83 protein-coding genes, 1 tRNA gene and 1 pseudogene (1 of these 85 cut by a window edge) are annotated in these 99,845 nt (G+C 59.5%); 39 read left to right on the forward strand and 46 right to left on the reverse strand.

Going from position 1 to position 99,845, the window contains the following annotated elements; all coding sequences use genetic code 11:
- Both BEN48_RS05265 and BEN48_RS05270 read left to right on the forward strand, forming a co-directional pair.
- Positions 1-527, forward strand: the 3' portion of a protein-coding gene (locus BEN48_RS05265; RefSeq protein ID WP_070733546.1) for a DEAD/DEAH box helicase. The gene continues 2,995 nt to the left of window position 1, outside the view; the window shows 527 of its 3,522 coding nt (coding positions 2,996-3,522); the start codon falls outside the window, past its left edge; it ends in the stop codon at positions 525-527.
- Between the two features lie 117 nt (positions 528-644).
- On the forward strand, positions 645-1,238 hold the full coding sequence (locus tag BEN48_RS05270) for a hypothetical protein (protein WP_070733547.1): 594 nt from the start codon (positions 645-647) through the stop codon (positions 1,236-1,238).
- Positions 1,239-1,529: 291 nt separating this feature from the next.
- Here the strand turns inward: BEN48_RS05270 and BEN48_RS05275 are convergent, their stop codons facing one another.
- From BEN48_RS05275 to BEN48_RS05290, 4 genes are all read right to left on the reverse strand, one after another.
- The gene (locus tag BEN48_RS05275; protein ID WP_158010108.1) at positions 1,530-2,411 is read right to left on the reverse strand and encodes an FKBP-type peptidyl-prolyl cis-trans isomerase; all 882 of its coding nucleotides are present in this window, start codon (positions 2,409-2,411) and stop codon (positions 1,530-1,532) included.
- A 152-nt stretch (positions 2,412-2,563) separates the two neighbouring features.
- A complete protein-coding gene (locus tag BEN48_RS05280; RefSeq protein WP_070733549.1) occupies positions 2,564-3,727 on the reverse strand; it encodes a serine hydrolase domain-containing protein in 1,164 nt (387 codons plus the stop codon).
- A 94-nt stretch (positions 3,728-3,821) separates the two neighbouring features.
- The gene (locus BEN48_RS05285) at positions 3,822-5,243 is read right to left on the reverse strand and encodes a Glu/Leu/Phe/Val family dehydrogenase (protein WP_070733550.1); all 1,422 of its coding nucleotides are present in this window, start codon (positions 5,241-5,243) and stop codon (positions 3,822-3,824) included.
- A gap of 151 nt (positions 5,244-5,394) precedes the next feature.
- On the reverse strand, positions 5,395-7,713 hold the full coding sequence (locus BEN48_RS05290; RefSeq protein ID WP_070733551.1) for an efflux RND transporter permease subunit: 2,319 nt from the start codon (positions 7,711-7,713) through the stop codon (positions 5,395-5,397).
- Between the two features lie 163 nt (positions 7,714-7,876).
- On the opposite strand from BEN48_RS05290, the gene BEN48_RS05295 reads away from it, so the two are divergent.
- From BEN48_RS05295 to BEN48_RS05310, 4 genes are all read left to right on the forward strand, one after another.
- Complete coding sequence (locus tag BEN48_RS05295; protein ID WP_070733552.1) at positions 7,877-8,113, forward strand: hypothetical protein; 237 nt, start codon at positions 7,877-7,879, stop codon at positions 8,111-8,113.
- Between the two features lie 98 nt (positions 8,114-8,211).
- Positions 8,212-8,712: an SRPBCC family protein gene (locus tag BEN48_RS05300; RefSeq protein ID WP_070733553.1), complete on the forward strand. Its 501-nt coding sequence runs from the start codon at positions 8,212-8,214 to the stop codon at positions 8,710-8,712.
- A gap of 84 nt (positions 8,713-8,796) precedes the next feature.
- Positions 8,797-9,591, forward strand: a complete 795-nt coding sequence (locus BEN48_RS05305; protein WP_070733554.1) for a thymidylate synthase — start codon at positions 8,797-8,799, stop codon at positions 9,589-9,591.
- A 53-nt stretch (positions 9,592-9,644) separates the two neighbouring features.
- Positions 9,645-10,235, forward strand: a complete 591-nt coding sequence (locus BEN48_RS05310; RefSeq protein WP_125932489.1) for an energy transducer TonB — start codon at positions 9,645-9,647, stop codon at positions 10,233-10,235.
- 45 nt (positions 10,236-10,280) lie between these two features.
- Here BEN48_RS05310 and BEN48_RS05315 read toward each other — a convergent pair whose 3' ends face one another.
- The 4 genes from BEN48_RS05315 to BEN48_RS05325 form a co-directional block, all read right to left on the reverse strand.
- Entirely contained in the window at positions 10,281-11,063 is a 783-nt protein-coding gene (locus BEN48_RS05315; RefSeq protein WP_206599823.1) for an aminotransferase class IV, read from the reverse strand.
- A gap of 89 nt (positions 11,064-11,152) precedes the next feature.
- Positions 11,153-11,515 carry a DprA-like winged helix domain-containing protein gene (locus BEN48_RS20040; protein ID WP_317043676.1) on the reverse strand — a complete coding sequence of 121 codons (363 nt, stop codon included), beginning with the start codon at positions 11,513-11,515 and terminating at the stop codon, positions 11,153-11,155.
- A 14-nt stretch (positions 11,516-11,529) separates the two neighbouring features.
- On the reverse strand, positions 11,530-12,279 hold the full coding sequence (locus BEN48_RS05320) for a DNA-processing protein DprA (protein WP_317043677.1): 750 nt from the start codon (positions 12,277-12,279) through the stop codon (positions 11,530-11,532).
- Between the two features lie 233 nt (positions 12,280-12,512).
- A complete protein-coding gene (locus BEN48_RS05325; protein WP_070733557.1) occupies positions 12,513-12,875 on the reverse strand; it encodes a MerR family transcriptional regulator in 363 nt (120 codons plus the stop codon).
- An 82-nt stretch (positions 12,876-12,957) separates the two neighbouring features.
- On the opposite strand from BEN48_RS05325, the gene alaS reads away from it, so the two are divergent.
- The 4 genes from alaS to BEN48_RS05345 all read left to right on the forward strand — a co-directional run bounded on the left by alaS (position 12,958) and on the right by BEN48_RS05345 (position 19,940).
- Complete coding sequence (alaS, locus tag BEN48_RS05330) at positions 12,958-15,639, forward strand: alanine--tRNA ligase (protein WP_070733639.1); 2,682 nt, start codon at positions 12,958-12,960, stop codon at positions 15,637-15,639.
- Between the two features lie 387 nt (positions 15,640-16,026).
- Positions 16,027-16,938 (forward strand): energy transducer TonB, encoded by a 912-nt coding sequence (locus tag BEN48_RS05335; protein ID WP_083320777.1) that lies wholly within the window; start codon positions 16,027-16,029, stop codon positions 16,936-16,938.
- A 275-nt stretch (positions 16,939-17,213) separates the two neighbouring features.
- The gene (gene gatB / locus BEN48_RS05340; RefSeq protein ID WP_070733559.1) at positions 17,214-18,671 is read left to right on the forward strand and encodes an Asp-tRNA(Asn)/Glu-tRNA(Gln) amidotransferase subunit GatB; all 1,458 of its coding nucleotides are present in this window, start codon (positions 17,214-17,216) and stop codon (positions 18,669-18,671) included.
- 147 nt (positions 18,672-18,818) lie between these two features.
- Entirely contained in the window at positions 18,819-19,940 is a 1,122-nt protein-coding gene (locus BEN48_RS05345; protein ID WP_070733560.1) for a TlpA disulfide reductase family protein, read from the forward strand.
- A 152-nt stretch (positions 19,941-20,092) separates the two neighbouring features.
- On the opposite strand, the gene BEN48_RS05350 is transcribed toward BEN48_RS05345, so the two are convergent.
- The 3 genes from BEN48_RS05350 to BEN48_RS05360 form a co-directional block, all read right to left on the reverse strand.
- Entirely contained in the window at positions 20,093-20,875 is a 783-nt protein-coding gene (locus BEN48_RS05350; RefSeq protein ID WP_070733561.1) for a hypothetical protein, read from the reverse strand.
- Positions 20,876-20,942: 67 nt separating this feature from the next.
- Positions 20,943-21,458 (reverse strand): acyl-CoA thioesterase, encoded by a 516-nt coding sequence (locus tag BEN48_RS05355; protein WP_070733562.1) that lies wholly within the window; start codon positions 21,456-21,458, stop codon positions 20,943-20,945.
- Between the two features lie 178 nt (positions 21,459-21,636).
- Positions 21,637-22,305 carry a protein-L-isoaspartate(D-aspartate) O-methyltransferase gene (locus BEN48_RS05360; protein ID WP_241502184.1) on the reverse strand — a complete coding sequence of 223 codons (669 nt, stop codon included), beginning with the start codon at positions 22,303-22,305 and terminating at the stop codon, positions 21,637-21,639.
- A gap of 150 nt (positions 22,306-22,455) precedes the next feature.
- On the opposite strand from BEN48_RS05360, the gene BEN48_RS05365 reads away from it, so the two are divergent.
- The 8 genes from BEN48_RS05365 (at position 22,456) to BEN48_RS05400 (ending at position 29,962) form a co-directional block, all read left to right on the forward strand.
- Positions 22,456-23,877, forward strand: coding sequence for a sugar transferase (locus tag BEN48_RS05365; protein ID WP_241502185.1), 1,422 nt, complete (start codon positions 22,456-22,458; stop codon positions 23,875-23,877).
- Between the two features lie 150 nt (positions 23,878-24,027).
- On the forward strand, positions 24,028-25,185 hold the full coding sequence (gene mnmA / locus BEN48_RS05370) for a tRNA 2-thiouridine(34) synthase MnmA (RefSeq protein ID WP_083320779.1): 1,158 nt from the start codon (positions 24,028-24,030) through the stop codon (positions 25,183-25,185).
- Positions 25,186-25,216: 31 nt separating this feature from the next.
- Complete coding sequence (locus BEN48_RS05375) at positions 25,217-26,023, forward strand: hypothetical protein (protein ID WP_125932490.1); 807 nt, start codon at positions 25,217-25,219, stop codon at positions 26,021-26,023.
- A gap of 43 nt (positions 26,024-26,066) precedes the next feature.
- The gene (locus BEN48_RS05380; RefSeq protein WP_070733565.1) at positions 26,067-27,758 is read left to right on the forward strand and encodes a S8 family serine peptidase; all 1,692 of its coding nucleotides are present in this window, start codon (positions 26,067-26,069) and stop codon (positions 27,756-27,758) included.
- 146 nt (positions 27,759-27,904) lie between these two features.
- Positions 27,905-28,225: a hypothetical protein gene (locus BEN48_RS05385; protein ID WP_158010109.1), complete on the forward strand. Its 321-nt coding sequence runs from the start codon at positions 27,905-27,907 to the stop codon at positions 28,223-28,225.
- 113 nt (positions 28,226-28,338) lie between these two features.
- Positions 28,339-28,929, forward strand: coding sequence for a riboflavin synthase (locus tag BEN48_RS05390; protein ID WP_070733567.1), 591 nt, complete (start codon positions 28,339-28,341; stop codon positions 28,927-28,929).
- A gap of 108 nt (positions 28,930-29,037) precedes the next feature.
- Positions 29,038-29,661: a hypothetical protein gene (locus tag BEN48_RS05395; protein ID WP_206599824.1), complete on the forward strand. Its 624-nt coding sequence runs from the start codon at positions 29,038-29,040 to the stop codon at positions 29,659-29,661.
- A gap of 100 nt (positions 29,662-29,761) precedes the next feature.
- On the forward strand, positions 29,762-29,962 hold the full coding sequence (locus BEN48_RS05400) for a hypothetical protein (protein WP_070733569.1): 201 nt from the start codon (positions 29,762-29,764) through the stop codon (positions 29,960-29,962).
- Between the two features lie 34 nt (positions 29,963-29,996).
- On the opposite strand, the gene BEN48_RS05405 is transcribed toward BEN48_RS05400, so the two are convergent.
- The 3 genes from BEN48_RS05405 to hemF are packed head-to-tail and all read right to left on the reverse strand — an operon-like array spanning position 29,997 to position 32,124.
- Entirely contained in the window at positions 29,997-30,611 is a 615-nt protein-coding gene (locus BEN48_RS05405) for an NAD(P)H-dependent oxidoreductase (protein ID WP_070733570.1), read from the reverse strand.
- Positions 30,612-30,620: 9 nt separating this feature from the next.
- Entirely contained in the window at positions 30,621-31,199 is a 579-nt protein-coding gene (locus tag BEN48_RS05410; RefSeq protein WP_070733571.1) for a phosphatase PAP2 family protein, read from the reverse strand.
- Positions 31,192-32,124 (reverse strand): oxygen-dependent coproporphyrinogen oxidase, encoded by a 933-nt coding sequence (gene hemF, locus BEN48_RS05415; RefSeq protein WP_070733572.1) that lies wholly within the window; start codon positions 32,122-32,124, stop codon positions 31,192-31,194. Before hemF ends, BEN48_RS05410 begins: the two co-directional genes overlap by 8 nt.
- Positions 32,125-32,259: 135 nt before the next feature.
- Here hemF and BEN48_RS05420 point away from each other — a divergent pair, with 135 nt between their 5' ends.
- The gene (locus tag BEN48_RS05420) at positions 32,260-34,446 is read left to right on the forward strand and encodes an alpha-ketoacid dehydrogenase subunit alpha/beta (protein WP_083320780.1); all 2,187 of its coding nucleotides are present in this window, start codon (positions 32,260-32,262) and stop codon (positions 34,444-34,446) included.
- A 158-nt stretch (positions 34,447-34,604) separates the two neighbouring features.
- Here BEN48_RS05420 and tamL read toward each other — a convergent pair whose 3' ends face one another.
- Entirely contained in the window at positions 34,605-37,286 is a 2,682-nt protein-coding gene (gene tamL / locus BEN48_RS05425; RefSeq protein WP_070733573.1) for a translocation and assembly module lipoprotein TamL, read from the reverse strand.
- Here tamL and BEN48_RS05430 point away from each other — a divergent pair.
- The gene (locus BEN48_RS05430; protein ID WP_070733574.1) at positions 37,277-38,035 is read left to right on the forward strand and encodes an RNA methyltransferase; all 759 of its coding nucleotides are present in this window, start codon (positions 37,277-37,279) and stop codon (positions 38,033-38,035) included. The two genes, tamL and BEN48_RS05430, sit on opposite strands and share 10 nt — an antisense overlap.
- 139 nt (positions 38,036-38,174) lie before the next feature.
- Here BEN48_RS05430 and BEN48_RS05435 read toward each other — a convergent pair whose 3' ends face one another.
- From BEN48_RS05435 to BEN48_RS05445, 3 genes are read right to left on the reverse strand one after another with little or no spacing between them, the layout of a single operon-like run.
- Positions 38,175-39,323: an outer membrane beta-barrel protein gene (locus tag BEN48_RS05435; protein WP_070733575.1), complete on the reverse strand. Its 1,149-nt coding sequence runs from the start codon at positions 39,321-39,323 to the stop codon at positions 38,175-38,177.
- Positions 39,324-39,342: 19 nt separating this feature from the next.
- A complete protein-coding gene (locus tag BEN48_RS05440; protein ID WP_070733576.1) occupies positions 39,343-40,413 on the reverse strand; it encodes a hypothetical protein in 1,071 nt (356 codons plus the stop codon).
- 4 nt (positions 40,414-40,417) lie between these two features.
- Positions 40,418-40,978, reverse strand: coding sequence for an RNA polymerase sigma factor (locus BEN48_RS05445; RefSeq protein ID WP_083320781.1), 561 nt, complete (start codon positions 40,976-40,978; stop codon positions 40,418-40,420).
- A 206-nt stretch (positions 40,979-41,184) separates the two neighbouring features.
- Here BEN48_RS05445 and BEN48_RS05450 point away from each other — a divergent pair, with 206 nt between their 5' ends.
- Both BEN48_RS05450 and BEN48_RS05455 read left to right on the forward strand, forming a co-directional pair.
- The gene (locus BEN48_RS05450) at positions 41,185-42,165 is read left to right on the forward strand and encodes an ABC transporter ATP-binding protein (RefSeq protein WP_070733578.1); all 981 of its coding nucleotides are present in this window, start codon (positions 41,185-41,187) and stop codon (positions 42,163-42,165) included.
- Between the two features lie 354 nt (positions 42,166-42,519).
- Entirely contained in the window at positions 42,520-43,026 is a 507-nt protein-coding gene (locus tag BEN48_RS05455; RefSeq protein ID WP_125932491.1) for a hypothetical protein, read from the forward strand.
- 22 nt (positions 43,027-43,048) lie between these two features.
- On the opposite strand, the gene BEN48_RS05460 is transcribed toward BEN48_RS05455, so the two are convergent.
- Together BEN48_RS05460 and BEN48_RS05465 are read right to left on the reverse strand one after the other, a co-directional pair.
- Positions 43,049-43,408 carry a CoA-binding protein gene (locus BEN48_RS05460; RefSeq protein WP_070733580.1) on the reverse strand — a complete coding sequence of 120 codons (360 nt, stop codon included), beginning with the start codon at positions 43,406-43,408 and terminating at the stop codon, positions 43,049-43,051.
- Positions 43,409-43,632: 224 nt separating this feature from the next.
- Complete coding sequence (locus BEN48_RS05465) at positions 43,633-45,201, reverse strand: NAD(P)/FAD-dependent oxidoreductase (RefSeq protein ID WP_070733581.1); 1,569 nt, start codon at positions 45,199-45,201, stop codon at positions 43,633-43,635.
- Positions 45,202-45,356: 155 nt separating this feature from the next.
- Between BEN48_RS05465 and BEN48_RS05470 the strand changes: the two genes are divergently transcribed.
- Positions 45,357-46,679, forward strand: a complete 1,323-nt coding sequence (locus tag BEN48_RS05470; RefSeq protein WP_094122926.1) for an MFS transporter — start codon at positions 45,357-45,359, stop codon at positions 46,677-46,679.
- Positions 46,680-46,780: 101 nt separating this feature from the next.
- Here BEN48_RS05470 and BEN48_RS05475 read toward each other — a convergent pair whose 3' ends face one another.
- Entirely contained in the window at positions 46,781-47,050 is a 270-nt protein-coding gene (locus BEN48_RS05475; RefSeq protein WP_070733583.1) for a hypothetical protein, read from the reverse strand.
- A gap of 136 nt (positions 47,051-47,186) precedes the next feature.
- Positions 47,187-48,209: a tryptophan 2,3-dioxygenase family protein gene (locus BEN48_RS05480; RefSeq protein WP_070733584.1), complete on the reverse strand. Its 1,023-nt coding sequence runs from the start codon at positions 48,207-48,209 to the stop codon at positions 47,187-47,189.
- Between the two features lie 274 nt (positions 48,210-48,483).
- On the opposite strand from BEN48_RS05480, the gene sdaAB reads away from it, so the two are divergent.
- The 5 genes from sdaAB to BEN48_RS05505 all read left to right on the forward strand — a co-directional run bounded on the left by sdaAB (position 48,484) and on the right by BEN48_RS05505 (position 53,849).
- Entirely contained in the window at positions 48,484-49,164 is a 681-nt protein-coding gene (sdaAB, locus tag BEN48_RS05485) for an L-serine ammonia-lyase, iron-sulfur-dependent subunit beta (protein WP_070733585.1), read from the forward strand.
- A gap of 70 nt (positions 49,165-49,234) precedes the next feature.
- The gene (locus BEN48_RS05490) at positions 49,235-50,788 is read left to right on the forward strand and encodes a TolC family protein (RefSeq protein ID WP_083320782.1); all 1,554 of its coding nucleotides are present in this window, start codon (positions 49,235-49,237) and stop codon (positions 50,786-50,788) included.
- A 100-nt stretch (positions 50,789-50,888) separates the two neighbouring features.
- Positions 50,889-52,280, forward strand: a complete 1,392-nt coding sequence (locus BEN48_RS05495; protein ID WP_070733587.1) for an efflux RND transporter periplasmic adaptor subunit — start codon at positions 50,889-50,891, stop codon at positions 52,278-52,280.
- A gap of 111 nt (positions 52,281-52,391) precedes the next feature.
- Positions 52,392-53,381 (forward strand): NAD(P)H-dependent glycerol-3-phosphate dehydrogenase, encoded by a 990-nt coding sequence (locus BEN48_RS05500; RefSeq protein WP_094122928.1) that lies wholly within the window; start codon positions 52,392-52,394, stop codon positions 53,379-53,381.
- Positions 53,382-53,420: 39 nt separating this feature from the next.
- Positions 53,421-53,849, forward strand: coding sequence for an EamA family transporter (locus tag BEN48_RS05505; protein ID WP_070733588.1), 429 nt, complete (start codon positions 53,421-53,423; stop codon positions 53,847-53,849).
- A 46-nt stretch (positions 53,850-53,895) separates the two neighbouring features.
- Here the strand turns inward: BEN48_RS05505 and BEN48_RS05510 are convergent, their stop codons facing one another.
- The 4 genes from BEN48_RS05510 to pdxH form a co-directional block, all read right to left on the reverse strand.
- Positions 53,896-55,638: a hypothetical protein gene (locus BEN48_RS05510; RefSeq protein WP_125932492.1), complete on the reverse strand. Its 1,743-nt coding sequence runs from the start codon at positions 55,636-55,638 to the stop codon at positions 53,896-53,898.
- Positions 55,639-55,707: 69 nt separating this feature from the next.
- Positions 55,708-56,289: a Maf family protein gene (locus BEN48_RS05515; RefSeq protein WP_070733590.1), complete on the reverse strand. Its 582-nt coding sequence runs from the start codon at positions 56,287-56,289 to the stop codon at positions 55,708-55,710.
- The gene (locus BEN48_RS05520) at positions 56,286-57,605 is read right to left on the reverse strand and encodes a DUF1015 domain-containing protein (RefSeq protein ID WP_070733591.1); all 1,320 of its coding nucleotides are present in this window, start codon (positions 57,603-57,605) and stop codon (positions 56,286-56,288) included. Before BEN48_RS05520 ends, BEN48_RS05515 begins: the two co-directional genes overlap by 4 nt.
- Positions 57,606-57,671: 66 nt before the next feature.
- The gene (pdxH, locus tag BEN48_RS05525; protein ID WP_070733592.1) at positions 57,672-58,322 is read right to left on the reverse strand and encodes a pyridoxamine 5'-phosphate oxidase; all 651 of its coding nucleotides are present in this window, start codon (positions 58,320-58,322) and stop codon (positions 57,672-57,674) included.
- A gap of 361 nt (positions 58,323-58,683) precedes the next feature.
- On the opposite strand from pdxH, the gene BEN48_RS05530 reads away from it, so the two are divergent.
- From BEN48_RS05530 to BEN48_RS05565, 8 genes are all read left to right on the forward strand, one after another.
- Complete coding sequence (locus tag BEN48_RS05530; protein WP_070733593.1) at positions 58,684-59,241, forward strand: YqgE/AlgH family protein; 558 nt, start codon at positions 58,684-58,686, stop codon at positions 59,239-59,241.
- Positions 59,242-59,341: 100 nt separating this feature from the next.
- Positions 59,342-61,768 carry a DUF349 domain-containing protein gene (locus tag BEN48_RS05535; protein ID WP_070733594.1) on the forward strand — a complete coding sequence of 809 codons (2,427 nt, stop codon included), beginning with the start codon at positions 59,342-59,344 and terminating at the stop codon, positions 61,766-61,768.
- 131 nt (positions 61,769-61,899) lie between these two features.
- A tRNA-Thr gene (locus BEN48_RS05540) sits at positions 61,900-61,972 on the forward strand.
- A 286-nt stretch (positions 61,973-62,258) separates the two neighbouring features.
- Complete coding sequence (locus BEN48_RS05545) at positions 62,259-63,128, forward strand: EamA family transporter (protein ID WP_070733595.1); 870 nt, start codon at positions 62,259-62,261, stop codon at positions 63,126-63,128.
- A gap of 146 nt (positions 63,129-63,274) precedes the next feature.
- On the forward strand, positions 63,275-63,922 hold the full coding sequence (locus tag BEN48_RS05550) for an HD domain-containing protein (protein WP_070733596.1): 648 nt from the start codon (positions 63,275-63,277) through the stop codon (positions 63,920-63,922).
- Between the two features lie 501 nt (positions 63,923-64,423).
- The gene (gene gyrA, locus BEN48_RS05555) at positions 64,424-67,024 is read left to right on the forward strand and encodes a DNA gyrase subunit A (RefSeq protein ID WP_083320785.1); all 2,601 of its coding nucleotides are present in this window, start codon (positions 64,424-64,426) and stop codon (positions 67,022-67,024) included.
- Positions 67,025-67,210: 186 nt separating this feature from the next.
- The gene (locus tag BEN48_RS05560) at positions 67,211-68,365 is read left to right on the forward strand and encodes a tetratricopeptide repeat protein (RefSeq protein WP_070733597.1); all 1,155 of its coding nucleotides are present in this window, start codon (positions 67,211-67,213) and stop codon (positions 68,363-68,365) included.
- A gap of 986 nt (positions 68,366-69,351) precedes the next feature.
- Positions 69,352-70,368, forward strand: a complete 1,017-nt coding sequence (locus BEN48_RS05565) for a hypothetical protein (protein ID WP_070733598.1) — start codon at positions 69,352-69,354, stop codon at positions 70,366-70,368.
- Positions 70,369-70,444: 76 nt separating this feature from the next.
- Here BEN48_RS05565 and hisIE read toward each other — a convergent pair whose 3' ends face one another.
- From hisIE to rpe, 9 genes are all read right to left on the reverse strand, one after another.
- Positions 70,445-71,113: a bifunctional phosphoribosyl-AMP cyclohydrolase/phosphoribosyl-ATP diphosphatase HisIE gene (hisIE, locus tag BEN48_RS05570; protein ID WP_070733599.1), complete on the reverse strand. Its 669-nt coding sequence runs from the start codon at positions 71,111-71,113 to the stop codon at positions 70,445-70,447.
- Positions 71,114-71,143: 30 nt separating this feature from the next.
- Positions 71,144-71,899, reverse strand: a complete 756-nt coding sequence (gene hisF / locus BEN48_RS05575; RefSeq protein ID WP_070733600.1) for an imidazole glycerol phosphate synthase subunit HisF — start codon at positions 71,897-71,899, stop codon at positions 71,144-71,146.
- Between the two features lie 44 nt (positions 71,900-71,943).
- On the reverse strand, positions 71,944-72,660 hold the full coding sequence (gene hisA / locus BEN48_RS05580) for a 1-(5-phosphoribosyl)-5-[(5-phosphoribosylamino)methylideneamino]imidazole-4-carboxamide isomerase (protein WP_070733601.1): 717 nt from the start codon (positions 72,658-72,660) through the stop codon (positions 71,944-71,946).
- 32 nt (positions 72,661-72,692) lie between these two features.
- A complete protein-coding gene (gene hisH, locus BEN48_RS05585) occupies positions 72,693-73,280 on the reverse strand; it encodes an imidazole glycerol phosphate synthase subunit HisH (RefSeq protein ID WP_070733602.1) in 588 nt (195 codons plus the stop codon).
- A 72-nt stretch (positions 73,281-73,352) separates the two neighbouring features.
- Positions 73,353-74,453: a bifunctional histidinol-phosphatase/imidazoleglycerol-phosphate dehydratase HisB gene (hisB, locus tag BEN48_RS05590; protein ID WP_070733603.1), complete on the reverse strand. Its 1,101-nt coding sequence runs from the start codon at positions 74,451-74,453 to the stop codon at positions 73,353-73,355.
- 46 nt (positions 74,454-74,499) lie between these two features.
- Positions 74,500-76,911: a histidinol dehydrogenase gene (gene hisD, locus BEN48_RS20045; protein ID WP_317043678.1), complete on the reverse strand. Its 2,412-nt coding sequence runs from the start codon at positions 76,909-76,911 to the stop codon at positions 74,500-74,502.
- A 10-nt stretch (positions 76,912-76,921) separates the two neighbouring features.
- Positions 76,922-77,773 carry an ATP phosphoribosyltransferase gene (hisG, locus tag BEN48_RS05600; RefSeq protein WP_070733604.1) on the reverse strand — a complete coding sequence of 284 codons (852 nt, stop codon included), beginning with the start codon at positions 77,771-77,773 and terminating at the stop codon, positions 76,922-76,924.
- A gap of 596 nt (positions 77,774-78,369) precedes the next feature.
- Positions 78,370-80,958, reverse strand: a complete 2,589-nt coding sequence (locus BEN48_RS05605) for a TonB-dependent receptor (protein ID WP_083320786.1) — start codon at positions 80,956-80,958, stop codon at positions 78,370-78,372.
- Positions 80,959-80,987: 29 nt separating this feature from the next.
- On the reverse strand, positions 80,988-81,707 hold the full coding sequence (rpe, locus tag BEN48_RS05610) for a ribulose-phosphate 3-epimerase (protein WP_070733605.1): 720 nt from the start codon (positions 81,705-81,707) through the stop codon (positions 80,988-80,990).
- A gap of 133 nt (positions 81,708-81,840) precedes the next feature.
- Here rpe and BEN48_RS05615 point away from each other — a divergent pair, with 133 nt between their 5' ends.
- Positions 81,841-82,437 carry a beta/alpha barrel domain-containing protein gene (locus tag BEN48_RS05615; protein WP_070733606.1) on the forward strand — a complete coding sequence of 199 codons (597 nt, stop codon included), beginning with the start codon at positions 81,841-81,843 and terminating at the stop codon, positions 82,435-82,437.
- A gap of 128 nt (positions 82,438-82,565) precedes the next feature.
- Here the strand turns inward: BEN48_RS05615 and trmB are convergent, their stop codons facing one another.
- The 9 genes from trmB to holA form a co-directional block, all read right to left on the reverse strand.
- Positions 82,566-83,231, reverse strand: coding sequence for a tRNA (guanosine(46)-N7)-methyltransferase TrmB (gene trmB, locus BEN48_RS05620; protein WP_070733607.1), 666 nt, complete (start codon positions 83,229-83,231; stop codon positions 82,566-82,568).
- Between the two features lie 42 nt (positions 83,232-83,273).
- Positions 83,274-84,587, reverse strand: a complete 1,314-nt coding sequence (locus BEN48_RS05625) for a bifunctional folylpolyglutamate synthase/dihydrofolate synthase (RefSeq protein ID WP_070733645.1) — start codon at positions 84,585-84,587, stop codon at positions 83,274-83,276.
- A 119-nt stretch (positions 84,588-84,706) separates the two neighbouring features.
- Complete coding sequence (locus BEN48_RS05630) at positions 84,707-85,588, reverse strand: hypothetical protein (protein WP_070733608.1); 882 nt, start codon at positions 85,586-85,588, stop codon at positions 84,707-84,709.
- A 31-nt stretch (positions 85,589-85,619) separates the two neighbouring features.
- Positions 85,620-86,036 carry an ExbD/TolR family protein gene (locus tag BEN48_RS05635; RefSeq protein WP_070733609.1) on the reverse strand — a complete coding sequence of 139 codons (417 nt, stop codon included), beginning with the start codon at positions 86,034-86,036 and terminating at the stop codon, positions 85,620-85,622.
- Positions 86,037-86,145: 109 nt separating this feature from the next.
- On the reverse strand, positions 86,146-86,841 hold the full coding sequence (locus tag BEN48_RS05640) for a MotA/TolQ/ExbB proton channel family protein (protein ID WP_070733610.1): 696 nt from the start codon (positions 86,839-86,841) through the stop codon (positions 86,146-86,148).
- Between the two features lie 8 nt (positions 86,842-86,849).
- The gene (locus tag BEN48_RS05645; RefSeq protein WP_094122929.1) at positions 86,850-88,022 is read right to left on the reverse strand and encodes an HU domain-containing protein; all 1,173 of its coding nucleotides are present in this window, start codon (positions 88,020-88,022) and stop codon (positions 86,850-86,852) included.
- A gap of 96 nt (positions 88,023-88,118) precedes the next feature.
- Positions 88,119-89,924: a TonB-dependent receptor gene (locus BEN48_RS05650; RefSeq protein WP_125932494.1), complete on the reverse strand. Its 1,806-nt coding sequence runs from the start codon at positions 89,922-89,924 to the stop codon at positions 88,119-88,121.
- Positions 89,925-89,958: 34 nt separating this feature from the next.
- Positions 89,959-93,177, reverse strand: coding sequence for a tetratricopeptide repeat protein (locus tag BEN48_RS05655; protein WP_070733613.1), 3,219 nt, complete (start codon positions 93,175-93,177; stop codon positions 89,959-89,961).
- Positions 93,178-93,359: 182 nt separating this feature from the next.
- Entirely contained in the window at positions 93,360-94,418 is a 1,059-nt protein-coding gene (holA, locus tag BEN48_RS05660) for a DNA polymerase III subunit delta (protein WP_070733614.1), read from the reverse strand.
- A 184-nt stretch (positions 94,419-94,602) separates the two neighbouring features.
- Between holA and tyrS the strand changes: the two genes are divergently transcribed.
- Positions 94,603-95,922 carry a tyrosine--tRNA ligase gene (tyrS, locus tag BEN48_RS05665; RefSeq protein WP_070733615.1) on the forward strand — a complete coding sequence of 440 codons (1,320 nt, stop codon included), beginning with the start codon at positions 94,603-94,605 and terminating at the stop codon, positions 95,920-95,922.
- A 246-nt stretch (positions 95,923-96,168) separates the two neighbouring features.
- On the opposite strand, the pseudogene BEN48_RS20050 reads toward tyrS, so the two are convergent.
- Positions 96,169-96,339 (reverse strand): annotated as a pseudogene (locus BEN48_RS20050) (histone H1); the annotation flags it as partial.
- 253 nt (positions 96,340-96,592) lie between these two features.
- Complete coding sequence (locus BEN48_RS05675) at positions 96,593-97,840, reverse strand: aminotransferase class I/II-fold pyridoxal phosphate-dependent enzyme (protein ID WP_070733616.1); 1,248 nt, start codon at positions 97,838-97,840, stop codon at positions 96,593-96,595.
- A 342-nt stretch (positions 97,841-98,182) separates the two neighbouring features.
- Here BEN48_RS05675 and accC point away from each other — a divergent pair, with 342 nt between their 5' ends.
- Positions 98,183-99,691: an acetyl-CoA carboxylase biotin carboxylase subunit gene (gene accC / locus BEN48_RS05680; RefSeq protein WP_070733617.1), complete on the forward strand. Its 1,509-nt coding sequence runs from the start codon at positions 98,183-98,185 to the stop codon at positions 99,689-99,691.
- Positions 99,692-99,845: the final 154 nt, after the last annotated feature.

Here is a 99,845-nt window from a genome sequence, read left to right on the forward strand (position 1 = left end):
CCTGGCCAGAACCAGCTGCTGGCAATGAACTGGCCGCCGCGCTACGCAGCCAGCGGGTGGTATTCGTGCCCACCCGCCGCCAGCCCGAAGATTTATCCATGAAAGAGTCCAGCCAGGAGGCCGAGCTGGCCGCCCAGGCCGCAGCCTATGTGGTGCAGGGCTACGGCCCGCTTTTCAACCCCGTAACCACGCTGGGTGTCATTGCCAGCTACCGCAACCAGTCGGCGCGCATCCGGGCCCGCTTGGCGCAGCTGGCCGTGGAGCTGGAGCTGCCCGCGCTGGCGCTGGTGAGCGTAGATACCGTAGAACGGTACCAAGGCAGCCAGCGCGAGGTGATTATCGTGAGCTTCTGCTGCCACCACGAGCACCAGCTGGAGCTGATGGTGTCGCCCGACGAAACCGGTAAAGTCGACCGCAAGCTGAACGTGGCCCTCACGCGGGCCCGCCAGCAGTTGGTGCTGCTCGGCAACGAGGAGGTGCTGAGCCGGGCGCCGCACCACGCCGCACTGCTGGCCCGGGTGCAGTAAGCAGGTATTTGCTTTCAGCAGCCGGAGCCCTAAATTGTGCGTGAATAGAAACGCGCTGCATTGTGCCTAAGTTGCGTTAGGAAGTGGCTTCCAGTAATCTGTCTTTTGCGTCTGCCCATGAAAAATTATATCCCCGTCCTGCTGCTCCCGGCCCTGCTGGGCTTGACCCAGTGCATCATGCAGCGCGAAGGCGCTTACCCGGTACAGCCCATGCCCGAAGCCACCCAGACCGGCGCGAACACCGCCGGCTGCCTCGTGGACGGCCTGCCCTGGGTTGCCCACCACAGCGGCACCGGCATTGGGGCCCTTCGCGCGTACGCCCTGACGGCCGAATGGGACAACTTCTCGGTCGGGCGGCCCCATCTCTCGCTTTCCTTCGCCAAGTACATTGACGACCAAGCGCAGGTGCACGACGCCACGCGCCTGCGCCTGGAGCTGCCTGGCATCACCCGGCCCGGCACCTTCGTGTTTGACCAGCCCGCTCGCCCGCGGGTCAACAGCGGTCCCATCGGCTACGCCTCCTTCACCTTCAACAAGCCCAACCCACTCCGGGAGTTGCTCACGGGCCCCGATACGCCCGGCCGCGTGGTCGTGACCCGGTTCGATACCCTGGCCCGCGTCGTGTCGGGCACGTTCGAGTTCACGGCCCGCCAGGCCTCGGGCGGAACCGCCGTGCGCGTGACCGAAGGCCGGTTCGACTGCAAATTCTAGGCGCCTTCCCAGCGCTTTCTCGGCCCCATTTCAAATTTGTCGCTCTAATTCCATTGTAGATACAAAGAATCTTTTTTCACCCCAATCCCCCTTTACTGCAAGAGGCATTTTCATATTTTTTTGCTGGCGCTGGCTAGTTCTTTCGCCAAGCGGCCTATGCCCAATTCCGAGGGATGGCGCAAGACATTCAGTTCGCAGGTCTGCACCACGTAAGAGGGGCGGCAGCACGAACTACTTAGTTCGTGCTGCCGCCCCTTATTTCTCTGTTAATGCGAATACGTGCTGCGCAGCCTATTTAACGTCCACCAACTCTACCTCAAACCGAATTACGGAGTTGGGCGCAATGACGTTTCCAGCGCCCGTGGGACCGTAGGCCAGGGCCGAAGGAATGATGATTTCAGCCTTTTCGCCTTTGCGCATCAGCAAAATACCTTCTTCGAAGCCCTTAATGACTTGGTTGGAGCCGATTTTGAATTGGAAGGGGACGTTGTTCTGCCGGGAAGAGGCATCGAAAATAGTGCCGGCGGCGTCGAAGAGGCGGCCGGTGTACAGCACCGAAACCGTGGAGCCAACCACTGGCCGCACCCCGTTGGGTTCGGTGGTGATGGGCAAGAAATACAAGCCGGAAGGCTGTTTCTGAGCCGTGGTAATGCTTTTGTCCGTCAGGTACTTCGTGATTAGGGCTTCGTCCACCACTTTGTAGTCAAGTACTTCTACCTCAAAGCGTATCACGGCGTTGGCGGGAATAGCACCGCTGCTCGACGGGCCGTAAGCTAGAGCCGAAGGAATATAAATCTCGGCCTTATCGCCGTAGCTCATGAGCGCAATACCCGACTCAAATCCCTGAATCAGCTGGTTAGAGCCCACAATGAAGGTAATGGGCACGTTGTTTCGTTTGGAAGATGCATCGAACACCGTACCCGCGGCGTCGAGCAGACGGCCGGTGTAAAGCACTGAAGCATAAGCGCCAGGCGTGACTTTGGCGCCGGTGGCACTCTTGGAGATGGAGCGGAAGTAAATGCCGTTGGGCTGCTTCACGGCATCGGTGATATTATTATCGGCCAGGTATTTTTTAATGATGTCATCGTCGATTCCACTAAAATCCTTAACCTCGGGAGTGTCTTTCTTGCAGGAGGTGGCGGCCAAGCCCGTAGCAGTCAACGATAGCAGCAAAAGGAAGCGAAGCGCAACCCGGTAAAACGGTGTTTTCATGTTTTAATTTTTGTTGTAAAAATACGCCCTGAAGCCCATAGGTGTGCGCACCGGGCCCACAGCCCTAATGCCAGCCGCCGGTTGTGGAGTTCCCCAATTGCTTGCTGTAGCAATTATTTTAGCGCTGTGAGCACCCGCTTAATCAATTCGTTGGGGCTGCCGTTGTGCCAGCGCCACACCACCACGATGTCGTGCTCGGGGTCTACCCACACGGTGTTTTGGCCCGCGCCCAGGGCGGCGTAACTGGTGGCCGGGGCGTCGGGCCAGGCTTTCTGCTCGGTGTTCAACCACCAGAGGTAGCCGTAGTCGGGGCCCACCGGGCCGCGGGTGGTGGCCTGCTTTACCCAGGAAGGAGACACGATTTGACGGCGGCCCCAGCGGCCCTGCCGGAGCATGAGGTACCCAAACCGGGCCTCATCGCGGGCGTTTATGACCAAGCCACCACCCCAGCGCGTGCCGCCACTCATGGAAGGCATTGCTTTGCCCTGCACGGTGGCCACGGCGTTGGGGTAGGGCACCCAATGCCAGGTGTCGGAGGCGCCAATGGGGTCCATTATCTCTTTTTTCAGCACCGCGGGCAGGGGCTTCTCCCAGAGGCGCAGCAGCGACAGCGCCAACCGGTTGATGCGAACGTCGTTGTACTCGTAGTACGTGCCGGGGGCCTGCTGGGCGCGAGGCTTGCGCTCGCCCTTGCCAAAGGCTTCCTTGCCCAGAAAATTAGCGTTTTTGCCCCAAAGCTCGCCTTCCCATTCGCTGGTTTGGCGGGCGTGGTGTTCCCAGGTAATCTGCCGGTTTTGATCAGAGTCGTAGCCACCGTCCTTGATATACCCGGCCACGGGTTCGTTAATATTTTTAATCAGCCCGCGCTCAATGGATATGCCCAGAATAGTGGACAATACACTCTTGGCCACGCTGTAGGTGGGGTCGGGGCGCTGGGTGTCGCCCCACTCGGCCACAATGTAGCCGTGGCGTAAGATGATGCCGTTGGTGGCCGCGCGACTGGTGGGCATAGGCCCCAGGAGCTTCCCGAAAATCTCCTCCTGCGTGGAGAAGTTGGGCGTCATCTGGGTAGTTTCCTGGGTTTGGGCAAAAGCCACGGCGGCCGCCAGGCGGTCAGGGTCGAAGCCGGCGGCCGCGGGTGCCTGCCGCTGCCAGGCGGCCCCGGCAGGAGGGAAATAGGCGGCGGGCCCGGCCGAGGCGTCGGTGGAGGGGGTGGCCGGACGGGTGCAGGCCGATGCCAGGGGCAGCGTCAGCAGCAGGAGGAGTTTTCTTACCATGGCCCCAAAGTAAGGCCACTGTGGGGTATGCCCATAAAAAGAGGGGGTTGCGCCTAAGCACAAACCCCTCTTTTTAGACAGCTTGAAACAGGCTTTATGGAAAGATGCCGAGCGACTGGTAACTCACACCCACTTTCTCGATGGCGCTGTAGAAGGCCGCCGTGCGCAGGTCCTTGATGCCCTTAATCTGGTTCATTACTTCCCGGATTTCGTGGTAGGCCACTATCATGGTGTCCTCCAGACCGGAGCGAACAAGGTCAATTTCGTCGGTGCCGTGCACGATGAGGGCACGCTCCTGCGGGCTGATGCTCTTGCCCGTGCTTTGCTCAATGGTGTTCACTAGCCGTTGCAGGGAGGCTTCCTCCGCACGCTTGCCCATGCGCCCAAAACGGACGTTGGATAGGTTTTTCAGCCATTCGAAGTACGAAACCGTCACGCCGCCCGCGTTCAGGTACAGGTCGGGCAGCACCACAATGCCGCGTTCGAGCAGAATCTTTTCGGCGCCCCGGGTTACGGGTCCGTTGGCCCCTTCGGCAATTACCTTGGCCTTGATGCCAGCCGCGTTGCCCTCGTGAATCTGGTTTTCAAGAGCAGCAGGTAGCAGCACATCGCATTCGTATTGCAGCAACTCGGCTGTATCAGGTACGTTTTTGGCCCCCGGAAAATCCAGAATGGAGCCGCTGTCGGTGCGGTGCTGCATCACGGCTTCCACGTCGAGGCCATCGGCGTGGAAGATGCCGCCTTCGCGCTCGGCAATGCCGGTAATCAGGGCGCCATCTTTTTGCAGGAAGTGCGCTGCGTGGTAGCCCACGTTGCCCAGGCCCTGCACAATGATGCGCTTGCCGCTAATGCCGCTGCTCAGGCCAATTTTCTTGAGCATGTCCCCGTCGTTGAACAGCTCACGCAGGCCGAAGAACACGCCCAGGCCGGTGGCTTCGGTCCGGCCCCGAATGCCGCCCTGGCCCACGGGCTTGCCCGTGACGCAGCCCAGCGCGCTGGTATCGCCGTATTTAAAGGTGAGGTAGGTGTCGGCAATCCAGGCCATTTCGCGGCTGCCGGTGCCGTAGTCGGGCGCGGGCACGTCGGTGCCGGGGCCGATGAGGTTTTTCTTAATGAGCTCGCTGGCGTAGCGCCGCGTCACGCGTTCCAGTGTTTCCACGGAGCTGGTGCGGGGGTTGATTTTCACGCCTCCTTTGGCTCCGCCGAAGGGCACATCAACCAGCGCGCACTTGAAAGTCATTAGGGTGGCCAGGGCCTTCACCTCGTCCTCGTCCACGTACACACTGTAGCGAATGCCGCCTTTGCTGGGCAGCTTGTGGTGGCTGTGCTGCACCCGGATGCCCTCAAACACCTGGATTTTCCCTTCTACTTCCACTGGGAAATTCACTTTGTAGATGCTATTGCAAGCCTTTATCTGGGCTATAATGCCAGGGTCGAGCTTGGAGAAGCTGGCGGCCTGGTCGTAAAACTGTAGCACGCTGTCGTAGAAATCCTTTCCCTCTATAGGCTGGCTCATACTTGGGTGGGTTAGTGGAAGTGTTCGCGTGCTAACGGCAAATCTTGCTGCACCGTTGTGCAGGCGGTGGCCAGCGCGGTGCCCGGCCGTGCCGTTTCACACTAACTGTGATTCCTGGGTGTTGGGTGAGGCGGCCTGCGCGCTCAGTGCTTTATCGGGCCTTGGAGTGGGGTTCGGCCGCCAGCTTATCGGGCAATATCAGCTTGTCCTTGGGCCGCTTGTAAAAATAGAGAATGAGCAGCGGCAGCAGCGTCAACTCGGCTACCACGCCGAAAAGCAGCGTCAGGCCAATGAGCAGGCCCACGTAGAACGTACCGTCGAATTTGGAGAAAAGCAGTGTGGAAAAACCGCCCACCAGAATCAGTGAAGTGGTAATAACCGCTTTGCCAGCCAGTAGATAGGTGCGCCGCACGGCCTTGAAAATATCGGGCTCCTTCACTAAAGTCAGCCGCAGTTTCGAGATAAAGTGAATGGTGTCATCGACGGCGATGCCAAAAGCAATGGTGAAGATGATGCTGGTGCTCACTTTCATGCTCACGCCCGCCAGGCCCATCACGCCGGCCACGATGACAATGGGCAGCAGGTTGGGAATGAGCACCACAATGGTCATGCGCAGCGATTTGAAGAGGGCCAGCACAATCAGCGTCACCATCAACACGTCAATGGCCATGCCCTGAATCATGTTCAGGGTGAGGTTTTCATTGTTCTTATCGATGAGGTTGGACGAGCCCGTGAGGCGCGTGGTGAGCACCGTCGTGTCAACGGTGGCGCGCAGGTGCTGGCGCAGGGCATCGTTCAGCTTGCCGGCCCGCACGCTGCCCACATCGGCCATGCGGCCCGTGAGGCGCCCGGCCGACCCATCGGGCAGGGCCAGGGCGCTGAATTCGGCTTTTTTGCGGAACAGCCGGAGCTTGCCGCGCAGGCGCTTTAGCTCAGTGGTATCGGCCGGGAGGCGGTATTCGGCCAGCCCGCCGCCGTTCAGGGCTTTGCGCACCGACTTGACCAGCGTGACGGGCGACGCGGCGAAGCGCAGGCCGTAGTTGGTTTCGAGGTAGCCCTCAATTCTCTCGGTTTCCCGCAGCACGTCCAGGTCGTAGATGTCGCGGCCGGCGGCTGGTTTCAACTCCATCTCGAAGGGCCGCACCCCGGCAAACTGCCGCTCAAAAAAGGCGAAATCCTGCCGCACCGGGTCATTTACCGACAAATCATCGAGCAGGGCGGAGTTGATGCGAACCCGCGTGGAGAATCCAATGGCCGTGGCCAGCACCAGCCCGCTCACCATGAAAACCAGCCGGCGGCGCAGCAGCACCTGCCGAAACAGGCGGCCCAGCACGCCGTCCCAGCTGTGGCCCTGGCGGCGGGGCTCCCGCAGCTGGGGCTTGCCCAGCAGCACCAGCATGGCCGGCAGCAGCGTGAAGCTGAGGATGAAAGCCAGGATAATGGCCACGCCCGTGAACAGCCCGAAGTTGTGAATGGGCCGGATGGTGGACGTCATCAGCGTAAAAAAGCCCAGGCTGGTGGTAAGCGCCGACAGGCCCGACCCGAATCCGGACTCCTTGATAGTAGTCCAGAGCGCCTCTTTTTTGCCGGCGCCGTAGCCCAGCTCGCTCACGTAGCGGCTGATGATGTGAATGGTGTCGCTCATGCCCACCACAAAGAGCATGAGCGGGAGCAGGGCCGTCATTAAATCAATGCTCACCCCGAAAGCCGACATCACGCCCAGACCCCACAAAATGGCGCCCAGTACCACTATCAGCGGCAGCACCACGCCCCACCACGTGCGGAACGTGAGCCAGAGCAGCCCCGTGACCAGCAGCACCGATAGCGACATAAACACCACCAGCTCCCACTTCAGCCTATCCACAAACACCGACTGCGCCACCAGCTTGCCGGCGAAATGCACCCGCTCATCAGGCAGGCCCAACCGGGTGAGGCCGCTGCGCAGGGCGGCAAACAGCGAATCGCCGGGCGGCTTTTCCAGGTCGGGCGTGATTTGCAGGACCAAGGTCACGGCCTGGGCATCGGGGCTGAATACGTTGCCCACGAGGCCGGGCGTCTGGTAAATCAGGGTGGAGTCGTCGGCGCGGCGGGCCGGCTCGTTCGGGTGCAGGTACGGGATGTTGAACACGCCCAGGCCCTCCACCACCGGGTTGGCCAGGGTGGTGGGGGAGGTCACGCTCAGCACGTGGCGCTGGCGCCTGGCTAGCTGCGTGAGGGAATCAACCTTGGCCAGGAACGCGGGGTCGAAAACGGTTTTGCCGGCGGGGGATTCCAGGCCCAGCAGCACGTAGTCGTTGTCGTTGCCGAAGCGCTGGGTGTAGCCCTGGTAGTAGTCGAGGTCGGGGTCGCCGGCGGGGTAAAAGTCGTTGAAATTGTAGTTGAACCGCAGCTGCGCGGTTGAATAGACGCTCAGGGCGGTGATGAGGCCCAGCAGAACGAGGGTAAGGTGGGCGAGGCGACGGATGGGCATCGGGCAAGCCGCGCAGCCGGGAAAACCCCCAACCCAGCAGCATCAAAATAGGTACGAACGAGGTAATGCCGGGGACCGAAAAAAAGCTGCCGCCGCAAGTGTATCTTAGAGGCCACAAACCTGTTTTTTTCGTCTTTTGTTTCTCCCTGCTTTCCCAATTATCATGAAAAAGACCCTGTTCGCCCTCGCCCTGCTGGCTTTCACCGGCACCACCGCTTTCGCCAACGAAGGCGACGATAAAGAAGGTAAGAAAGGCAAGAAAAAAGCCGCTACCACGGAGGCCAAAGCCAGTTGCAACATGGGTATGGCTGCGGCTACGCCCAGCTGCTGCATGAAAAAAGGCACCAAAACCGCTGCCGTGAAGCCCGCCGTGCAAGCCCCGGCCACGGTGAAGCTGTAGTTGCTGCCGACTTCCAGCTGTTGCTTAAGAAACGAAAAGCCGCTTCGGAGACGAGGCGGCTTTCTTTAGAATACGAGGCTCAAGTAAGAAACCACAATATGCCCGTTTTGGAAATTGTTACGCACATCAATGCTCCCAAAGAAATCTGTTTTCAACTGGCTTTGAGCGTTGATTTACACACCATATCCACGCAAAGGACGCAGGAAACGATAGTAGCAGGAGTAAAGTCGGGGTTATTGCAACTGGGCGAATCCGTAACGTTTCGGGCCAGGCATTTCGGCGTTTGGCAGACGCTGACCAGCAAAGTGACCGAAATGCATGCCCCAACCTATTTCTGCGATGAGATGCAAAAGGGGGCATTCAAACGCATGAGACATGAGCATCATTTCCGCAGCGAAGGTTCCGTTACCATCATGCGAGATGTTTTCGCTTTTAAGTCGCCCCTGGGTTGGTTGGGCAAAGTTGCTGATATCATATTGAAGCCGTATTTACGGCGTTTTTTGGTAGAGCGCTGTGCTATAATTAAACAGTTTTCTGAGACTGAAGAATGGCGCAAAGTGCTTTCTCTACATGCAGCATACGAGGCCCCACTGCATTAGAAAATTGCCGGTGGTGTTCGGTCTTCCAGTACTTTTGATTTTGTTTTTCTGATTAACGTCGGCGTAAACCGGCGGATTGCTACCATGCGCCAATACCAAGCCCTGCTCCGCCAAATCCTAGCCACCGGCACTGTGAAAACCGACCGCACCGGCACGGGCACCGTGTCCATTTTTGGCCCTCAGATGCGGTTCAATCTGGCCGAGGGGTTCCCGCTGGTTACTACCAAGAAGGTGCATTTAAAAAGCATTATCCACGAATTGCTGTGGTTCCTGCAGGGCGACACCAACATTGCTTACCTCAAGGAGCACGGCGTGAAAATCTGGGATGAATGGGCCGATGCCGCCGGCGAGCTGGGTCCCGTGTACGGCCACCAGTGGCGCAGCTGGCCCGACGGCCGCGGCGGCCACATCGACCAAATCAGCACCATCATCCAGCAGCTCAAGACCCAGCCCAACTCGCGCCGCATCCTCGTGTCGGCCTGGAACGTGGCCGAGCTGCCCGATATGAAGCTGCAGCCCTGCCACGCTTTGTTTCAATTCTACGTGGCCGACGGCAAGCTGTCCTGCCAGCTCTACCAGCGCTCGGCCGATGTGTTCCTGGGCGTGCCCTTCAACATTGCCAGCTACGCGCTGCTCACCCTCATGGTGGCCCAGGTAACGGGCCTGCAACCCGGCGAATTCATCTGGACCGGTGGCGACACCCACCTCTACAGCAACCACCTCGAACAAGCCAACCTGCAGCTGACCCGCGAGCCCCACGCGCTACCGCAAATGAAACTAAACCCAGACGTAAAAGATGTATTTGGGTTTCGCTACGAGGATTTTGAACTGGTGAACTACGCGCCGTGGCCGGCCATTAAGGCCCCGGTAGCTGTTTAAGCGGCAGTTACCCTTACCCAAAGTAGCTGTAGAATAACTGAATCGAATTCGTAATGCGCCACCACGTTATTTTCTGCGTTTTCCTGGGGCTGCTGGGAATGGCCGGCGGGGCCAGCGCGCAAAGGACCGCAAGGCCGTTGCCGGGTGGTAAAAAGGACATGGTGGGCACGCTGCCCTTGCTGCCGCGCTTCTGGCATCTGGCCGACTCGGCCGAGCGTGCGGATGCGGCAGAGGTGTTCAATCAGTACCTCCATCATTTTATCAAGTATCCCATGGAGGCGCTAAATGCAGGGGTGGGCGGCATCATTTACGCCTTGATTACCGTGCTACCTAACGGTAGCGCGAGCAGTATTACCATTATCCGGCGCGATTTAAGCACGGGCGCCCCACCCGGCAAAGCCGTACAAGCCCTCGATGCTGAATTGCAACGGGTAGCTTGGCAGCTGCGTTTTAAGCCTGCCCTTGCGCGCATTGACAGCAGTGCGAGCGCAAACGCCTCTGCTAAAGTAACCGAACTGGATGTTACTACAGATGCCAAGGAAGATACCGAAACCGACGGCAGCATCGACATTACAGAGCAACCCAAACCCAGCCCAATTTTGGCCGATACGGTTACGATTTACTATCGGTTTGCAACTCAGTAAGGGAGGGTAGAATTCACTGCATCGTAAAAAGGCTACGCCTGCACACTAGCTACTCAAATTTTGTATAAACGCCGGTAAAGCAGGCGTAAAGGATGTTTCGCCAACCTGTAGAACCATTCGCACCGCTGCCACATTGGCCGCGAAAACCGCGTCGGCCGCCAGCAGTTCCCCGCGCATGAACAACCCTTCCCGGCACTCTGCATCCGCTGCCCGTGCGGCCCGCAGCACCTGTGCCCGGCGCACGCCCGCCACGCAGCCGGTTTCGAGTGCGGGCGTAAACAGCACCTCATTCTTCACCCAGAAAATGGCCGCCGCACCCGCTTCCGCCACGTGCCTGTGGGCATCGCAGAGAATGATTTCATTGAGCTCGCGCTGCTGCCGCTCGTGGGCGGCTCGCACATAGAGCCACGCCTGCGGGCCCTTGCAAAAGCTCAGCGGGGAATAAATGGAATGGGTTTCGAGAGCGAAATCGGCGTTCGTAATGGCCGAATCATCGGGCACGAAGGTTTCGGCAGTGGCCAGCCACTCGGCGGCATCGGTGGCGGGGGGGTAGCGGCCGCCGCCGCCGCGCCAGAGCTGGAGGCGCAGGCGGGCGGCGGGCAACTGGTTGGCCGTGGCGAGGGTGGCGAGGGTGGCTTCCAGGGCTTCGGCAGTTGCCAACGCGGCAGGCAGCGTGAGGTAGAGCGCTGCCGCTGCTTGCTGCATGCGAGCGTGGTGGTCGGCGGCGAGGCGCAAGTGGCCGGCCGTGAAAACCAAGGTCTCAAAAAAGCCGTCGCCGAAGGCTAGGCCACGGTTGGGCAGGGGCAGGCCGAACCTCGATTCCGCCACTAATTCCCCATTAAACAGCAGCTGTTTTAGTCCCATTATACCGCCTGCAAAATCCGTGAAATCGAAAAAAAACTGCCTGAATCCGTGATTTATAGCAAGGTAAACTTCTTCCCCGGCAGCGCCCGCACCACGCCCCGAAACTCCAGGGCCAGCAGTAGCGAGGCCACGGCGTAGATGGGTAATTGCGCTTTCCAGGCCAACTCGTCCATCTGCATTTCGCGGCCGGGCGCGGCGGTTAGCAGGGTAATAAGGCTGAACTCTTCAGACGTAAAATCGTCGGCTGAATAGGAGGGCGCAGGCTTGAACTTGCCCGACTGGTGCAGGGCAGCATCCCAGTTTAGCAGCTGCTCCAAATCCAGCGGCTCCTGATACAACGCGGCTTTATTGGATTTAATAAGCGCGTTGCAGCCGGCCGATGCCTCCGAGCCCAGGTTGCCGGGCACGGCCAGCACGTCGCGGTCGTAGCTCAGGGCCAGCTCGGCGGTGATGAGGGCGCGCCTTTGATGGCGGCTTCCACCACCACGGTGCCATCGGAAAGGCCGGCAATGATGCGGTTACGGGCCGGGAAGTTGTAGCGGTCGGGCGGCGTGCCGAAGGGGAATTCGGTGAGCAGGCCGCCCTGCTCGCGCATTTTCTCGGCGGTTTTTTGGTGGGTATGGGGGTAGATACGGTCCAGGCCGGTGGCCATTACGCCCACCGTTTCGAGGCCTTCCTGCAGGGCGGCGCGGTGCGCCATGATGTCGATGCCGTAGGCCAGGCCGCTCACCACCAGCGGCCGGTGCGGCAGCAGTCCCTTGATGATGCGCTCGGTTTGCTCGCGGCCGTATTCCGTGGCTTTGCGCGTGCCCACCAGGGCCACTGTTTTGGGGGCGTTGAGGTCGGCCGTGCCCTGGTAGTAGAGGATGGCGGGCGCGTCCGGAATTTGCTTGAGGCGGTTGGGAAAGCGTTTGCTGGTGTAGAATATGATTTCCACGCCGTCCTTTTCGGCTTTCTTCAAATCGGCTTCGGCTTTGCGAAAGGCGGTTTCACGCTCCAAACCGGTGAGGTTTTTCACGGTGACTTCGCCCACACCCGGGATGCGGCGCAGCTTGCCAGGCGGCATCATGAGCACATTTTTGGCTGAGCCGCCGTAGCTCATCAGCTGGCGCGTGAGCTGCGGGCCCACGCCGGGGAGGAGGGTGAGGGCTAGCTCGTGAAAGAGGAGTTCGTCGTTCATTGGTTCACCTCACGATAATCACCATGGGTCGCCCTCAACGTCAACCTCACCCCCTGACCCCCTCTCCAAAAAAGAGGGGGCACCGGTTCGACTGAATATTCGCTCCTGGAAGAAATTAGCATCTAGATGATTTACAACAGAAGGTAAGACTTTGACATTCAGCTGGAGCGTTTCCGGTGCCCCCTCTTTTTTGGAGAGGGGGTCAGGGGGTGAGGTGAACGCGGAGGGCGCGCCTACTCCAACTCCGCCTTCCCCGCCGTGTCTACTTCCTTCTTCAAACTCACCAGAAATGCCCGGATTTTCTCCAGACTCTGCACCACGTCAATTTTCTCCTTCAGTTGCGGGCCCTTTTGCTTGAGCATGTCGCGGGCGCCGGGAATGGTATAGCCGCGCTCCTTCACCAAGTGGTAGATGGTGCGGAACACCTCGATGTCCTGCGGGGTATATAGGCGGTTGCCTTTCTTGCTGCGGCGGGGGTGCAACTCCTCAAATTCGGTCTCCCAGAAGCGCACCAGCGACTCGGCTACCTTGAACTGGGCGGCCACCTCGCCGATGGTAAAGTACTGTTTCTCGATGCTGCGCTCTTTATAGGGCATATGGCTACCTTTGCTTTTCAGCCGAAAAGTACCTAAAAAAACCGCATTCGCTGCCAATCCGGCCGCGTTGCCCTCCTTGTTTATGTCGCTCCCCACCGCCGCCGCTGTTCGCCAGCAATTCCTGGATTTCTTCGCCTCCAAGGGCCACCACATCGTGCCATCGGCCCCTATTGTGGTGAAAGACGACCCGACGCTGCTGTTTATCAACAGCGGCATGGCCCCGTTTAAGGACTATTTCCTGGGCAATAAGCCCGCGCCCTACAAGCGCATTGCCGATACCCAGAAGTGCCTGCGCGTGAGCGGTAAGCACAACGACCTGGAGGAAGTGGGCTACGACACCTACCACCACACCATGTTCGAGATGCTCGGCAACTGGTCGTTTGGTGATTATTTCAAGAAAGACGCCATTGCCTGGGCCTGGGAGCTGCTCACCGACGTGTACAAGCTCGACAAAGACCGCCTCTACGTGACCTATTTTGAAGGGGACGCGGGCGACAAGCTGGCGGCCGACAGCGAAACCCAGGAGCTGTGGCGCACCTTCACCACCGACGACCGCATCCTGCCCGGCAATAAAAAGGACAACTTCTGGGAGATGGGCGACACCGGCCCCTGCGGACCCTGCACCGAAATCCACATCGACCTGCGCTCAGAGGAGGAGCGGGCCGCCACCCCCGGCCGCGACCTCGTCAACGCCGACCACCCGCAAGTGGTGGAAGTGTGGAACAACGTATTCATGGAATTCCAGCGCCTGGCCGACAAAAGCCTGGTGAAGCTGCCCGCCCAGCACGTAGACACCGGCATGGGCTTCGAGCGCCTGATGATGGCCGTGTCGGGCGTGAAGTCGAACTACGACACCGACGTATTTCAGCCGCTCATTCAGTTCATTGCCAAAGAAGTAGGAGTGGAGTACCACGGCACCGCGCCTGCCAAGGTGACCGACCAGCCCACCACCGAAAACGAGAAGACGGACATCGCCATCCGCGTGATTGCCGACCACATCCGCACCATCGCCTTCACCATTGCCGATGGCCAGCTGCCCAGCAACGTAAAGGCCGGCTACGTAATTCGCCGCATTTTGCGCCGGGCCGTGCGCTACGCGTTTTCGTCGCTCAACCAAAAGCAGCCCTTCCTGTTTAAGCTGGTGCCCGTGCTGGCCGACCAGATGCGCAACATTTTCCCCGAGCTGAAAGCCCAGACAGCTTTTGTGCAGCGCGTGATTGAGGAGGAGGAAATTGCTTTCCTGAAAACGCTGGAAACCGGCCTGCGCCGGCTGGATGCGCTGGAGGAATCGGCCCGCGCTAATGGCAGCCACATCGACGGCAAAACGGCGTTTGAGCTGTCCGATACCTTCGGCTTTCCGCTGGACCTCACGGCCCTCATTGCCCGCGAAAAAGGCTTGACCGTGGACGAAGAAGGCTTCCAGAAGGAGCTGGCCCAGCAGAAAAACCGCAGCCGCAATGCCCAGGAAACCGAGCAGAGCGACTGGACCGTGGTAGCCGATACCGACGAGCAGCCCGCCTTCGTGGGCTACGACCACGACTCCGCGCCGGCCCGCATCCTGCGCTACCGCAAAACCACCGCCAAAGGCAAAACCGAGTACCAGCTGGTGCTCGACCAAACCGCGTTCTACGCCGAAAGCGGCGGCCAGGTAGGCGACACCGGCTTCCTGGAAGGGGACTTTGCGACGATGCGCGTGATTGACACCAAGCGCGAAAACGACCTCATCGTGCACACCGTGCTCGAGTTGCCCCAGGACCTGACCGGCGAATTCGTGAGCCGGCCCGATGCGGCCCGCCGCAACCAGATTCGCCAAAACCACTCGGCTACGCACCTGCTGCAGGCCGCCCTGCGCGATGTGCTGGGCTCGCACGTGCAGCAGAAAGGCTCGCTGGTGAACGAGAAGCTGCTGCGTTTCGACTTTTCGCACTTCACCAAGGTGACCGACGACCAGCTGCGCCAGATTGAGCGCATCGTGAACGAGAAGATTCGCCAGCAAATTCCGCTCGACGAGCGCCGTAACGTGCCCATTGCCGAAGCCAAAGAGCTGGGCGCCATGGCCCTGTTTGGGGAGAAATACGGCGAGTTCGTGCGCGTCATCACCTTCGATAAAGGCTTCTCGGTGGAGCTGTGCGGTGGCTTGCACGTGCCCAACACAGGCAGCATTGGTTACCTCAAAATCACGGCCGAAAGTGCCGTGGGTGCCGGCGTGCGCCGCATTGAGGCCGTGACTGGCTTAGGGGCCGAAGCCTACATAGACCAGCAGCTCGACCTGCTCAGCCAGGTGCGCGAAACGCTGGGCAACCCCCAGCACCTGCTCACCACCCTCGAAAAGCAAAATGAGGAAATGACCACCCTGCGCAAGCAGATTGAGCAGTTTGCCCAGCAGAGCATCAACCAGCAAAAGGACCAGCTAATAGGCCAGGTAAAGGAGTTAAACGGCGTGAATTTTCTCGCTGCCCAGGTGCAGGCCGGCTCGGCCGAATCCCTCAAAACCCTGGCCTTCAACCTGCGCCAGGCTGTGCCCAACCTAGTATTAGTACTCGGGGCCGAAATCGACGGCAAGCCCCAAATGGCCGTGATGCTGGACGATGACATTGCCAAAGCCGGCAAGCTCAACGCCACCACGCTGGTGCGCGAGCTGGCCAAGGAAATCCAGGGCGGCGGCGGCGGGCAGCCGTTCTTCGCCACGGCCGGCGGCAAGAACGTGAACGGGTTGGCCGCGGCCATTGCCAAGGCGGAAGAAGCCGTGAGTAAGGCTTTATAAGCGCCATCTTGGTTTCATTGGCCTGCCAGAGGCGGCGGTTCCACTTGCTGGGGCCGCCGTTCCTATTTATGCGCAATCCCGCTAATTGGCTGCACCGTTTTGTTCAGTGTCTATTATCATTACCCTTGGTTTTCTATTCTTTAATTTAACAGAATGGTACTTCGCTTTCGTGTTTCAATGTTAGTTGATTGCTGGGGCTGGCTTTTAGATGGCGTGCGGGAAGATTTGGCATGTCTGCAACCACACATGCCACGACAGGGACAATTAGGTTAAGCCTGAAACAACTCGTCTCCTTAACAAGTACTATATTTCAGAAAATAAACAAAGCTTACGGGCTTGTCACGTTGCTGCCAGTGCGGAGTAACTGAATCCTTACCTCCACCATTTATGCTGCCCCATACTCCGGTGAAAGCACTACTCCTCTGTTCGGCGTGGCTACTGGCTTGCCCATTTGCAGCGATGTCGCAAGCTGTTGCACCAGATTTGCCGGCGTTGCCGCTCCTCAATGCCAGCTTTTTTAAGGCTGATTTCAGTACTGCTTATGCTGATGATTCCACGGCTTACTGCGTCGAAACCACGTTACGCGACAGCCTGTCGGGAATGATGCGAGTGTACTACCCTTCGGGAAAGCTCAAGCAATTCGTCCCTTATGGCGATGTGCGGCAGCGCATAATTTATGGTACCCTTTCCAACTGGTACGAGAACGGCGCGATGCGCTCCAAAGAAGACTTTGTGATGGGCAAGCGCCACGGCGACCTGCTCACCTACTACCCGGATGGTACCCTGAAGCGCCGAGAGCAATATGTGCACGGACGGGGCAGCGTGGGCTCGTGCTACGCTCCCGATGGTTCTCCTATTCCTTATTTTGGCTACGAACAGTTGCCCCTTTACCCGGGCGGAGAATCAGTGCTGTTAAAAGAAATAACGGGAGGCGCGCGCCTGAATGCGAAAGAGACGGCTGAAATGCGCCAAGAAATTGCGCAGGTTGTGACCATGCGGCACCAAATCTGGAAACGTGAAGTGTTGGTTGAACTGCTAGTGGCCAAAGACGGCCACTTAGCCGATGCCAAAATTGTACAGTCCGGAAGCTCTTACCTGGGTACCGCCACCCTGAGGTCCGTGGCCCAGCTTAAGCGGCAGTTCATGCCGGCCCGCCTCGATGGCCAGGCGGTGGAAAGCCGCTTTATAGTACTGGTTTCTTACATGCTCGAGATGCCATACACGCCCGGGAGGTCACGGCGGCCCCATGAAACCGCTGCGGACAATTATCATCGCCCTCCCGGGCTTAGCGGCCAATAAAACATCTGGTGGTCTAAATCGGGACGGTACCACGAACGTTTGGTTCAAGTACCACTACTTCCACAACGAGCCATGATGGTGCCAGCGCTGCTGGCTGGGTACCCCGAACCCCTTAAGGGGAGTTCGGGGTACCCAGCCAAAGAAATGCCCGTGGCCTGCATACAGCTTGCCGACGAGGCATAGGGGCAACAAGAGCAGCTTGGTGCCATGCAAGCTTCCCCGAAGGCGTTACCTTTAGGCCCCAATAGCTACTTAGTACCCCGCGTTTTTTCGATATGGACGAAGCCCTGCTTGCCAAATACCAGCCCGTTATCGGCCTGGAAGTACACGCCCAGCTGCTGACCCACAGCAAAATGTACTCTGCCGACGAAAACGAGTACGGCGTGGCGCCCAACACCAACCTCTCGGTTATCACCCTCGGCCACCCCGGCACCTTGCCCAAGGTGAACCGCACGGCCGTGGAGTTTGCCATGAAAATGGGTCTGGCCACCAACTGCACCATCCGGCGCGACAACCTGTTTGCGCGCAAAAACTACTTTTACCCCGACCTGCCCAAGGGCTACCAGATTACGCAGGACAAAACCCCCATTTGCCACGACGGCCACGTGGACGTGCGCCTGGCCGACGGCTCGGTAAAGAAAATCGGCGTCACCCGCATTCACATGGAGGAAGACGCGGGCAAGAGCATGCACCTGGCTGGCGAGACCGAAACCCTGGTGGACCTGAACCGCGCCGGCGTGCCGCTCATCGAGATTGTGAGCGAGCCGGACATCCGCACCAGTGAGGAAGCATATAACTACCTGAGCGAAATCAAAAAGCTGGTGGAGTACTTAGGCATCTGCGATGGCAACATGGAAGAAGGCTCGCTGCGCTGCGACGCCAACGTGTCCGTTATGCTAGTAGGCGCCGAGCAGTTCGGCACCAAGGTGGAGGTGAAGAACATGAACTCCTTCCGCAACGTGCAGCGGGCCATTGCCTACGAAATCGAGCGGCAGATTGCCATTGTGGAAGCCGGCGGCGAAGTGGACAGCGAAACCCGCGGCTTCGACGCTGCCACTGGCACCACCAATGCCCAGCGCAGCAAGGAAACCCTCAACGACTACCGCTATTTCCCCGAGCCGGACCTGCCGCCCCTTATTATTTCGGATGAATGGCTGCACCGCGTGGCCGCCGAGCTGCCGGCCCTGCCGCAGCAGCTCTACGCGCGCTTCACCGGCGAGCTGGGCCTGAACGACTACGATGCCTCGGTGCTGGTCGACCAGAAAGAAGTGGCCCTGTTCTTCGACGACCTGTCGCGCCTCACGCCCAACGCCAAGGCCGCGGCCAACTGGGTGATGGGCCCCGTGAAGTCCTACCTCAACGAGCGCGCCCTCACCATGGCCGATTTTCCGCTGGACGCGGCCCAGCTGGCCGGCATCATTGAGCTGATTGATGCGGGCAAGCTCAATTATTCGGTGGCATCCAAGCAACTCTTTCCGCATTTGCTCGACCATCCTACGGCCAACGCAACCGGCGCGGCCGAAAGCCTGGGCCTGCTCACCCAAGCCGATAATGGCGAGCTGGCCATGCTGGTACAGCAGGTGCTGGCCGCCAACCCCGCCAAGGTAGAAGAATACCGGGGCGGCAAAAAGTCGCTCACGGGCATGTTTATGGGCGAGCTCATGAAACTGACCGGCGGCAAAGCCGACCCCAAACTGGCCAATCAGCTGCTGCGCGCGGCGCTGGAAGGCTAAGCGCTGGCCAAAGGCATGCTGCTTGCCTAACTGCGCTCAGGCAAGCAAACTGCCATACTCATAACCAGCCGCAAGGAACAATACCTTTACCGCCCTGCGTTGGCATACTTCACGCACCAGCTTCGGCTGGTGCCTCATTTCTCTTCTATGATTAAAACTGTTTTCCTCGCTGCCACTGTGCTGGGCATGGCCAATTCCTGCCAAAACGCCGCCGCTGCGGACGGCTATGAAATCAAGGGCCAGTTGAAAAACGCCCCGGCTGGCACCGTGCTGCGCTTATCGGAGCTGGTATCAAATCAATTTGTTGAGAAGGGCCAGGCCAAAACCGATGCGTCGGGCAATTTCGTGCTCAAGGGCACCAGCGCCTTGCCAGGCATCTACCAGCTCAAAGTAGACGATGCCAATCAGGTGCTGCTGATGCTCGACAACAAGACGCACTTGGAGCTGAGCGGCGATGCCAAAAGCCTGCCGGCCACCTACAGCGTGAAAGGCAGCAAAGACACCGAAGTGCTGCGCAAGCTCACCCAGGTGATGGAAGGCAGCAAGACCGAGCTTCAGGCCCTGGGCCAGCGTTACAACGCCGCCGGCCAGGCCGGCAAAGCCGAGGAAATGCAGGCCGTTGAGAAGCAGTATTACGCCATTCAGACCCGCAACAATGCTCGTTTGAAAAGCCTGATTCGCAGCAATGCTACCTCCGTGGTGAGCGGCTTTGCCGTGGGAGCTTTTCTCAACCCCGAAGAAGACTTCCAGTTCGTGGATTCAGTGGCCAGCGTGCAGCGCAAGGCCAATCCCGGTTCCCCCTTCACCAAGGAGCTCACGGCGCGCCTCGAGCCCATGCGAACCACGGCCATTGGCGCCATGGCCCCCGAAATCAACCTGGCTAAACCCGAAGGCGGCACCATGGCCCTCAGCAGCCTGCGCGGCAAGTACGTGCTGCTCGACTTCTGGGCCAGCTGGTGCGGCCCGTGCCGCCAGGAAAACCCCAACGTGGTGCGTGCCTACAACCAATTCAAAGACAAAGGCTTCACCATCTTCTCGGTGTCGTTGGACCAGGACAACGGCAAGTGGCAGAAAGCCATTGCCGCCGATAACCTGACCTGGCACCACGTATCAGACCTGGCGGGCTGGAACAGTGCCGGTGGCGCGGCTTACGGCGTCAAATCCATCCCCCAGTCGTATCTGATTGACCCCCAGGGACGCATTATTGCCAAGAACCTGCGCGGCGAGGCCCTGCCTGCTAAGCTGGCAGAAGTACTTGGTAAAAAGTAATACTTGTTGCGGCAGTGCAAACAAATAGAGCCCACCGGCATGTTGGTGGGCTCTTTTCGTTTGCATTGCAGTAGGAACACGTCGTGGTGCTCTCAATCGTTGAAGAATCAAGCTGTATAGAAAAGACCTGGCAAAAAAATGTGCCTGGCACTCTATTGCGCGCCGTTAAACATGGCCTGCAATCCAGGCCAGAGTCGTTTCTTAAGGCTCACGTCGTACTCCACCAAATCGACGGTGGCCGATGCCAGGTAGGAGAGGCCCAGCGTGGGGAACGACACGGGCTCATAAATCTGGGTGTTGCGAATGGTCACATCAAGTAGGTTTTTGCCGAAGGCAATGACGTGCGTGGCCGCCAGTTCGCGGCGCAGGTTCTGCAACGCCACGGGTAGTTCCGATTCCACGTTCACCAGTACCACATCGGCCATGACCAGGCCCAGGGCCTGCAGCATCTTATTCAGAAATACGTTGCGGTGCAGCTTTTGAAACTGCTCATTGGGCAAGCGGAACAGCAGCAGCACGCCGTGGGCATTGTCGCCCAGCGTGGAAAACTGCGTGAGCAGGACCGGCGGTACTGCCGGTGCTGCAGTCGGCACAGATGGTTCTGGGGCCCGGGCTGGTGCCACCAGTCGCGGCGCCGGCGCGGCAGCCGGCTCCGGGTGGATACTCGGCTGATTAAAGCCCGAGGCCAACCGTTCGAGGCCGGCTGTGGGGTTGCTGTAGCTTTTTGAAGGAATGGGCAGGGGAGAAGGCGCGGCCGGAGCCACCGCCGACGCTTTGGGCACGGGTGTTGCCGCAACTGCCGCCACCTGGGACACAGGCGCAGCCACCGGGGTTTGTGTGGCAGCTTCCGGTGCCGACACCGTGGGCTCGGCGGGCACGTACAGGGTTACGTCGGTGTAGAAATTCTGCAGGAAAGCCAACTTTTCAGCGGACATGGCTAGGAGGCGTTGGTGGGTGTTGCAGCGTAAAGTAATTATAAAGTGCGACTTGTGCGACCCGAGCTTATATCGCGAACAAAGCTTTGAGCTCGGATGCTTCTTCGGGTTTCATGCGGCCGGCCAGTACCAGGCGCAGCTGCCGTCGGCGCAAGGCGCCGTCAAACAGCCGCACTTCGTCGTCGGTGGTGGGCAGGGCCTCGGGCACGTCGATGGGCCTGCCGGCCTGGTCCACGGCCACAAACGTGAAGAAGGCTTCGTTGGTCTTAAACTTGGTGCCGCTGGGAATGTCCTCGGCCCACACATCGATGTGCACTTCCATGCTGGAGCTGAAAGCCCGGGTGACCTGTGCCTGCAGCGTTACCACGTTGCCGAGGCGGATGGAGTCGCGAAACGACACGTTGTCGACCGATGCCGTGACCACGATGCGGTTGGAGTGCTTTTGAGCCGCGATGGCGGCGGCAATATCCATAAGGTGCATCATGCGGCCGCCCATGAGGTTGTTGAGGGTGTTGGTGTCGTTGGGGAGCACCAGCTCGGTCATGATTACGAACGAGTCGGAAACGGGTTTTTGCTTGCGCATGGGGGAGGTCTCTGTTGTAAAATGGCGGCGGCGAGGGGTGGCCGCACCGGGGCAAAGGTACGGCCCGGCCCCAGCCCGGCCGGGCACAAAAAAGCCTCAATTCTGAACTGAGGCTTTCGTTCAAATAGTAGGGGCGCCCTGTCCCGCCAGGGCCGCCGTCACCAGCCGGCGAATGGGTTTATTGCTTCCAGCCGCTGGCCCCGAGCAACGGCACAAAGCGAAAATCCTCAAACTCTTCCCGGATGAAAGACTCGGGTCCTTCCCGGGTCACGCGCACCATGCGCTGGGTATTGCTGTCGCCCACCGGTATCACCAGCCTGCCGCCCACACGCAACTGCCGCAGCAGCGCCGGCGGCAGCCCCGGTGCCCCGGCCGTTACCAGAATGCAATCGAAAGGCGCGCGGTCGGGCAGGCCCAGGGAGCCGTCGCCGCGGTGCAGCGTAGCCGCCTCAGCGCCCAGGTCCGCCAGTAGTTGGCGGGTGCGTCCGTACAGCACTTCGTTGAACTCAATGCTATCCACGTGGGGCGTGAGCTGCAGCAGCACCGCGCACTGGTAGCCCGAGCCGGTGCCCACCTCCAGCACGTGGTCGGTGGGCTGCACGCCCAGCAGCTGGGTTTGGTAGGCTACGGTGTAGGGCTGCGAAATGGTCTGGCCCTCGCCAATAGGAAATGCCTTGTCCTGGTAGGCGTGGGCCTCAAAAGCGGGTGGGAAGAACAAGTGGCGGGGCACAGCGGCCAACGCGGCCAGCACTGGCTCGGCATAGATGCCGCGCTGCCGCAGCTCGCGCACCAGTGCGCGCCGCTGGCCCTGGTGGCGGTAAGTATCCTGAAGTATCGGAGCGGCCACAATTAGTTAGATTAAAATACTGAATCTGGAGGGTTTTGGCTCTAAAATGCAGCGTGCATCCTGGTTCTTTCCCACAATACGCGCATGCCCTACCTTTGCCCGCCCCGGTTTTTGCGTTCCGGATGCTAAAATACTACCCAACTCTCCGTTTTGCTGCTTATTCGCCGCTATCAATACGCTAAGCTCGTGGCTGCCGATTTCGGGGCGGCACTACTGGCGTGGATGTGCTTCTTTCTGTTGCGCAAGTACTTGCTTAACGAACTGACGGGCTATCATTTCAATTCGGTTGCGCTGCTCAACCTTACTTCCTCAGCCCTGGCCATTGCTATATTCTGGACGGTACTCTACGTCCTGATTGGGGAATACCGGGACATCTACCGCAAGTCGCGGCTTTCCGAAATCATCCGTCTGGCCCGCGTTTCGTTGTTGGGCGCCGTCGTCATCTTCTTTGTCTTGCTGCTCGACGACGAAGGCGTGGTAAACTACCGGCTGTATTACAAGACGATATCGGCCTATTTCCTGCTTCATTTTACCATCACGGCCGTGTTGCGTACCTGGGCCGTGAGCAGTGTGCAACGCCAGATTCGCAAAGGGCGCATATCCTTTCCCACGCTGCTGGTGGGTTCCAATGCGCTTGCGCTGCATACCTACCGCGAGCTGGAGCGCACCAGCAAGCACCTGGGCCTGCAACTCATAGGGTTCACCTCCATTACCAAAACCGTGGACCCCGGCCTGGCCGCCGAGCTGCCCGACCGGGGTGCCTACCACCGGCTGCCGACGCTGGTGCGCGACCTCAAGGTCGAGCAGATTGTCATTGCCATAGAGCCCAGCGAGCACCGCCTTATCCAGAACATCCTCACCCTGCTGGAGGGCACGCCGGCCCGTATCAGCATCCTGCCCGACCTCTACCAGATGCTGCTGGGCTCGGTGAAAGTGAACCACTTATTTGGCACGCCGCTCATCGAAATCAAGCACGACCTGCTGTCGGTGTGGCAGGGGGTGGTGAAGCGGTTATTTGACGTGGTGGGCTCGGCCTTGTTTATGGTGCTGGCCAGTTGGGTGTATGCCTTCACGGCCGTCATGGTCAAGCTGTCGTCGCCCGGCCCGGTATTTTACCGGCAGGAACGAATCGGCATCAACGGGCACCCGTTTCGCATCATCAAGTTTCGGTCTATGTACCTCGATGCCGAGAAGCTGGGCCCCGCCCTCAGCTCCGACCACGACCCCCGCATCACGAAATGGGGCCGGTTTATGCGCAAAGTCCGCCTCGATGAGCTGCCCCAGTTCTGGAACGTGCTCAAGGGCGACATGAGCGTGGTGGGCCCGCGGCCGGAGCGGCAATTTTTTATCGACCAGATTGTGAAAATCGCCCCGCACTACCGCCACCTGCACCGCGTGCGGCCGGGCCTCACGTCTCTGGGCCAGGTAAAGTACGGCTACGCCGAAACCGTGGCCCAGATGGTGGAACGGCTCAAATTCGACATTCTTTACATCGAAAACATGAGCCTGGCCATGGATTTTCGGGTGCTGCTCTACACCCTTAAAATCATTGTGGAAGGGCGAGGAAAGTAGCGGTTAGTGGTTAATGGTTAGCGTTTAATGGACGAGGCTTCTCATCACAATTCGCCAATCACTAACCGTTAACCACTAACCGCTATGCCAAGCCTTACCTTTGCGGTTGCCAGCCGGAACCATTCAAGTCCCGGGTGAATTGCACCACCTATGAATACCGAAGTAAAAGGACGAGTACTCGTTGCGATGAGCGGCGGCATTGACTCCAGTGTCGCGGCCGTATTGCTGCACGAGCAAGGCTACGAAGTGGTTGGAATGACCATGAAAACCTGGGACTACGCCAGCGCCGGCGGGTCTAAAAAAGAAACCGGCTGCTGCTCCCTCGACAGCATCAACGATGCCCGCGACATTGCCGTGCAGCTGGGTTTCCCGCACTACATTATTGATATCCGGGACGAGTTCGGCGATTTTGTCATCGACAATTTTACCGACGAATACCTGGCCGGCCGCACGCCCAACCCCTGCGTGCTCTGCAACACCCACATCAAGTGGGATGCGCTGCTGCGCCGCGCCGACCAGCTGGGCTGCCAGTTCATTGCCACTGGCCACTACGCCAACATTCGCAAAGACGCCGAAACCGGCCGCTTTGTGGTGAGCAAGGGCCTGGACGAGAACAAGGACCAGAGCTACGCCCTGTGGGGCGTGAGCCAGGAGAGCCTCAGCCGCACGCTGTTTCCGCTGGGTGGCATGCGCAAAACCGAAATCTATGACGAGGCGCGCCGGCGTGGGTTCAACGAGCTGGTGAACAAGCCCGAGAGCTACGAAATCTGCTTTATTCCCGATAACGACTACCGGAGTTTCCTGCGCCGACGCGTGCCGGGCCTGGAGGCCCGCGTGGCCGGTGGCAATTTCGTGACCAAAAACGGCCGCGTCATTGGCAAGCACGAGGGCTACCCGTTTTACACCATCGGCCAGCGCAAGGGGCTGGGCGTGGCCCTGGGCTACCCGGCTTTCGTACTCGAAATCCGCCCCGATACCAACGAGGTGGTGCTGGGCAATTACGAGGAGCTGGCCAGCACGGCCACCGTGGTGGGCAAGCTCAACATGGGCAAGCTGGCCAATCTGACGGGCCTGGGCCTTGTGCCCGCCGTGGTGAAGGTGCGCTACAACCACGACGGCGCCCCTGCCTTTCTGGAAGAAGTGGACGGTAAAATCCGCGTGTATTTTGAGGAGCCCGTGCACGCCATCACACCCGGCCAGGCTGCCGTATTCTACGACGGCCAGGACGTGTTGGGCGGCGGCTGGATTGAGCGCCACGTAATAGGGGAATTTCCGCTACCTTTTGCCGCCCTCGCGGCCGGCCAATAAGGCTGCTACCCTTTTTATTCTGCCTTGCTTTATGCTGCCTAATTTATCGTCTTTGAACCTGAAGGCCCGTCCGCGCCGCACCCTTGCGGCTTTTGCCGTTGCAGGTGCCGTACTGACATTGGCTGGCTGTAAAAATGAGTCGGTTCCCGCGCCCGATTCCGGGGCCGGGTATTATCCGGTGGCAGTGGGCAACTTCTGGACCTACGCCGTGGCCGATTCCCTCTGGAGCCAGGCCACGCAAACGGCGCCCAGCGTGGTCACGTCCACGGCCTACCAGTTCAAGGAAACGATAACGGAGGAGTTCACCGATGCGGCGGGCAAAAAGGTGTTCCGGCTGGTGCGTTCCAAGCGGCAAAATGCTTCTCAGGAGTTCAAGAACGACAGCGTGTTTGTGTTGAGCGCCACTGGCCAGTCGGTGGTGCTCACCCGCAACAACACGCGCACCTTGGAATTAATATTTCCCGTTCGCGAGGGCCGGCTGTGGAACTTCAACGCCTTCAACAACAATTTCAACGACACCATAACGGCCGAAACCCGCCGCTACAGCCGGGTAGGAGAGCCCTTTACCATCCGGGCGGTGGCCGGCAGCCCCGCCCAGACGTTCGCCAACACCATAACCACCGCCAACGCCGGCGTTGCCGCCGAAAACAGCCTGCTGAAACGAATCGGCTACCAGCAGGTGTTTGCCAAAGGAGTGGGTCCGGTTTACCGGCGGCGCGACTACTTCCTGAACTACAACTACACCGACTCCCGCACCGGCAACCAGATTTACGTGCCAGGGTCTTACTTTTTTGGTTTTTCGCGTCGCGAAACCCTTATCGACTACGGCCCGCGCTAAGTGCGCCGGGGTGCCTTTCTAACCTATTTTCCGTTCCTGCTCAATGGTAGCTTCCTCGATTAAATGGCTGATTCTGGTGGTAGCGAGCGGGGCACTTAGCGTGCTGGCGGCCGCGCCGGCAGCAGGGCAGGGCACCGTGCGCCGGCACTTGGTGTACTTCCGCGACAAGGCGGGCACGCCGTTTACAGTGGCCCAGCCCCAGGCGTTTCTGTCGGCACGGTCGCTGGCGCGCCGCAGCCGGCAGGGCATTGCCGTGCTGCCCCGCGATTTGCCGGTGAGCCCGGCCTACGTGGCGCAGGTACGGGGCGTGGCCGGTAAAGTCACGGTGCATTATACCTCGCGCTGGTTCAATGCCGCTGTGGTTTCCTGCGATTCTGTGACGCTGGCCCGCGTTACGGCGCTGGCCCCGGTGCGGAGCGCCAGCACCCTCAACCGCAGCTTCCAGGCACACACCCCGGCACCGGCCCCCGCGCAGGTGCCGCCGCCTGCCGCCCGCACCGCTGCGGCCAGTCGGGCCCAGTACGGCTCGGCGTACCGCCAAAACGAGCAGATTGGCGCCCTGGCCATGCACGACGCCGGTTTCCGGGGCGAGGGCATGCAAATTGCCGTATTTGATGCGGGCTTCCCGGGAGTTGATAAGATTTCGGCCTTGCAGCCGCTGTTTCAGGACAAGCGCCTGGTGGGCACCCGCAACTTTGTGGATGGTGGCACTAACGTATTCACCCGTAATAGCCACGGCACCAACTGCTTGTCGACCATGGCTGGCAACCAGCCGGGCTTTTACATTGGAAGCGCGCCCAAGGCTACCTTCCACCTGTGCATCACGGAAGACACCAACTCTGAGCACCCCATAGAGGAAGCCAACTGGCTGGCTGCCGCCGAGTACGCCGACTCCGTGGGAGTCGATATCATCAGCTCCTCGCTGGGTTACACCACGTTTGACCGGCCTTCAAAGTCCTACACCTACGCCGACATGAACGGCCGCACGGCCATCAGCTCGCGGGCGGCTACGATGGCGGCGCGGGTGGGCATCTTGGTGGTGAACGCGGCCGGCAACGAGGGCGATGACCCCTGGCGCTATATTTCGGCCCCCGCTGATGCCGATTCCATTATCTCGGTGGGCGCCGTGGACTCCCTGGGCAATCGGGCAAATTTCAGCTCCTTTGGCCCCACGGCCGACGGGCGCATTAAACCCACGCTTGCAGCCATGGGGCAGGCCGCGGCCGTGCTTTCTCCCAACGGCTCTGCCTTTCGCGGCAATGGTACTTCGTATGCCTGCCCGGTGCTGGCGGGCATGGTGGCCGGTTTCTGGCAGGCCAACCCCACGCTCACGGCCCAGCAAGTCATTGCGGCTCTGCGCGCCACGGCCTCGCTAAGCACCGCACCCAACAACAACCTGGGCTACGGGATTCCAAACTTTGTGACCGCCCACAACGCCGTAAACCCCACCAAACCCCTGCAACCCAACAGCCAGCCACCAGCCGATGGCCTAGGGCTGTACCCCAACCCCACCGACAACGGCACCCTGACGCTGGTCCTGCCCGAGGCGCTGCGGGGCCAGCCGCTGCGGGTGCGCATCATTGACGGACGCGGCGCGCTGGTGACGCAGCAGCAGCTGCCGGCGGCTACTGGCAGTGAGGTGGCCCTGCGGCTGGGCCTCTTGGCCAAAGGCGCGTACACCTGCGAGGTGAGCGCCGGGACCACGCGCCGCACGGCGCGGTTTGTTCAGGAGTAATCTAAAGAAATAAGGATAATTTGTTGTGAAAAAGGCCGGCGGAAACGTCGGCCTTTCTGTAGGGTTTTGCCGTGCATTATGGCTTGTTTTTGAGGGTGGTGTTTCGTACTTTTAAAGCTCAAAACCATCCTATTTTCTTGCAGTACATGTTGCAAATGATGATTTCCAAGCGCATTGGGCGCCGCCAGTTTCACTTTACAGTGCAGGGCAATAATTTTCATGAAACCGTGGCCGAGTACGACAGGCTGAGCTTCTCCGATGTGGCCGCGTGCGGCCTCTGCGGCTCCGATAACCTGGACCTGACCAGCCGCGTGGCCCAGGACAAATTCAAGTACACTTCTGTGAGGTGCCTCGACTGCCGAGCCGACCTCACCTTTGGCAAAACCCAGAAAGACGACCAGACTGTGTTCCTGCGCCGCCGCGAGGGCGGGGAGCTGGACTGGAAAGCATTCGAAAAATCGGTATAGAAAATCATTCGGCCGCCCGGCCGGTTACACACCACCCGAACGGCATCCTGACAGCAGGGTGCCGTTCTTTGCGTTAACGCGTGGGGCCGCCCCACTCACCTTGCCCCATTTCCATGTTCACCGGAATTATTGAAGCCCTCGGCACCATCGTTGCCGTGGATAACCACGGCACCAACCGCCATTTCACCGTCGCGTCGCCTTTTGCCGCCGAGCTCAAAATTGACCAAAGCGTGGCGCACGATGGCGTGTGCCTCACGGTGGTGGCCGTGGACGCGGCCGCGGGTACCCACGTGGTCACGGCCATTGACGAAACCATGCGCGTTACCAACCTCACCCAGTGGCAGCCCGGGCGCCACGTCAACCTGGAGCGCTGCCTGGCCGCCACGGGCCGGTTCGACGGCCACATTGTGCAGGGGCACGTAGACGCCACGGCAACCTGCCTGAGCGTGACCGACCAGCAAGGTTCCTGGCTGTTCCGGTTTGGGCACGAGCCTGGCCCCGGCCGCCTCACCGTGGAAAAAGGCTCCATTTGCGTGAACGGCACCAGCCTGACCTGCTTCGAAAGCACCGACGAGGGCTTCACCGTGGCCATTATCCCGTACACCTACGAGCACACCAGCTTTCAGCAGCTGCAAGCCGGGGAAACCGTGAACCTGGAGTTCGACATCGTGGGCAAGTACGTGGCCAAGCTGCTGGGCAAGTAAAATACCGGCGCAGCAAGGTGCAACCAATAAGTGGAGGTGCCGGTCAGGCAGTAAGCCACCTGCTTTTTCGCAATGAAAATATTGCACCCCGCCATCGCCTTATTAACCTTGCTAACCTCCCTTAGCGGCTGCGCCAAAGTAGACGGCCCCACGCCGGATGGTGACAAAAGCTGCCTCGAAAAACAGGAGGTGCCCGTGAGCGCGCACAGCATCAGCGCTAATGAGAAAGCCACAGTTGACCAATTATTTACTGCCAACGGCATCGACAAACGCAATTTTCGGTATATCCGCTATTCGCGGGGCGAGCTGAAGACGTACTACCCGCCGTATGCCACGTTTGATGAGCAGGTGGTGCGGGTGGAGGAATACGCGAATGGCATTCGGGTATTCACCGGGCAGCTGATTTTTCTTTTTCGAAATGGCGCGTTCAGCTCCCGCACCGGCTCCGCCAGCGAAGCATTCAGCCTTGATGCTACCCCCAATGCAACACCCGAAAGCATTGGCGTGGTATTCCGTGCCGCCCTCAAAGAATACGGCGACCCCGGCCCCCAGCCGTGCGTAGTGGTAGAGTTTGGGTATTACAACCTGAACGCCGGCACCGGCAATGCCCCCGAGCGGCTGGTGAAAGCCTGGAAAGCCTCGCGTAAGGGCAGTGAGTACCCATTCGCTTATGTTGAAGACAGGGAGGGCAAGCTTATCTACTACGACAACGGCATCAGGACCTTTCGGTAGATGGAAGCCAGGGGGAAGGGCCGATTTGCAGGCACCACCCGAAACCCCCGCGTGAGGGACCCGTAGGACCAATAAGTTTCCACGTAATCCCTTTGCCATCATGTCCAAACGTGAACTGATAGAGCCGAACGAAGGCGACAAGCGCTACATCCGCCGCGACGAGGACGGCCAGATTAAAGAGTCGGTTGACCTGAACCGGTCTTTATCGCTGGATGACCAACACAACTCCAAGAAAACCGCCAAGCCCGGGCAGGGCGATAGAGGCGACGGACACACCGGCAACCGCAAGCCTGCCGAATAGGTAGCGCATACTGTTGAGTAGCAGCCTCGTTTTTCTAAGAAAAGGCAAGGCCGCTGGTTAGTGTTTCGGGAGGAAGCGGTTGGGGCAGGCCGGCAGGTGATTCAAAAAAAGTTTTTGCCTCCTGCAGCGCCCTGGCATCGTCCTGGATGTCGTTGGGGCGGGAGCCTGAACCGTAGAGCATGCCACCCCAGAGCATTTGCATAAAGGCGGCGGTGAGCAGCAAACTCCCCTCTAGGGGTTGGGTGTCGGGCCGGTTGCCACTACTTACCACTATCGACCACAGCGTTTTGCCCGTCATCTGCTCCCGGAAATTCAAGTTGGGGGTGCGTAGCCAGGCACTCCAATACTCGAGGTAATGCATGGCATGCACGGGCATGTTGTACATGTAGAGCGGCATGACCAGCACCACATCGGTGGCATTAAGGGTGGCCTCAAGTAGCAGGCGGGCATTGCCGGCGGGCGGCTGGTAACCGGTGCCGTGGCGCAGGTCCGTGAAATCGGGCAAGGGAAAGCTGTGCAGATTGAGCCATTGTTGCTCGTAGTGCGTCGGCAGAGAATGGGCCGCGCAGTAGGCCAGCTGTTCGCTGTTGCCGAGGCGGCGCGAGCTGGAAAGCAGGAACAAAAAACGTCGCCCGTGGCTGAGTACCATGTGAAATGACTATGGATTGAGCTGCTGCCACCGCGGCGCCCAGTACCGGTAAGCAAATCCTGCCAGCACTCCCAGCAAGCCCCCCAGTAAAGCACCCCCCAGCACATCGGTGGGGTAATGGGCCCCAAGATACACCCGGCTGTAAGAAAGCAGCACGGCCCAGCCAAACACGCTCAGCCGGAGGACTTTGAAACGACCCTTCGGTAGCATAGTACCCATAAAAACGGCCAGTGCCATGGAGTTGGAAGCATGCGAGGAAAGGAAACCAAATTGTCCGCCGCAGCCATCGGGCAGGTACAGATAGGGGAAAACCGCGGCGTCGTGACAGGGGCGCAGGCGCGCAAAAAACGGTTTAAATAGCCGGCTGGTAATGAGGTCGGCCAAGCCCACTGCGGCCAGCACCAACGGCAGCAGAAGAATGGCCCGGCGGCGAAACACGTAGATGAACCATCCAATGAGCAGGGCATATACCGGCAACCACACCTGGCGGTCGGAGGCAAATACCATTACGGCGTCGAGCGCCGGGCTGCGCAGGTGGTTGATGGCCAGCAGCAATTGCCGGTCGAGTTGCTTAATTGTTTCAAGCATCGGCGAGCCAGTCTACTCCCTTGCGCAGCCAGGCCAGGGTGGTGGCCTCCGGGGAATGGGGCGCAGGCGGCGCCGGATTGTAGGCCCAGCCGGTGCGGGGCGGCAGGCTCATGAGAATGGACTCAGTACGCCCGCCGGTTTCGAGGCCGAACCGGGTGCCCCGGTCAAAGGCCAGGTTAAACTCGGCGTAGCGGGCCCGGCGCATGCTTTGCCAAGCCTCTTCGCGCGCCGAAAAGGGCAAGGCGTGGTTTTCGGCCATGAGTTGGGTGTAAAATGGTCCAAACAACTCGGCCACGTCCTGCACAAAGCTGAACAGCTCCTCGGCCGAGCCGTCGGTGCCCACGGTCAGGCGGTCAAAGAAAATGCCGCCTACGCCGCGCGTTTCCTGGCGGTGGGGCAGGTAAAAATAATCGTCGGCCCAGCGCGTGAATTTGGGGTAATACGCCGGGTTGTGCCGGTCGCACACCGCACGCAGCTGCTCATGAAAGCGCCGCGCCTGGGCTTCGTCCACGTAAATGGGTGTAAGGTCGATGCCGCCGCCAAACCACGCCTCGCCGTTGCCGGCCTCAAAATAGCGCACGTTCATATGGATGATGGGCACCCGCGGGCTGTGCGGGTGCAGCACCACGCTCACCCCTGTGGCATAGAAAGACGGGTCGGGCATGTGCAGCTGCCGGGCCGCCGCGTCGCTCATTTGCCCCCACACGGCCGAAAACCCTACACCGCCTTTCTCCAGAATGCGGCCGTTTTCCAGTACCCGGGAACGGCCGCCACCGCCGCCTTCCCGCTGCCAGGCATCGGTGAGGAATCGAGTGGGGCCGGCATCGGCCGTTTCCAGCTGCTGGCACAGCCGCTGCTGGAAATCAGCCAGCCACGCTTCAATTTCGGGGCGAATGGTGGGCGAAAGTGAGGAAGATGCTGACATTAAACCGCTGTAGTGGCAGAAGGATACGCTGGGGCAAAACACCAGAAAGCCACGAAAGGTCCGCGGGTATTTGCCGCCACAAAGATAGGGCGGCGGGGGAAGCGTACTTTTGTGCCCTAACCTCTCCTGCCCCTGATGTCTGAATTCGCAGTTTCCGATTCCACCAACCTGGCTTCTACTCGTGTAACCGCCGCAGCTGCAGCGGCGGCCGCTGCCTTCACTGCCCCCACGCCCTCCTCCACCGCCCGGCCCACACCGGAGCTCCTACGCCGCGCCTACAGCCTGATGCACACGGCCGCGGCCATGGCCACGCTTTACGAAGCGGAGAAGGCAACCGCCGCGCGCTACGTGCACGCCACCGCCCGCGGCCACGAAGCCGTGCAGCTAGCCGCCGCCTTCCTGCTCACCGAAACCGACTACGCCGCGCCGTACTACCGCGACGACGCCATGCTGCTGGGTCTGGGCCTGCGCCCCTACGAGCTGATGCTGCAGCTGCTGGCTAAGGCCGATGACCCGTTTAGCGGCGGCCGTACATATTACGCGCACCCCTCGCTGCGGCGGGCGGGCATCCCGGTCATTCCCCACCAAAGCTCGGCTACGGGCATGCAGGCCATCCCGGCTACTGGCATGGCCCATGCCATTCACTATTTTGAAAAGCAGGACCTGCGCATAGAAGCACCCCAGGGCAAGCAGGGCGGGGGGCACGACAAGCCCCTGGTGCTGTGCTCGATTGGTGATGGGGCCATGACCGAAGGCGAAGTTGCCGAGGCCCTACAAATGGCCGTGTTGCACCAGCTGCCCATTGTGTACCTGGTGCAAGACAACGACTGGGGCATCTCGGCCACTGGCCGCGAGATGCGCGCCATGAATGCCTATGAGTTTGCTGCCGGCTTCCCGGGCCTGCACCGCATGCAGGTAGACGGCGCCGATTTTGGCTCCTCGTACCAAGGCTTGGCGGCAGCGTTTGCCCACGTGCGGAGCCGGCGCGGGCCGGTGCTGGTGCACGCCAAATGCCCCTTGCTGGGCCACCACACCAGCGGCGTGCGCCGCGAGTGGTACCGCCACGATTTGGCCAGCCACGAGGAGCAGGACCCACTGCCCCGTCTGCACGCGCAACTGTTGCAAATGGGCTTTGCCGAAAAGGAGCTGGCGGCGCTAAAAACGGCGGCCCAGGCCACTGTGCGCGCCGACTGGGAAGCCGCCGTGGCTGCGCCCAACCCCGACCCCGCCACCTTCGCCGACCATGAATTTGCCCCCGCGGCCGTGACTGCCGAAACCGGCGAGCGCAGCCCCGCCGGCGCCGAAAAAGCCCTGATGGTGGACGCTGCCCTGCACGCCGTGGACGACATCCTGCGGGAGTTTCCGGAGGCCCTGTTCTACGGCCAGGACGTGGGCGGCGAGCTGGGCGGCGTATTCCGCGAAGCGGCGCTGCTCGCCAAAAAATACGGTGAGAGCCGGGTCTTTAATACCCCCATCCAGGAAGCCTACATCGTGGGCAGCACGGCGGGCATGACGGCCGTGGGGGCCCGGCCCATTGTCGAAATTCAGTTTGCGGACTACATCTGGCCAGCGCTCAACCAGCTGGTGGAGGAGCTGTCCAAATCCTGTTACCTCACCATGGGCAAGTTCCCCGTGCCGGCCCTGATTCGGGTGCCGATTGGGGCCTATGGCGGTGGCGGGCCCTACCATTCCGGTTCCATCGAAAGCACGCTGCTCACCATCCGGGGCATCAAAGTGGTGTACCCCAGCAACGCGGCCGACATGAAGGGCCTGATGCGCGCCGCCTTCCTCGACCCCAACCCCGTGGTGATGCTGGAGCACAAAGGCCTGTACTGGAGCAAAGTGCCTGGCACTGAGGAAGCTAAAACGGTGGAGCCCGCCGCGGGCTATGTCATTCCCTTGGGCAAAGCAGCCGTGGTCCAGAGCGCCGACCCCGAAAAGCTGCGCCGGGGCGATACCGCCCTGGTGGTAACCTACGGCATGGGCGTGCATTGGGCCAAAGCGGCCAGCCGCGACTTCGCCGGGCAGGTTGAGATTCTGGATTTGCGCACCCTCAACCCCCTGGATTTTGAGGCCGTTACTACCGCCACCGGCCGCCATGGCAAGGTATTGGTGCTCACTGAAGAACCCTTGATGAACAGCTTTGCCGAGAGCCTGGCGGGCCGAATCCAGCGCCATTGCTTTGAGGTGTTGGACGCACCTGTTTTCACCTTGGGAGCTGCCAACCTGCCCGCTATTGCCCTCAACGTAGAGCTGGAGCGGCAAATGCTGCCCAGCGCGGCCAAAGTAGCCACAGTTCTGGGCGAGTTGCTGAGCTATTAAGAATCGTATAGAAGTAAGTGTGCCAACTCAGAACGTCACGCTGAGCGCAGTCGAAGCATGACGTTATCATAACCTTTGAACGGCTTTCTAGACAGCTTGAAAAAAAAAGAGGCGGCATCATTTGGTGCCGCCTCTTTTTATACGCCGAAAAATCTCCCTTAGAAGGGGTAGCCGATACCCAGGTTGAAGGCCGGGCGGTTTGCATCGGTGTTGAAATTGCGGATTGCCCAGCGCTGGTCCGAGGGAGCAGTGGGGTCGTAAATCTTGGCTGCGATGTCGAGGCGCAGAATGAGAAAGGTGAAGTCGAAGCGGATGCCAATGCCCGAGCCAACGGCAATCTGCCGATAAAAGCTGTTTAGCTGGAATTGGGCTTCGGGGCGCTTGTAATTGCCAAACGAGTCTCTCTGCTCCTGCAGGCCCCATACGTTGCCAAAATCCGTGAAGAAAGCCCCTTTAATAAAGCTGTAGATGGGGAAGCGGTATTCGGCGCTTCCTTCCAGCAGCAACTCGCCGGGTTGCTCGGTGAGGTAGTCGCGAACTATTTCTCCCTTTTCAAGGCGAGTAGGCGTGAAGCCGCCCGGGCCCAGCCGGCGGGGCTGCCACGCGCGTAGGCTGGTGGAGCCGCCGGCAAAAAAGGACTTGTCGTAGGGTACCACGTACTGACTGGTGCCCGTTTCCCGGTCTTTCGTGCGCGTGAGCGCGTGCACGAGTCCCCCGTTGAGACGCCACGCAAAGTACGTTTGGGGCGAGAGGCGGTGGTAGCGGCGGAAGTCGGCGCTGAACCGGGCAAAGTCGTACACGTTGAGCCCCGCTTTCTCAAAAAGCGCGTCCTGGTACAAGCTCCGGGTCACGCCCCCGATTTCAGCAAACATGCGCAGGTATTTGGCGTCGCGGGTCTGGTTGAAATCGTTGGAATTGTAGAGCGAAGTGAAGCTAAAGCTGGGTTCAATCAAGCTCACAAAGGAGCGGAACAGCGAGGAGCCATCGTTCACGCGCAGCTCCTCCAGCCGGCGGGTAAAGTCGGCGCTTTTGGTGGGCGTATTTACCAGCGTTACGATTACCGGCGAGAAAACGTACTGATGGAACGGCGAGCTCTGCCAGAGGTAGTCGTAGGCAAACTCAAAGTTGGAGCGCGTGTACTCGGGCCGTTTTACGTAGGTTTCCGACAAGGATAACCGCGTTTTGGGGTTGAAACGCGCCATCCGGTTGTTGACATTGAACGGCACCAGGAACCGCGGTAGCACCAGGGCTGCCGTGGCCCCCAGCTGGGTGGTGTACACGGCCTGGGTATTGTCGCCCGTTACCCCCGCTACGCGCACCGACTGGCCTTCGAAACCAGCGCGAACACCCAACTCCAGCACCTCGGCGCTGCCGAAAGGATTCCGCGTTTTCAGTCGCACGTTGATGAACGGCCCGGGCAGATAGGCTACGTAAGTGCCGCCCACTTCGCTCGTTTCTGAGAATTTGGGGGCCGGTGAGGCGTTGATAATACCCACCAACTTCCCGGTGCTGGGCTGCATGCCGGTACTGTCGGTATTTGGTGGGTCGGCTACTTTCTGGTAGTTGAGGGTATTGAACCGGAACATGTCCAGGTCGGCCAGCAAGCGCTGGGTTTGCAGGGTGCGGGCCAGGCTGTAGCGCTGGCCGGGGCGCACCAGCACCTTGCGCGCCAGCGTGCGGGTGCTGAATTTCTGGTCGTAGGCTGCGAAATGAATCGAGTCGGTAACGGTAGTGTCGGTGCGCATGCCCAGGTTGGGGCGCTCGCGCAGGTCACCGGCGGTGCCGGCCCGGCGCAGGGTGTCGCCGGTGGCGCTGCGCAGGGTGCGGCCCACACCTGCATCGGTCACAAACCGTACCTGCTGCACGGTGTACACGCGGTGGCCCTGGCCGGGGGCAGGGTTGGCAATGAGCGTGCGCAGGCGCACCGTGAACGCCTCGTAGCTGGTGTCGGCCTCCAGGGTGATATACTGCGGCCGGAAATCGTAGTAGCCGGCATTTTTCAGCAGCGTTTCGAGGCGGGCGCGCTCTTCGCCAATCAGTACCTCGTTGTAGCGGTCGTTTTCCTTGAGCAGCGAGGCTGCCTGGCCGCTGCGCACCACGGCCGCCACGCCCGAATCAGGAATGCTGGGCTCCTGCAGGCGGTAAAAGAATGGCTTGTTCTCGACCACATTGTACGTCACCGACACCCGGCGGTAACGCTTGGTCGCGTCGAGCGAATCTGGCTTGCTGGGCAGGACGGACCCTATCGATTTAAGGGCGCGCGCCACCAGGCTGGGGCGGTAGCGGGCGGTATCAACAGCTGTTACCCGGGCCCGGAAGAATCCCTGCGAATGCAGGTAGATGGTCATTTGCTCTACTGAGCGCCTGGTCAGGGCCGTATCGTACACCACAGGGGGCTCGCCCAAGCGCATGATGGAGTTGCCTTTGTCGAGCACCAGTTGCTTGCGGTTGAGCTGGCGCTCGCGCCGCACCAGCAGCTTGCCCAACTCGGCAGAGTCGGTGCCGGCGGCCTGCATGCGAGCCGCATAGGTTTTCCTGATGGCACGCTGCTTTTCGCGGATGCGCGCCGAATCGTAGAACCTGTAGCCCAGGTGGTAAATGGCCAACTTGGGCAAGGGAAAGCGCGTGTTGGGCTGTTGCTGGGCCAGGGCCACGAGTCGCTCCTGGTCGGCCTGCTCCACGCCCTGCACTTCTACGCGGCTGAGCAGGCGCTGGCCCGGCTGCAACAGCTTAAACGGCGAGCAGGCGGCCAGCCCCAGCAGCACCAGCAGCGAGGCGGCGCGCCAGCTCAGCCGGCTGGGCCGTAGCTTCGGGGTATTATAAGACGATAATGGTTTCAAAAGCACTTGGCAAATACGTGCAGTCGCTGCACCAAAAAAAATACCGGCAACGCCACGGCGCGTTTCTGGTGGAAGGCGGCAAGAGCGTGTTGGAACTGCTAAGTTCTGACCTGGAAGCCGAACACGTGCTAGTCACGGCCGAGTTTGTTACCCAGCACCGCGCCCACCTGCCTGCGCACCTGGCCCTCACCATTGCCACAGAGTACGAATTGACGCAGCTGGGCACGCTGGCCACCAACACCACCGCCCTGGCCGTGGCCCGCCTCCCCGCCGAAAAACCTTTGCCTGCAACGCTGCCCGAAACCGCTTTGTTGCTCGCACTCGACGAAGTGCGCGACCCCGGCAACCTCGGCACCCTGCTGCGCCTGGCCGACTGGTACGGCCTGCCCGGCGTGGTGCTCAGCCCCGGCTGCGCCGACGCCCACTCGCCCAAAACCGTGGCCGCCACCATGGGCGCCTTTGCCCGGGTGCAGGTATGGGAGCGGGACCTGGCCGCGTGGCTGCCCACGCTGCCCGCGGCGGTCGGCATTTTCGGCGCCGACCTGCAGGGCGACAACGTGCACCGCCTCGCCCTGAGCCCTTCCGGCGTGCTGGTGATGGGCAGCGAGTCACACGGCCTCACGCCCGCCGTGGAAGCCTGCCTCACGCGCCGACTGCACATTCCGCGCGGCGCCAGCGGCGGCGCCGAAAGCCTGAATGTGGCCATCTCGGCGGCTATTCTGTTGGATAATTTTTTTCGCAACCAATAGCAGCGATTTTTTCACTTTCGAACGGGCGGTGGAAGGTGGTAGCAGTTTGCCCACAAATTCAGCTGGCAATCAAAAGCCCCGACTCTTGCAGGAGTCAGGGCTTTACTGTTGATGCTGATTTGAAGGTGCCTCGTGGGGCTTAATTGCCGAATAAGCGCACTCCGAAGCTGAGCACCTGCGCCTGGGGGCCGGCGTTGCTTTTGAACAAGTCGTTCATGTTGTACTTGCCAAAGAACTCCAGGCTGCCGTAGCCAATGGTGCCCTGGGCACCGTAGAGGAAGTTTTCCAGGTTGTAGCGGCCTTCTTCTTTTTCCTTGTCGGTGTTGCCATCGCTGAGGTATTTTACCTTGGTGTGCGCGCCAAGGCGGTAGCCCACAAACCCGCCGGCTGCCACGCGGAACGTGGGCTTGTAATGCGAGTCGCGCAGCTTAAGCTGCAGCATCAGGGGCACGTTTACCGAGGAAGTAGTGAGCTTGGATTTCTGGAATTGACGGCCATCGGCCACTTTCACCACACTCGTGCGGCCATTGTTATCTACCCACTGGTTGTTACCAGTGAGCATGTAATTGTTGAACGCGAATTCAGTGCCGATGCTCAGGCCCACGGGGCTGCGTTTGCCGCCGAGGCGGGTTTCCCAGTCAAAACCAACGTTGACGTAGCGCGAGCCTGCCGTGCGCAGGTCCACTGCGGCGTCGGAGCCGGTCAGGCCTCCGTTTTCCTGGTTCACCAGTGCATTCAAACCCAGGTCGAGAATGAAGTTTACATCAGTGCGGTTGCGCTCAATCTGCACCAAGCGCAGGGAGTCGGCTTTGGCCTGGCGCTGCTCTTTGGTTTTGCCCTCGCCGGTGCTGTACGATTTGGAGCCCTTATCGTCGGTGGTCACCGTCACGCCGAAGGTCTTGTTTAGCACCACGTCCACACGGTTGGAGTTGGGGGTTTTCTTGCGGGTGGTGATGCGGATTTGCTCGGGCAGGTTTTTGCCTGGCTGGTCTTTGTCGGGGTAAAACTGCAGCGTCACCTGGTCGGTTTTGGCCGTTTTGGCCGCTGTTTCGGCTTGGGCGATGTAGCCGGCCAGCCGCGAAGTGAGCGAATCGAGCTGATAGTTTTTCATCTGGCGCAGTTGGGCTGCGTCGCGCACCACCAGCGTGATGGTGGCCTGGTTGGGCAGGCGCACCACAATGGTGTCTTTGGCCAGCGTGCGGGGAGTGAGCGGGGCGGCCTGGGCGTCGTTCAGGCCGCCGCTCAGGGCCATGGTAAGCAGAAATAAGGGGAGAAAAGCGCGTTGCATGAGTTCTAAAAGTTGAAAATTAGAGTTGAATGGACTTGGTTAGGGTGCGGCCTGCAAAGGTGGCCTGCACGGTCACGTTCTGGGGCAGGCCCGTGGCCTCGGCCAGGCTCACCCGCTCGCCCCGCACAAGGTTGCCGGCTTGCTGGAGCAGGCGGCTGCCCAGGCGGCGGCGCTCATCGGGCGCCTCCATGGCAGCGACCATGCTGGTGTTCCGACTGGGCCGCACTTCGGGGTCGCCACCGTTGCGTACATCCACCGTAATGATTTTGGCGGCGGCCACGCTGTTGGCGGGTACTGTGCTGGCGGGGACGATTTCCGCCGCCGGCGCAGGTTTGGAGTTGCTGGCCACTACTGGCTCTGGCCTGGTAGCCGGCACCTGCTCGTCAGCAGGAGTGGCAGGGGCCGGGCGGCTGGCCGGCCGAGTAGCAGTCTTGGCTACCAGGGGAGCGGGGGCGGGGGCCGCGTCCGGCCGCCGGTTCACTCCTTGCAAGTAGCGAGGCGACTGCTCGGAAGCAAACATCCTGGCCTTTGGTGCGGTAGATGCCACCTCGGCGGGGCGGGTTGCCTGAGGCGTAGAAATATTTTGTTGTGAAGCTGAAAGTGCGCTGATTACTGGCTCCTGGGCGTTTTTAATGATTGCAAGCTCATCCGCGGCCTTGCTGGGTTGGGTGTCGGCGGCACCGGCTGCTGGCGTAGTGCCGCGTACCGCTACCGGAGTGGTGCGGCTGGGCTGCGTGGCCACGGTACCCGCTGGCGCATTGCCCGAAGGAAAGCCCAGCCACAGGCCCGCGCCGCCCACCACCAGCAGCAGGGCCACGGCCGCGGCCAGCGCCATGGGCCACCACGCGGCGGCGCGCCGCTTTTTGGGGCGCAGGTGCTCATCTTCGAGGCGCTCCCAGAGTTCGCGGGCGGGCGGCGTGGCGTGGCCATTCAGCCCTTGCTGGAACAGGTGGTCTAGGCGCTCGGGGCCGGGGGCAGCCGCGTCGGCGGCGGGCTGCGCCTGCAGGCGCGCCCACAGGTCGTCGGCGGGCGGGGTGGGGTGCCCGTCCAGCTGCTGCCGGAATAAATCGTCTATATCTTCAGGAGGCATAATGTTAATTACTGATAATGGCGGAAAACTGCACCCGACGCTGGAGCATGGCGCGGGCCTTGCTCAACTGCGACTTGCTGGTGCCTTCGGTGATGCCCAGCAGCTCAGCAATTTCCTGATGGCCGTAGCCTTCCAGGGCGTAGAGGTTGAACACTGTGCGGTAGCCCACGGGCAGGGTGGCCAGCAGGCCCATCAGGTCCTCGGCCTGCAGCTGCGTGTCGGCGGTGGCGGCGGTCACGGCCAGGTTCTCGGGCTGCGCAAAGTCTTCAAACGATACGGTCATCATCTCGCGTTGGCGCAGTTGCATCAGGGATTCGTTTACCATAATGCGCCGCACCCAGCCCTCGAAACTGCCCTCGAAGCGGTAGTTGGGCAGGGCCCGAAACATCTTGGCAAACCCCAGGATGAGGGCTTCTTCGGCATCTTCGCGCCGCTTAAGGTAGCGGCGGCACACGGTCAGCATCAGCCCGGCCAGGCGGTCGTAGAGCTGGCGCTGGGCCCGGTGCTCGCCCCGTACGCACGCAGCGATGAGTTCGGCTTCGGTGGTCACGGTAAGAGTAGGCAATGCGCAGAAAAGCTGGTGAGAGTAAGCGGCAGATGCGAAAGTAGGAAGCAGGGTTGCCCGGGAGCTAAAAAACTTTCCCGGCCGCGTCAGGTCATTGCATCTGTAGGCCCGCTACCGCGCCCGTGGGTAGCTTGCGGGCTGCCAGACACCACCGGCCAGCCCTTAGTCGAGAATAATTCGGGCCGTTTTTGCAGTTTTTATCCCGTATGGAGTTGCTTTCAGTATCAGGCATCAGCTTAGCGGAGCGCGGGCAGGAGGTGCTGCAGTCCATCAGTTTTACGCAGCAGGCAGGCCAGAAGCTGGCCCTGGTTGGCGAGTCGGGCACGGGCAAAAGCACATTGCTGCAAGTCATTGCGGGCCTCATTCAACCCAGTGCGGGCACCGTACTGGTGCAGGGCCAGCGCGTGCGCGGCCCCGCCGACACGCTGTTGCCCGGCCATCCCGGCGTGGCTTACCTCACCCAGACCTCGGAACTGCCGCACTCCCTGCGCGTGGAACAGGTGCTGCGCTACGCCAACAAGCAGCCCCCCGCCGACGCCCAGTCCCTGTACCAGCTTTGCCGCATCGACCACCTCCTGGCGCGGCGCACCGACCAGCTCTCCGGGGGCGAGCAGCAGCGCGTGGCCCTGGCGCGCCTGTTGCTCAGCACCCCGCAGCTGCTGCTGCTGGATGAGCCCTACTCCAACCTGGACCGGACGCATAAGCAGGTACTGCAGCAGGTAATAGCGGACGTGAGCTCGCGCCTGGGCATCACCACCCTGCTGGTTTCGCACGACTCCGCCGACATCCTGTCCTGGGCCGACAGCATCCTTGTGCTGCGCAAAGGCCACATTGTGCAGCAGGACACCCCCGAACGAATTTATTACCAGCCAGCCAACGAGTACACCGCCGCGTTATTCGGCGATTACAGCCTGGTGCGCGGCACCGACCGCCAGGCCCTGAAGCCCGTGAGCGCGCGCCGGGCGGCTGCCACGGTGCTGCTGGTGCGCCCGGAGCAGTTCCAGTTGAAATCAGTAAAAAAAGGTAACCTCCGGGGTATCGTGAGAAGCGTTCAATTCTTCGGCAGCTATTATGAGTTGGAGGTGGAACTGCCGGAATCAATTGTGAGAGTGCGAGCCGAAAAAGATGCCCACCGGCCCGGTACCGCCGTTTCGGTCTGCCTAAAGGCCGCGCGGGTTGGGATATGAAAGTGCCCAAGGCTAATAAGTAGCAACTCGCCGAATGGGGTTTGAATCGCCCGGCATGCTCAGTTAATGTGAAATTAACACAGAATTTACACGTCTTGATAGTAACGGTTTGAAGAAGCCGGTGCGTTACGGAAGCGCACTGTAACGGAAATAGATAATTCCAGCTTTTATAAATGACAAAAACTTATACCCTTAACTTTGAATTTATAACGCTATGTGAGCCAATGTTTTAATGGTTATTCCGGTTTAGATAAAATATTTAATTATCTTTTAATCATATTTTCAATGTTGTATATCACAGATAAAGTGGTTATTTGATTAGAATTACATTAGTCAATGCTTAACCAGAACCGCTTGTCGACTCAATCCTTGCCTACGCTTCCGTTTTTCCCGGTTACCTGCCGGGAAGGCTCCACGCTGCTGCGGGGCCGCACCCGACGGGCCCTGACGGCGGAGGAAGTTACCAAAACGTGCGAGGTCTTGCTGGCGGCCGCGTTGCGGCGCAGGTGTTCATTTTGGCTGCTCGACGGCCGCGTGAACACCACGGCGCACACCGCAGAGCTGCACGAATGGCTGCAGGAAGACTACTTTCCACGGGTGCGGGCGCAATTGGGCCACCCTCCGTGCATTGCCCTGCTCGTAGCTCCCTGCCTGTGGCATGATATGGCCAGCATAGGATTGGATGCGCCTGCGCAGTGGCCCATGTGGGGTGCCCGGGTTGGTTGGTTCAGGGAAGAGCGCGACGCCCTGGAGTGGTTGCGCCACCAGGGCGCTCAGGCACGCACCCGCCTGCAGCTAACTGGTGAAGAATGGCAGCCGCTCATCGCCGGCCAGTACCAGCAATTGTCGTTCAACTTTTAGCCCACGCCCCCCGGGCTGCGGTTTAATATTGGCCAATGGAAAGCAGGACCAGGGTGCAGGCCTCCTCTGTGAGAATGCCGCGTTCGTGCGCCAGACGCTCCAGCTCCGGATTTTCGGTGCCGGGATTAAACAGTATGCGGCGGGGCTTCAGGTCCAGAATGTAGTCGTACCAGCCCGGCTGATTCTGCGGCCCTACGTACAGCGTCACGGTGTCGATATCGGAAGACTCGGGCCGGTCGGTATGAATGTTCAGGCCGGCAACCTGGCCTTTACGAATGCCCACGGGCAGGACTTCGTGGCCGTGGTTTTTTAGCATGTGTACCGCCCGATAAGAATACCGAGCAGGATTATCAGAAGCGCCTAGAACGAGGGTCTTTTTCATATAAAGCAAAAAAACGGGGGTGAAGAGCTGAGAGTTTTGAGCGTCGCCCAGGACCGATATCCAAGGCTTACCGTTTGCGGCCGTCGCTAACTGCTGCGCCGGGCCTTTCAAAACTGCTTTATAAATACTCGTTCAGCACGCTACGGGTTATTAATTGCGCGCCATCGTTTGTGCCATAGGGAATTACCTGCCAACACCAACAAAAACCAACCACACCAGCAGCCCTAGGCAAAAACCGCCCGTACGGCTTCCGCGCACCGCTCGCCGTCCATCGCAGCCGATACGATGCCACCCGCGTAGCCGGCTCCCTCGCCGCACGGAAAAAGTCCCGCTACCACGGGGTGCTGCAGCGTATCCCGGTCGCGGGGAATGCGCACGGGGGCCGAGGTACGGCTTTCGACCCCCACAATCTGGGCGGCGTTGGTGGCAAAGCCCGGTATTTTGCGGCCGAAGTCGCGGAAGCCCTGGCGGAGCCGCTCGGCGAGGGCGGCACCCAGCACCTCGTCCATGCGCACCGAAACCAGGCCCGGCTGGTAGGAGGTTTCCAGCAGGTTGGCCGAAAGCTTATTGTTGAGGAAGTCCCCCAGCAATTGGGCCGGCGCGCGCTGGGTGCCACCCGCCGCCTGACAGGCGCGCTGCTCCACCGCTTGCTGAAACCGCAGGCCGGCCAGGGGGCCGTACTGCTCCACGTCCAGGTCAGACAGCTCCACGGCGGCCACAATGCCCGAATTGGCAAACCGGGAGTCGCGGCGGCTCGGCGACATGCCGTTTACCACTACTTCGCCCGGCGCCGTAGCCGCCGGCACAATAAAGCCGCCGGGGCACATGCAAAACGAAAACACCCCGCGCTGCTCACCCTGCACTTCGGTTTGGTGCACCAGCGCGTAGGACGCTGCCGGAAGCAAGCCGCGTTCGGGTCGCCGGTACTGGGCCTGGTCAATTAGCGCTTGCGGATGCTCTACGCGCACCCCCAGCGCAAAGGGCTTGGCTTCGATGAGCACCCCGCGGCGGTGGAGCAATTCGTAAATGTCGCGAGCCGAATGGCCGGTGGCCAGAATGGTGGCCTCGGCTTCCAGCACTTCGCCGCTGGCCGTCACCACGCCCCGCAGGCGGTTGTTGTCCAGGAGCAGGTCGGTCACGCGGGTGTCGAAACGCACTTCGCCGCCCGCTTCGATGATGGCCTCGCGCAAGGCCTGCACCACCGCCGGCAGCTTGTTGGTGCCGATGTGGGGGTGAGCATCTATCAGGATGTCGGGAGTGGCGCCGTGCTGCACAAAGCGCCGCAGCACCCGGCCCACATCGCCGCGCTTGGTGGCGCGGGTGTAAAGCTTGCCGTCGGAGTAGGTGCCGGCACCGCCTTCGCCAAAACAGTAATTAGAATCGGGGTTTACCAATTGCTCTTTGTTGATGGCGGCCAGGTCGCGGCGCCTTGCCCGCACGTCACGGCCGCGTTCCAACACTACGGGTTTCAACCCAAGCTCAATGCAGCGCAGCGCAGCAAAAAGGCCAGCTGGGCCGGCACCAATAATGAGCACGGCTCTCTTGGTTATATTAACATTTGGATAAACAAACCAAGGGCCCGCTAAATCTTTTGGTGTGCCAGATGTGTAAATATCAGCGCGCAGTCTTACAACAGCTTGCCGGCCCCTGGCATCAATAGAACGCTTGCGCAGGTGTATAAAATCGACTTCTCCGGGTTTATACCCGGCGTGTTCTAGCAAGGCTTCGTACCGGGCAAACTCATCAAAAGCTACTTCAGGGAGCAGAAGCGCTTCAATTTCATGTTTTAACATATGTGTAAGATGAAAGGTAGTTATCCTTTATATTAATATATGGCACTGGGCACCACCAGCACAAAGTTAGGAGCGGTGGATGAAGGTAGGCGGCGAAACGTTGGACAAACTGAAAAAGAGCACTTATACCGGCCAACCAAGTATTACTTTGCTGCATGATGTCCTCGCCCGTTCCCCACCAAACTGTTTCGCGCCTGCGCTCCATCGTCAGTGGCTCCATAGGCAACCTGGTGGAGTGGTACGACTGGTACGCCTACTCGGCCTTTGCTTTGTACTTCGCCCCGGTCTTCTTTCCCAAAGGCAGCTCCACGGCTCAGCTGCTGAACACCGCGGCCATTTTTGCTGTGGGCTTTCTGATGCGGCCGCTTGGGGCGTGGCTGCTGGGCATCTACGCCGACCGGCATGGCCGGCGGGCCGCGCTGCTGCTTTCGGTGCAGCTCATGGCGGGGGGCTCGTTGCTGATAGCCGCTACGCCGGGCTACGCCACCATTGGGGTGGCGGCGCCGGCCCTGCTGCTGCTGGCCCGATTGATACAGGGTATCAGCGTGGGGGGGGAATACGGCACCTCGGCCACCTACCTCAGCGAGATGGCAGGGGCCCGGCACCGCGGCTTCTGGTCCAGCTTCCAGTACCTCACCCTCATGGGGGGCCAGTTGCTAGCGCTTACGGTGCAGCTGGGCTTGCAGCGCAGCCTCAGCCCCGACCAGCTGGGCGACTGGGGCTGGCGCATTCCATTTGTGATTGGGGCCGTGGCTGCCATAGGGGCCTTGTACCTGCGCACCCACATGGGCGAAACCGCCGCTTTTGAAGAGCAGCAACGCGTGCGCGTTTCCGATGACCCCGAGGGTGAAGGGCCGGCTCCTTCGCAGGGCCAGATGCGCCAACTGCTCCAGCACCCGCGGGCGGTGCTCACGGTGGTGGGGCTCACCCTGGGGGGGACGCTGGCGTTCTACACCTTCACCACCTACGCCCAGAAATTCCTGGTCAACACCTCTGGTTTTTCCAAAGAGCAGGCCACCCTCATCTCTTTTGTGGTAATGGCCGTGGCGCTGCTGTTTCAGCCCCTGATGGGCGCTATATCGGATAAGGTGGGACGGCGGCCGGTACTGCTGCTATTTGGCATTGGCGCTACCCTGGGCACGGTGCCGGTGTTGCGGCTCCTGGCTTCTACCACCGATGCAGGGCTGGCCGCCGGCCTGCTGGTGGTCGCGCTGTTTGTGGTCAGCGGGTACACTTCAATTAGTGCGGTGGTCAAAGCTGAGCTATTTCCCACCAGCATTCGCGCTTTGGGTGTGGGGCTGCCGTTTGCCCTTACGGTGGCCATTTTTGGCGGCACGGCAGAATATGTGGCCCTTTTCGCCAAAAACCAGGGCGTGGAGGAATGGTTTTACTGGTACGTGACGGCGTGTGCTTTCCTGTCGCTGCTGGTGTACTGGCGCATGGGCGAGCCCCGTGCCTCAGGCCTCATGGATGACTAATCCCAGAAAACTAGTCTGACGCAACGGTTGGGATTCCATCGTTAACCAAAGTCCACGGCTGGTGCCCTTGCTTCCAGCTAATACCAGCGCTGCGGCCAGGCTTACTTGGCTGGAGTGATTTCAGTAGAAGGAAAGCCTTGGGTAAGCTTGCCCAGGTTGGTGTGGGAGCGGGCCGTGTTTTCATACACTTCGGCTACCATGCTCATGATGGCCTGTGCTACTTCCGGCGTGTGGCGGGCCACCGTTCCGCTCAGCACGTTGTAATAAAACGCCGCCAGGGCGTCGCCGTCCCACATGCTGCTCATGTTTTGGTGAAGGCTTTGCAGCTGGGCCAGAGAGGAGTCGATGTTCTTTTTGTCGGGTTGGGACATGGGGTTCGGCGGTTAAAAAGAAAAGGGCAGGTTCTCCAGTACGGAAACCTGCCCTTTTCGTGTTACAAAATGCGAAATATCTCACTGCCGGCCCTGCCCTGCACGAGCCTATATGCGGGGGGGAGTGGCCCGCTCACTATTTGTCCATGCGGTCGTTGCGCGCCGGGGTTTTGCCCGGAATCTCCTCCAGCACCTGTTCCACCCAGCCTTTGCCCCAGTCTTCCAGTTCCTGGGCGCTCCACAGCTGCGGGTAGAAAATGCGGCGCTGGAATTTGGGAGGCAGGTAATTGCGCCAGTTGGTGCCGCCCGTGGCCGGTACGTCGGTGGGGTTGCTCTGCAGGTAGCGCACCGCCGACTTGAAGTGCATCAGGGGCCAGTTCACGTTTACGCTGACGTCGAGCTGGCGCAGGGCGCGCAGCAGGCGCGGGTGCTGCTGGTCTTCGGCGGGCAGGCGCTGCACCACGGCCCACACGTTGCGTTCCTGGTAGGCCGCGGCGTGCCGCACGAGGTCGGCCGTGTACTTGCGCTCAAATTCTATCAGGGTAAGGGCTTTGGCACCGCTTTCCTCGATGGTGGCGCCGGCTTTCCAGTAGATGCAGCCCAGCATCTGGTCGTGGTCGTGGGCCGCGGCTTCGCCCAGGGCCTGGCGCTTGGCCTCGTCGGTGAGGTTGGAGAGGCTGGTGCTGGCAATTTCTATCATGCGGTACTGCACCGACTGAAACCCCGAAGCTGGCATGAGGGCCATGCGGAAGTCCAGGAACTGCTGCTTGTCCATGCCGTCTACCATCACATCAAACGAGTCGATGAGGTTGTCGAAATAGCGGATAATGCGGCCCAGGCGCAGCACCACTTCGCCCAGGGTGGGCTCGGTGAGGTTGCCTATCTGTTCGTATTCGCAGAGGCAAAGCTTGAAGTACAGCTCCGAAATCTGGTGGTACATGATGAAAATTCGCTCGTCGGGGATGTTCGTGAGCGGGCGCTGCAGCGAGAGCAGGGTGTCGAGCTCGATGTAGTCCCAGTAGTTTACGTATTTGGCGTGGTACAAGCCTTCGAGGTAGGCGGCCAGGTCTTGGCCATCGGGCGCGTACCTGGTTTGCAACAGGCGCAATTGCGCCAGTACGGCCGGCGAAAACTCGTCCGGGGAGGGGTGGTTGGGCATAGGTAATAGGGGGTGAGAGGGGTGGGAAAAGCCTGGGTGGGCCCGTGGCAAATATCGTTAAATTCCCGATGCAAGTCCGGCCCGCGCCCGGCCGCCGGTGGCCTACGCCGCAGTTGCTTGGATGTGGCGCATCTTTGCGGCTGAAGAGTGGTGCCCGCGGGCAGGGCGGCTGCGGCTTTCACTTTGCAGCAGGTAGGTTTGCCTGGTATTTGCCTCTCAGTCGGGGTAAGTTCTCTATTTTTAGCCCCATAACCTCAACCTCTGGCGCAAGCCCATGGCCGAAAAATCCAGCATCTTCGATATGATTGGGCCCGTGATGATTGGGCCCAGCTCCTCGCATACCGCCGGCGTGGTGCGCATTGCGCGTGCCGCCATCCGCATTCTGGGCGCCGTGCCCACCGAGGCCGTCGTCACGTTCTACAACTCCTTTGCTCGCACCTACGAAGGCCATGGCTCCGACCGCGCCATTGTGGCCGGCCTGCTGGGCTATGCGCCCGACGACACCCGCATTCGCACCGCGTTCGACCACGCCCGGGAGGCCGGGCTGCAGTTCACGTTTCAGAGCGTGGGCAATGCTTCCACCATGCACCCCAACACCATTAAGCTCAACCTACTGGATGCCCACACCGGCCACCGGGTGGAGGTAGTGGGCCAGAGCCGGGGCGGCGGCGTGATTCGGATAGTGGAGGTGGACGGGTTTCCGTCCGATTTCTCCGGCTCGCTCCACACGCTCATCATCGACGCGAGCGATGTGCCGGGCTCCATCGCCTTCATCGCTTCGGTTATTGCCCACGACGAGTGCAACATTGCCACCATGTTTGTGAGCCGCAGGGGCCGCAACGACGCAGCCCGGCAATTTATTGAAATGGACAGCCCCATCAAAGAAATAACCCTGTCGTATTTGCGGCAGCTGAACTGGGTGCAGCGCATTACCTACATTCCCACCTTGGAATGACCCCCGGGCGCTGTAATGCTTAGCGCCTTCCACCGATTACTATACCCAAGAAGCACCATTTCTCTGCAAGATGAAACGAGGGAATACCATGAATGCCCCCGGCGCGATGGCCGTGCTAGTGGGCGCCATGCTGGCCGCTGGGCCCGCCGCCCGGGCCCAGGCCCCCGCCACACCCCCGGCACCGGCCGCTGCGGTCCTGGGCAGCGGCGTAGCCGCACCCACTGGCCCCTGGACGCTGCAAAGCGCCGTGGACTACGCGTTGAAAAATAACCTCACCGTACGCCAGAGCGAGCTTACTGCTCAACAGCAGCAAGCGGTGCAGCGCCTCAACCGCGCCGCCCAACTGCCCACGGCGGGCCTCTCGGGCTCGCAGGGCTTCAACTTCGGCACCAACCGGGACCCGTTCACCAACCAGTTTCAGCAGCTGAACGTGCGCTCCAACAACTTCTCGGCCACGGCGCAGGCCACGCTTTTTGCCGGTTTCCAGCTCCGCAATACCGTGAAGCAGGGCGTGCTGGACGCGCAGGCCGCCCGCATCGACATTGAGAAAGCCCGCAACGACCTGTCGCTGAACGTGGCTTCTTCTTTTTTGCAGCTGCTGCTGGCGCAGGAACTGATTCGGGCCTCGGAAGCCCGCATGGGCTCGGTGCAGGAACAAGTAACACGCAGCGAGAAGCTGCTAAAGGCCGGCGCCGTGGCCGAGGGCAACCTCCTCGACAGCCGCGCCCAGCTTGCCAGTGAGGAACGTACCCTGGTGACGGCCCAAAACCAGCGCGACCTCGCCCAGCTTGCCCTGGTGCAAAACCTGAACCTTGACCCGGCCACGGCCGGAAGCTTTGAGGTGGTGGTGCCCGCCCTGCCCGACCCCTCCCAGTACGGGGCCGCTACGGCCAACGCCCTCGACCCCAACGCCACGTTCGAGCTGGCCCGCCAGCGCCTGCCCGAAATAAAAGCGGCCGACCTGCGCGTGCAAAGCGCCCGGCGCGGCATCGATATTGCCCGGGGGGCCTACTACCCGCGCCTGACCGTGGCCGGAGGCGTGCAAACCGGCTTCTCGTCGGTGCGCAACCAGACGGTGCGTGTGAACGGAGAGCCTATTGAAGTGCCGGTGTTGCAACGCAACCCCACCGCGCCGGGCGGCTATTCGTCCTCGCCCTTCGTGCTGCTCAGCCCCCAGACCACCTTCCAGACGCTGCCGTATAAGTTTTTCGACCAGCTGGGCGACAACCAGGGCGAGTTTGTGCAGTTCAACCTCAACATACCCATTCTAAACGGCCTGCAGACCCGCGTAGGGGTGCAGCGTGCCCAAATCAATGTTCAGCAAAGCGAGCTGCGCGCCGAGCAAGTGACGCTGCAGCTGCGCCAAACCATTCAGCAGAGCTTTGCCGATGCGCTGGCCGCTCAGCGCCGCTACCAGGCCAGCTCCCGGCAGGTGGACGCCCTCACGCTGGCGTTCCGCAACGCCGAAATCCGCTTCAACAACGGCCTGTTAAACGGCACAGACTTCAACATAGCCCGCAACAATCTTACCGCAGCCGAATCGGACATGATTCAGGCCAAGTTTGAATTTGTGTTCCGCCGCAAGGTGCTGGAGTTCTACGAGGGCAAGCCCCTGACCCTGTAACAGTTGTTCGTGTGCCCGGAGTGGGTCCTGGCTGCGGCTGGCATTGGCAGCGGGAACGAAAACGCATCTACAACTGACTTAAAACAACCGAACCATTAATATGAAAAACAACCGTTTACTCTTTATTCTGCTGGGCATTCTGCTGGTGTCAGTTGTGGGTTATATCCTGGCCAAAAAACAGGGTTGGATTGGCAAGCCCGCCGGCGTGGAAGTGTTGGTGGCCCAGGCCGGCCCTGCCAATATTGTAGAGAAAGTAAGTGCCTCGGGCAAGGTGCAGCCCGAGAACGAAGTGAAAATATCGCCCGACGTTTCGGGCGAAATCATTGAGTTGTATGTACAGGAGGGCGACTCCGTGCGCAAGGGGCAGCTGTTGCTGCGCATTCGCCCCGACAACTACCAGGCGCAGGTGGCCGTGCAAAGTGCTCAGGTGGGCACCCAACGCGCCAACGTGGGCCAGGCCCAGGCCCGTCTGCAGCAGCTACTGGCCAGCGCCAAGCAAACCGAGCTTACCTACCGCCGCAATGCTTCCCTCTATAAGCAGAAGGTGATTTCGCAGGCCGATTACGAAGCCAGCCAGGCTGCCTACAATGCCTCGCAGGAGGAAATAAACAGCGCCCGGCAGTCCATTCGGGCTTCGCAGAGTACCGTGAATGCCGCCTCGGCCTCGCTGGAAGAAGCCCGTAAAAACCTTAATAAAACGACTATTTACTCCCCCGTGAGCGGTACTGTGAGCAAGCTCAACGTGAAAAAAGGCGAGCGGGTAGTGGGGACCACCCAAATGGCCGGCACCGAAATCATGCGCATTGCCAACCTCAACAACATGGAGGTGCGCGTAAACGTGAACGAGAACGACGTGAACAACGTGAACATCGGCGATTCGGTGATGGTGGAGGTAGATGCCTACGCCAGCAAGGACCAAAAATTCCGCGGCCTGGTAACCAACATCGCCAACACGGCCAAAGACGCGCTGACGGCCGAAGCCGTAACCGAGTTTGAGGTGCGCATTCACCTGCTGCCCGAAAGCTACCGCCACCTGCAGCGCACCGTGGCCGGCAAGACCATTATGCCGTTTCGGCCAGGCATGACGGCTTCGGTTGACATCATTACCGACCGCAAGTCCGGTGCCCTGAGCGTGCCCCTGGCAGCCGTCACCACCCGCTCGGACTCGGCCAGCATCAAGGACCGCAAAGACCGGGACAATGCCAAGGGGGGCGCTGTTAGTGCCAACGCTTCAGCCGGCCCCAAGCCCGAGATTCAGGAGGTGGTGTTCATCATAAAAGACGGCAAAGCGGTCATGACGCCGGTGAAAACGGGCATCAGCGACTTCCAGAATATTGAAGTGCTGAGCGGCGTGCCCGCCGGTGCCCAAGTGGTGAGCGGACCGTTCCGGGCGGTGGCCAAAACCCTGAAAGACGGGTCTCTGGTAGACATCAAGGACGAGAAAACCCTCAACAAGGAGGCCCTTAAAGAAGAGGGCGGCGAAGACAAGTAAACCGCCACCTGTACCGATAATCACAATTTCAGGCCGTGCCAAAATCCCTCTCCTTAGAAAAGGAGAGGGATTTTACGTTCTTGCGGCTCTTTACTCACCAGCTCTGTACTCTTGGAAAAAATAGCCATGCTCGGCGGAGGCTCCTGGGCCACCGCTCTCACCAAAATTCTCAGCGAAAACGGTTCCCGCGTGGACTGGTGGCTGCGCTCGAAAGACGACGTGCAGCACCTGCTGCGCACCCGCCACAACCGCCGCTACCTCCCGGCCGTGCAGTTCGACCTGAACCGCGTGTACCCCAGCACCGACCTGGAAGATGCCATTGAGGACGCCGACTGGCTGGTGCTGGCCGTGCCCGCCGCTTTCGTGCAGCCGGTGCTCGACAAGCTGGGGCGCGACGCTCTCAAGCACAAGCGGGTGGTATCGGCCATTAAGGGCATGATTCCGGGCAAAAACCAGCTGGTTACGGATTACGTGGCCGAGCGGTTTAAGCTGAGTCGGCACCAGTTGGGCGTCATTGCCGGGCCGTGCCACGCCGAGGAAGTGGCCCTCGAAAAACAGAGCTACCTCACCATCGGCTCGCCCGATGCCGAGCTGGCGGAGGAGTTTTGCGAGCTGATGCGCAACCGCTACGTGCGGGCCCATCCTGCCACCGACTTAGATGGCATTGAGTACTGCGCGGTGATGAAAAACATCATTGCCCTGACCGGCGGCATTGCGCACGGCGTGGGCTACGGCGACAATTTCCTGGCCGTGCTGGTGAGCAATGCGGTGCAGGAAATCCGACGCTTTCTGCAGGTCATCAGCCCACAGCCGCGCGACTTGTCGGCCTCTGCTTACCTCGGCGATTTGCTGGTTACAGCGTACTCGCAGTTCTCCCGCAACCGCACCTTCGGGGGCATGGTGGGCCGGGGCTACACCGTGAAATCCGCCCAGCTGGAAATGAACATGGTGGCCGAGGGCTACTACGCGGTCAAGTCCATTCACGAGCTCAACAAAAAGATGAAGGTGAATATGCCTATAACCGAAGCAGCCTACAACATCCTTTACGAGCGGATTTCGCCGGCCGTGGAGATGGAGCTACTGAAAGAAAAGCTGCGCTAAAAAAGCAGGTCTGGCCGCAACCTCAAGCAATACTCCTCAATGAACTGGCTCCCGCTTGCTTTACTTACGGCCCTGTGCTTGGCACTCTACAACTTCTTTATCAAGCTGGCAGCTGGCCACATTCCGGCGGCGGTGGGAGCGGTGGTACTGCAGCTGGTGGCGGCTGGCCTCGGGGCTGGGTGGCTGCTGTACCTCAAGCTACAAGGCCAGCCGCTTAGCATCACTTCCAGGGGGGTGGGCCTGGCCGCATTGGCCGGTGTGGGCGTGGGGCTGGCCGAAATCCTCACGTTTGTGGTGTTTCAGCGCGGCGTAAATTCCTCCGTGGGTACCCCGGTTATTGTGGGCGGATCGGTGCTTCTGACGGCCGTGCTGGGGCTGGTGGTATTGCGCGAGGCCCTGACGGTACCGCAGGCCGGTGGCCTGCTTTTGATTGTAGCTGGTATCGCCTTGCTGGCGCGGGGGCACTAAATAGACAGAACCTGTCATGCCGAGGGCCGCGAAGCATTACAGCTTCTTAATGAAACCAGGGTTTGATGTTGAGCGGTAAGTTTGGGGGTACCTGGTAGATTTCCACCTCTTGATTCTGGAAGGCAGGCGGAAAGCCAAACAGTGGCTGGAAGTAACCCCGCTTGTTGGGAAATGCCACTACGTAGCGGTAGCGGGTTGCGCCGCGCTGTTTGCTGTCGATTTGCCACTGGCGTTCGGGCATTTCCGAGTGGGCATAAAACCGAAAAAACAGGTTGTGAGTAGGTTCCGGAATTAAGACCGGGCCCGAGGGCTGGCCAGCCAGCCACTGCAGGCCAGCGTGGTAGGCACCATTGCTGGCGCGTGCTACGGGATTTACGCGCACTACCGAATACGTTTCGTAGGCCACAAATACGGTGATGGCTAAGGCCAGAAGGGGCCGGAGCCGTCGGCGTGTTGCCTCGGCACTGTGGGTAAGCAGCCAGTCCAGCACCAGGCCCACCAGGATAAAGAAGAAAAACCCTTTGTAGAGCAGCACCCGCTCGGGCGGAAAAACGCGTTGCACTACAATGAGGGCGTAAGGGAAGCCCATGAACCAGAGCGCCGGCATGCCCAACTGCCACAGGCGACGTTCCACCGCCACGGGCAGCCGGTGCTTACCCGACAGGTACCAAAGCCTACCCACCAGCGCCAAAACCGGGATGGTAACTAACAATGGCCCCAACGTGCGCTGGCCTGCCAGGAAGCCCTCGTTGTGCCAGATGTATTCCGCGATGCCCGCCCAGAACCTGGCTGGCGTGAGGGACGCCACATAGCCATTGCCAAGCAAATGACCGGGCCCGGATACAAACAGGAGCGGTGCATAGAGTGCCACCGTGCCGGCCCCAATAACGACCCCCACCAGCACCGCCAGACCCAATTTTGGCCAGTCCCGGCGACGAATAATGAGTATGCCCAACCATGAAAACGCCGTTGCCAACACGTACACAAATGGCGGAACTGTATAGCAACCCAGAACACCGGCGACGGCCAGCGCCGCCCAGGCCGCCCGGTGGCTTCCCGTCTTCGCGGCCAGCGCAAGCGTGCTAAAAAACACCATCCCCGCAAAGCCAATCATCAACCAATAGCCCCGTCCCACGCCTGCATGGTAGAGGCTGAGCTGCAGGCAGCTAAACAATGCCGTGGCCGCCAAAGCTGCCCGGAAGCCCGCCAACCGAACCAGCCCGGCAAATAGAAACACCGTAACGCCCGTGCAGGTAAGCAGCACCGGCACCCGCATGGTCCACCAAAACTGCGGGCTGAGCTGGTAAAACAACACGCTGATGGCATTTGACAGGACGTGGTTGTTGGGAATTGGGTAATAGGCCGCTGTAGCCAGTAGCCCCTTGCTCACAAACACTTCGTACGACACGGCATCGTCGTATTCGGGATTATCGAAGCTGAAAAACACCCGCACCATTGTCAGCACTCCCAAAACCAGTCCCGCCCACAGGCGTTGCCTTCGGGTTAGGCTGATTAAGCTGTCAGTCAGCTGTTGCCAGAGCGTTTTGATTTCAGCCCCCAGCAACCGGAATTCGTGGCGGCTCCTGCTCGACGCAATGGCTAGGCCGAACACCAGGGAGAAAAGCAAGCCCGCGCCGGTCAGCACCTGTTGGACCTGCCTGAATTCAGCCGCTGAAAACTCCCTGATAGCTTCGTTGTAAAAAGGAAAGATTAGGTCCAGCGCCTGCACTTCGGCGTAGCTGGCCCGGCCCAGCACCAGGCCCGCGTAGCCGGTGCACAGTGCAAGCAAGCCAATCCCCAAAACCAGTAAAAACCTTATCACTGAATCAATTTTGATGTTGTGCCACTGCGCACTGATTTAGCTGTGGGTGGGCAAGGCGCCTAGCTTTTGCAACTCCTCCCACACCCGGTGCGTGGGCAGGCCCATCACCGTAAAATAGGACCCTTCGAGCCGGCTGATGCCCACCATGCCCAGCCAGTCCTGCGCGCCGTATGCGCCGGCTTTGTCGTAGGGCCGGGCGGTGGCAATGTAATGACTTATCTCGTCCGGGCTAAGGGCGCGAAAATGAACAGTTGTTTGGTCGGAGAATACCACCTGGCGTCCATCGCCGCAGCGTAGGCACACGGCCGTAAACACATCGTGGGCCCGGCCCTGTAGCCGCGTCAGCATGGCGGTGGCCTCGGCTACGTCGGCGGGTTTGTTCAGCACGTCGTCGCCAAGGCACACAATGGTATCGGCAGTGAGCACCACTTCATCGGCGGCCAAGCCGGGAATGTAGGCGGCGGCTTTGTGAGCAGCCAGGTATTCGGCAACTTCAGCGCGTCGCAGGTGGTCTGGAAAGTCTTCTTCCACCTCCAGCAGGCGGATTTCGTAGGTCAGGCCCAGGTCGGTGAGCAGCTGGCGCCGACGAGGAGAGTTGGAGGCAAGTACTAGTTTCACGCAGTAGGGGCTTGAAATATCCTGGCAAACAGGTTGCCCGTTTCCTCATCGGCAATGCTGCTGAACAGAAAGCCGCCGATGGTTTTGGGGTAAAAGAAGGTTGATTTAGGCGGCATTACGGCGCCCGAATGACACACGGCTTCTACTTCGCCCATGGTAACCTCGTTCACGATGAGCGCAGCCCGGGCTTCGCCGCGGTCCACGCGCTGCAGGCATTCGGTGAAGTTGCGCACGTAAGCCACGCCGGGCCAGGTCCGCTGGTTGTCGGGGCCCACAATCCCCAGCACTTTCTCGATGATGAAGAAGTGGAGCACGGTCAAATCCAGGTTTTTCACTTCCTCGGTGGTGTCCCAGTCAAGCAGCGCATGCGCCTCGGGCTTCAGACGCAGCTTGTAAGCCTGTCCGTCCAGGTAGAGGCCTAACGCCCAGCGCTTGCCTGCGATTATCTCAGGCAGGTCGTTGGCGTTTTCTTTGGGCAACACGGTGAAATATTCTTCGAGGCGCTCCAGCATTTCCTTACCCGTCAAGCCGGGTATGTCCAGCAGCAGGCGGTGCGTGGCCAGAATGCGCAGGTCGTCGGCCGCCGCATTGGTCAGGTACATCAGGTGGTAGTTCCAGGGTTCGTGGCCGGTGGTGTTGCCGGTTGCGGCGCGGGCATGCCGGTACGCCAGGGAGCCTTCGTAGCGGTGGTGGCCATCGGCCAGAATAACCTGCCGGGCTGCCAGAACCTCCTGGAACCGCCGGATAACGGCCGCGTCCTGAATAACGGCCAACACGTCGCGGGCGCCCTGGTAGTCCTCCTCGGTCTCGTAGAGCGGCGAACGCATGGCCTCGTCCAGGTAGGTTTCCAATTCAAAATCCTCGTCGCGGTACAGCCCATGCGTGGCACTGGTTTGCAGTTGGGTGCGGGCCAGTAGCTCCGCCCGGTCGTTTACCGAGGCCGGCAGGGTGTTTTCGTGCCTGAGCACCACGTCTTCGGCCCAGTCGTAGGCCCGGATGTGGCACATGAACCCCTTGCGACAATATTCGCGGCTGCTGCCGGGCAGCCGGAAGTACTGATAGTAGGCATAGATGCCGGGCAGCTGGTCTTGCCGCAGTATGCCGGTGGCTTGCCATTCCTGCAGCCGGGTCACAGCGGCCGCAGCCGGGTCCTGGGCCTGCGGCACCGAGAGGTGAATGGAGTTCAGTGGGTTGCGATAAAGAGCTTCGCGCTGCTTAGCCGATACTACGTCGAACAACGGTGAAACGTATTGGTCAATATCGGCGCTGAGCGTGGGGTTGTAGCGCCAGCCGCGCAGGGGTTGAATTTCGGCCACAGGGTGGGAGGGGTAATGTCGGGAATAAAGCACGGCAGGAGCAGGGGCGAAGCCTCCGCGCTGCCTCTAAGGAGCCAGCCGGGTGCGGCGCCACGCCGTACCGTCCAGGTCGTAGGCTATCCGGTCGTGCAGGCGGCTGGGGCGTCCCTGCCAGAACTCCAGGCGGTGGGGCCGCAATATGTACCCACCCCAGTGCGGGGGACGGGGCAGCGGGTCCTGCGCCCCAAATTCGCTGGCCATGGCCGTTTCACGGGCTTCCAGTTCCTCCCGGCTGCCAATGACCTGGCTTTGAGGGGAGGCCCAGGCGCCCAGCTGGCTGCTGCGGGGGCGGCTTTGGAAGTACTCGGTCGATAGGGACTCCGGTGCCTTTTCTACGTGGCCTTCTATCCGCACTTGTCGTTCCAGTCCGGGCCAGAAGAAATTCATTGCCGCCAGTGGGTGCGCGCCCAGTTCCTGGCCTTTGCGCGAGTCGTAGTTGGTGTAGAACAGAAAAGCAGCTTCATTAGGCAACCCCTTCAGCAGCACCACTCGCGACGAAGGCTGGCCGGTGGCTGATACCGTGCTTAGGGTGAGCGCCGTGGGCTCATCGAGTTGAGCGGCAATGGCTTCATCCATCCACACGCGGAACTGCTGCACGGCGTCAGGCAGCACATCGGCTTCGGATAGGGTGCGCTGCGCGTAGGTTTTGCGCAGGTCGGCTAGGTGCGGGTCGGTCATTATGGGGAGGTCAGGCAGTGCAACAACGTGTGCCAAGCAGGCCGTTAATCGATATTCAGGAAACGGTACATAGCGGCAGTAGCCGTCACTGAGTAGAATCTTTTTGAAAGTCCATTATTCTAATCCAACCAAGGCAATTTCAACCCTTGAAATGGTGAAATTGCTGGTTTTCGGCCGCAAGTTACTACCTTATGTCAGGGCTAATGTGAGGGGCCGTTTTCGGCTTATAGGCGCACAATTCGTATACCAGTAGCCGTACAAAGGTTGAGGAGCTGTCAATTTTGCTATGCTACCTACCCACCAATGTGCCATTGACTGACAACCAGCAACAATTGACTTCATATTTATTCGGTTCACTCTTATGCGGCCAGGTACCCTGCTTATCTCGCGGCCCTTTCTGGGCGACCCCAATTTCGAGCGTAGCGTGGTGCTGCTGTGCCGCGACGAGCCCGAAGACGGCACCTTTGGATTAGTTCTGAACCGGCTGACCTCGCTCACGCTGGGCGATGTTCTGGAACTGCCGCCCGAAACCGGCACCACAGTTACCAGCCTGCCCCTTTACGTGGGAGGCCCCGTGGAGCCCGATACCCTGCATTACCTGCACCGCCGCGCCGACCTCCCCGGTGCTGCCCACCTGGGCCAGGATGTATACTGGGGCGGTGACTTTATCCTACTGCTCGGTCTCATCGGCACCGGCGATGTGGCGGCCGATGAAGTGAGGCTATTTGCGGGCTATTCGGGCTGGGGCGTAGGGCAATTGGCGGGCGAAATGGAAGGTCAGAGTTGGATACGTCACCCCGCAAGCGCTGGGAAAGTGTTTACTTTGGCATCTGATGCCTTTTGGCGGGACATCTTACGCGAGAAAGGCGGCCGGTATAAAGTTCTGGCCAACTACCCCATCGACCCCCGCCTCAATTAGCCCCATCGGCACAGGTGCTGCTATTTTTGTTTGTTATATTCCATTCTTTTTTTGCTCTCTTCTCTGGCCTCCAATTCGAGGCCGGCTTTTACGAATTTTTATGGCTGCTGAAGAAAACCCCACCGCTCCGCTTGCTGGCGGTACCGACCCCTCCGGCGAAGACCGGATGACCATTTTGCAACGTCGGCTCGCCGAGATTGAGGGAGCTGCTGCGCCGGATGCGGGCAGTGAAGCCACACCCGAAGGCCAAGTTGAGCTGCCAGCCCAGGGCACGCCCCCACTGCCCGCCCACCAGCCCACCGGTGCTGGCACTGCCGAGCCCCTGGCTTCTGACGCCCTTTCAACGCCAGACGCGGGCACTCCCGAAGCTGCTGCTGCCGCTGAAACGGCCCTGCATGTTCCTCACTCCGTGTCCGACGAGGCTCATCCGGTGTCCGCTCCGCAGGCCCGCGCCCTGGCCCATTACGGCGACGACTCCAGTACGGCTACCGAGCAGGAGCCAGTGACGCCCAACCCCGAAGCGTTGCCTGCCAACGAGCACAGCACTCCCGCTGACCCGGCCCCGGTGCCTGACCCGGAGTCCTTGAGCACCCCGCATAATGCCACCGTGGAGGAGCAGGCCCCGGAGCTGCCCACTGTGAGCCTGCACGATGCGCAGGACCTGGATGATGCCCCGGAAGCACTGGCCATCCTGACCACTTCAGAAGAAACGCCACTCAATGCCCTGCCCGCCACCGGCGCCGATGAAACCGCCGATGCCGAGCCGGATGCTGGAGAAGCTACCGAGTCCGTTGCCCCCGATTTCACCGCCCTGGATTTGCCCGCTCAGGCTGCTTACCTGGTGGAATTGATTCGCCGCCCCACGGCTCGCCAGAACCGCAAGCAGATTCAGGACCTTACGCGCCAGTACGAGGCCAACGTGGGCCTGGCCCGCAGCGCCGCCCGCCAGAAATTTGCCGAAGGCGGCGAAGGTGCTGAAGCCTTTGCTTTTCAGCAGCCCGAAGGCCAGCAGGAGCTCAACAAGGCCCTGCAGGAATTCCGCGAAAACCGCGCGAAGGATGCCAAAGCCGAAGACGCCAGCCGCGGCGATAACCTCAGCAAAAAGAAGGAGCTACTCGACCAGCTGCGTCTGTTAGTAGAAGGGGCCGAAACCAAGGACAGCTCCGCAAAACTAAAGGCATTGCAGGCCGAATGGAAAGCTACCGGGGCCGTACCGCAGTCCGACAGCCAGGCCATCTGGGATACCTACCACGGCTTGCTCGATATTTATTACAGCAAGCAGGGCCGTTTCCTGGAGATGAAGGACCTGGACCGCCGCCGCAATCTGGAAGCCAAAGAAATTCTCATCAAGCGGGCCGACGCCCTGGCCCAGGTGCCGGGCATCAACAAAGCCCTAGATGAGCTCACCAAGCTGCACGAGGAGTGGAAGCACATTGGACCCGTGCCCAACGACCAGCGCGAGCCGCTCTGGCAGCGCTTCATTGCCGCATCCGACGTGTTGCACCAGCGCCGCAAGGAGTTCGTAGACCAGCGTTCGACCCAGGAAAAGGCCAACCTGCTGGTAAAGCAGGCCTTGCTGGAGCGGGTGTTGCCCTTCGCGGCCTTCGAAACGGACCGCGTGAACCTGTGGCGCTCCAAAACCGACGAGCTACAGGAAATTAAGGCTGAGTGGGAAGCTGCTGGTTTGGTGCCCCGGGCCCAGGCTGATGCGCTCAACAAACAGTATTGGGCCGCTTACAAAGCTTTTTTTAACCGTAAGAACGAGTTTTTCAAGTCCCTGGACAACGAGAAATCGGCCAACGTGAAAGCCAAAGTGGCGCTCATTGAGCAAGCTGAAGAAGCTGCCAACAACCCCGATGCCGACGCGGCCCGTCAGGTCATCATCCGGGTGCAAAAGGAATGGAAAGACGTGGGCCGCGTGCCCGATAAGCTGGCCGATAAGCTGTGGCACCGTTTCCGCGGCGCCTGCGATACCGTATTTGACCGCCCCCGCCACGAGGCCCGCCAGCGCGACGAAAAAGTGCAGCAGTCTTCGGTGGAGCAAACCGCGCACCTTGACAAAATCGGTGAACAGGTTAATGCCCTGACCGCCGAGAACCCCGGTTCGCTGGAAGGCTACCGCGAGATTGTTGCGGGGTGGTCGGCCGAGTTCGACCCCACCGACGACCAACCCGGTGGCAGCACTTCCGACCGCAGCGAGGAGCAGCTTGTGTCCTTCCTGGGCAAATACCTGGACCACGTGCCCGGCCTGAGTTATGCCGACCGCACCGACCTGCTTTTCCAGGTGGAGGTAGGCCGTCTTAAGGCTCGTCCGCAGGCCCAGCAGCAGCTCACGCGCAAGGAGATGGCCCTGCGCAAGGAAATCAACGAGTTGGAAAACGACCACGCTACGCTGCAAACCAACCTGGCTTTCTTCGCCCGCTCTAAGAACGCCAATCAGTTGCGCGAAGAATACCAGGGCCGCATCGCCGAAGGTCAGAAGCGCATCGAAACCCTTAAGAAGCAATTGAAAATTATTCGCAGCTAGCCCTGCGCCAAAATTGCTGTAAGTCAATTCGAAAGAAGCCCACCACTGGATGTGGCGGGCTTCTTTTTTCAGTTGTGCCGCAAATAAGCTGGCAAAACCCCTTCCGTTGCTTACTTTTGTGGCACCTCAACGCCTCCTTAGCTCAGCTGGTAGAGCAACTGACTTGTAATCAGTAGGTCGCTGGTTCGATCCCGGCAGGAGGCTCATGATGTTGTAAAAGCCTTGTAAGTCTTAGGATTTGCAAGGCTTTTTTCATGGCTGAAATTCCAGATTGGGTTGTCATGGTGAAGGCAGCGAAGCACCCTATTTCCACAGAACGACTGGTGCTATCTTGACGGGATACTTCGCCGCCTTCCACTATTAGCGCATTTGCATGCTGATGACAACAGCCCTTTAGCATCGCCAATCGACGTGCGTGCGGAAATTTGCGATGCCACGCAACTTCGTCCCAATACCCTCATATCTTGTAGGGCTGATATTTTGACCATTGATGAAAAGAATTAGCTTGACGGCAATTCCGCCGGTATGGTCGGTGGTATTGGCGGTGCTTAGCGTGCAGGCCGGCGCGGCTATTGCCAAGGGGTTGTTTCCGGCCGTGGGCCCGGCGGGGGCGGCAGGTTTGCGCATTGGCCTGTCGGCTCTTATGCTTATGGTCGTGTTCCGGCCACCGGTTGGCACGCTCACCCGCCGGCAGTGGCAAGCTGTGGTTCCTTATGGCGTGGCGCTGGGTGCCATGAATTTGCTATTCTACCTCGCATTGGCGCGCATTCCGCTCGGGTTAGCCGTAACGCTGGAGTTTATTGGTCCGCTGGTTTTGGCAGTGGCCGGGTCGCGCCGGGTGCTGGATTTTGTGTGGGTGCTGCTGGCGGCCTCCGGCATCATCCTGATTGCCCCCTGGACGCCCCAGGGCGTCGATTTACTTGGGGCGGTTTATGCGCTTTTAGCCGGGGCCAGTTGGGCGGCTTATATCGTATTGGGTGGGCGCGTGGCAACTGTGCTACCGGGCAGCGGGGCGGTAGCCATTGGAATGGTTTTCGCCTCGCTCACGGTGCTGCCATTCACGATGGCAAGCGGCGGACTGCATCACCTTACCGTACCCTTGTTTTTCGGGGGGCTGGCCTTGGCGGTGTTATCCAGCGCATTGCCCTTCACCCTGGAGATGAATGCGCTTGGCCGGCTTTCAGCCCGTACTTTCAGTGTGCTCATGAGCCTGGAGCCGGCGGTGGCGGCCCTGTGCGGGTTGTTGTTTCTGGGCGAGCACCTGGGCTGGGTGGAGTGGCTATCGGTTGTGCTGGTAATGGTGGCCAGTATTGGAGCTACCGTCACAGCCCCCAAGCGCCCGCCACTTATTGAAGTGTAAGGAGCAGTGATACACTCCACACACCGTGGGTAACTTGTTTTTTAGCATGGTACTGGTTGAATATTACTGGAATCTTGCCCGATGCACAGGCTAACTTCAAGCTTCCAACCACCCTTTTTTCTTCATTGTACCCTTAAATTATTCCCTTGGATACCATCACTGCTACCGCCCAGTTTATTGAACAGAAATTTGCCGATGAGGGCAGTGGGCACGATTGGGCCCACATTCGCAGGGTGTGGCTACTGGCCAAACGCCTGGCCCAGGCCGAGCCTACTGCCAACCTGGAAGTGACCGAGCTGGCTGCGCTACTGCACGACATTGCCGACTGGAAGTTTCACGGCGGCGACTACGAAGCCGGCCCCCGGGCAGCTCGGGAGTGGCTGGTCAGCCAGCAAGTATCCGAGGCGGTGATTGCACAGGTGCAAACGGTTATTCGGGAAGTGTCCTTCAAAGGGCTGGGCGTAGAAACGCCGGTATCGTCCATCGAGTCGGCTTTGGTGCAGGACGCCGACCGGCTCGATGCCATCGGGGCCATCGGCATCGCGAGGGCTTTTGCTTACGGCGGACACAAGGGGCGCCCCCTGCACGACCCGGGCATTGCGCCGGTGGCCCACGACAGCTTTGCCAGCTACCAAAAGAACGCGGCTCCCACGCTGAACCACTTCTACGAAAAGCTGCTCCACCTCAAAGACCGGCTGCACACCGATGGAGCCCGGCAGATAGCGGCCCAGCGCCACGAGTTCATGGAAGCCTACGTGGCCCGGTTCCTGGCCGAATGGGACGGGCAGGACTAGCGGCTCGCGGTAAGCTGTCCGGATAGGCGAGGGGCTGCTGCCAACCATTACCTTTGCAGCATGAAGCTTTTCCTCCGCCTGGTGCCGTGTGTGCTGCTATTAGCCGTCAGCAGCTGCCGAACTTGTCCCATTGAAACCTGCCATGTCCGCAAGGTGCATATGCACAGCGGCAACAAGTACCGGGGCCAGCCCATATTTAAAAAGCAAAACCCCGCTATTGGCGAGAAAATCAAAACTTATAACCCCAAGTCGGGTACTCATTCTAACGATAAGAGCAAAACCCTGAAATAAGAATGAGCTGAAGTGGGCGGCCGTTGGGACCACGGTTTAAAACTGAAGTTCCAGCCGTTACCAGCGAGTTAAGATGATGCCTTAAAAAGGCCGTAGCGCTTGCCGTTACGGCCTTTTTGTTGTAACTTCGCACGCATATAAAGAACCACTCACCTGCGGCTTAAAAGACCTGTTTTAAGGGGTTTTCTGAAGCCGCCTATAAACCCCCAAATGGCGGAAGGCGAAAAAATCATTCCGATTAACATCGAAGACGAGATGCGGGGCGCCTACATCGACTATTCGATGTCGGTTATCATCTCCCGGGCCCTGCCCGATGTGCGCGATGGCTTGAAGCCCGTGCACCGGCGCGTGCTCTACGGCATGAGCGAGCTGGGCGTGGGCTACAACAAATCATACAAGAAGTCGGCCCGTATTGTGGGCGAGGTATTGGGTAAGTACCACCCGCACGGCGACACGTCCGTGTACGACACCATGGTGCGCATGGCCCAGGACTGGAGTCTGCGCTACCCCTTGGTGGACGGCCAGGGCAACTTTGGCTCCGTCGACGGCGATTCGCCGGCTGCTATGCGTTACACCGAGGCCCGCCTCAAGCGCATTGCCGACGAAATGCTTAATGACCTGGACAAGGACACGGTGGACTTCCAGGCCAACTTCGACGACTCGCTGGAAGAGCCCAGCGTGATGCCTGCCAAATTCCCGAACCTGCTGGTAAACGGCACGTCGGGTATAGCCGTGGGCATGGCCACCAACATGGCCCCGCACAACCTCACCGAGGTGGTAAACGGTATCATTGCCTACCTCGACAATCCTGATATCACGATTGACGAGTTGATGCAGTACGTGACCGCTCCTGACTTCCCTACGGGTGGCATCATCTACGGGTACGAGGGCGTGAAGCAGGCCTTCCACACCGGCCGCGGCCGGGTGGTGATGCGGGCGAAGGCCACGTTTGAAACCAGCAAAACGGGCAAGGAGCAAATCGTCGTAACCGAAATTCCCTATATGGTGAACAAGGCGTCGATGATTGAAAAGACCGCCGCGCTCATCAACGACAAGAAGATTGAGGGCATTTCGGACATGCGCGACGAGTCGGACCGCGACGGCATGCGCATCGTGTACGACCTCAAGCGCGACGCCATGCCCAGCGTGGTGCTCAACAACCTCTACAAGTACACCCAGCTGCAAAGCTCCTTCGGCGTCAACAATGTGTGCCTGGTTAAGGGCCGGCCCATGACGCTGAACCTGCAGCAGCTGATTCACTACTTCGTGGAGCACCGCGCCGAGGTTATCATCCGCCGGACCAACTACGAGCTGGCCGAGGCCCGCAAGCGGGCCCACATCTTGGAGGGCTTGCTCATTGCGCTCGACCACCTTGATGAAGTAATTGCCCTGATTCGCGGCTCCCGCGACCCCGAGGTGGCCCGCGGTCAGCTCATTTCGCGTTTTGCCCTGAGCGAAGTGCAGGCCCGTGCCATTCTGGACATGCGCCTGCAGCGCCTCACCGGCCTGGAGCGCGACAAGATTGTGGCCGAATACGAGGAGCTCATGCGCCTCATCGACCACCTGAACGCCATACTGGGTTCGGAAGTGTTGCAGCGCGGCATCATCAAAACCGAACTGGAGGACATCCGCGAGCGGTATGGCGATGGCCGCCGCACCGAAATAAATTACGTGGGCGGTGATTTCTCTACCGAGGACATGATTGCCGACGAGGCCATGGTTATTACCATCAGCCGCGAAGGGTACATCAAGCGCACCAACCTGGACGAGTACCGTGCCCAAGGGCGCGGTGGCGCCGGCTCGCGGGGTGCCATCTCCAAGAAGGATGACTTCACTGAGCACTTGTTTGTGGCCACTACGCACGAGTACCTGCTGTTCTTTACGGAGTTGGGTCGCGTGTTCTGGCTCAAAGTGTACGAAGTGCCGGAAGGAGGGAAGGCTACCAAAGGCCTGCCCATTCAGAACCTCATCGAAATCCCACGGGAAGACAAGGTGCGGTCGGTGCTCAACGTGCGTGGCCTCAAAGACCCGGACTACCTGGAGAACACCTTCCTCATGTTCTGCACCGAGCAGGGCACGGTGAAGAAAACTCCGCTGGAAGCGTATTCGCGCCCCCGCACGGCAGGTATCAACGCCATTACCATCAACGAGGGCGACCGGATTCTGGACGTGCAACTGCTGGCTCCGAATTCTGAAGTGGTGCTGGCGCTGCGCTCCGGCCGCGCCGTTCGCTTCAATGAATCCAAGGTGCGCTCTATGGGCCGGGCCGCGGCCGGTGTGCGCGGCATTAGCCTGTCTGACACGCCCGGCGACCGGGTAGTGGGCATGGTGTGCCTGTCTGACCCCTCGCAGGAATTGTTGGTGGTGACGGAAAATGGCTACGGCAAGCGCAGCTCGCTCGACGAGTACCGCGTCACAAACCGTGGTGGTAAGGGCGTGCGCGCCATGAAAATCACCGACAAGACCGGTAACCTGGTTGCCATTAAGGACGTGAATGATACCGATGATTTGATGATTATCAACAAGTCCGGCATCACCATTCGTTTGCGTATGAGTGACTTGCGCACCATTGGCCGTGCTACGCAAGGTGTGCGGTTGATTAAAATCGGGGGTAATGACGAAATTTCTTCGGTAGCAAAAGTTGCAGCCGAGGACAAAGACGAAACCGAAGCGGACGCAGCCTTGGTTCTCGAGGGCGGTTCGGCCGAGTTGGCAGAGGGTGCTATTGGCAGCACTGCCACGGCGGCTATGGACCAGCCCACCGAGGCGCTTGACGAAGGCAACGAGTCCGAGGCTGAAGACTTGGCATAATTACTGAATAGGAGCGGGGCGGTCCATGTGGGCCGCCCCGTTTACTTTTGGGGGGGGCATCGAGTATATAGAAGCGCTCGGGCACCGTAGTTTAGCACACTTTCTTTTCCACCCATTCATTCAGCTTTGGCTTTTTCTGTTGATTATTAAGCACAACGGAGAGGAGCGGAGCATATTTCGAATCATATGAAGAAGACTTTTTTGACGTTTGCAGCAGCCACCTTTTTGGTCGCTGGTTTGCCAGCAGTGGTGTCGGCTCAAAATTCAGCAGTCACTAATGCCATCCTTAACCAGCGTTCGGGTTTGCTCGACAAAGCCCGCGTTGAAATAGACAAGGCCATTGTGAACGAGAAAACCAGTGGCAAAGCCAAAACGTGGTACACGCGCGGCGAGATTTATCAGGGCATGTTGGAAAGCCCCATTTACGGCAAGCAGCTCCAGGGTGGCGAAGGCCTGCAGAAGGCTTACGAGTCATACAATAAAACCATTGAGCTCGATTCTAAAACCGGCGAATTTGGCAAGCAAGCGGTAGCCAAAGTGGAGAGCCTTTACGGCCAGGCATTTAATGATGCCGTGAACAGCTACAACGCCAAGGAATACGATAAAGCCATTGCCAGCTATAAAATGGCGTCGCAGATGAAGCCGCAGGATACAACTGCCGTGTTGTATTCAGCCTACGCTTCGGAGGCTAAACAGGATTTTGCCGGAGCTCGGGCTAGCTATAATCAGCTGCTTGGCATGAACTACAAGTCCGTAGTCCTGTATTCGCGCTTGCTCCAAATGGCAAAGCAGGAGAACGACAATGCTGCCGCTGCCAAAATACTGCAGCAAGCACTTGCCGCTTATCCAAATAACAAGTCATTCATGCTGGAAGACTTGAACGTTTCTCTGGCAAGCGGGAAAGGTGAGGACGCGCTTGGTAAGATTAATAAGTCAATTGCAGCCGACCCTTCAAACTCTAACCTTTATGCGGTTCGTGGTTCGCTCTACGACCAGCAAAAGAAAACCGAGTTGGCGGTGGCTGATTACCGCAAAGCCATTGAGTTGGATGCGAACAACTTTGACGCTCAATTTAACCTGGGTGTGTATAACTACAACCGTGCTGCTGACGCCTACACCAAAGCCAGCAAAATGGATTTGAAGACCTACCGGGTGTCAGGTAAGAAGTTTGAGACGGAAGGCAAGAAATTTTTCGAAGCGTCGGTTCCATACTTCGAAAAGGCGCTCGAGTTGCAGCCAGACGACCGTAATACAATGACCTCGTTGCAGAAAGTATATTTCCGTTTGGGACGCAACGCTGATTCTGACCGTTTGAATGCTAAACTTAAAGCAGGGAAGTAGAGGTTAAATATTGAGTGTTAAAAAGCCCACCCAATTATTTGGGTGGGCTTTTTCGTGGGTAAGTGACACTTAAATCAGCTGCTACTTAACATAATATAAATTATAAGACAGACCGTATTTGTTGTAAGTTTTTAGCCCTGACCCGATTTGTGCTCATTAATATAAATAGTAGCTGTATATGCTAGACTACACGCGTGCAGCAAGTATGATGATTTGAGAACGTTATGCTGAGCGTAGCTATAGCATCTCGATTGCTTTTTTGTGCAAGTTTACTCCTGTGGTAGATATGCTTCAGCAAACGGATATGAATTCTTTCGCAACGGGTCTTATTGCCTGGCTTCTTTTACGCTTTAATTGACCTTGTAATAAGGTTGTAGTTAAAGTTTATACGGGTTGATTCGACCCACATTCTATGGCTTCTCGCTTGCCTACACCTAGCAAGTGTTGTTGTGCAAATTCACAAAGCCTTTAGGTTATGTTCGCTCCTATGTGGTGTTTGCTTTAGGCTTTAGGTTAGTTGTGTGTAATCAATGGTTAGGATTCTGCTATTTAATAGAAGGTAAAACAAATTATCAAATTAAATAGCACAAAAAAGTAATCAAATCGTAACTAGTTTTTGTGCTTTATTATACTGACAACTAAAGATTAAAGTCTATAACCTCTAATCTTTAGGTTGCACCATTGCTCAGATACTTTAGTTTCAAATGAAGCTATAGCTTAAAAGTTTTTCATAAGCATAGTATGCAGTTTGTAATAGGCATTTTTTTTATACCCCCCTAAGTAGTAGCAAAAGCATTTCATAAGCACTCTCCTATTGCCTTATTTCTTTAAAGATTTGCTGCTGGCTAAGCTTACTTACTCACAAGTGCAGTTGTAATAAAGTATAAGATAGTATAAAATCTTATTTAAAGTTATACTTTTTTATACTTTATAACTTCCTTGTTTTTACTCCGTTTAAACCCCTTGTAACTATACCTTTGAGTAACATGCCTAAATTGATAGACTACCCGAGAACTACCTATGCGGGAGCTTGGGAACTAGCCGAAATAACAGACGATACCGGAGGGAAGTGTGCGATTGAAACTGCCGCCCGCAAATTGAATCGCAAGGTCAGTGGGTCTTTTAAAGCTATAATTGGCTCAGCAGTTAAGTTTGGGCTGTTGACCAGCAAACGGGACCTTCTCACAACAACCACCCTCTTTAAGCGAATCAAACACGCTTATGATAAACAAGAGGAACTGCTGTTTCATAGAGAAGCGTTTCTCACACCTCCCCTTTTCACCCAACTTTGCCGTAAGTTTCGCGGTCGCGAACTGCCCGTTCAAATGCTGGACGTCATGCTGATTCGGGAATTCGCAGTAGAGGAAATTAACGCCCAAGGGGTGGCCAAGGCGTTTGTGGAGGGCTGCCGAATGGTGGGCCTACTGGACGAACACAACATCGTTGCCGACATCGACGCACAAGCTAACCGGCCTGGTCCGCGCCGCGAACTGGCAAGCCCGCCACCGAGCACCAATTCCTTTCGACCAGCCCCTGAAACTGCTTCTGACCAACCGGAACAGCGCCTGGTGTCCAGCAACCAACACGAGGATTCTTTTGCATCAATTGAGTCCAGTACATCCCCAGCCCCTGAGACTTATGCAGCGGGTAGAACCACTACCAAGCAGACATCTCATGACCAGTTCCGCCCAGATGCAATAGCAAGCTTATTTGGACTGCTACGCCCGGATAGTGATGAAAGAACCTCGGCTCAAATACCCCGGGAAGAAGAATACGAAGCGCCCAGTATGCCCCACACGCCAAACCTCCATGCATCTGGCCCTAGTGCCCATCAGCCCGTGCAGGCACCGAACATAGATGTACCCCAAACATCCACCACGACATACCAAATCCAGGTGAGCGGCCCCGGGGTTAACACACTACTTTCGATTACTGACGAAGACGACATTGCAATTGCAATAGCTCTTCTACAAAAGATTAAACGCCAGTTGAATTCTCTTTGACTTTAATTGCGTAACAAAGCAAAGGCCCTTCTAACCTATATAGAAGGGCCTTTGCTTTGTTCAACTACCACTGATTTTAGCCTTCGGTTAAATGCCGGGTGTTGGGCAGTCGGTGACGCTCTTGCAGCACCGCTATTACTTCCTGTAGCGGCACGCCAGCAGCTACGAGCAAAACCAACAAGTGGTAGAGCAGGTCAGCAACTTCGCCAGGCAAGCTGGCGCGGTTTCCGCCCACGGCATCAATAACCGTTTCCACGGCCTCCTCTCCTACTTTCTGGGCGATTTTGGGCATGCCTTTCTTAAAAAGCGAAACCGTGTAAGACGTGGGCGCACGCTCCGGAAACTGGTGCCGCTCCACAACGAGCCGCTCCAACTCGGCTAAAAAGCCGACGGGCGCAGCCGGCACGGCAGACTGGCCCACTTGTTCGAAGCAGCTGGTGGTGCCGCGGTGGCAGGTGGGGCCCGCCGGCACAGCCCGCACCAAAATGGTATCGGCATCACAATCGACATGCAGGCTAATAACCGTCAAGTAATTACCGCTGCTCTCCCCTTTCACCCATAAGCGGTTTTTGGAACGCGAAAAAAACGTCACTTTACCATCCGTCTGGGTGCGCTCCCACGCCTCGGCATTCATATAGCCGAGCATAAGCACCTGCCCGGTGTCTGCATCCTGAATGATGGCGGGCAATAGGCCGGTAGTTGCATCAAAGCGCAACGATGACGGAGTTAAGGTATCAGAAGTCATGGGGAACGTTGGTCAGGTAATGCGCCTTTTTTATAACCGAATGGCAATGCCCTCGGCGTGCAAATACTGCTTCAAGGCGGGCAACGCCGTTTCATTGAAGTGAAAAATACTAGCTGCCAGGGCCGCGTCTGCGCCTCCTGCCTTGAATACGGCCGTAAAATCAGATGGCTGACCGGCGCCTCCCGACGCAATAACCGGTACGGGCACCGCCTCGCTCACGGCGCGCGTGAGTTCCAGGGCAAAACCGGCTTTGGTACCATCGTGGCTCATGGAAGTAAGCAGCAGCTCGCCAGCTCCCAGGTCAGCGGCTTCCCGGCACCAGTCCACCGCTTGGCGTCCGGTAGCCACGGTACCCGCCCGGGTCATCACCTGCCATTCCTGTTCAACCAAGCGGGCATCAACAGCCACCACCACGCACTGCGAGCCAAAGCGGCGCGCTAGTTCCGAGATGAGACCCGGGCGCGCCAAAGCTGCTGAGTTGATGGATACCTTGTCGGCACCGCTCATTAGCAGGGCCTCCACGTCGGCAACCGTGCTGATGCCACCACCGACAGTAAAGGGAATGTCCAATACCCTGGCCACATCACGCACCAGGTGCGTGAGGGGCTGCCGGCGCTGGTTGGTGGCCGTAATGTCCAGAAACACCAACTCATCGGCTCCTTCCTGGGCATAGCGGGCCGCCAGGGAGATGGGGTCCCCGGCATCGCGCAGGCCCTCGAACTGAATGCCTTTTACGGTTCGGCCATCACGCACGTCAAGGCAGGGAATAAGTCGCTTTTTAACCACGGTGAATAGTATTAAAGTGATTGATGGTGCCGAAGAGGCAGATTCTATAAAAAGGGCTTTAGGTCAGGCAGCTTGATGGTGCCTTCGTACAAAGCCTTGCCGATAATAGCTCCGTGCATGCCCGCAGCAGCAAGAGCCTCCACGTCGGCAATGGTGGTAACGCCGCCACTGGCCACGAACCGGGCCGCAGGAAACTGCTTAATCAGCGACTGATAAATTTCCAGGGAAGGGCCCTGCAGAAGCCCATCCTTGCTGACGTCGGTGCAGATGAACGTACTGGCCCCAGCGTCCAGATAGGTCGCGATAAAGTCCACTAAAGTCAGGGCACTCTTGTCGGCCCACGCATTAATCATGATGTGCTCGCCCTTGAAATCGGCGCCGATAAAGATGGTATCGGCGCCGTACTGGGCCAGCCAGGCGTCCACGGTGGGTTTTTCGCGCACGGCCAGGCTACCAGCCGTAACGTGCTGGGCACCCGCATCGAGAACCTGCGTTAGGGAGGCGTGCGTCTGGATGCCGCCGCCGGCGTCAATGTCCAGGGTTGTCGCATTGGCAATAGCCTCCAGAACCCCCAGATTGACCGGATGCCCGGCCCGGGCTCCGTCCAGGTCCACAAGGTGCAGGCGCCGCATGCCCGCATCAGCAAAGCGTTGGGCCACAGCCACCGGGTCGGAATCGTAGGTGGTTTGCCGCGCAAAGTCGCCGGCACTGAGCCGCACGCATTGGCCATTGACCAGGTCGATAGCAGGGATAATTTCCAAAACAGTCGCAGAAATAATGAAACGAGATAAACTTACAGGCTCAGAAAATTGGCAAGGATGCGCGTGCCTACCGCGCCGCTTTTCTCGGTGTGGAACTGCACGCCATGGAAGTTGCCGTGCTGCACCGCTGCACTAAACGGGGCCGGATGGCTTGCCTGAGCGGTGGTGTAATTCCCCACTGGCGCATAGTAGCTGTGCACAAAGTACACGTGGTCGGCATCTGTCAGGCCCGCAAACAATGGCCCTTGCAGGTCCTGCAAGTTGTTCCAACCCATATGCGGGACCTTGTGCGTGGTATTGGGTACGAACCGCTTCACGTTGAAGGGCAATAGTCCCAGCAAGGGCGTATCATTCTCTTCGCTGTGCTGGCCCAGTAGCTGCATGCCCAAGCAAATACCCAGAAAGGGTTGAGTGAGGGTAGGCAGAACTTTGTGCAGGCCCGCTGCCCGCAACGCCTCCATGGCCGACGCAGCTTCGCCCTCACCGGGAAAGAGGACCTTATCGGCTTTACGCAGGATTTCCGGGTCGGCAGTAAGAGTCGCCTGAGCGCCCAAACGCTCCAACGCAAACAATACCGATTGGACGTTGCCACCTTTATAGTCAACTACCGCAATTTCCATGAGAACAGATTTTATTCATTTGGATATACATACCACACATAGACTATAATCCATTTGTGAAATGATGAAGCTCTACAAAATTCCCTTAGTGCTGGGAATACCCGCCGACTCATCGCGCTGGAGAGCCATCTTTATGGCCTTGGCAACGGCTTTGAATATGGCTTCTATCTTATGATGCTCGTTGTCGCCAGTACAGGAGATATTGAGAGTAGCCCGGGAGTTGTCGGTAAAGGACTTAAAGAAGTGGAAGAACAGCTCAGTGGGCAAATCACCAACCCGCTCCCGCTTGAACTGCGCATCCCAAACCAGCCACGGGCGGCCGGCAAAATCAATAGCAGCCTGAGCCAGGGCTTCGTCCATGGGCAACAGGAAACCGTAGCGGGCCAGGCCGCGCTTGTCGCCCAAGGCCTGGGAGAAAGCCGTACCCAAGGCCAAAGCGGTGTCCTCTACCGTATGGTGCTCGTCAATATGCAAATCGCCATTTACACGAATGTGTAAATCAACACCGCTGTGCCGTCCCAACTGCTCCAGCATGTGGTCGAAGAAACCCAGCCCGGTATGAATATCCGTTTTGCCGGAACCATCCAGGTTGAGGTTAATGGTAATCTGCGTTTCGTTGGTATTACGCTCTATAACCGCAATTCGTGCCGGGTAGCGCAGGTGCTGGTAGATGGCGTCCCAACTGCTGGTGGTGAGGGCGGCGCGGGCGTCGGGCTCCTCTCCTATCAGGATAGCGCGGCTACCCAGATTAACGGCCAACTCTACATCGGTCAATCGGTCGCCAATCACATAGGAGTTAGCGAGGTCGTATTCATTGGCCGGGTCCAGGTAGTGTCCCAGCAAGCCGGTGCGGGGCTTGCGAGTTTCCAGGTTCTCGTGCGGAAAGCTGCGGTCAATCAATTCGGTGGCAAAGTGTACGCCTTCGCCGGCCAGAATTTCCTGCATCAGCCGGTGCGGCGGCCAGAACGTGTCTTCCGGGAAACTGGCGGTGCCCAAGCCGTCCTGGTTGGTCACGAGCACCAGCTCGTACTCGGGCAGGTCGCGGGCAATACGGGCCAACGCACTAATGCAGCCGGGCAGAAACGCGAACTTTTCCAGGCTGTCTACCTGCTGGCTGGGCTGCGGCTCCAAGAGAATGGTGCCGTCGCGGTCAATAAAGAGGGCCTTTTTCAAAACGTGTGTTAATCTAGAATGCGAATGGGTAATAGCGCTGGTGCGCTTACTGGGCAGTGGCTTTCGAGGCGGGCCATGCTGCTCCTATCTCCTGCAGCGCCGCCAGTAACTGAGCGTTTTCGGCATTGGTGCCCACTGTCAGCCGCAAGCACCCGGCGCAGCCGGGCTGGCTGGTGCGGTTTCTAACCACGATGCCACGAGCCTGCAGCTGGTCGTATACCGCCGTGGCATTTACGCTAAAGCGCACCAGAAGAAAGTTGGCATCCGAAGGAAATACGTGCTCCACGATGGTCAGCGCGGGCAAGGCGTTATTCAGCAGCTCACGGCCCTGTAGCAGCTCGGCTTGCATTTCCGTCAATTGGGTGGCTGCGTCGATAGCGGCCAGCGCGTGCTGTTGCGTGGCAGCGGAGATGTTATACGGAGGCTTTATTTTGTTGAAGTAGGTGATGACGGCCGGAGCGGCGTACGCCACGCCCAGCCGCAGGCCGGCCAGTCCCCAGGCCTTCGAGAAGGTCTGGAGCACCACCAGGCGCGGAAACTCCGCCAGGCGCGTAATCCAGCTCGGGACATCAGCAAAGTCGGCATACGCTTCATCAACCACCACAAACCCCTGAAACGAGTTCAGGATGGTTTCCAGAGCGTCTTGAGCAAGTAGGTTGCCAGTTGGGTTATTGGGCGAGCACAGAAACACTATTTTGGCTTTGGATGCTGCCAGTACGTTGGCCGCATTGGCCGGCAGCTGGAAGTCGGACGTGAGCAGGAGCCGCTCCACGCGCACATCGTTCAGGTTTGCGGCTACCTCGTACATGCCGTAGGTAGGCGGGCACACCACAATGCTGTCCTGGCCGGGTGTGCACGCCAGCCGAACAAGCAAATCGATGGCTTCATCGGAGCCATTGCCGAGAAAAATATTCTCCGGCCGCACGCCTTTCAGACGGGCCAGCTCCCCTTTGATGGCGCGTTGGTGCGGGTCGGGGTAGCGGCTGAAATCATCGGGACCCACCGAGCCCAGGCTGTTCTCATTGGCATCAAGCATCACGGCCGCCATTCCTTCAAACTCATCCCGAGCCGAGGAATAAGCCTGCATGCGCTCCACACTGGCCCGAATCAGGCCAGCGTAAGGATTCACAGTTGCAACCACCTCTGCACGCGGCGCGGCGGAACCAGCTACTCCCAATGATGCCAGGCGCACACTGACGGCGCGGGCGTGGGCCGACAATCCTTCGGCCTCGGCCATGGTTTCCACCACAGGGCCCAGGGTGCGCAGGCCGGCCTCCGTGAGCCGCTGAAAGGTGATTTTCTTAACGAAAGAATCAAGCGAGACACCGCTGTACTGGCGGGCGTACCCGCCCGTTGGCAGGGTGTGGTTGGTGCCGGAGGCGTAGTCGCCCACTGCCTCAGGTGTGAGGTGCCCTAAGAACACGGACCCCGCGTTGGTCACCTGGGCTGCCAGTTCTTCGGCTTGGTCAGTGGCCAGAATCAGGTGCTCAGGGGCATAAAGGTTGGAGAAACGCAGCATGGCCTGGGCGTCTTCCAGCAGCAGCGCGCGGCTATTAGCCAGCGCCGTGGCGGCCAGGTCCCGCCGGGGCAGCGTGGCCAGCTGGCGTTCCAGCTCCGCCTGCACCCCCTCAATGATACCGGCAGAGTCGCTGAGCAGAACCACCTGTGAATCCGGTCCGTGCTCGGCCTGCGACAGCAAATCAGCCGCCACGAAAGCGGGCGTAGCCGAGGCATCTGCCACCACGAGCACTTCCGAGGGACCGGCCGGCATGTCGATGGCCACGCCGTATTCGGCGGCAGCATGCTGCTTGGCCGCCGTTACGTAGCGGTTGCCCGGCCCAAATATCTTATCAACGGCTGGCACAGAATCGGTACCAAGGGCCAGTGCCGCCACGGCCTGCGCCCCGCCGGCTTTTACCACGGTATCAATACCAAGCAGCTGGGCCACAAACAGGATAATCGGGCTCACCGAGCCATCGGCCTGGGGCGGGGTGCACACCACTACTTCGGGGCAGCCGGCCAACCGGGCTGGCACTCCCAGCATAAGCAGAGTGCTGAACAAGGGAGCCGAGCCGCCCGGCACATACAGGCCCACGCGCTGCACCGGCACCGACCGGCGCGAGCACGCCACGCCAGGCAGGGTTTCCACGCGCAGCTCGGGGTCGCGCTGGGCAGCGTGAAAAGCTTCAATGTTGGCTTTGGCCTGCATAATGGCCGTTTGCAGCTCGGCGGGTACTTGGGCGGCAGCGGCGGCAAACTCCGCATTTGAAACCCGCAACTCCCCCACAGTGGCTTTATCAAGCTCCAGGGCCAGGGCGCGCAGGGCATCATCGCCCTGCTCCTGCACCTGGGTGAAAATGCTGCGCACCCGAGCCGCTACCTGCGGGGCCTCGGCGGCGGCGGGGCGCTGCAGCAAGCCAGGCCAGGTGCTGGGGTCGGGATAGGAATAGACTTGCATGGCGAAACGGCTAGGCAATCATTTTTTCAATGGGCAACACCAGAATGCCCTCGGCACCCACGGCCTTTAGCTGGCTGGTGATGTGCCAGAAATCGTCTTCCTGCACCACCGACTGCACTGACACCCAACCAGCCTCGGCCAGCGGCGTAACGGTGGGCGACTTGATGCCGGGCAGCAGGCGACGTACTTCCTCCAGGGCCGAAATGGGCGCATTGAGAACGATGTACTTGCTGCGCTTGGCCCGGCGCACGGCCTGCATGCGGAACCGCAGCTGCTCGAGCAGGTCTTTTTGCTCGGCCGTGAGATTGGGCTGGGCGATGAGCACGGCCTCGGAACGAAACACGGTTTCTACCTCGCGCAGGCCATTGCCGAGCAGCGTGGAACCGCTGCTGACAATGTCGCAGATGGCTTCGGCCAGCCCGATGCTGGGCGCAATTTCAACCGACCCGCTAATGGTGTGCAGGTGCGCCTGCACGCCGTTTTCGGCCAGGTAACGGCCCAGGATGTTGGGGTACGAGGTGGCGATGTTTTTGCCCTGTAAGGCATCGATGGAGGCGTAAGCATCGGCGCGGGGCACGGCCAGGCTCAGGCGGCACTTGCTGAAGCCCAACGCTTCAACCTCCAAGCCGGGAAAACCGGCTTCGACCAGCACGTTCTGGCCCACTATGCCCAGGTCGGCCACGCCATCCTGCACATAGCCCGGGATGTCGTCGTCGCGCAGAAACAGGATTTCGAGGGGGAAATTGGTGGCTTCCGTTTTGAGCTTGTAAGAGCTGCTGATGAAGTTGATGCCGCACTCGCGAATGAGGGCAAGGGAGTCCTCGCTGAGGCGACCGGACTTTTGAATGGCTAAACGTAGCATGAATGGTAGTTGTGGCGGGCCGTACCCGGCTGGAGCCGAGAATAGCGCTGGAAGCGGTGCAAAACCGACTTACAAACCCACCCGAAAAAATAAGTTGGCTGATGCCCGGCGCGTACCGCTCCGGAGGCGGAGGTGGAGACACGGGCGGCTGGTGCTAGCTTAGCACCCGGCACACAACCCGGCCTCCCACAGATGGTGGTGGCGATGGTGGGCACCCGCAGCTACGACATGGCCTGCAACCGCACGGAACGCCGGTGCGGCACTTGCATAAAAGCAAAACAGGGGAGCTGAAGGAGACATCTGATGGCAAAGGTAGGCCAGAAAATGGAACCAACGAGCATAGTCGGCACTAATCCATTTCGCAACTTCATACCCGCAGAGGGCAACGAATGTTTGCGCTGCGTGAAAAAATAGTTTTCAACAGATTCAGCAACTAACAGTGAAATTGGCAGAATCACAAGTCATTACCTATCATTTAAGCAAATTATTAGCCATTGGCTGTCAATCCCATAATTCTGCCGTTTTTAAGCTCTGAGCCCCGTTCCATTACCCTGCCTCGGGGTGTTCAGCCTGGAAATAATGTCCGTTGCAGTGGCTTAAAAACGGGCAATGAGCTTCAGATTTACCACTCGCTGCGAAAGGTAGTTTGGCACCGAATAAGTGACGCCGTTCACGTCCTGCAGGTAGTTATAGCCGCCCACATTGTTTGCCGCCAGCACGTTCAGTACCTCCAGCCCCAGCCACAGGCTCTCGTAGCTGTAGATGTGGGCTTTGGGGGCATTGTTGTTTTTTAGTCCAATCACCTTGGAAAATCCCAGGTCGACGCGGGTGTAATTGGTGGACAGGGCATTGGTACCGCGCAAATCAGGCTGATTGGGTGGCGTGAACGGCAGACCCGTCCCAAACACCACGTTCACGTAGCCGCGCACCGAGGGGTTGTTCGGCAAGTGGTCCTGGAAGAATACGCCCAGGTTCAGCCGCTGGTCCTGCGGGCGGCGGATGTAGCCTTTGGCGTCGCGGCTTATCAGCTGGCCGTTCCGGTCGAAGGTGCTGATGGAATCGCCTTCCACATTCTCGCGGGTGGTGAGCAGGCCCAGGCTGAACCACGACTCCGCCCCTTTCACAAACTCGCCGCTCACGCGGGCATCAAACCCGGCAGCGTAGGCGGTGGCGTTGTTTTTGGCGAAGTAGCGCAGGCGCACATTGTCCACATCGTAGGGCACCACGTCGGTGAGGTACTTGTAATAGGCCTCGGTGGTGAGCTTGAACGGACGGCCGAACTTCTGAAAGCTGAGGTCGCGGCCCATAATAAAGTGATAAGACTTCTGGGCGCGCAGCGCCGGATTCAAAAATCCTTCCTGCACGCCGAGCTGGGTGGTTTGCTGGTCGCGCAGCTCGCGGTAGAACGGCGGCTGGTAGTACGCGCCCACCGCCGCCTTAAAAGACCGGTTGGGGTGGCTCGCGCTGATTTGTGAGAATTGCACCCGCGGGCTGACAACCAGCTGGCCGTTGGTGGTCCAGTAATGCGCCCGGGCCCCGTAGGTGAGCGTGCGCAGGGAATCCAGGGCCCAGGTATCCTGCAAAAAGCCCTGGCTGCGGGTGCTGAGCAGGCTCAAATCGCTACGCAGGCGCAGGCGCCGGGCGTCGGGCACAAAGTCGGCTGAGTCGGCAAAGCTGTACTCGTCAAGTTTGTCCGCTACTTTTTCACGGCCGATTTTGGCACCCCAGCGCACGGTATGGCTGCCAGTTGGCACCCAACGGCCCCTGGTTTCGGCGGTGAAGATGCGGGCGGTAAGAAAGTTGCGCGAGTGCTTGTACTGCGACCCGATGTCGCGCTGCCGTTGGGGCTGGTTGAACTCCGGGGAATTGGGGTCGCGGTTGATGTCAGCAAAAGTGTAGGCCGCTTCCACGTCGCGCAGCTCAAACTCGCGCGAAATAAGGGCCGAGCCCAACACTTCGACCTGCAGCTGGGACGAAAAATCGTGCTTTAGGTTCAGGCCCGACTGATAGGTATCGAATTGCATCCGCTCGCGGCCACCGTAGCCAATAAAAACCCGCGTAAACTGATTGGTGCCGGTAGAAAACGTAGCCTGGCCGGTTTCGGGCGAAAAGCGGTAGTCGTTGTGGGCCAGCACGCCCATCAGCCCCAGGGTGGTGCGCTGCATGTCGTCTTTGCGGCCCAGGCCGATGTTGACGAAGGCCTGCGCGTCGTAGAACGTGGGGTTGTAGCCGCCCTGGGCCTGCCGCAACGAGCGCAGCACGTACTGCGCATTTTTGTAGCGCACCCCAGCCAGGTAGCTCACCCGGCCATTGGCCGAACGGGCTTCGGCGTGGGCGGCCCCGCCTACCAGGCTACCCGTGAGGGAAGCCGCGAATTTCTCGGGGGTTTTGTAGTCCACGCTCAGCACCGAGGCCAGCTTATCGCCGTACTTGGGCTGCCAGCCGCCGCTGCTGAATTCAATCTGCTTCACCAAATCGGGGTTGATAAAGCTCAGGCCCTCCTGTTGAGCCGCAGTCACAAGGAAGGGTCGATAAATCTCAAACCCGTTGACGTACACGAGGTTTTCGTCGTAGTTGCCGCCGCGCACGTTGTAAGTGCTGCTCAGCTCGTTGTTGCCGCTGACGCCGGGGAGGGTTTTGAGAATGGTATTGAAATCGCCAAAAGCAGAGGGAATTATCTTGGCCGAACCAGGGTCGATGCGGGTGATGCTGACCTGCTCGCGCTCATCGGCCTGGCCGGACCGGCCCACCACGCGCACGCTACCCAAGGCGCGGGCATCGAGCTGCATGGTCAGGCGCAGGGCTTGCGCGGCATCGGCCGGCAGCTGCAGAGACTTGCGGATGGTGAGGTAGCCTAACCGGCGCACCACCAGCACCACCGGCTGGCCGGGCGCCGGCACCCGCACCTGCAGCGAAAAAGCACCTTCGGCCGTGGTGTTGGTTCCGCCAGTCTGGCCCTCCACTCCCACCGCGGCCAGCTCCAGCGGCTGGCCGCTGGCGTCCACCAGGGTGCCGAAAAGCGTGACGGTGCCCGCCGGAGCCTGTGCCTCAGCGGGCGGCACAACCTGGGCCTGGCTACTGGCCGTAGCCAGAAGCAGCAACACCCCCACGGCGGCAGCCGGCAATTTGCGGCCCCACTTTCTATCCCTTAACTGACGACAACCCGGCGTAGCGTTTTTTTTCACGGTGCGGTAGTAACGAGCCAGCCGACAGGCTATTGCCTGCGGCTCAACGACGAGCCATCGGCCCGCAGCTCCAGGCCGGCCAGGTGGTCGCGCAGGCTGGCCAGCGTGGCCACAGGTCCTGCGGGTGCGCTAAACACGAAATTGCCAGCCACCAGCACGTCGGCCCCGGCTTCTACCAGCGGGCCGGCATTGTCCAGGCTCACGCCGCCGTCAACTTCAATAAGTGCATCAGAGCCAGCGTCCACGAGCAGCTCTTTCAGCATGGCCACCTTTTTCAGGGTGTTGGGAATGAAGGCCTGGCCCCCAAAGCCGGGGTTGACGGACATCACGAGCACCACATCGAGGTCGGCGGCAATGTCTTCGAGCATGGCCACCGGCGTGTGGGGGTTGAGGGCCACCCCAGCTTTGCAGCCCAGCTGCTTAATCTGCTGCACCACGCGGTGCAAATGCGGGCAGGCTTCCAGGTGCACGGTGATAATGCTGGCGCCCGCATCGCGGAACGCCGACAGATAGTGCTGCGGCTCCTCTATCATCAGGTGCACATCGAGCGGCTGCTTGGCGTGGCGGGCCACGGCTTGCAGCACCGGCAAGCCAAAGGAAATATTAGGCACGAAGCGGCCGTCCATCACATCGAAGTGCAGCCAGTCGGCGGCGCTATCGGCGAGCCGCTCGGTTTCCGCTTGCAGATTAGCTAGGTCAGCGGCCAAAAACGACGGGGCCAGCAACGGTGCGCGACGGGTTATATTCATGGGGCGAAGATACAGCCGCCACTCGCTCCCCCGGTGCGGCTTAGCCAGCCCGGCGGCTTTACTTTTGCGCGGAACCCCTTACGGGCCGGCGTGCGCGCCGCACCTTCTCCATTTGCTTAATTAACTTCAACCAGTGCCCCACCTCGTTCCCCTCCTCATCCGTGGCATCAATAACCTATCCGATGCCCGCTACTGCGCAGGCATGGGAGCCGACAAGCTCACCTTTATCCTGGACCCCAGCCTGCCCGGAGCCCTCAACACCAAGACCGTGCAGGAGCTCGCCGGCTGGATTGCCGGAGTTGAACTGATAGGTGAGTTCGACCAGCTTACGGCACCCGAAATCAATAGCATAGCTGCAGCCTGCGCACTCGACGCCGTGCTCTTGCGCCAGCCACGCTCAGAGGCTGAGCTAGCTGAAATAGCCCCGCCCGTGTACGTGGAGCTGGCCGTGGGCGCGGTAGCCATCAACCCATACCTGTCAAATGCTCCTACGGGCTGGGTGGTGGAATTGGTTGAGCCCCTGACAACTGAAACCCTGGACTACCTGAATAAAATTGCCGCCCAGCGGCCGCTCTGGCTCGGCCCTGGCCTACACCCCGAACAAGCCCGCGAGCTGGTGAACCTGCTGCCTTTGGCAGGAATCGTTTTGCCTTCGGGCGACGAAGTAAAGCCCGGCCTGCGCGACTTCGACCAGTTGGAGGCTGTATTTGAAGCCTTGGAAATCGATTAAGCACAGGCTGCGTTGCGGCCGGCGCGCTTTTGCTACGCGCGCGGCCGCAACGCAACCGGACATCATTACCCGCAAAAGGCCGACTGTAATGGACGCAGCCGGCCTTTTTGTATTTCAAACGCTCTATCCTACGTCAGCCGGAACTGCACATATTTAATGGGCACGCCCACAGCGCGGTACTTACTCTCGAAGTTGGTCTGAATAGCCTGGGCCTCAGCGAATTCAACGGCCGTCTCGGCGTATAAATTACGGGTAAAGCGCTCAACCGTAGTGCCCGGACGAGCCGCCAGGGTTTCCAGTGTATACTCAAACAGGCCTTCATTGTCGGTTTTGAGGTGCAGCAGCCCACCTGATACCAGCAATTGCTCATACAAACCCAGAAAACGGGGCGAAGTCAACCGCCGTTTGATGTCCCGGTCCCGCGGGCGGGGGTCCGGGAAAGTAATCCAGATTTCATCTAACTCGGCCGAGCCAAACTGCGCCGCCAGCGCTTCGGCGCGCATGCGCACGAATCCTACGTTGGTTAATCCCATCTCGGCGGCGCGGGTGCTGCCGCGCCAGATTCGCTCTCCTTTTATGTCAAGGCCCAGGAAATTTCGAGAGGGATGCCGCTGAGCCAGGCCCACCGTGTATTCACCTTTGCCACAGCCTACTTCTAGGGTTACGGGGTTGGGCACTTGGAAGAAATCAGTGCGCCACCGGCCGCCCAGCTGCTCGTATTCGGGTTTGCCGGGTTCAATTATATCGGGCCGGGAAGCATTGTCGGTGAAGCGGTGGAGTTTTACGCGAGGCAAAATAGTAACGTAATGGAATGATAAATTAGGGGAAATGGCCAACTAGGCTAGGGAGTACAGCTCTTCGACTTCGGCCACTACAAACGTGCTGCCACCAATAAACACCACATCCTCGGGCTGAGCCGCGGCACGGGCGGCCGCCACGGCCGCCGCCACCGAGTTGTAGGCTTCGCCCCGCAGGTCCAGGGCGGCAGCCTGTAGCGCGAGCTGCCCGGCAGGCAGGGCTCGCGGGATGTTGGCCGCACAAAAATAATAGGTGGCGGCCGAAGGCAGCAATTGGAGCATGCCGGCCACGTCTTTGTCGTTTACCGCGCCAATCACCAGGTGCAGCGTATGGTGCGGCAAGCGCTGTAGCTGCGCCATTACCAATTGCAGGCCGGCCGCATTATGCGCAGTGTCGCACACCACCGTGGGGCGCCGGCCGATGATGCTCCAGCGGCCGCGTAAGCTCGTGAGCTGCGTAACCTGCCGGAGCCCGGTACGGATTGAAGCCTCCGTGAGCCGGAACCCCAGTGCCCGGAGCTCATCCAGCGTAGCCAGCACGCCGGGCAAGTTGAGTAGCTGGTAGTCGCCGGGCAAGCCGAGCTCGACATTGGGCAGATACGGCCGGCCGTGCTGCGTAATGGCCACGGCGCGCAACGCCCCTTCCGGAGCAGGCCCGTTGGCAAACGCGGCCTGGTAAACCCGGTCAGCATAGACCAGATGAGCAAGTTTAGCGGCTGCTTCGCGCTCAAACACGCCCGCCACTTCCGGCTGGTTCTGGCTAATCACCACGGGCACGCCCGGTTTGATGATGCCGGCTTTTTCGCCCGCTATTTCGACCAGGGTATTGCCCAACAGCGCCTGGTGGTCGAAGCTTATGTTGGTGATTAGGGATACCAGCGGCGTGATGATGTTGGTGGAGTCAAGACGCCCGCCCAGGCCAACTTCCACAATGGCCACATCCACGCGTTGCTCCGCAAAGTATGAGAAAGCCAGCGCCACGCACATTTCAAAAAACGACGGCTGAATTTCCTCAAACAAGGGTCGCCAGCGTGCCACCCACGCCACCAGATAGTCGGGCGTTAGCTCCTGGCCATTTATTCGTACCCGCTCGGTAAACTCCCGCAAGTGCGGCGAAGTGTACAGTCCTACCTTATAACCAGCAGCTTGCAATACTGCAGATAACAAATGTGAACTGCTTCCCTTGCCATTGGTACCGGCCACGTGCACGCTCCGGAACATTCGTTCGGGGTGCCCCATGGCTTCGGCCAGCGCTAGCGTGTTGCCCAGCCCTTTCTTGTAACCCGCAGCCCCCACCCGCTGGAACATGGGCAGTTGGTCGTAGAGGTAAGCCAGTGTTTCTTGGTAAGTCACGGGTAGTGGCAATGAGTAATGTGGTAGGGCAAACCGCAAATTAACGGTCTTATTGTCTTTTACAAAGAAAAGCCCCGTGGCCTGGGATAGGCCACGGGGCTAAATATGGAATCCGCTATTTAGCGCACCGTAATTCTGAAAGTGTAGCGGCCTACGGCACCGCCAGCCGCCGCGTTTGTTTTTACGAAGTTTGCATTGAGCAGCTTATCTCGGCAAAGCTTTTCCTGAGCAGCTGAAACGTTGCCGCTCTCTTTGGTAACGGACTGGACTTCGCCATCGGCCGAAATCTTTATCTTAAAAACAATCTGGCCGGAGTTGTTATCAACTGCCTCCACTACCGGAGTGCTTTCGAAGCGCCAGCCGCTCATTTGCAGGCCGCCGCTGCCGGGGCTGCTGCCGCTACCGCCACTGCCGGGGGCACCATACAGCGCCTTGGCATCCAAGGAGCCGTTGGGGTCGCCTTGGTCACCTACCGTGCCGGGTCGGTCGCCGTTGCTATTGCCAGTAGGCGCGTTGCTGGTACCGTTCACGCCGTTGCCACCGCCCGTGGCGTTGCCATTGGGCGAGTACACGGCCACGGGCTTGCGCACCGGGCGGGGCGCAACTTTTACTTCTTCCTTGGGCGGCGCCGGCGTTTCGGTGGGCGCTTCCGATACCGGGCTTTCCTCGGCTTCACTGGTGATTATTTTTTGCTGCGACGGCGGCGTGGGGTCTGGTGTGGCGGCAGTGGCCGGGCGGGGCTGCGGGTCAGGGCTGGCAATTGGGGGACGGCTGTCTTCGCGGTTCAGGGATTTGTTGGCCGTGGCCATGCTCTGAATATCCCCGGAGCCGGCTTCGTCCAGGCCGTAGTTCAACTCCACGCCATCGCCGCCCAAGGCGGTCAGCGGCGGATTGGGACCCTTGAAAACGGAAAATATGAAGAGCAGCAGCAGCAGTACGTTGATTATCAACGTGCCAATCAGGGCCTCGCGGCGGTGCGGTTCGGGATAATCAATAGCCATGGTAGTTGTACGATTAGCCGGGCAAAAGAACCTATTTGCCCGCCTGTTGGGCTTGGGTAGCCATCACCATTTTCAGCTTGAGGCGGTTGCCAATCTCTAGAATGTCAACCAGCTTCTGAACGTTCAACGAATTATCGACCCGCAGCACTACGGTGGACTGGTCTACAGTAGGCGTTGTGCCCACCAGAGCCACCAGCTCCGCTTCAACCCCTGCTGGGCTCACGGGCTTTTTGTTCACGAAATAGGTGCCCGCGGCATCTACCGACACCGTGATGGGCTGTTTCATGACCTGCTTGCTCGACCGGGCATTGGGCAGCATGAGCTTGATAACGTTGGGGTTTACCAGCGTTGAAGCAATCAGGAAGAACAACATCAGGAAAAACATGATGTCGTTCATGGCGCCGGTCTCAACGTGTGAGGTGAGGCGATGACGGCGGGATAGATTCATTTGGTAGCTGTTAGCGGAGAGCTATTAGCTGTTAGCTTACGGTGGCTAATTCCTGCTGAGCTTCAACTCTGAAGGCTAACAGCTAATAGCTTTCCGCTAACAGCTAAAATTAATTATCCTGCAGGATGTCCATGAATTCGATGGCCGAGTTCTCCATGCGAAACACCATGCGCTCAACCAGAATGCTTAGCCAGTGGTACCCTACGTGGGCAATAATGCCCACAATGAGGCCGGTGGCCGAGGTTACCAGCTTTACATACAGCCCGTCGGCTACCTGCGGAATGCCAAATTCCTGGGTGGCGGCAATGGAATAGAAAATCTTGATTACCCCGATGATGGTACCCACAAAGCCAATCATGGGCGCAATGCCGGCGATGATGCCCAAGATGCTGATATTCTTTTCGAGACGGGCAATTTCGATTTTGCCCACGTTTTCTACGCTGGTCTCAATTTCCCGAAGCGGCAGGCCAATGCGGCGCAGGCCCTTTTCTACCATGCGGGCCAGCGGCGAGGCCGTTTGGGCACACAGCAGCTTGGCGCCGGACAAGTCGTTCTTTATCATTAGCGAACGAATGCTGTTCATAAAGGATTCGGGGTTGCCGGCAGCCTTCCGAATGGTGAGATAGCGCTCGATGATAATGTAAATCGACAAGCTAAACAGGGCTACCAGGGGAATCATTACCGGTCCGCCGCGCAGAAGCAGGTCGATAAGAGGAACGTCGGCGGGCACTATCGGGGCAGACGCAAGAGCAGTATTAACAGTATCAGCCGTTGTGGCAGCAATTTGCAAGAAGAATACGGACATGCGGTCGGTTAAAATTTCAGGGTATTGTAATCACTGCGGGTCGTGACGCGCAAGCGCTGCGCTTCGCGTTGGGCCGAAGCCAGGTCGGGGTAATCAGCGGCAGTGAGGCGGAACAGGCGGCTACCAAAGGGCGGCAGTATGATGTGCGACGCGTGGCCGGTGCGGGCCAAGACCTTGCGGCCCCGCTCGGCCCCCGCCAACGAGCGGTAAGCGCCGGCGATGACGTAGTAACGACCCGTGCGGTTTTTAATTGTAACGGCGGCAGCCGTGTTTGCTGGCTTGACGGGGGCCACGGCGGCTATTACGGGAGCAGCGGTTTCAACGGCGGCAACGGATGCAGCAGGCGTAGCGGTGGCCACGGCGGGCGCGGCAACAACCGGAGCCGGCGCACCAGCCACCGGGGCTGGCTTCACTTCCGGAACGGTCACGGAGGCAGCCGGGCTAGCTTCCAGTGGCGTCATTCCCTCGGGTGCGGCGGGCTGAGGAGGGGTAAAGTTGTGTTGACCAAGGTTGGCTTGCTGGGGCTCGATGGTGGTGAGAACGGTGGCTGCCACCTGGGGCCGCGACCACTCCAGGTTGGGGAGTTGCGCCTGCCAGCCCGTGGGCGCAAATCCGGCATTAATCGCCCACTGGTAGTTGGCAAGCAGCAACAGGCCCATGGCCATGGCGATGGCGCCACCGGGCAACAAGCGCGTCCAGCGCGTGCGCCGGGTAGTGGCGCCACGCAGCGCGGGTTGTGGGCGCTTCACTCGCGCGTCGGTGGCGCGCACCGGGCGGGCCGCCAGATCGGGCAAGCCAAACGACGAAGCCAGTAGATTATCGGTGCCCGTATATTCAAAAGCAAGGCCCCGGCCCACCGAACGCCGGAATATGCCGATACCGGGCAGTTCCGTGCGGTTGGTTTCGTCCAGCTCCTGCTGCAGGCCGGCCACAGCCTGGCGCACCACCTCGCGGGCCTGGGCAATGGGCAGGTGGAGGTGCTGGCTCAGGGCGTCCACCAGCAGGCCGTCGTTCCGGGTCAGGGCCTGGTTGAAGGCGACCAGCTTGGTGGGCGGGCTCAGCGACTGCCGGCCGGGCTGGGCCCGTGCCGACGACACCTCGGCCACCAACCCGCCAAATTCCGGAATAATCACGCAGTCGTGGTCGCGGAGCAAGGGACGGATGTGGTCGGCTAGATGCATGGGGCGAATATTAAACGAAACAATAGCTACCCCACCACCTGATTATCAAAAAGAACCAGATAAAAAAGCGCGGCTGGCAGCCTGCAACGGCAAAACTTAAAACAGGTAGGAAGCCCCGGCCAGTACGTTGATGCCCTTCACCGGATAACCGTAAAAGCGCTGGTACTGACGATTGGCGAGGTTATTACCCATCACAAAGATGGATATTTTTGGCGTAATAAGGTAGTCGGCACGCAGGTTTAAGTCCACAATCGGGTCGGTGGCCCGGTAAAAGTCGGCGCTTCTCACTTCGTTGGGCCGGGTAGCCGGGCGGTAGCTGATGCCATAGCTGGCCGAGTAGAAATAGCCTTCCACGCCCAGCGTCAGCTTATCGATGATATTATAGGTACCAAATACCGACCCCTGAAATTCGGGGCGGTGGAAGGGCTGCGCCAGGTTTTTGAGGGCGTACTTATTAAAATCAATCCGGCTGCCCAGGCGAAACTTCTCCGCGGCGGTGTACAGCAGTTCGGCATGCAGGTTGAGCACGCCGGTGGCATTCTGGTCATACACCAGGTCGAAGCGGGTGGGGTCGATGGGGTTGTTGAGGTAGAAATACAGGTTGCGGTCGCGGGCATAGGTAGCGCGGCCGTTGAGCTCAAGCCCCCGGGCCGGCGTAGAATTGAAACCGGCGTAGATGGTGGGCCCGCGGTGGGTGTCGGCCAGGTTCAGGCCCCGGTTGAGCCAGGGGTTCTCGGTGGTCAGGTCGTAGCGGGTCACGCGCTGCATGGAGCCCCCCAGCCCGGCATACACCATAAATTTCTCTGGAGCCAACGTGTAGCCCAGGCGCACGGCCGGGTACACCACCGTGCGGCTCACGTTGGTGGCCGTGTCGGAAGAATAGCCCAGGGTAGCGCCCAGCGAGAAAGCGATGCGCTTGTTGGTGAATTCGTAGGCAGGAGTAGCCTGCACAAAATTGCGGCTGCGCGACACCAGCGCGGCCGGTTCGGGCCGGGCCAGACTACCGGGGGCAATGTCTTTCTCGGCAATAAAGGAGCCATCGGCTGCCAGCGTGAGGCGGCCGGCCTCACCCAGCGCGTAGCCGAGCTTGGCGTTCAGCAGAAAGTTGTTTTCGCTGGCGTCGTAGATGTCGTTCCAGTACTGGTAGCCAATGCCGGCCTCGTACTGCAATACCTGTTCCGGGTCACGGTTGCGAGCATAGGCCTTCACCGCAAAGCGGTTGAATACCTGCTTGATAGCGCTGGCCTCGGGCACGGGCGTCGCATCGGGGGTGTTCGCTGCTTTCTCGTAGCCGTAGAAATTATACCGCTCGCGCCCCAGGTCCAAGGTGGCTCCAAAGGCAGCCGTGCCCCGGTATAGCTCCCCCATGGCGTGGGCGCTGGTTTGGGACACCCCGGAATTTTTGCCATCCACGGGGCCCGTCAGGGAGTTTACGTGCTTGAGGTCGAGCCCGTAGGCGTGGTCGGCGTTGCGGGTGCTGTGGAAATACCCGCGCCCGTAAAACGTGCCGTAGTTACCCAGTCCTGCCTTCACGAAATTCCCGGTGAGCGGCGTGGGCTCCTCGGCTCGAATGGTGAGCACTTTTACCGAAGGCGAAAGCCGGTTGGCGGGCAGCCGGAAATCGGGAAAGGTGTACGTCACCTTGCGCTCTACTTTGGGAGGGGCGGGCAGTTTTATTTTTTCGAAGTTGCGGGTGGCTTCGGGCAACTGGTTTACCCGCTCCTTCACAATTTCTATTTCCGCTTCCTCAATCTGACCCGTCTTGGGCCGGGGTTTGGTGGTTTGGGCGTTGGCGGTGGTACCGGCAGCTCCTACTAGCATGGCGGCCAGGGACAGGGCCACTGCTACTCCCACCCGGGGGCTTCGTACCGAACTGGCTTTATTATAAGACAAACGCTTCATCAGCAAATTGTTATTCAATGAAAGGATACGCTGCTTAGCGCTGGGTAGCCGTGTCGGCGGGAGCGGCGTTGTCGCCGGTTAGTTTGGCGCGGGGCACGGTGCTGCCTTTGGCCGGCTTGGTAGAAGGGGCAGCCGGGGTTTTAGCTGGGGTTTTGGTCGGGGCTGGCTTTGGGGCAGCGGGCGGCGGCGTGGCTTCGGGCTGGTCGGCCCCCAGGGTTTTAAGACGCTGCCTGGCCGCTTCCACAATTTCAGCTACCGGAAACTTGTTGTCGATGATGGAATTGAGCGTGCCGCGTGCCTGGAAATTATCGCCATCGGCGGCGTACACATCGGCCACCAGCAAGAATGCCCGGCCCTGCCACAGGGTATAATTGCCAAAATCCGAGTTCACTTTGAGCGCGGCTGCGATGGCCTCCTCGTTCTTTTTTAGTTTGAACAGGGTTTCGGCCAGGTAGTACTGAGCCTCGGCACCGTTCACGTCGTTGGGCGCGGCCTTGGCGGCGGCGGCCAGCTCGGTGGCAGCCTGGTCCAGATTGCCGGATTTGTAGCTGGCCTTACCCAGGTAAAGCAGAGCGGCATTGGTGGCGTTGGCGGTGGCGCCAGCCTGCGTGCGCAGCTCCTCGGCTACGCGGCGGGCCCCGGGGTAATCGCCGGCTTCGTACAGGCTGCGCATCTGGCCCAGGGTGGCGTTGGCTACCTCGCGGCGGTTGGTGCTGGCGCCGCGCAGGCGCTCGTAGTATTTGGCGGCTTCCGCATAGCTCTTGTTTTCGAACTCCAGGTCGGCGAGGCGGCCTACGGCGCGGTTCACAAACTCACTTTTGCCTTCGGTCACCACGTCGCGCAGGCGGGTCAGCCCCTGCTGCTTGTCGCCCGTTTTCAAATAAGAATCGGCCAGGAAAAAGCGGGCATCAGCCCCCAAGGCCGTTTGCGGGTACTGCTTCAAGTAAGACTCCAGGCGTAGAATAGCAGGCTGGTATTTTTCAGCCAGATACAAAGACTTTGCTGCTTCAAATTCCACACTTTCGGTGGCCTTGCTATCGGGATTTTGCACCTTAAAAGAAGCCAGTGCGGCATCAAACTCTTCGGTGCGGCCCAGCGCCGACAGGCTCTCCTGCAGGCTGTACAAGGCCTGCGACGCGGCTTCGCTGCGCGGGTAGCTGGTGAGCACGCGCTGGAAGTCGGCCAAGGCTTTTTCGTGCTGCTGCAGGTTGGCGTACGACACGCCGCGCTTTTGCAAAGCCTGGGGCACCAGGGGGCTGTTGGGCCGGTTGTCAATCAGGCGCGTGAAGCCGGCGGCGGCAGGCTGGTATTCGCCGGCTTCAAACGAGAGTTGTGCCTGCTGAAACACGGCGTCCTCGGCATAGCGCGAACTGGGGCTGGTTTTCAGCAACGAGGCCAGCGTGGCGTTGGCTTCGTCGCGGCGGCCCATCAGGCCCAGCGTCCGGCCCTTCTGGTAGTAGGCGTAGTCCTTATCGGCCGCATTGGCCCGAATCACCTTGTCGTAGAGCTCCAGAGCCTGCGCGTAGCTCTTGGCCACGTAGTAGGTGTCGGCCAGCCGCATGGTGGCGTCGTAATAGTTCGGGTCGTCCGGCTTGGCACTTTTGTCGTTGATAAACGCCTGGAACTGGGGCCGGGCCCGGTCGTACTGCTTGGTGTTATAGTAAGCATAGCCCAAGCCGTAGCGCGCCTTTTGCTCAAATTCCACTTCCTCGGCGCTCACGCCACCCTGCCGGGCCGCGCGGGCCGCCGCCACGTAAGCGCTAATGGCATCGGGGTATTGCTGGCCCACGCTGTAAATCTCGCCGCGCAGCACCTGGGCCGCGGCCCGCAGGGCATCATCGGCCGGGTACTTCAGGGACTTGTCCAGCAGCGGCAGGGCGGCGCCGTAGTTGCCGTTGTTGTACAAGGTGGCGGCCTGCGAGTACGCCACGCGCTGGTAGGTGGCGTTGAGCTTCTCGCTCCGGTCGTCCAACCCTTCGAGGTAGGCCAGCGCCTGGGAAAAGTCAGTGGACTGCAGGAAGCCGATGCTCAGCAGGTCGTCCACGATGGGTTGGTTGGGAGAGCGGGGGAATTTCTTCTGGAAATCGCGCAGCACGGCCACAACTTCGGGCAAATTGCCCAGCTCGAATTGTACCTGTCCCAAACGCAGCGTGGCATTTTCGGCCACGTTCTTATCAAATGTGCCCTGCCGGGCCGCCTCAAACGCCGTCACGGCCTGGGGCTTCTGGTTGGCCTGCACGTAGCTCAGTCCCAAATGATACGCCGCGTTCTGACCCAAGGAATCGCGCAGCACAGCTACGTTTTTCAGGCTGGCAATGGCGCCCTTAAAATCGCCCATCTTGTAGTTGGCAAAGCCAATCTTGTACTGCAGGGCCGGCTCGATGCGGCCCTTGTGCACGGCTGCGTACCGGTCGAAGTTCTCTGCCGCTTCTTTGTAGCGCTCCTTCTGGTAATAGGCATCGCCAAGCAGGAGTTGGATTTCGTCGGAGTTCTGAGGCGTGGGCGTGGTTTTCAGCGCGTTCGACGCATAGCGAATCAGCTCATCGTAATTGCCCTCCTTGTAGTAAATCTGGGACATGATGGCTGGCACCACCGGCTTATAGGCATCGTTTTGCTCGGCCACGGCCAGGTCGGCGCGGGCCGCGGCGTAATCGCCGGTACGATAGGCCAGGTAGCCGGCGTAGTAAGAGCTGGCGTATTTAAACTCCGTCTGAGCCTGCTTGCTGCGGTCGAACAGCAGGCGCGCTTTGTCGTATTCCTTTTCCTCGAAATAGCTGTAAGCAAGCTTAAAGTCCGATTCGCCGCGTTGGGCTACGCTCAAATTATCCGGGGCTACTTTCTGGAAGTACTGAATAGCCGAGGCGTAGTTTTTCTGGTCGAAATAGAACTTACCCAGCTCAAAATAGGCCACGGCTGAGCGCGGATGCGCCGGATGCTGCTCGGCAAAAGCCAGAATAAGGCCTTCGGCATCGGGGTGCAGCAGGTACAGGCCGCTCACCGCATAATAGTACTCGGCATCGGCGGTGCGGTCGCCGGCGGTGGGGCCGCCCTGGCCGGTGGCGCGGGGCTCCACGGCCAGAAAATGCCGAAAAGCCTCCTGAGCCGCGCCGTACTGGCCACGGTCAAACAACTCCAACCCTTCCTGAAAAAACCGCTCATCGGCGGCAAAAACCTGGGTTTGCTGGGCCTGGGCTGCCATTGGGGCCGCAGCACTCAGGGCGGCGGCCAGCGCGAGCCGGGGAAATAGCTTCATGAAAATACCGTACGTGGAGGGCCCGCACCGGGCCCGAGAAGTAGCCAAAAGTAGCGAAAATTGCCTGCAGATTGCCCAATCAACGCAAATACAGCCCATCTGTTGCGTTGGCGACAGTCCATGCGCGGGCGGGTCACGCCGTGGGTGAAATGGACTCAGCTTAACCTATTGTCTTACGTATTTTACTCCAGCACGCCTTCCGGCACGTTGTGCAGAATCAGCCAGACCAACTCGCGCAGGATTTCCCCGTCGTCCATCGAGCCGCTCTCAATGCCTTTGCTCTGGGCATCGGCCCGGCGAATAAGGTGAATAATATTCGCCACCCGCTCAGCCGGGTACGCCCGCATGGCCTGCTGGTAGTCCTTCTGCGCGAAGCTGTTCATAATGCCCAGCTTTTTGAACTCGCCATCGCCCGGATTGGGGCCGGCCTGGTGAAGCACCAGCAGCTTGGTGAAGAAGCCAAAAAGCAGCGTCAGGTTGGGAATCAGCGGGTTGGCCTTGGGGTTGGCGGCAAAGTAGCCCAGAATGCGGTTGGCCTTGAGCACATCGCGCTGCACCAGCGCCTTTTGCAGCTCAAAAATATTGTAGTCCTTGCTGATGCCCACCAGCCGTTGCACCAGCTCCTCGTCAATGGCTTGGCCCGGCTGCAGGTTCAGCACCAGTTTGTCTACCTCGTTGGCCAGCCGGCCCAAATCGGCCCCGATGTACTCGGCCAGCATGGCGGTGGCTTGTCCGGTTATCTGCTGGCCGCGGCTGCGCACGTTGGCCGTGAGCCACTGTGGCACCTGGTTGTCGTAGAGCTTTTTGCTGGTCATGAGCGCCACCGGCGACTCTTTGCCGCTGAGCAGCTTGCCTAGCTTCTTGCGGCTGTCCAGGGTTTTGTGCTTATAGCAAAACACCAGCACCGTGCTGGCCAGCGGGTTTTTGAGGTACGCTTCCAGAAAGGGCCAGCTCCGCTCCTGCTCCAGGTCGGCCACGGTCTGGGCCTCTTTCACGATGACCACCGACCGCTCGGCCATCATCGGAAACCGCTTGGCCTGGCCCAGGATGCCGGCCACGTCAATGTCCTTGCCGTACACCACCACCTGGTTGAAGCTGCGCTCGTGCTCGGCCAGAGCAGTTTTTTCAATAAGGTCGGCCACTACGTCGATGTAGTAAGGCTCCTCGCCCTGCAGGAAATACACGGGCTGAAACTGCCGCTGCTGCAGCTGCTTAAGAATAGCGTCGGCCTCGAAATTCAATGAAGAATATGAATTATGAGTTATGAGTTGGCGGGTTTAAGTGCGCCTGCATTCATTCCTCGGTTTTGCACGCAAGCCGTGCCCAAGTCACAAAGGTAGATGGGCGTTTTTACCTTTGCAGACTTTAGGCGTCCTTCCAGCTGCCTCCAACTCATAATTCATAACTCATAATTCATAATTCCCTTTGGATTTAATCCCTGAACTCACCTGGCGCGGCATGTACCACGACGCCATGCCCGGCACCGCCGAACACTTGGCCACCAATGCACCCATCACCGGCTACATTGGCTTCGACCCCACTGCGGCCTCGCTGCACATCGGCAACTTGGCCACCATTATGCTGCTGGTGCACCTGCAGCGTGCCGGCCACCGGCCGGTGGCCCTGGTGGGCGGCGCCACCGGCATGATAGGTGACCCCAGCGGCAAATCGGCCGAGCGCAACCTGCTCGACGAGGATACCCTGCGCCTCAACCAGGCCGGCATCCGGGCACAGCTGGAGAAGTTCCTGGACTTCACCCAGGGCCCCACCGGGGCGCTGGTGGTGAACAACTACGACTGGTTCAAGGAAATTGGCTTCCTGGGTTTCCTGCGCGAAGTGGGCAAGCACCTAACGGTGAACTACATGATGGCCAAAGATTCGGTTAAGCGCCGCATCAGCGGCAACGAGGACAGCGGCGCCGACGGCCTCAGCTACACCGAATTCAGCTACCAGTTGCTGCAGGGTTACGACTTCGTCCACCTCAACAAAACCTTGAACTGCACCCTGCAAATGGGCGCCAGCGACCAGTGGGGCAACATCACCACCGGTACGGAGCTCATCCGCCGCCTGAGCAACGCCGAGGGCCGCGAAGCCAAGGCTTACGCCCTCACCGGGCAGCTCATCACCAAGGCCGACGGCACCAAGTACGGCAAGTCCGAAACCGGCACCGTCTGGCTCGACCCCGCCCTCACCTCGCCCTACCAGTTCTATCAGTTCTTCTACAACGCCGCCGATGCCGATGCTCCGCGCCTCGTCCGCGTGTTCACGCTGCTCAGCGAGGCCGAAATAGTGGCCCTGGAAACCGAGCATGCCCAGGCGCCGCACCTGCGCGTGCTGCAAAAGGCGTTGGCCCGGGACGTGACCACCCGCGTGCACTCTACCGAAGCCACCGAAGCCGCCATCAGCGCCTCCGAGGTGTTGTTCGGTCGTGGCGACCTCGCGGCACTACAGTCCCTCGACGAGGCCACGCTGCTCGACGTGTTTGCCGGCGTGTCCCACCTGCGCGTACTACGGGCCGATTTGGCGGGCCTCACTGCTGCGTCGTTGCTCAGCGAAGCCACCATGGGCAAAATCTTCCCCTCAAAGGGCGAAGCCAAAAAGATGATGAAGGACGGCGGCGTGAGCATCAACCGCGAGAAAGTAACCGGGGCCGAAGCGCCGGTTGATACCATGCCCCTGCTAGCCGGTAAGTTTCTCGTCGTTCAGAAAGGCAAGAAGAACTACTTCCTGGTGGAGGTGGTGTAAACCCACCCAGCTGGCTGGTTTCCCTTAACTCGTGCCAACAGAAAGGCCCCGCTGCATGCAGCGGGGCCTTTCTGTTGGCACGAGCCTGGGCACAGCGTCCGCGAACTCCTAAAAGCCCGCCGGATGCTGTGGTTCAGACTACTTCTTCTTTGCTGCAGGAGCAGCCTTCTTGGCAGCAGCAGGAGCGGCTTTCTTAGCAGCAGGAGCAGCCTTTTTAGCAGCGCCAGCGGCCGGAGCAGCAGCACCGGTGTTCTTGGTGTTCTGCACTTCGGTGCGGAACGCCTGAGCCATGGTCTTCAGCTCCTGCATGCCCTTGCGCACGCGGGTGCCGGCAGCAGCGTTCTGCTTGTCGTAGAATTTCGAAAAGTCGTCTTCGAGCGACATTACGAGGTCCTTCAGTTTGCCGAAATTGTTCATTGGGGTTTGTGGTTTGGGGTGAAAAATGAATTTGGTATGGTGTTAAGCCGGCCCTAATATACAGGGATTTCAAATGCAAGCAAGTTTTTCAATTTATTTCTAAAACCCCCTCCCCTGCTTTGAGAGGCCTTTTTTGCAAAAAAAAAGGCCGTTTCCACAACGTAGTGCTCGACCCATTATGTTGGTATAGTACAAAAACAAAAGCGCCGGCTGCCCTCAGGGCAACCGGCGCTAACTACCTCGGAAGGCTTTTTTAGGCGGTTTGGGGCGTGGCAGCGGCCTTGCTGTAAAGCCCTTTATCGAGCTTGGCAGCCATGGCTTCGAACGCCACAATCGTCTCCTGCACGTCGGAAAGGGTGTGCTTGGCCGTGGGGATGAGCCGGAGCATAATCACGCCCTTGGGAACCACCGGATAAACCACGATTGAGCAGAAAATGCCGTGATTCTCGCGTAAATCGAAGGTTAGGGCCGTTGCGTCCGACAGTTCGCCGTTCAGGAAAACGGGGGTTACCGGCGATTCGGTGGTGCCGATATTGAAGCCTTTTTCCCGCAAACCGCTCTGCAGGGCCCGCACAATGGTCCAGAGTTGCTCGCGGTATTCGGGGTGATTGCGAATCAGCTCCAGGCGCTTGAGCGCGCCTATTACTAACGGCATGGGCAGCGATTTGGCGAAAATCTGGCTACGCATGTTGTATCGCAAATATTCAATCACACTTTCTTGTCCCGCCACGAAAGCGCCAATGCTGGCCATGCTCTTGGCGAAGGTGTAAAAAATTAGGTCTACGCCCTCAATACAGCCCAAATGTTCGGCCGTTCCGGCGCCCGTGGAGCCCAGCGTGCCAAAACCATGAGCATCGTCAACGAAGATGCGGAAGTCAAATTTCTCCTTCAGTTTTACAATTTCGGGCAACTTGCCCAGGTTGCCCGACATGCCAAACATGCCCTCCGTGATTACCAGGATGCCACCACCGGTTTCGTCGGTAAGCCGCTTGGCCCGCTCCAGCTGCTTTTCGAGGCTGGCCATGTCGTTGTGATTAAAGACAAAGCGCTTGCCCTGGTGCAGGCGCACCCCGTCGATGATGCAGGCGTGCGACTCGGCGTCGTACACGATGACATCGTGGCGGTTCACCAGCGCATCGATGATGCTCACCACGCCCTGGTAACCGAAGTTGAGCAACAGGGCACCGGGCTTGTTCACGAAGTCGGCCAGCTCGTTTTCCAGCTGCTCGTGCAGGGTGGAATTGCCGCTCATGATGCGCGCGCCCATGGGGTAGGCCATGCCGTACTCGCTGGCGCCGTCCACGTCGGCCTGCCGCACTTCCGGGTGGTTGGCCAGGCCCAGGTAGTTGTTCAGGCTCCAAGTCAGCACCTCTTTGCCGCGAAACTGCATACGGGGCTGGATTTGCCCTTCCAGCTTAGGAAAGGCGAAATAGCCGTGGGCGTAATGCGATTGCGAACCCAAAGGCCCGCGATTGGCCGAAACCCGGTCGAAAATATCCACTGAAAAAACGGGGTGTTAGTTGAAGGTTAGATGCAGAAGAAGGGCCAATTTAGCTGGGTACCGTTAATATTAGACTGGCCGGTTTACAAAGGTAGCCCCAGGCCGCCGATGTACACAATTTGGGCTTAATAACGTCATCATGCGGCTGATGTTTGCAACCGGCGTGCAGTTTCCAACTTTCTTTGTGACCCGCTTCCGCCTCTACTAAGCTCCGCAGCCCCTATTACCGGGTGCCGCGTAGCCCGGCAAGGGCACCTGCTTCGGCCGGTTGCACCCGCCAAAACGCATTCTGGCGCTTTGTGGGGCCAACTTACCTACCTACTTCTCCGCTTCCCCCCACCCATGAAAAAAATTACCAAATTGCTTGTTGCCAACCGCGGCGAAATTGCCCTGCGCATCCTCCGTTCCGCTAAGGAAATGGGCATTTCCACCGTGGCCATCTACTCCGAAGCCGACCGCAATGCCCTGCACGTGCGCTACGCCGACGAAGCCGTGTGCGTGGGCCCCCCCGCTTCGAAAGACAGCTACCTGCGCGGCGACAAGATTCTGGCCGTGTGCCAGGAGCTGGGTGTTGATGCCATTCACCCCGGATATGGCTTTTTGAGCGAAAACGCCGGCTTTGCCCGCGCGGTGCGGGCGGCGGGTTTGATTTTTGTAGGTCCCTCGCCAGAAGCCATGGAGATTATGGGCGACAAGCTCTCGGCCAAGCAGGCCGTGAAAGCCTACAACATCCCGCTGGTGCCCGGCACCGACGAAGCCATTTCGGACGTGCCCGCCGCCAAGCAGATTGCCGAGGAAGTGGGCTTTCCCATCCTCATCAAGGCCTCGGCCGGCGGTGGCGGCAAGGGCATGCGGATTGTGAACAACGCCGCTGAGTTTGAGGAGCAGATGCAGCTGGCCATCAACGAGGCGGTTTCGGCCTTTGGCGACGGGGCGGTATTCATCGAGAAATTCGTGACCGGCCCGCGCCACATTGAAATCCAGGTGCTGGGCGACGAGCACGGCAACATTGTGCACCTGTTTGAGCGCGAGTGCAGCATTCAGCGCCGCCATCAGAAGGTAATTGAGGAAGCGCCATCCTCGGTGCTCACGCCCGAATTGCGCGCCCAGATGGGCCAGTGCGCCGTGGACGTGGCCCGCGCCTGCGACTACACCGGCGCCGGCACCGTGGAGTTCCTGCTCGACGACAAGCACAACTTCTACTTCCTGGAAATGAACACCCGCCTCCAGGTAGAACACCCCGTGACCGAGCAAATCACGGGGCTGGATTTGGTGAAGGAGCAAATTCGGGTGGCCCAAGGCGAGCCCCTTGCCTTCGCCCAAGAGGACCTCACCATCACCGGCCACTCCCTGGAGTTGCGCGTGTACGCCGAAGACCCCCAGAACAATTTCCTCCCGGACATTGGAACCCTGAGCACTTACGTGCGCCCCCAGGGCCCAGGCGTGCGCGTCGACGACGGCTTCGAGCAGGGCATGGACATCCCCATTTACTACGACCCAATGATTGCCAAACTGGTGACTTTCGGGGCCGACCGCGCCGAGGCCATTGCCCGCATGCTGCGCGCCATTGAGGAGTTTAAAATAGTGGGTATTGAAACCACGCTGCCTTTTGGGGCCTATGTGCTGCGCCACCCCGCCTTCGTGAGCGGCGACTTCGACACGAATTTCATCAAAGACCACTTCGCGCCTTCCAACCTTGCCCCCACCGCGCCGGACGAGGCCACGGCCCAGGTGGCCGCCGCGCTGGGCGCCATGCTGCTAGAAACGAAGAAACCCAAAGCTGCGGCACCTGGCGGGACCACGGGCGCAGCGGTTTCGGGCTGGCGCCAGAACCGGGCGGGCGGGCGCTAATACCAATCTGCTCAGCCTTACTGCCCCGTGCAGCTGGCACTCTGAAAGTTGGGCCACCGGTCACTCCTGCATACCCATAGTCCCGCAACAGGCTACTTGCTCACACCCAACCGCCCCTCTGCGTCATCAGAAATTTCTGATGACGCAGAGGGCC

Source organism: Hymenobacter glacialis, assembly GCF_001816165.1.
Lineage (GTDB): Bacteria > Bacteroidota > Bacteroidia > Cytophagales > Hymenobacteraceae > Hymenobacter > Hymenobacter glacialis.

Excerpts from the sequence above, each read along its gene's own strand:
- BEN48_RS05270 (WP_070733547.1), top strand. The coding sequence starts at position 645 with ATGAAAAATTATATCCCCGTCCTGCTGCTCCCGGCCCTGCTGGGCTTG.
- BEN48_RS05280 (WP_070733549.1), bottom strand. The coding sequence starts at position 3,727 with ATGGTAAGAAAACTCCTCCTGCTGCTGACGCTGCCCCTGGCATCGGCC.
- BEN48_RS05285 (WP_070733550.1), bottom strand. The coding sequence starts at position 5,243 with ATGAGCCAGCCTATAGAGGGAAAGGATTTCTACGACAGCGTGCTACAG.
- BEN48_RS05290 (WP_070733551.1), bottom strand. The coding sequence starts at position 7,713 with ATGCCCATCCGTCGCCTCGCCCACCTTACCCTCGTTCTGCTGGGCCTC.
- BEN48_RS05295 (WP_070733552.1), top strand. The coding sequence starts at position 7,877 with ATGAAAAAGACCCTGTTCGCCCTCGCCCTGCTGGCTTTCACCGGCACC.
- BEN48_RS05300 (WP_070733553.1), top strand. The coding sequence starts at position 8,212 with ATGCCCGTTTTGGAAATTGTTACGCACATCAATGCTCCCAAAGAAATC.
- BEN48_RS05305 (WP_070733554.1), top strand. The coding sequence starts at position 8,797 with ATGCGCCAATACCAAGCCCTGCTCCGCCAAATCCTAGCCACCGGCACT.
- BEN48_RS05310 (WP_125932489.1), top strand. The coding sequence starts at position 9,645 with ATGCGCCACCACGTTATTTTCTGCGTTTTCCTGGGGCTGCTGGGAATG.
- BEN48_RS05320 (WP_317043677.1), bottom strand. The coding sequence starts at position 12,279 with ATGAACGACGAACTCCTCTTTCACGAGCTAGCCCTCACCCTCCTCCCC.
- BEN48_RS05325 (WP_070733557.1), bottom strand. The coding sequence starts at position 12,875 with ATGCCCTATAAAGAGCGCAGCATCGAGAAACAGTACTTTACCATCGGC.
- alaS (WP_070733639.1), top strand. The coding sequence starts at position 12,958 with ATGTCGCTCCCCACCGCCGCCGCTGTTCGCCAGCAATTCCTGGATTTC.
- BEN48_RS05335 (WP_083320777.1), top strand. The coding sequence starts at position 16,027 with ATGCTGCCCCATACTCCGGTGAAAGCACTACTCCTCTGTTCGGCGTGG.
- gatB (WP_070733559.1), top strand. The coding sequence starts at position 17,214 with ATGGACGAAGCCCTGCTTGCCAAATACCAGCCCGTTATCGGCCTGGAA.
- BEN48_RS05345 (WP_070733560.1), top strand. The coding sequence starts at position 18,819 with ATGATTAAAACTGTTTTCCTCGCTGCCACTGTGCTGGGCATGGCCAAT.
- BEN48_RS05350 (WP_070733561.1), bottom strand. The coding sequence starts at position 20,875 with ATGTCCGCTGAAAAGTTGGCTTTCCTGCAGAATTTCTACACCGACGTA.
- BEN48_RS05355 (WP_070733562.1), bottom strand. The coding sequence starts at position 21,458 with ATGCGCAAGCAAAAACCCGTTTCCGACTCGTTCGTAATCATGACCGAG.
- mnmA (WP_083320779.1), top strand. The coding sequence starts at position 24,028 with ATGAATACCGAAGTAAAAGGACGAGTACTCGTTGCGATGAGCGGCGGC.
- BEN48_RS05375 (WP_125932490.1), top strand. The coding sequence starts at position 25,217 with ATGCTGCCTAATTTATCGTCTTTGAACCTGAAGGCCCGTCCGCGCCGC.
- BEN48_RS05380 (WP_070733565.1), top strand. The coding sequence starts at position 26,067 with ATGGTAGCTTCCTCGATTAAATGGCTGATTCTGGTGGTAGCGAGCGGG.
- BEN48_RS05385 (WP_158010109.1), top strand. The coding sequence starts at position 27,905 with ATGTTGCAAATGATGATTTCCAAGCGCATTGGGCGCCGCCAGTTTCAC.
- BEN48_RS05390 (WP_070733567.1), top strand. The coding sequence starts at position 28,339 with ATGTTCACCGGAATTATTGAAGCCCTCGGCACCATCGTTGCCGTGGAT.
- BEN48_RS05400 (WP_070733569.1), top strand. The coding sequence starts at position 29,762 with ATGTCCAAACGTGAACTGATAGAGCCGAACGAAGGCGACAAGCGCTAC.
- BEN48_RS05405 (WP_070733570.1), bottom strand. The coding sequence starts at position 30,611 with ATGGTACTCAGCCACGGGCGACGTTTTTTGTTCCTGCTTTCCAGCTCG.
- BEN48_RS05410 (WP_070733571.1), bottom strand. The coding sequence starts at position 31,199 with ATGCTTGAAACAATTAAGCAACTCGACCGGCAATTGCTGCTGGCCATC.
- hemF (WP_070733572.1), bottom strand. The coding sequence starts at position 32,124 with ATGTCAGCATCTTCCTCACTTTCGCCCACCATTCGCCCCGAAATTGAA.
- BEN48_RS05420 (WP_083320780.1), top strand. The coding sequence starts at position 32,260 with ATGTCTGAATTCGCAGTTTCCGATTCCACCAACCTGGCTTCTACTCGT.
- BEN48_RS05430 (WP_070733574.1), top strand. The coding sequence starts at position 37,277 with ATGGTTTCAAAAGCACTTGGCAAATACGTGCAGTCGCTGCACCAAAAA.
- BEN48_RS05435 (WP_070733575.1), bottom strand. The coding sequence starts at position 39,323 with ATGCAACGCGCTTTTCTCCCCTTATTTCTGCTTACCATGGCCCTGAGC.
- BEN48_RS05440 (WP_070733576.1), bottom strand. The coding sequence starts at position 40,413 with ATGCCTCCTGAAGATATAGACGATTTATTCCGGCAGCAGCTGGACGGG.
- BEN48_RS05450 (WP_070733578.1), top strand. The coding sequence starts at position 41,185 with ATGGAGTTGCTTTCAGTATCAGGCATCAGCTTAGCGGAGCGCGGGCAG.
- BEN48_RS05460 (WP_070733580.1), bottom strand. The coding sequence starts at position 43,408 with ATGAAAAAGACCCTCGTTCTAGGCGCTTCTGATAATCCTGCTCGGTAT.
- BEN48_RS05465 (WP_070733581.1), bottom strand. The coding sequence starts at position 45,201 with ATGTTAAAACATGAAATTGAAGCGCTTCTGCTCCCTGAAGTAGCTTTT.
- BEN48_RS05470 (WP_094122926.1), top strand. The coding sequence starts at position 45,357 with ATGATGTCCTCGCCCGTTCCCCACCAAACTGTTTCGCGCCTGCGCTCC.
- BEN48_RS05475 (WP_070733583.1), bottom strand. The coding sequence starts at position 47,050 with ATGTCCCAACCCGACAAAAAGAACATCGACTCCTCTCTGGCCCAGCTG.
- BEN48_RS05480 (WP_070733584.1), bottom strand. The coding sequence starts at position 48,209 with ATGCCCAACCACCCCTCCCCGGACGAGTTTTCGCCGGCCGTACTGGCG.
- sdaAB (WP_070733585.1), top strand. The coding sequence starts at position 48,484 with ATGGCCGAAAAATCCAGCATCTTCGATATGATTGGGCCCGTGATGATT.
- BEN48_RS05490 (WP_083320782.1), top strand. The coding sequence starts at position 49,235 with ATGAAACGAGGGAATACCATGAATGCCCCCGGCGCGATGGCCGTGCTA.
- BEN48_RS05495 (WP_070733587.1), top strand. The coding sequence starts at position 50,889 with ATGAAAAACAACCGTTTACTCTTTATTCTGCTGGGCATTCTGCTGGTG.
- BEN48_RS05505 (WP_070733588.1), top strand. The coding sequence starts at position 53,421 with ATGAACTGGCTCCCGCTTGCTTTACTTACGGCCCTGTGCTTGGCACTC.
- pdxH (WP_070733592.1), bottom strand. The coding sequence starts at position 58,322 with ATGACCGACCCGCACCTAGCCGACCTGCGCAAAACCTACGCGCAGCGC.
- BEN48_RS05530 (WP_070733593.1), top strand. The coding sequence starts at position 58,684 with ATGCGGCCAGGTACCCTGCTTATCTCGCGGCCCTTTCTGGGCGACCCC.
- BEN48_RS05535 (WP_070733594.1), top strand. The coding sequence starts at position 59,342 with ATGGCTGCTGAAGAAAACCCCACCGCTCCGCTTGCTGGCGGTACCGAC.
- BEN48_RS05545 (WP_070733595.1), top strand. The coding sequence starts at position 62,259 with ATGAAAAGAATTAGCTTGACGGCAATTCCGCCGGTATGGTCGGTGGTA.
- gyrA (WP_083320785.1), top strand. The coding sequence starts at position 64,424 with ATGGCGGAAGGCGAAAAAATCATTCCGATTAACATCGAAGACGAGATG.
- BEN48_RS05560 (WP_070733597.1), top strand. The coding sequence starts at position 67,211 with ATGAAGAAGACTTTTTTGACGTTTGCAGCAGCCACCTTTTTGGTCGCT.
- BEN48_RS05565 (WP_070733598.1), top strand. The coding sequence starts at position 69,352 with ATGCCTAAATTGATAGACTACCCGAGAACTACCTATGCGGGAGCTTGG.
- hisIE (WP_070733599.1), bottom strand. The coding sequence starts at position 71,113 with ATGACTTCTGATACCTTAACTCCGTCATCGTTGCGCTTTGATGCAACT.
- hisH (WP_070733602.1), bottom strand. The coding sequence starts at position 73,280 with ATGGAAATTGCGGTAGTTGACTATAAAGGTGGCAACGTCCAATCGGTA.
- hisD (WP_317043678.1), bottom strand. The coding sequence starts at position 76,911 with ATGCAAGTCTATTCCTATCCCGACCCCAGCACCTGGCCTGGCTTGCTG.
- hisG (WP_070733604.1), bottom strand. The coding sequence starts at position 77,773 with ATGCTACGTTTAGCCATTCAAAAGTCCGGTCGCCTCAGCGAGGACTCC.
- rpe (WP_070733605.1), bottom strand. The coding sequence starts at position 81,707 with ATGAATATAACCCGTCGCGCACCGTTGCTGGCCCCGTCGTTTTTGGCC.
- BEN48_RS05630 (WP_070733608.1), bottom strand. The coding sequence starts at position 85,588 with ATGGCTATTGATTATCCCGAACCGCACCGCCGCGAGGCCCTGATTGGC.
- BEN48_RS05635 (WP_070733609.1), bottom strand. The coding sequence starts at position 86,036 with ATGAATCTATCCCGCCGTCATCGCCTCACCTCACACGTTGAGACCGGC.
- BEN48_RS05640 (WP_070733610.1), bottom strand. The coding sequence starts at position 86,841 with ATGTCCGTATTCTTCTTGCAAATTGCTGCCACAACGGCTGATACTGTT.
- BEN48_RS05645 (WP_094122929.1), bottom strand. The coding sequence starts at position 88,022 with ATGCATCTAGCCGACCACATCCGTCCCTTGCTCCGCGACCACGACTGC.
- BEN48_RS05650 (WP_125932494.1), bottom strand. The coding sequence starts at position 89,924 with ATGAAGCGTTTGTCTTATAATAAAGCCAGTTCGGTACGAAGCCCCCGG.
- BEN48_RS05655 (WP_070733613.1), bottom strand. The coding sequence starts at position 93,177 with ATGAAGCTATTTCCCCGGCTCGCGCTGGCCGCCGCCCTGAGTGCTGCG.
- accC (WP_070733617.1), top strand. The coding sequence starts at position 98,183 with ATGAAAAAAATTACCAAATTGCTTGTTGCCAACCGCGGCGAAATTGCC.